Origin of the sequence: Candidatus Symbiopectobacterium sp. NZEC127 (genome assembly GCF_025962675.1) — a bacterium.
Classification (GTDB): Bacteria; Pseudomonadota; Gammaproteobacteria; order Enterobacterales; family Enterobacteriaceae; genus Symbiopectobacterium.
Genome location: NZ_JAGFPG010000002.1, coordinates 1 through 115343 on the forward strand (window position 1 = coordinate 1; position 115343 = coordinate 115343).

The window sequence follows — 115343 nt, forward strand, 5'->3', positions numbered from 1 at the left end:
GCCGAACTCAGAAGTGAAACGCCGTAGCGCCGATGGTAGTGTGGGGCTTCCCCATGTGAGAGTAGGGAACTGCCAGGTTTTTATATCGATTATCAGACGGTGTCTGGTAATGAAAAAGTATCGGTGGAGCGGTAGTTCAGTCGGTTAGAATACCTGCCTGTCACGCAGGGGGTCGCGGGTTCGAGTCCCGTCCGTTCCGCCACCCTATTTAGGGGCGTAGTTCAATTGGTAGAGCACCGGTCTCCAAAACCGGGTGTTGGGAGTTCGAGTCTCTCCGCCCCTGCCAGATAGACAAAAAACCTTCCGTCGAAAGACGGAGGGTTTTTTTGTTTGGTTTAAATCTATATTCATGCTTAGGAAAGGAATTCCAGTAATGGATGCTGCTTATCGACTTCGCGCCACGTCTCGGCAGGGGCTCTCTGCTGGCCTGTTTTTTGCCCTGTTTCTTACGATATTCTCCGCTGTCGCCAACTATGATTCCGTGTATTTCACCCATAAAGAATGGGATCTGGTGTGTGATAACACGCTGACTTGTCGTGTGTCGGGCTATTCTCCCGACAGTGTGACATTTGGCGTTAGCGTCTTATTAACGCGTAAAGCTGGCGCTGGCACGCCGGTGGATAATCAGGTGATGCTGAGCGATGGGCTGGGCCACGATGACGTATTGGCGATGCGCGGAACGCCCCAATTGATCATTGCTGGGCGCGTACTGGGGGTGTTGCAGGTCGCTGATAGAAAAAAAATCAGTTGGCGTATGAATGCGACGCAGTATGCTGCTTTTCTTCGTGCGCTGCGTCGTGACAAGCCGATTGTATTTAAGGATAAGCTGGCCGAGTATCCCCTTTCCAATGCAGGTTCCAGCGCTGTAATGCTGCAAATGGACCGGGTTCAGGGGCGAATGGGTACGCGTGGCGCGATCTATAAAACCGGCAAAAAGGATGATTCCAACGTTAAAGCTCCGATTGCCGCACCGGTGATTATCAAAGCGCCCGTCAAAGACCAGGCGGCGCGCGACATGACCGCACAGGAATTAGCCCGGTTCAAACCAGCGCTGATGAAAACCCTGGTAGGGGATGATGCTTTTGACTGCACCGACGACCAGCTTAACAGTGACCACCTGCCTTGGCAGATTGCTCGCTTGAATAAAACGCAGTCCTTGGTCATCGCGCCTTGCTGGATGGCTGCCTATAACGGGGGTTCCAAATTCTGGTTGGTGGATACCCTGATGAAGCGCCCCGCGCAGCTGGTTGACGTAGGTATGATGGCCAACGACTACCAGAACGGTGCCATTGTATGGATTATGCGCGGGCGTAGCGTGGGGGATTGCTGGTCCACCAAATCGTGGCAATGGAATGGCAAAGCCTTTGTGTACAGTGCCAAAAGTTGGACCGGGCGCTGTCGTTACATCCGCAATGGGGGCGCGTGGGATATCCCGATGCGGGTATCAACCTTTAAATAGCGTTTGTTCGGTAAACGGCCCACGCCTGACGCGGGCCGTTACATCAATTAGTGCAGGATCTGCGACAGGAAGGTGCGTGTACGTTCTGAACGCGGATTGCTGAAGAATTCTTCCGGCGCAGCCTGTTCCACAATTTCTCCCTGATCCATAAAGATTACCCGGTCAGCCACCGTTTTGGCAAAGCCCATTTCATGCGTTACGCACAGCATGGTCATGCCGTCTTGCGCCAACCCGAGCATGGTATCCAGCACTTCCTTCACCATTTCCGGATCGAGCGCTGAGGTGGGTTCATCGAACAGCATGATTTTCGGCTTCATGCACAGAGAGCGGGCAATCGCCACGCGCTGCTGCTGACCACCGGAAAGCTGGCCTGGGAACTTGTGTGCGTGTGCGGCAATACGCACGCGTTCCAGATAATGCATCGCCAGTTCTTCCGCTTCTTTCTTCGGCATATGACGCACCCAACTAGGTGCCAGCGTGCAGTTTTGCAGCACGGTCAGGTGTGGAAACAGGTTAAAGTGCTGAAACACCATCCCCACTTCGGCGCGGATCTTCTCGATATTGCGCAGATCCCCGTCCAATTCGGTGCCATCAACCATGATCTTGCCTTGCTGATGTTCTTCCAGGTGGTTGATGCAGCGAATCGTGGTCGATTTTCCAGAGCCCGACGGCCCGCACAGCACAATGCGCTCCCCCTGCTTCACGTGCAGGTTGATATTTTTCAGAACGTGGAATTGGCCATACCACTTGTTCACATTGTCCAGTGTGATCATATAGTTATCAGATGTTAATGCGTTCTGGTTCATAAGAGCCTCAATGCGACTTGTGTCCGGTGTTAAAACGTTTTTCCAGATGCTGGCTGTAGCGCGACATGCTGAAACAGAAGATCCAATAGATCATGGCGGCAAAAACATAGCCTTCGGTCGACATCCCCAGCCAGGTCGGATCAACGGTCGCCTGCTGGATACTGCTGAACAGATCGAACAGGCCGATGATGATGACCAGACTGGTGTCCTTGAACAGCGCGATAATGGTATTCACCAGACCGGGAATGACCAGCTTTAGCGCCTGAGGCAGGATAACCAGCCCCTGCATACGCCAGTAGCCCAGCCCTAACGCGGCAGACGCTTCATACTGCCCTTTCGGCAATGCCTGAAGTCCGCCTCTGACCACTTCTGCCACATAGGCTGACTGGAACAGAATGACGCCGACCAGTGCGCGCAGCAGTTTATCGATGCTGGTGCCTTCGGTGAGAAACAGCGGCAGCATTACCGAGGACATAAACAACACGGTGATCAGCGGCACGCCGCGCCAGAATTCGATAAACACCACGCACAGGATACGCACCACGGGCAGGGTTGAACGTCTTCCTAACGCCAGCAGAATCCCCAACGGCAATGCGCCTGCGATACCTATCGCTGCGATGATCAGGGTTAGCGTCAGTCCACCCCATTGGCGCGTTTCTACGCGCGTCAGCCCGCCGAATCCACCGTACAGCAGCCACCAAGCCAATAACGGGTAGCACACCGCCCAGATTGCGATATAGCGCCCGCGACGCGGCATACGACGCCAGAACATCGGCAGGATACTGAGTAAGCCCAAAACCAGCGCAAAGTTAATGCGCCAGATCTCTTCTGTCGGATAGAGTCCGTACATGAAGTGGCCGAAGCGTGCCTGAATAAACACCCAGCAAGCTCCGTCGCGGGTGCAGTCAGCGCGGGTTTCACCGACCCAGTTCGCCTGAAGCAGCGTCCAATTCAATAGCGGAGGCAGAATGTTCCACAGCAGCCAGAAGCAGAACAACGTCAGCAGGCTGTTCGGGACGCTGGAAAACAGGTTCTTTTTGGCCCAGTGCCACAGCGCAAACAGCGGAGCCTGACGGTGTGGTTGTGGTTGTGACAATGTCGTCATAGCGGCCTCTAGCGTTCCACGAGCGCGATTTTGCGGTTATACAGGTTCATCAGCAGGGAGATGATCAGACTGATAATCAGGTACACCGACATGGTAATAGCAATGGTTTCAATCGCCTGACCGGTCTGGTTGAGCACGGTACCGGCAAACAGGGAAACCATATCCGGATAACCAATCGCGGCAGCGAGCGATGAGTTCTTCACGATATTCAGATATTGGCTGGTCAACGGTGGGATGATAACGCGCAGCGCCTGCGGCAAAATCACCTTACGCAGCGTGATCGGATTGGGCAGCCCCAGAGAGCGAGCCGCTTCATGTTGCCCGTATGACACTGATTGAATGCCGGAACGGATGATCTCTGCGATAAACGCGGAGGTGTAGACCGACAATGCCAGCGTCAACGCCGCCAGTTCCGGGATCAGTACCATGCCACCTTGGAAGTTAAAGCCTTTCAACTGCGGGATATCCCAGTGCAGGGCAGGGCCAAACAGCCCATGGCCCAAGCCAAGCAGAACCACCCACAGTGCCAGAACGACAGGCCAGGTGCGGTGATATTGCCCCGTCAGCGCCTGAATCTGTTTATTGCGCCGATACAGTACAATGCCGACCACCAACGGGATGAGCAACGCGAAGAACGCGGCCAGCGCGCCGGGACCAAACTCTCCGGCGGGAAGGTATAAACCGCGGTTACTCAGGAACGCAATATCGAGCGTGTTAAGCGCCTGGCGCGGGCCCGGCAGGTTACGCAGTACGGCAAAATACCAGAAGAAGATCTGCAAAATCGGCGGGATATTACGAAACGTTTCGATATAAACCGTGGACAGTTTCCGTAACAGCCAGTTATCCGAGAGCCGCGCCAGCCCGAGCATAAAGCCCAGCACCGAAGCGAAAACAATACACAGTGCTGAAACCAGCAGCGTGTTGAGCAGCCCGACCAGAAACACGCGGGCATAGGTATCGCCCTGCTGGTAGTCGATAAGGTGCTGAACAATACCGAAGCCCGCGCTGTTGTTCAGAAACGCGAAGCCTGAGGTAATACCACGCTGGGCCAGATTGGTGACGGTGTTGTGCAACAGATAACCCGCCACGGCAATCACAATAACGATGACGAGAAGTTGATACAGCCAGGCGCGCACCGCTGGATTTGATAGTGAAAAATCACGTTTCACGGTTGGGCGTTGTTGCATGCGAGTGCCTCAATAGCAGGAACACGGAAAAAGCGGGAACACAGAGGTGCCGCACCCTGGCGCGGCACCCGTTTTCTGTTAGCGATTAACGTACCGCTGGTGCGTACTGGATACCGCCTTTGTTCCACAACTCATTCAGGCCACGCTTGATTTTCAGCTCGCTGTCCATACCAACGTTGCGTTCGAAGATTTCACCGTAGTTACCAACTTGCTTGATGATTTTGAACGCCCAATCGGCGGGCAGTTTCAGATCTTTGCCGTAGTTGCCTTCGTGACCCAGCAGGTGAGACATGTCCGGGGTGGTCGGCTTGGCGGCCAGCGCGTCAACGTTCTTCGAGGTCACACCCATTTCTTCCGCATTCAGCATGGCGAACAGGGTCCAACGTACAATCGAGAACCACTCTTCATCACCGCGACGTACCACCGGTCCCAGCGGCTCTTTGGAGATAACTTCCGGTAATACGATAAATTCAGCCGGTTTGCTCAGCTTGATACGCAGTGCGTACAGTTGTGACTGGTCGGACGCCAGGGTATCGCAGCGGCCGGATTCCAGCGCCTTGGCGCTTTCGTCAGAGCGGTCGAAGGTGACCGGGGTGTATTTCATGTTGTGGGTTTTGAAGTAATCCGCCACGTTCAGTTCGGTATCGGTACCGGCCTGAATACAGACGGTAGCGCCATCCAGCTCTTTCGCGCTGGTCAGGCCCGCTTTATTGTGGGTCAGGAAGCCGATACCATCGTAATAAGTCACGCCAGTAAACAGCATGCCCATCCCGGCGTCACGGGAAGAGGTCCAGGTGGTATTGCGCGACAGAATATCAACTTCACCGGATTGCAGAGCAGTGAAACGCTCTTTGGCGGTCAGCGGGGTGTATTTCACTTTGTTGGCATCGCCAAACACGGCGGCAGCGACGCCGCGGCACACGTCTACGTCGATACCGGAATATTTCCCGCTGGCATCCGCATAGGAGAAGCCCGGCAAGCCGTCACTGATACCACACTGAACAAACCCTTTTTTCTGAATGGCATCCAATGTTGCACCCGCGTGGGCTTGATTGATGGCAGCGAAGAGGGATGCGCCGGCAACCAGCGTGGAAAGTAGCATTCTTTTCATAATTATCCTATGTAGCTCAGTCGTTGTGTGTTGCTGTGCGGTAGCAGCCATCCGGCTGCACCATTCCTGTCTGTCGGCACCGTTGTTTTGTCAGACGGTAGCGTGCCGTGACAGGGTTAAGCAAAACCGATGCCAATAATTTATTTTGATGATAAATAACAAGAAAATAGAAAAATTGCTGAGCGGCGATAAGGTTTATTCGGTCAGGGTGCACTTAAATGGCACTTTGCTGCAAAAGATGCGCTATTGGAGTGCAAAGCGCCCCGTTTCAGGTGAAGGAAATGCGCGGGGAAAAGCCACCTGCCCCAAGACGAGGCAGGAAGGCGAAATCAGTGGGGAATGTGGCGTTGATAGTAGGTTTCGAGCCGGGTTTGCAGCTTGCTCAGCACCGTGCTGAACAGCAAATAGATCAGCGCGGCTTCCACATAAAGGATCAACGGTTCGTAGGTGACGGAAACGATACGCTGTGCGGCCAGAAACATCTCCGGCACCGTGATGACGGCGGCGAGCGAGGTGTCTTTGATCAGCGAAATAAAGGTATTGGAGAGCGGCGGTATCGAGACAAAAATCGACTGTGGAATAATCACCCAGCGCAGCGTTTGGCGTCGATTCATGCCCAGCGACGCCGCGGCATTCCACTGGCCTTTCGCCACGGAAAGGATCGCTCCGCGCACGATCTCAGAACTGTAAGCACCCACATTGAGCGTGAAGCCAATCAGCGCCGCCGGAAAGGCATCCAGCGTGATGCCCGCATTAGGCAGCCCGTAGAAAATTAAAAACAGCTGCACCAGCAACGGCGTGCCGCGAATCACCCACACGTAAAAATCCGCCACCCATTTCAGCGGCTTGGGTCCATAGAGACGGATCAGCGCCACCAGAATGCCCAGTGCTAACCCGAGCACAAAAGAGAGAATGGCGAGCGGAACGGTAAACTGTAACCCAGCAGAAAGCAGACTCCAGAAGGAGTCTGCCATGAGTTGTAGCCATGGTGGCATCAATAGTGACCTCGAACGCGACGATTATTGGGAAACATCTTCCCCAAAGTATCGCACTGCTATCGTCTTATAGGTACCGTCCGCTTTGATTTCATCCAGCGCTTTGTTCAGCGCGGCCACCAGTTCCGGCTGGTTTTTGCGTACCAGAATACCGGACGGGTCACCTTCGGTGGCGGTTGCTGCCACTTTGACCTTGGCATCCGGCTTCTGTTTTTTAAAGTCCAGGTATGACAGGTTGTCATTCAACGTTGCTTCCGCCCGTCCGCTGAGTACCAGTTCCAGCGATTGGTTGAAACCGTCGGTGGGAACAATTTCAGCGCCGTGACTGCTGGCCAGTTTGGAGAAATTGCTGGTCAGGCTTTGTGCCGATTTGCGGCCTTTCAGGTCAGCAAAGCTTTTGATGGTATCGTTGTCGCTACGCACCACCAGTACCGCTTTGGAGTCGATATAGGGTTTGGAGAAATCAAATTTGGCCTGACGCTCTTGAGTGATACCCACCTGGTTAATTACCGCGTCATAGCGCTTGGCGTCCACACCGGCAATCAAACCGTCCCAACGGCCTTCCACAAACTCGGCTTTTACCCCCAGTTTTTCAGCAACCGCACGGCCGATATCCACATCGAAGCCCTGAAGTTTTCCTGATTTATCATGGAAAGAGTAAGGCGCGTAGGTGCCTTCCGTACCGATTTTGAGTACGCCCGCGGCCTTGATGGCGCTGAGATCGTCTTGTGCCTGCGCGGCGGTACCCGCCATCAACAGTGCACCGGTGAATGCTGCCAAAGCCAGTGTTTTCATTGCGTTTACCTATTATGTAGTGGAGAACGTCATATACCCGTCATACTTCAAGTTGCCGGTGCGTTGGCTGCGCTCGCTCACCCGAATCACTTACCTGAGTAAGCTCATCGGGGTTCACTCACTTGCCGCCTTCCTGCAACTCGAATTATTTAGGGTAAGTCACGTTCGATGCTAAATAATCTACGACGTAAGCCATAAGGTTCTAAATCACATTCGACGATGATTTAGAACTGAAATGAATATAGCCCAGATGTTGATTTCTGCGTTTTAGCCGTGCTTTTTGCCATTGCTATCGGGCTTTGAGTGAGGAAAGCGTTAAGCAATGTAAAGTCGCGTCAGGGGCCGTGTAATTAGGAATACAGGAGATATTCGCGCGTGAGGCGAAGGCAGATAGTAGCGGCAACGGCGGTTACCGTCGTTATCTTGAGGATACGCATATGCGCAAAACCATTCTGACGCTCGTCATGACCGCTCTGGTTCTCGGTCCACTCTCCGCTTCTTTTGCTTATGCGCACGGCCCTGATGGCCCGAGAGGTGAAGGGGGACGTCACTGGAATGGCGGCCCGCGCGGCGAAGGTGGGCCCGGTTGGGATCGCGGGCGAGGCCACGGTCCGCGCTGGGACAATGGCCCAAGGGGCGGTTGGGGACGCTATGACGACAGGCGCGATCATTTCCGCTGGCGCGGCTATGATTTTCGTGCCGGGCATCCGATCCCCGGTCCGTACCGCGGCGATCGCTACTGGGTGCGTGACTGGCGCGGCTATGGCCTGCCCAACCCTCCGCCGGGCCACCAGTGGCGCCATATCGACGGTAATTACGTGCTGATTGCGGTGGCAACGGGCGTGATTACCTCCATTCTGCTCAATCAGGCGTTCAACTGATACGCCTTCAGCGGTCGATCATCCCGGCGCTATGCGTTTGATAGGTTGCCGGGATGCCTCGGAATTGCTCCCTTTTCCGTACCAATCTTGTTGCATCCGCGCGCCATTTCCTGATATTTGCACGAATAATGCAACAGTGCTGCTCGAATATCAGGCCTTATCTTGTTTCCGCGATGTCTTACACTACGGTCAGTGGCAAGCTCAACCGATGAGCTTGGTGAAACGATCTGATGACGGAGAACACGATGAAAGTTGCCCTGATTGGTGCAACCGGCATGGCCGGTAGCGAGATTCTGAAAGAGTTGGTGGCGCGTGGCCATCAGGTAACGGCGATCGCGCGTAATACCGCCGCTATCCCACCGCATGACGCCGTGACGCCGCTGGCGTTAGATGTCAGCGATCGTGATGCGTTAAGTGCCGCGCTGGGCGGTCACGATGCCGCGATCAGTGCGGTGCGCTTCCAGGCGCTCGAACCGTCGCAACTGATTGAAGCTGTCAGCCAGTCAGGCGTGAAGCGCTATCTGGTGGTGGGCGGTGCCGGTTCGCTCGAAGTGGCGGGCACCCGCTTGCTGGATACCCCAGACTTCCCCGATGCCTATCGCCCGGAAGCCACGCGAGGCGCTGAGTTCCTTGCTGCGCTGCGTCAGCACGATGAGCTGTCATGGTCGTTCCTGTCTCCTTCTGCGCTGTTTACGCCGGGACCGCGCACCGGGCACTTCCGTTTGGGCAAAGATACCTTGCTGGTCGATGAGGCAGGCAACAGCGCCATTTCGGCGGGTGACTTTTCCGTCGCGCTGGTGGATGAACTGGAGCAGGGCAAGCACCTGAAGTCGCGCTTTACCGTCGGTTATTGAGGTTGCTCGCGCTGGGCGTCATTTGAAAGGGGGCATGGCGTAAATTGGCTAATAAACGCACATGATGTTTGGTATTATAGGTTCCAATCATGTGCAACAGGCTATGCTTACAATGTCTCCAATCCTAAATGATAGCGGGAGTTTTGATATGGCGGTTATTCCAATGTCATATAGCCCCGCCACGGTGGCGCGGGAATACCGAAAAATTGGCGAAACAGGGGTCAATGGTCGAGCCGTGGATATCTATATCCACAATGAGCAACACCATGCCGTCGCGATATACGGTGAACCTGATGACGTTAATGGTGATTTACGGCATGTCGTTGTCGCAAAGATTGATTTGAAATCCCGTAATAGCGATGACGAAACCGAAACAATCTTGGCCGTCATTGGTTATTACGAGAATCTGCAACCTGTGTTGCCTCCTTACGCACAAGTAGAAGGTGTCATCGTCACCAAGCGTGAACGAAATGCCAATGTTGCCAGTGCTATGTATAAGGCGCTCATCAATGATGGCATTGTGCTGGTGAGCGATAACGTGCAATTTCCTGGAGGAAAGGCGTTATGGTCGCGTATGGCACGGAAAGAGGTTGGTATCGACGTGTTTGTCTTCGATTCCGAACAACATGCTTTCTGGCCCTACGACGGTGAACGGATTCGATACGATGGCCGTAGTATTCCTGAAAGCGATATCTGGAGCCTTGCCCCTAACGAATCGCGAAAAGGGGTGGTGTTGGTGGCCGAACGTAAGCGAGATGGCTTAACCGCCTGATAGCATCCCTATGAAACATCAAGCGTCTGCCTTTCAGGCAGACGCTTTTTTTATGCCTGAAAGGGAGAAACCGGCAGTGTACTCGCCAGTTGGTGCTGGTTGATGTCAAGTTTATGGAAGAAATGACAAGTTTGATAAGTTTGTCGTATTAGACAAGTTTGACAAGTTATTGCACGGTGAAGTGCGCGCAATCGACATCCTTGTTATCCGGCTTCGCGTTTTTAGCAGTCGGAAACGCCGTTAGTCAGGAGTGTATGATGACCCTTTCACCTGCAAGAGAAAAAATGCCTTCTGGCGATCCTGCCGCTCCCGCGGTGGCGATTGCCATGAAAGGCGTAAAAAAACAATTTTTGGATCATGACGATAACGCAGTCGACGTTATCAAAGACATTTCCCTTGATATTTATCACCAGGAATTTATCAGCATTGTCGGGCCGAGCGGCTGCGGCAAAACCACCATGTTTAACATTATCGCGGGGCTGCTGCCTCCGACAGCGGGCGAAATTCAGGTGTTCGACCCGTACTACGCCATGCCCGGCAAAGGGCGAGTGGGTTACATGTTGCAAAAAGACCTGCTGTTCCCGTGGCGCACCATTCTGGATAACGTCTGTCTCGGGCTGGAAATCAGCGAGATGCCGAAGAAGGAACGCCACGAGCGGGCCATGACCTACCTCGATAAGTATGGGTTGGGCGATTTCGCTCACGCCTATCCCGCCACGCTGTCGGGGGGGATGCGTCAACGCGCGGCGTTGATCCGCACGCTGGTTATCGATCCTGACATCATTCTGCTCGATGAGCCTTTCTCGGCACTGGACTACCAAACCCGGCTGGTGCTGGAAGAGGAGATCCTGACGATCCTCAACGAATACGGTAAAACCGTGGTGTTGATCACCCATGATATTGGTGAAGCCATTGCCATGTCCGATCGCATTGCCGTGATGTCGCAGCGGCCGACCTGGAACAAGAAAACCTACGATATTGGCCTCGCCAAGCGGCACGGTTCCGCCATGGGTGCGCGCAAAGATCCCGAGTTCCAATCCTTCTTCGATGCGATCTGGGCTGATATGGATATCCAACTGGGGGACCATGCATGAACAAGTCTGCCGTGGTTGCTGATAAAACGGCCTTGGGTCGTTCACGTCAGGGAAGTCAGCGCAGAAAGCGCTGGTTGTCGCTACTGCGTGACAATGGCTGGCGCGCCTTGCTGATTGCCAGCATTGTGGCGCTGTGGCAGTTCGGGGTAAACACTGGTGTGGTCAATGCGTTTTTAATGGGCTCTCCGGCAGGGATTTGGCAGGAATTTTTGCGCCTGGTGGGTAACGGTGAACTGTTTCAGAACACCTACGTCACGGTGTATGCCACTGTGACCGGGTTTGTGCTGGGCAGTTTGCTCGGTTCCTTTTCCGGGCTGTTGCTGTGGCATACCCCGACGCTGGCGCGCATTCTCGACCCGTTTTTCATCGCGCTCAACAGCCTGCCGAAGATTGCTCTGGCACCCATCATCATCATTTGGTTCGGCTCCGGGCTGTTTTCCAAAATAGCGTTGGCCTTTATCGCCACCTATGTCGTGGCGCTGCTCTCCGCGTGGCAGGGCACGCACCAGATTGATGATAGTCAGGTCAACCTGATGCGCTCCCTCGGGGCCAATCGCAACCAGATTTTCCGTAAGGTGGTGGTGCCGTCGACCCTGCCGTGGATTATCGCCGCTTTCCGACTGAACATCGGTTTTGCCCTGATCGCTAACATCGGCGGTGAGTTCATCTCTTCCGATTATGGTCTGGGGAAAATGATTTTCGTCGCAGGCAATCTTTTCAATCTCAATGTGGTGTGGGTCGGTGTCTTTACGCTGCTGCTGGTCGCCATTGTGCTCTATCTGGTGGTGGTTCAACTGCAACGCTGGCTGCTGCCCTGGGAGCGCCAGAATACACATCGCTAGTGGTATCCGTTCCGTTGTTCCTTAACTGGTTAAGAAGGAAAGTGAGATGAATAAAATCGTTGCATGGGTGTGCGCGGCGCTGTTTACAGCCGGTTCTGTCAATGCGTCAGCGGCTGATGCCAAGCCCGATCGCGTGCTGGTGACGGAGGCGTTCCACTCTTTGTTGTACTTACCGGTCTATGTTGCCAAACACCAAGGGTTTTTCGAAAAAAATCAGATAGACGTGACGTCGATTCGTTCGGCGGGTTCCGGCCCGACCGCGCTGGCGGCAGTATTGTCCGGTGAAGCGCAGTTCTCCGTACACGGTCCGGAGCACGTCGGGTTCGCCCAGCAAAAGGGCGGTAAGGCCAAGGCGGTGAGCGCGGTGGCTAACAGTGCGCCAGTATGGATTGTGGCTAAACCCGATTTCAAATTCACCTCACCGGCGGATTTGAAAGGCAAACGTGTGGTGGTGGGCCTGGCGCCGGGAACCTCTAACACGCTGTTGCTGCGCCTGCTGGGTCAGACCGGGTTAAACCCGAAGACGGATGTGGCGATTAACGAAGTGCAAAACGGTTCGGAACTGGGGCCACTGTTAGCGGGCCGTGCGGATGCCGCCGTGGTGTATGAACCGCAGGCGGATCAGGGGGTAGGGCAAGGGCTGAAAGTGATTTACGATTTCACCCGTGACTATCCGGAGTACGCGTTCTCTACCATCAACACCTCAGAGAAAATGATTGCTGATAACCCGCAATTGGTGGCGCGCTTCGTGAAAACCATCAACGAATCTCTGGCGTTTATTCATCAGAACCCCGATGTTGCCAAACAGGTGGCGCGTCAGGAGTTCGCGGCATTGGAAGGTAGCGTGGTGGATGCGGCGGTGCAGCGAATGATTGACAGCAACGTCTATCCGGCCAACGCCATCATTTCGCCACAAGCCTTCACCACGGCGATTGATATTCAGAAATTTGTCGGCAACATCACGCAGGATATGCCTTATACGCAAATCGTTGATGGTCAGTTTGCTGCCAAGCCATAACAAGGACATCAAGGCATGAACGCTATATTGGGTATGAAAACTATGTTGGATACCTCGCCCTTTGCCACCATTGCCGCTACCCGGCGGCAGCTGGCCGCGCGCAAAGTTTCTCCGAGCGAGTTGCTGAGCCATTTTCTGGCGCGTATCGAGCAACGCGACGGCGACATTAAGGCGTGGCGCTATCTTGATAAAGAAGGGGCGCGCCAGCGCGCCCTGGAGCTGGACCAACACATGGGGGCCATCGCCTGCAAGCCTGCACTGTTTGGCATTCCTTACGGTGCCAAGGATATCTTCCACACGCGCGGTTTACCGACGGAAGGCGGCTCCAAGGTGTTGGAGGGCAATATCTCCAGTGAAAACGCCAGCGTGATCGATAAACTCGATGGCATGGGGGCTTTGCTACTGGGGAAACTGACCACCACCGAGTTTGCCAATCTGGGAACGCCGCCGAAGACCGGTAATGCCTGGAACCCGGCGCATACTCCTGGTGGCTCAAGCAGCGGTTCTGCTGCTGCCGTTGGTGCGCGTATGGCGCTGATGGCATTGGGCACGCAAACGGCGGGCTCGTTGTCTCGCCCGGCGGCATTTAACGGCGTGACGGTGTTGAAGGCCACCTATGGGCGCATCAGCAAGGCGGGGGTGATTCCCGCCAGTTGGTCGCTGGATCATGTGGGAGCCTTTACAACGACGGTAGAGGATGCGGCGCTGGTGTTTAATGCACTCTCTGGCCCGGATCCGCGTGATGACACCACGCAGTCATTGCCCTATACGCCGTTGCAACTGCGCGAGAAGCACGATTACACGGTGGGGATCGTCGAGCATCCCTACTATGCCGGGGGGGATGCTGAAATTGGTGCGGCCTGTTTGCAGGCAATGGATGCCTTAGCGGGGCGGGGCGTAAAGCTTAAGCGTATCACGCTACCGGACAGTTTCGACGATGCCTGCCGTGCGCACCATATAGTGATGCAGGCCGAATGCGCCGCCTATCATCGCGACACCTTCTTACAGACGCCTACGCTGTTCGGCGCCTATTTGCAGGAATTTCTGCAACAAGGCCTGGCCATTTCTGCGCAGGCGTATATACAGGCGCAGCAGGTGCGTGCCCGTTATCGCCATGAGTTGGCCGCCTTGTTCGATGATGTGGATATGCTGATGACGCCTGCAACGCCGACATTGGCTCCGCACGGTCTGGCGGCGACCGGGTCTCCCGCTTACAATATGCCGTTTACCAACGCGGGTGTGCCAACCTTGGCGCTGCCGGTGGGCATTTCTGCAACCGGCTTGCCAATCGGGATGCAGTGGGTTGCCCGTCACGGCAATGAACAGGCGCTGGTGGATTTGGGGATGCTTTACCAGCAGATAACGGACTGGCATGCTTGCCTGCCGCCACTCTGTCAGGCATAACAGATTACTACCTGAAACAGTCATTCCCGCCACTGCGGTCATTCCCGCGAAGGCGGGAATCTCTGACAGAAGAAACGCGTTTATTCTCACAGAGATCCCCGGCTTTCGCCGAGGATGACGAGGAGTAAAGTGACTTTGTCATCAGTCTGCGCCTTCTCATCAGAAGGCTGCTCGCGATCGCACGTGCAGGAAGCACCGGTTTTGTCTACAGCTCGCTTTTCCGGTCAATGGGACACTATGTAATGTACGATAAATTATTGACGGTTTCTGATGCGGCTAAAATGCTGGGTATTTCCGCCAGCACGCTGCGTCGGCTGGAAGATAACGGAGAAGTCAAAACCTATGGGCTGAAGGTGGTTTACACCCCCGGCGGTCAGCGCCGTTACCTTGCCGACGAGATTCAGCGCGTTTTCTCTCAGACCGGTTTTGCCCACAAAATAGGCTTTGGCTCCAAAGCGGCGATTTTGGTGCGGGATGTGACCTACGCCTACATGGACTCCGGCTCGACGCTGGCCATTGATACCCCGTTTGATAAAGCGGGGCTACATCGATTACTGAGCATGGCGGCACAGCGTGGGTTACCGACGGTGTTCACCCGCACGGTGTATCGGCCAGAGCATCCTTTTTCCTGGCTGTGGGGTAAAAAATACCCGTTTATTACCACGTTGACCGAAGATGCCTACCTGAACCGCATTGATGAAGCGCTGGGCGATGCGCCCTTTGAGCGTAATCATTCCACCTGCTATGTGTCCGATTTTTATGGTCATGATTTGGCGGCATGGCTGAAGCAACAAGGTATCGACACCCTGATTCTGGGCGGCGTGACCGCCAGCGGCAGTATTCGTGCCACGGCGATTGAAGCGTTCCAGATGGGGTTTCATGTGATGTTGCCGCGTGAAGTGATTGGCGATCGCAGCCAGTCGTTGCTGGATTTCACCTTGCTGGATCTCAATGCGCGCTATGCCGATGTGCTCAGTCTTGAGGAAGTGTCCGGTTGGCTGGCGACCTTGCCGGTGGCGGTGAGCGAGTCAACCACCCGTCACCGCCAGCCTGATGCGTTGAGTGAATAACCGTTACTGTTTGGTGTTTAACAGATTTTCCGGTGCGGGCGTGAGCGTGCCTGTTTCAATAGCCCGCACCCGGTCATACACGGTTTGGTTGGCTGGCACCGGGATGTCCAGTTCTGCGGCACGTTGAATAACCAGACCGTAGATCTCATCGATTTCCGTGCGCCGGCCCTTCACAATATCTTGCCCCATGGACGGTCGTTGCCCGGCCGCGCCGCGCTGCGCCGCATCGATCAGGCGCTGTTCGATCTCCGAGAACGCTGCCGCACTGCCGTCTGCGGCGGCGGCAAACAACGCGGCGGGAATGGCACCGAGCGCGGTCAGTGAATAGCCTAACCGTTGCCCAACGCGCACCGCCTCGCTCGCCACCTCGATGGAAAAACGCCGCAGTTGCGGGTGAATGTCCAACGCGTCAATGGTCAATCCCGTGGCGGCAGAAACGCCATTGCGCATCGCATTGACTGCCAGTTTCGACCAGCGCTCACCAGCCAGATTATCAATCACCGCGACGGAGTCCACCTGCCGCAGCAGCGTTGCCAACGTTTCGATACGCGCGCTGCGCTGCCCGTCCAGTTCCCCGAGGCGAAACACATCAATTCCGGGGCTGCCATGCACCACGCGGCGGCGAATCACCCCCGGAGCCGAGAGTTCAACGCCGATGCGCGCGGCAATCAACCCGGCCGTTCGCGACGCGCCGACAATCTCGGCAAGCGTCGCCTCGTTGCAGCCATTTTGTGCCGACACAACCACGGCATCCGCGTGAAGATAGGGCAACACCAACTCGGCGGCCCAGCGTGTGTCATAGGATTTCACGCTGATGAAGACGATATCGAGCGGCGGCAGCGCTCGCAGGCTGTCAACCTCATCGGCGGCCAGAATACGCACCGGCACGATGGCGTTATCCTGCGGTACGGCACCGTCAATGCGCAGGCCGTCGCGGCGCGTGGTGTCTACGTGTTCTCGCCAACGGTCGATGAGCGTCACGTTTTCTCCTGCGGCAGCCAGTCGCGCGCCAATGAATCCGCCTACTGCGCCAGCACCGACAACCGCAATGTGGGGAGCCATTACTGGCCCTCCTTATCCAGCCAGACATTTTTTAGCGAACTGAAGGTTTGGTCTGGCGTGTTGCTGATGCCGTGCAGGTGCGAGCTGTAAACGGTCTGACGCTGTAACTCGAACAGCGGCAGGTTAGGCAAATCCGTCATCGCAATGCGTTGCCATTCATGGAACGCTTTCAGGCGGTTCGCGGGGTTGGTGTCGGTTTGCGTGGTTTTGATAATCGCATCCAACGTCGGGTTGGAATAACGCGCCCCATTGGTGTTGGGCACGCCTTTCACAATGGAGTCGGTGCCGTACAGGCGGTATAGCCCCATGGCCGGATCGATCAGCGCGGAGAACTGTCCGGCACGGGTTTGGAAATCATAATCGGTGTAAATCCGACGGTAGTAGCTTGGGGTGTCCTGCGTGCGCAGTTTTAGCGTCACGCCGACCTGTTTCAGGTTTTGACGCAAAAACTCTGCGGTATTCTGCAAGGATTCATTGTTTCCCTCATAGTCGAAAAACAGCGAGAAGCGCTCACCGTTGGCACCGCGCGGGTAGCCTGCCGCATCCAGCAGTTGTTCCGCTTTCTTGGCATCGAAGGGGTAATGCGGAACATCATTGGTGAAATATTTTTGATAATGCGGAATAGGGCTGGTAGCCACTTTACCAATGCCGTACCACGCACTGTCGATCAATCCCTGACGGTCAATCGCGTAAGCCAGCGCCTGCCGCACGTTGACCTGCCGCAGAATCGGGTCTTGCGTGTTGAATTCAAAGGTAAAGAACGGGGAGAGCCAGTTATAGCCTTCGCTGGTAATTTTCAACGTCGGATTTTTTTTCAATCGGGCGATATCGGCCAGTGGAACCGGATCGAACGGGCCGTATTTTACCTCTCCGGTTTCAAACGCGGCGGCTCGTGACGCATCGTCTGGGATCAGGCGGAAAATCAGTTTATCGAGATAGGGCTTGCCCTGATCCCAATAGTTTTCATTGCGCGCCAACTCGATGAATTCCCCCCGACGCCAGCTCACAAAGCGGAACGGGCCGGTACCGATCGGCGCAATATTGTGGGGGTTTTTCAGTGGATCGCTGCCCTGATACAGATGCGCAGGCAATACCTGCGATTCTGCCGCACTCAGTGCGCTGAGCAAGATCGGTGACGGTTGAGACAGTTTAAAGATCGCCGTCAGCGGGTCGGGCGTTTCTACATCCACCAGATTGGCAAAGGTGGTGCGTCCGCGCGGGTGCAGTTTTTTCCACAGTTCCAACGCGCTGTAGCGAATATCCTGTGAGGTGAAGGGTTCGCCATCGTGCCATTTTACGTTGGGGCGCAAGTTGAAGCGCACCGAGAGACCGTCTGCGGCGGTTTCCCAACTCAGCGCCAGGCTCGGCTGCGGGTTCATGTCTTTGTCGTAAGAAAGCAGACCATCGAACACATTGGGCGATACCGCGTTAACCGAGAAGTGGTTATTAATGGCACTGCTCAACACGCTCGGTGCCGGATTGATGACCGCGATCAGTGTGCCACCGCGCACCGGTTCAGCGGCGTAGGCCAGACTGCCGCCCAACAGCAGAGTCCCTATCAACAGGCTTGTCGGAAAACGAATATCCTTTAGAACATGGATGTACTTTAGAAAACGAATGTACTTAGGCATGAGATTTCCCCTTACTGGTGTGTAATGTGTGGTTAAGGCTTTTATTGTTGTGACTTCACGAGCTGTTAGTTGAACGGGCTTTCCGTTGACGGTGCGGATAAATGACAAGCAACGAGAGAATCCGAACCGACGGAATGCAAGGGTGGTACGCTGCGGCGACAGCGATCGGTCGCAAAACGGCAGCGGGTATGGAACGCGCACCCGCTGGGGATAGAGAGCGGACTGGGGACATCGCCGGTGAGTATCTGTTTATCGGCAATACGTGAACGGCGTGGGTCCATCACCGGGATCGCCTGAAGCAGTGCCTGGGTGTAGGGATGCTGCGGTGACTCCATGATGTCGGCATAAGGTGCTATTTCCACAATGCGCCCCAAATACATCACCGCGATCCGGTCCGCCATATGCTGCACCACACCGATATCATGGCTGACAAACAGGTACGCCATCCGGTACTGCTGCTGCAAATCCACCAGCAAATTCAATACCTGCGCCTGCAACGAGACGTCCAGTGCGGAGACCGGTTCATCCAGCACGATAATGTCTGGGCGAGGCGCGATGGCGCGAGCAATGGCGACCCGCTGGCGCTGACCGCCGGAAAGCTGATGTGGGAAACGGTCGAACAGCGCAACGGGTAACCCGACGTCATCCATCAACGCCAGCACGCGTTTATTGCGCGTAGCCCGGTGTTTTTCCGTCAGCGTTAACGGCTCGCCAATCAATTGCCCCACCGTGAAACGCGGATCGAGGGATGCTGCCGGATCCTGGAACACCATCTGAATGCGCTGACGCAACGGGCGCAGCTTTCGTTTCGGGAGCGAGGTTACGTCCACGCCACCGATCACAACGCGCCCGGCACTCGGTTCCAACAGCCGCATCACGGCGCGGGCCAATGAGGATTTGCCACAGCCAGATTCACCGACAATACCGACCGTTTCGCCCGCCGCAACCTCAAGGTTGATGCCGTTGACCGCATAGGCCTTGCCTTGCGGGGTGGGGTAGGTCACCTGTAAATTTTGCACCTGTAACATTACGCGGCCTCCTCGCTGCTGCGGGCATCATTGACGCTGTGCAGGCGCGGTCTGGCGCCATGACGCGCACGCGGCTGGGGGCGCGCCAGCAGCAACTGGCGGCTATAGGGATGGCGTGGACCATCAAAAAAGGAAAACACATCCTGCTCTTCCACAATGACGCCGTGGCGCATCACGGCAACGCGGTCGGCAGTTTCGGCGATCACGCCCAGATCGTGGGTAATCAGCAGCAGAGACATGTCCAGTTCGTCTTTTAGGCTGACCAGCAGTTGCAGTATCTGGGCCTGAATGGTGACATCCAGTGCGGTGGTCGGCTCATCGGCAATCAACACGGCCGGACGCGCCGCCAGTGCCAATGCGATGACCACCCGCTGGCGCATCCCGCCAGAGAGCTTATGCGGATAGTCGTTAAAACGGCGTTCGGGTTCTGGAATTCGCACTTGCAGCAGCAGATCGAGTGCGCGCGTCTTGGCCTCGCGCTGGGAAAGTGAGCTGACGGCAAGGATCGCTTCAACCAACTGACTGCCAATGGTCAACACCGGATTCAACGCGCTCATCGGGTCTTGGAATACCATAGCCAATGCCGGGCCGCCGCGCTGACGGCGCTGGCGCGGCGTGGTATGTAAAATATCGGTGCCACCCAGCAGGACGTGCCCGGTGCTGTGTGCCTCGGGTAATAATCCCATCAGCGTCAGTCCGGTCACGCTTTTACCACAGCCAGATTCCCCCACCAGCGCCAGCGTTTGACCTGCGAAAAGATCGAAAGAGATGCCGTGCACCACGCGTTGCGGCACGGCATGGCGGGCCGAAAACGCAACCGTGAGATTCTGAACCTGAAGCAGCGGTGCGGTCATTTTGTGGTCCCCTTATGCGGATTCCCTTTATGTGGATTGAGCAGATCCGTAAGGCCGTTGCTTAACAACGTAAAGCTCATGACGGTGATAAAAATAGCCAGCCCCGGCAGCGCGATGAGATACCAGGCGGTTCTCAGTAATGGTCTGGCGTTGCGAATCATCGCGCCCCACGACACGGTATTAGGATCGCCCAGACCGAGAAACGCGAGCGCGGCTTCGACCAGAATGGCGTGGGCGATCACCACGGAAATCATCACAATGACCGGCGCGGCACTGTTCGGAAGGATGTGCTGACGCACGATGCTGAGATGGCCGATGCCCATGGTTTCGGCGGCCAGTACATAATCGGCGTGACGGATTTTGAACACTTCGGCACGGGTCAGACGCGCAATTTCGGTCCATGACGTAAGGCCGATTGCCAGCGCCACGCTGCCCAGCGACGGGGAGAGCAGCGCGACCAGCACCATTGAAAACAGAAAGGTCGGGATGGTTTGGAAGTATTCGCAAATGCGGATCAGCACATCGTCATACCACCCGCCGAGATAACCGGCGGTAGCGCCGACGCTGACGCCAATCACCGTGGCAATTAGCGCAGCACCGAGACCAATGGCTAATGACACACGGGCACCGTGTGCCAACTGCGCGGCTACGTCGCGCCCGAGCTGATCGGTGCCTAACGGAAATTGGGTATTTTGCAGTGGCCACAGCGTGCGCGGCCCCACCATCGACTGGGGATCGCCGGGGAACAGCAGTCCGGCGCAGGCAGCGATAACCAACAGCGCTGCTAACAGGTAGAGCCCGATGCGCAGATAGGCATTGAGATGAACGTCAGGGCGGATTTTCATGACGCCAACCCAATGCGTGGATCGAGCACGCCGTACAGAATATCAATCAGCAGGCTGCTCAACACCACCAACAACGAGTTGCAGAGGAACAGGCTGAGCAACAGATTGATATCGCGATCGGACACCGCCTCAAAAGCCAATCTCCCCATACCCGGCCAGGAGAAGACGGTTTCGACCACCACGGCACCGCCAAGCAACGAGCCGAGCTGTAAACCGGTAAGGGTGACCACCGGCAACAGTGAGTTGCGCAAAATGTGGCGCAGGGTGACTGCCGTCTCGCTGATGCCTTTCGCCCGCGCAGTGCGCACAAAATCGAGGGGGTACACTTCCAGCATTGAGGCGCGTGTCACCCGGGCATACAGCGCTAAATGCGATAAACCCAGTGCGATGGCGGGCATAATCAGATGCCAGGCGACATCGCCTGCCACACCGAATGCTCCAGGCGTGGCACCTACCGTGACCATGCCGCCGATGGGCAGCCAACGGAAATGTACTGCGAACAGCACAATGCCCATCAAGCCGAACCAGAACACGGGTATGGCAAACACCACGGCGGAAAACAGCGTAACGCCCTGATCGAAAAGGCCATGGCGATAGCGTGCGGCAAAACACCCGAGGATCACGCCAAATATCACGGAAAACAGCAGGCTACTGCCCAGCAGCAGCAGCGTGGCTGGCAGTCGCTCCAGAATTAATGTTTGCACCGGCAGGTTATAGCGAAACGAAAATCCCAGATCGAAATGGGCTATTTGAGAAAAATAGGTGGTCAGCTGTTCAAAACCGGAGCGGTCGAGACCGAATTGCGCACGCAACATCTCCATATATTCAGGCGTTGCTGCACCGGATTCTCCGGCAATAACATCCGCCAAATCTCCCGGTACCGATCTGAGTAAAATAAAATTACCCAATATCACTAATCCGGCGACAATACTGACCTGTGCAAGCCGGCGAAATAGATAACGCATCATTTCAGTCAGTGTGTCCTGATTAATCACTAATCCAAATAATCATACGGAGAATGCCTTTGGTGTCTATTTCATTTTTTAGCTATAAATAGTCCGAGAGTGGCAATATAAATAGCGCTGGATTGTCTGCTTTAATTATGTTTTCTTATTTGAAAGCAAACAACAAAACTAACGATTCATTATGTTTTATTAAGTATTAATAAAATAATGGCATCGTGATGTAGACCGTATTCTTTAAACACCAGTATCGCTAAACCAATAAAGGAAACACCCGTTATGTCCATCAAGAACGTGAAAACCAAGAATATCTCTTGGTTAAAACTTAAAAATACGACAACGACGCAAGAGACAGAAAAGTTATTCGAGGACTCCATCGAGACACGCGGTTTTATCCGCAATATGCAGGCGGTATTGGGACAATTCCCTGCGGCGCTGCTGGCTCAGGATGCGCTAAGCCGCGCGCTGACCGTGGAATACGAAGGAGGATTGAACGGTAAAGAGCGCGAATTGATTGCGCTGGTGGTGAGCGTACAAAACCGTTGCCGTCCTTGCGTTTGGGGGCACGCGGCGAAACTGCGGCAGATCACCGGTGATGCGCTCTGGGTTGGCGGCATTGAAGTGAACTACCGTGACGCGGAATTAACCCCACGTGAGCGGGCGATTGCTGACTATGTGCAGAAATTGACGGAAGCGCCGGAAACCGTGGAAGAGCGCGATTTGGCACCGCTGCGCGCCAGCGGCGTCACGGAGCAGGAGATTATCGAAGTGGTCGCTATCGCCGCCTATTTCAACTTCAGTAACCGCATCAACAGCGGGCTTGGCGTCCAACCCAACCCGGAACCTTTCCTTTCATTCCGCTAAGCCTTGCCCACGCCCCTGATGCGTTGATGTTTTTCCTACGCTTATCAGGCGGGGGCGTTGCCACGCTAACAGGAAGATGACTCATCATGTCTGAACGTATTTTAATTATCGGTGCGGGGGCGATTGGCGGCTATCTTGGCGCCTATCTGACCCGCGCCGGGCGTCAGGTCACGCTTATCGACCCCTGGGCCGAAAATGTCGAGGCGATCCGGCGTGACGGCGTGTCGTTGGAAGGACTGACGCCGGAAGAGCATTTCACCGTGCCGTTAAACATTCTTCACCTTGGCGACGCACAGCGCCTGCACCTGGAGCCACCGTTTGATATTGGGCTGGTGGCGCTCAAGTCTTACGATACGCTGTGGGCCACCCAGTTTATCCGCCCCTTTATCCAGCCCGAGGGGGTGATTGCCTCCGCGCAGAATTGTATCAACGACGCGCGCGTGGCGTCGGTTGCCGGGAAGGAGAATACGCTGGGCATTGTCATTACCATCGCTGCCGAGCTGTATGCACCGGGCAAGGTGCGTCGCGGTAACCAGCGCGGTGCGCCGGGAACGCTGCGCGTGGGCGAGTTTGGCGGTGGCATTACGCCACGTTTGCAGCGTGTGGGTGAGCTGTTGCAGCCTGTCGATGCGGTGCTGGTGACGCCTGATTTGTACGCCCACCGTTGGACCAAACTCAGCATCAATGCGATGCGTAATTCGATTGCCGCCGCCAGCGGCCTGACCGGTAACGATCTGATTCGTCATGAACGGGTTCGGCGCTTTGCCATTCGGTTAGGAGGAGAAGCGGCACAGGTAGGATTGGCGCAAGGGCTGGCACTGGATGCCATAAACCGCAGTACGCCAGAGGTATTGGTTAAGGCGGCACAAGGTGATGTGCACGCGCTGGCGGAGGCCGAGGCCAACTTTTTGTCTTATGTGGAACTTGGGACACAGAGTGAACATCAGCGTCCGTCGATGGGGCAGGATATCCGCCGCCAGCGGCGCACTGAAATCGATTATATGAACGGCCTTATCGTTGAGGTCGGCCAACAGGTTGGCGTTGCTACTCCGGCGAATGCCGCGATTGTTGATGCTATCCATCAGATTGAACGCGGACAGCTTTCACCCTCACCAGAATTGATCGTCCAGTTGGATGAATCATTGCAGCGCTAATGAATACGGAGCGTGGGTTTTGCACTCACGCTCCGTATCTCATCCCTCTTTTTCCTTGTTACTCAACGAAGATTTTATCCCGCCCCAACCGCACCATCGGTGCCAGCGTGATCAACAGCAGTAATCCCGAGGCAATCAATAACCCTAAGCTAATGGGCTCATGCACGAAAATACCGAAATCTCCGCGTGAAATGATCAGCGCCCGGCGTAAATTCTCCTCCATCATCGGTCCGAGAATAAAGCCCAACAGCAGCGGCGCAAGCTCAAAGCGCAGCATCGCCAGGGTATAACCCAATAAGGCAAACAGGGCGGCCAAAAACAGGTCGAACGGATTATTGGAGACGCTGTAAATACCGACGCAGCTAAACAGCACAATGGCCGGATAAAACAAGCGATAAGGTATTTTTAACAGACGGACCCACACGCCGACCATCGGCAAGTTGAGCACCAGCAGCATCGCGTTCCCTACCCACATGCTCGCGACCATGCCCCAAAACAGGTCCGGTTCGCTCTGCATAATGCGTGGGCCGGGGTTAATACCGTGGATCATCATGGCGCCCACCATCAGGGCCATAATGGCGTTTGACGGTAATCCCAGCGTGAGCAGCGGAATAAACGAGGTTTGCGCCGCTGCGTTATTGGCGGATTCCGGCGCGGCAACCCCTTCGATAGCCCCCTTGCCGAAGCGGGAAGGGTCTTTCGCCAGCTTCTTTTCCACCGTGTAGGCGGCGAAAGAGGCGAGTGCGGCCCCTCCACCCGGCAGCAGACCGAGCACTGAGCCCAGTAAGGAACCGCGTAAAACGGCAGGAGTGGCCTGACGGATATCCTGCGCGCTTGGCATCAGCTTACCGTGTTCAATCACCGTACCGCCGCTTTTTTCCTGCTGTACTAACACGCGGATGATTTCACCAATGCCAAAAACCCCCATTGCCAGCGGCACAAAATCGATGCCGTCAGCGAGTTCAGGAATACCAAAGGTGAAGCGTAATTCACCGGAGTTGATGTCGGTGCCCACCAATCCCAGCAGCAGTCCAACCACTACCATGGTGATGGCTTTTAGCAGTGAGCCTTGTGCCAGCACCACCGCGCCAATGAGGCCTAACACCAGCAGCGAGAAATAATCTGCCGGCCCGAAGCGAATGGCCATGCTGGCGAGCGACGGGGAGAAAAACCCAATGACAAAGGTCGCCAGGGTTCCGGCAAAAAACGACCCCAACGCGGCAATCGCCAATGCGGGACCGGCACGGCCCTGTTTCGCCATGGCGTGCCCGTCCAGACAGGTGATCACCGAGGAGGTTTCACCCGGCATATTCAGTAGAATCGACGTGGTAGAACCGCCATATTGTGCGCCGTAATAAATCCCCGCCAACATGATCAGGGCACTGGTCGGTTCCAGCGTGAAAGTAAACGGCAACAGCAGCGCGATGGTGACCAGCGGCCCGACGCCGGGTAACACGCCCACCAGCGTGCCAAACAGCGCGCCGCAAAAGCAATAGAACAGGTTGTTCGGTAACAGTGCTATCGACAGGCCGTGGAACAACCCCTGCCATACATCCGGGATCATAGCGGCCATACCTTAAGCGGTAAGCCCAGCACCTGAACAAACAGCAGTGGGACGGAAAACGCCAGCACCGTCGCCAGCGCCAGCGTTTCCTTGAGTTTGGCTTCACGGCTGCCGATTGCGGCGGTAATCACCGTCAGCAGGCTGGCAACAATAATGCCCCACTGATCGACCAACAGGGCAAATAAAATCACCGCACCCAGCATCAATAGCGGAGCACGCAGCGTGAAACCGGCTTCATCGGGGGCGCGGCGACGTGGCGATGATAGCCAGGCACGCACGGCAATCAATCCCCCCAGCAGTACCAACAGTGCACCCAAAATGGTCGGCATGTAACCGGCACCCATTCTGGCGGCGGTGCCGAGCGTGTGTTCGGTGTTGGCAATGGCGATGGCACCTGCGCCAAGCAGGGCAATCGCGATGCCGGACAGGAATTCGCCCTGTATGCGTTTATGCGTTGCAGACATGGGTCTACCTCGTTTAATCATTTATTGTTTAAGCGTGATGTTGTAGCGATACCGGGGGATCACCACTTGCCGGGGGGCAGAATACCCGCTGCGTCACGCGCCGATGCGCCCTGTTCCAGCGCTTTCAACAGATGACTCTCTTTTTCTGCCGCTTGCAGCGCGCGATCCAGCACGGTCTGCGCAACATCACTGGGGACGATAATCACGCCATCGTTATCCGCCAGAATCAGATCGCCGGGCCTGACCTGAACGCCGCCGATATTGACCACATCGTTAAACGCCACCAGTTCCAGACGGCGCTTGCCGGTGCGCGGTGTGACGCTGCGTGACCAGACCTTCAGCCCCGACTCAACGATACTGCCGCTGTCGCGCACGGCACCGTCAACCACCACCCCTGCCAGCCCTTTGGCCTTTGCCGCCGTGGCAAGAATGCCGCCAAAGCTGGAGGCATCGCTGCTGCCTGCCGCATCAACCACGAACACATCGCCGGGCTGCGTTAGCGTGATTTGGTCGATACCGCCGCCTTGCGGCGCGTTGCCAGCGGACAGCGTGAAGCCGGGCAACTGTCTGGCGCGGCTCTGACGCGCTGTCACCGCTGGGCCGACGATGCGTTGTCCCGGCGTAAGTGGCCGTAGCGTCTGTGCCGGGATCGCCGTGTCATAGCCCAGTTCATCAAGAATGTCCGCCACCACCGAGGTCAGATCCGGCAATGATAAAAACCCCTGAATCACCTCTGCGGCCGGTCGGGTGATCTCCACGTGCCTGATTAGCTGTGGGTTCAGCGTGCCCAGCAGGCGATCGGCATAAGGCTGTAACTGTTGTGCGATTGATTTTGTCTCACTCATGGCGCTCTCCTGACTTATTGCTGCTGGATATTGGCGTTGGTTACCACGGTGCGCCATTGCTCGTAACCGCGTTTGATTTCGGCATCGAATTCCGCTGGCGTGCTGTTGACTAACGTCATGCCGGCCTTATCGGTGATCGCGATGTAGCTCGGGTCATTCTGGTAGCCAACCACGGCATCGTGCAGCTTTGTCACTACGCTATCTGGCGTCGATGCCGGGCCAAGCAGCCCCAGCCAGGAACGGGCAACAAAGTTAGGGACACCCGCTTCTGAAAGGGTCGGAATATCAGGGGCAAACGGGCTGCGCTGTTCGGTTGAAACACCCAGCGGGCGAATGGTGCCGGCCTCAAAGTAGGGCACCGCCGTGCTCAGCACCAGGAAGCCCAGTTGAATCCGCTTGCCCAGCAGCTCGGAAATGATTTCGCCCTGGCCCTTGAGCGGCACATGCACCACATCAATACCCGTTAACTGTTGTAAATAGGCGGTGCTGAGATGCTGGCCGGAGCCTATGCCCGCCGTGCCGTAATTGTATTTCCCCGGATTGGCTTTGATGTGCGCCAACACTTCCGTCAGGTTTTTCCCCGGCAGGTCGGGCGAGACGGCGAAGACGCTTGCCTGATCGCTCACCAGAGAGATGGATTTGAAATCCTTGAAGATGTCATAGCGCAAGTGGGTGTTGAGTGCCGGTACGGTCACGTGATTGGATGAGGCGAACAGGAAGGTGTGACCATCGGTCGCTCGTGCCACGTATTCGGTGCCGACAGCCGCTCCTGCTCCCGGCCGGTTTTCCACCACAAACGTCTGACCGAACGATTTACTCAGACGCTCCGCCAGGGCGCGTGCTAACAGGTCGGTGCCTCCGCCGGGTGGAAAGGGCACCACCAGCTTGACGGTTTTGGTTGGCCAGTCAGCGTTCGCCGCCATGGCCGGTGACCCCAATGCTATTCCGGCGGCCACTAAGGATGCGGATGCTAACTGTAACCAGCGACGGCGTGATATCCCCGATGTATTCATAATGTTTACTCCTCAATGATTTTATTGTTATACCCGTCATACTTCGAGTTGCAGATGCGTTGGCTACGCTCACTCACCCGAATCACTTACTTGAGTAAGCTCATCGGGGTTCCCTCTCTTGCCGCCTTCCTGCAACTCGAATTATTTAGGGTATAGATAGCTGCTAAGCCAGTAATGGAACGGGCTATTCCCACGCTTTCAGCGCTTGCCAATCTTCCGGGGTTGCGGTGGAAGAGAAACGGTGCAGCAAGCGTGTTTTTTCTTCCTGTAACGGCTGTAAACGCGCAATTGTGTCGTCAAGCAAGGCATAGGGAATGGCGATAACGCCGTCGTCATCGCCGACAATCAGGTCGCCGGGAGAGATTTCCACGCCAGCCACTGTCAGCGGGGTCGCCAGTGGGCCGAGCTGTGCTTTTTCGCCCCGGCTTTTCAGGCTAATGCCACGGGCAAACAGGGGAAGATCCCAAGTGCGCAATAGCGCGGCATCGCGAATGGCACCGTCAATCAAGACACCGCCTAGCCCACGGTTGGCGGCGAGCGTCGCCATCATGTCGCCGAAAGAGGCACCTTGGGTAAAACCGTCCACGCTATACACCAGGATGTCTCCCGGCTGTGCCAGCGTGATGGCGGCATGTCCCGTCAGGTTGTCGCCGGGAAAACCGGCGGCGGTAAACGCGGCACCCAGCAGCCGAAACCCCGAACGCAGCGGCTTGATGGAGGAATGCAGTGCACCACGTTGCCCAACAGCCTGATAAATCAGTGCAGTACTGGCCGTTTTGAACGCCGCCAATTGATCCGCATTGGGTCGGGGGAAATCGGTATTTATTACGCTGGCCAAGGCGTTATCTCCAGATAATCACAATTTCAGGCTGCCATCGGTTTTTAATAGTTGAATCAGGCAGGAAGCAATAAACCTATACCCATTAATCAGGTATGAGAATGACAACCAAGGGTATGAAAATAAGATAATGCCATCGAGAATAAGGTGATTAAATTTTTTGTCTAGTGATTATCCGGTGGATCATTATTCAAATAAGGGCTAATTATTCTTTAAATATGAAATAAGAGAGAAATAGATTAATAATATTAAACAGTCATGAGGATGTTTCGAATTTCAAACTCGATTATTCAGTAAGTGGAAATAGTTAGAATAATATTGGCTATGTTTACGTATCAATTTTGCGTTATATCTTGTCGCTCTGCGCTTTTGTCTAATAAGGGCCATAATGAAAATCACAAATATTGAAACCTTTTTTTATCATCCAGGGGTCGGGAAAAACCTGCTTTTTGTCAAAGTGGATACCGATGAAGGCATTTACGGCTGGGGCGAAGCCTATGTAACGAATACCAAAGAGAAGGTCGTCAGTGAATACCTTAATGCCATCTCTCCGCTTGTTATTGGGCGTGAAGCCTACCATATCCGTCACCTTGGTCAGACGCTGCTTGATGATTTTGCGATTCGCCGTAATTCGGTTGACCTGCTGTGCGCCTGGAGTGCCATCGAGCTGGCGCTGTGGGATATCGTCGGCAAGAAAGCCGGGCTGCCGCTGCACCGTATTCTGGGTGGCGCGGTGCGCGAAAAGATTCGTCTTTATGCCAACGGCTGGTGGTTCGGTGCCAAGAGCATTGATGATACGGTAAAACGCGCAGTGAACGTGGTTGCTCAAGGGTATGATGCCATCAAATGGGATCCCTTCCCTGGCCCATGGCGCACCTTTATTTCCCGCGCCGATGAAACCGCTGCCGTGGAGAATGTGAAGGCGGTGCGTGAAGCGGTAGGGTCGAATGTGGAACTGCTGATCGACGGCCACCGTCGCCTGGCACCAAATCACGCCATTCGCGTGATTGAACGTCTGGAAGAATACGATATTGGCTGGTACGAAGAGCCCTGTCCGCCAGAAAACATCGATCTCACCGTCGAAGTCAAACGCAGCACGCACACGCCGATCGTGCTGGGTGAAGCGCTCTACACCAAAGAAGGGTTTGTGCCGGTGTTTGAGAAACGCGCGGCGGACATTATCAACCCGGATATTTGCGCGGTTGGCGGCTTGTTATCGATGCTGGAGATTGCTGCGCTGGCCGCCCCGCACGGCGTGGCCGTCACACCGCATAACTACAACAGCCCGATTGTCGGGCTGGCGGCGACGGTCCACCTTTCCGCGGTTATCCCTAACTTCAATATTGCAGAAGTGTTCGTCAACTTGATTGAACCGACACAGGGTATTGCCACCCAAGGCATCACGATTGCCAACGGCTGGGCCGACGTGCCCGACGCGCCGGGACTGGGAATCGATCTGGATATTAATGAACTCAAGAAACGCCCTTACAGCCCGTTACCGGGTAAAGGACTGCGTGATTACCGCGAAGAATTCCCGCGCAAAGTCGCTGCCGTTGCCCCTAATGTCTTTAACCCAGCCTGATTCACGGAAAACATAACCATGTCAAAACTTACTCAAGATTTCATTCGCCCAGACCAGGAACTGATTGACGCTTTTAAAGAAATTACCGCCGCTACCGCCCATGAAGCCTTCGGTCGACGCGGTGCGGTAGACTCTGCCATTAAGCCGATTTATCCCGGTTTGCGCGTATTGGGCTCCGCATTCACGGTGAAAACCCCTGCCGGAGATAATTTCACTATCCACGCGGCGCTCCAGTTGGCGAAACCCGGTGACGTTCTGGTGATTGATGCCGGAGACTACACGGAACAAGGGTCGTTTGGTGATGTCATGGCTACGGCGGCCCTCAGTCGCGGTATCGCCGGATTGGTCACCAACGGCGGGGTGCGGGATGCGGAACGCATCCACAAATTGGGCTTCCCGATTTTCTCCCGCTCCATTTCCATTAAGGGTACGGTTAAAGAAACCTTTGGTGAAATCAATCAGCCGATTTCTTTTGGCGGCGTGACGATAAATCCGGGCGATCTGATCATCGGTGATGATGACGGCATCGTTGCCATTCCGCGTGAGAAGATTGAAGAGGTGCTTGCCGCTTCGCGCAGCCGTGATGAAAAAGAAGTGAAACTGCGTGCGCAAATTCAGCAGGGCAAAACCATCTGGGAACTGCACAACTTCAATGCGCTGTTGAAGCGTAATGGCATTGATGTTGAGATTTGATCTGCCCGAGGTATAACTCCGCGTTGTTATACGCTGTTTTTTCTAAATAGCCTGATAGGTGAGTGCTGCTCCGATGCGCGGTGCGGCGCTTGCTTTATTGGGTTGCCATTTTTATTTCTGCTTTCTGAGATTAACAGCAGGGAATAAAAACATCGACCTTCTTCGCAAAAATAAAAAACGACAATAATAGTGCTTATCGTTTGTGTTATTTATTTCGTCTCAATGATGTCATTTATCGGTGATTGAGATGAAAAAAAGCATGTTGATTATTTTTGTACTTTTCTTTAGTCATGGTGCTTATTCCACTTTATTTTTCTACCGTTTCGATAACGTGGACGTTGGGGATGCGTTTAAAATTGGTTTTATTCCCTCGGGACATAACAGGAATATGTATCAACACATAAGGGGAACCAGCTGTTTTGAGGGTGATGCAACCTCTTATTTTATTTCTACTTCCGCTGAGGAACAAGTACCACACGCTATGGCAGCGGAAGTGACGCCTGTTGGAGAGAATTACTACCTCTATACCATTCGCCCCACAAGCAATTTCTATAGTTCAGTGAACAGTCTCCGAGCTGCTTTTGTTCGCACCAACGATTGGCGCTTTCAAAGTACGATTTTAGATTATATCCATGAACAGGAGTGGTTGGCATTAGGCGGCATCGAGACTGAACAGATCTTCAGCGTAAGGGCATATCGAAGTCGAGGGCGCGGTCAGCAGGGGGAGTTGATTGGAGAGTACCCGAATCCCGCCTATCTCGATGCTGACACTGGGCCTAACAGTGGTGTTTATCCTATTCAAAATTTACCTCGCTACGAACCGAGTGAGTATTCTGCGTGTTCTACTTGTTCTATTGAATCAATATCCAGCATGGCTAAAAGAGATATAAATGACAATGTCAGACGATGGGAAAAATGCAGATACAATATGATTGCAATGGTGATGGATGACTAGAAAAATATTAAAGGAGGCTGTGAATGAGAAAGGCGATCGGGTTAATAGTATTGCTGTTAATAAGCCTGTCTACCCATGCTACAGAGCATGTTGGTAGTGAATGCTCTGATGAAGGTAATCGTGTTTTTTTAAAAAATCAACATATATCAAAGTATCTTATATCAACAATTATGTCGGGAAAAGAGTATGCCTTTAAGATAGAAGTGGATAAAAAATGGTTTAAAGTTATCTTGAAAGAGGGCGAAGACCCGCGAGGGTACCGGGATCAGTTTTCCAGCACAGCCAGAATAGCCAAGATACTTAATATTCCTGTGAATGTTTGCGTCGATACAAACGGTGGCTATTTACTGGGTATCGAGCTTTTATAGCGAACGGCATCGGGTGAGGTGCTTAAGGGCCGACGTTGCACCGCAACAGACAAAAAACGCCTGCCATTTCTGGCAAGCGTTTTTCTAAAAAACCAACGGTAATGAACCAGTATCAGTTCATGCCGTATTTTTTCAATTTCTTGCGCAGCGTACCGCGGTTGATACCCATCATCAGGGCCGCGCGGGTCTGGTTACCACGGGTGTACTGCATCACCATGTCCAACAGTGGCTGTTCAACTTCAGCCAGTACCAGCTCATACAGGTCATTCACATCCTGACCGTTAAGTTGAGCGAAATAGTTCTTCAGTGCCTGTTTAACCGAGTCGCGCAGGGGTTTTTGGGTTACCTGAGCCTGAGAGTTTACGGTAGAAACGGTCAGTACGTCAGAATTCACGCGTTGTTCGAACATAGTTCTGTCAGCTCTTTTTCTGTTTACGCAAGATTTTCAAAATATGCCTCCAACGCCTCCAGCTGTTCGCTGGCATCCTCAATGGCGTTGAATGTGCGCCTAAACTGGTCATTGGGGGCGTTCTCCTGGAGATACCAGGAGACGTGCTTACGAGCAATACGGAATCCCTTGCCCGGACCATAAAAGTCGTGCAATTCCCGTATATGCTTGAAGAGCAAACGCTTCACCTCTGCCAATGGCATCGGTGCCAGTTGCTCCCCCGTGTCCAGATAATGCTGGATTTCCCGAAAGATCCAGGGTCTTCCCTGAGCAGCCCGTCCTATCATCAGGGCATCTGCCCCGGTGTAATCAAGAACCGCTCTGGCTTTACGCGGGCTTGTAATGTCGCCATTCGCGATAACGGGAATGGAAACGGCCTGCTTAACCGCCCGAATGCTGTCGTATTCTGCCTCACCGTTAAACAGGCACGCACGGGTGCGGCCATGTACGGTAAGCGCCTGAATACCACAGGCTTCGGCCAGTCTGGCAATGTCTACACAGTTACGGTGCTCCGGTGCCCAGCCAGTACGAATTTTCAGCGTGACCGGTACGTCCACCGCCTTAACCACGGCGGAGAGGATCTGTTTTACCAAATCCGGATACTGCAACAGTGCAGAACCCGCCATCTTGCGGTTTACCTTCTTTGCAGGACACCCCATGTTGATATCAATGATTTGCGCGCCAAAATCAGTGTTGATTCTGGCTGCCGCTGCCATCTCATCAGGGTCGCTACCGGCAATCTGCACGGCGCGGATCCCAGGTTCATCGCTGTGTACCATGCGCAGACGCGACTTATCCGAACGCCACACCTCCGGATTGGAGGAGAGCATCTCGGAGACCGTCATCCCAGCCCCCATCTCATGACAGAGCGTCCTGAACGGGCGATCGCTGACGCCAGCCATGGGGGCGGCGATCAATCGATTAGCTAGCTGAAATTGTCCAATGTGCATAGACAAAGAGTGACCATACTGTGTCTGCAAGGGCGCGTATATTACGCATTTTTTACGCCAGATGAAAGGCCAAACTTTGAGCAATTGAGCGGAACAGATCAAGGAAATGTGTCTTTGCGCGCTTGAAATTCATAATTGTCTTTTTATTACAGCAAGTTATAAGGCAAGTCACATATTGGTCCAACCATTGCACGATAAAACATTTCTGCGCAACAGTACGCAAATGCTGGGACAGGCCGCGCCCGATGGCGTTTTGCTGCGCAACAACCGGCGCTTTATCGCACAGCCGCTATACCCGTCATACTTCAAGCTGCAGGTGCGTTGGCTGCACTCGTTATTCGGCCCATCCCTGGGCCTCACCTCTTACGAGGCCGCCGCAGGCGGCGTTCAAATCTGCTCCCGGCAGATTTGTCACCCGAATCACTTACCTGAGTAAGCTCATCGGGATTCGTTCGCTTGCCGCCTTCCTGCAACTCGAATTATTTAGGGTATATACATCAATGATTTTGACGAGTGCCGCCAACCGCCGTGAAACGGCTAAGGACACTCGCCATGATGCTTAGCGCTTGATGCCGGTAATGCGGCACCACTCCTCTTTCTCAACGGTCGGGTCTAGTTCGAACAGCTCGGTGTAAGCCGCTGCCACGTTCTCTGCCTGTGACGCCAGAATACCTGATAACCCTAAATGCCCTCCTGCCTTGGGCAGTGTGCTAATCAGCGGTGCCAGCTCGCGCAGCGGGCCTGCAAGGATATTGGCAACCACAACGTCGGCAGAGAGATCGTTGGGCTGGTCTTTCGACAGATAGAGCGCCAGACGCTCTGAGACGCCATTACGCTGCGCATTGTCGCGGCTGGCTTGAATGGCCTGAGGGTCGATATCGATGCCAATTGCCTGTGCCGCGCCCAGTTTCAGCGCGGCGATCGCCAAAATACCGGAACCACAGCCAAAATCGATAACCGTCTTGCCTGCCAGATCCAGACCATCGAGCCATTGCAGGCACAGGGACGTAGTAGGGTGCGTGCCGGTACCAAAGGCCAGGCCGGGATCCAGCATCACGTTAACCGCGTTCGGATCAGGGATGTCACGCCAGCTCGGGCAGATCCACAGGCGTTTACCAAACTGCATCGGGTGGAAGTTGTCCATCCACTCCCGTTCCCAGTCTTTGTCTTCCAATTGCTCGATTTTATGGTGAAAACCGGCACCCAGCAGCGGCTCTTGTTCCAGTTGAGCAATCACGTCCGGCATCTCGGTTTCGGCGTCGTACAGCCCAATCACGTCGGTATCGCCCCATAAACGGGTTTCCCCCGGCAGCGGCTCGAATACCGGCGTATCGTGGGTATCCTGAAAGGTGACGGATACCGCACCGCTCTCGATAAGCACATCGCCCAATTGTTCAGCCTGCGCGCCCGTCGTATTAATTTTGAGTTGAATCCACGGCATAGCAGCCTCTGTTCCCGTTAATGTGAAGGTGTAGCGGCAGCGTTTGGCGCAGGGTTGCTGCCAAAACGGTTACCAATAAGAAATGCCAGCAGGCTGAACGAAAGGGCGGGGACGATCGGGTGAAAGCCCGCCAGATTCAGCTTAAAGGTGGCAAGTAGGGTATAGCATAAGGCACCGACCATCATGGCGCTGAGCGCGCCGGTCGCATTGGCGCGTTCCCAATAAAGCCCCAGTACTAGCGGCCACAGGAACACTGCTTCCAGGCCGCCAAACGCCAGCAGATTGAGCCAGATAATCATTTCAGGCGGTCGCCAGGAGGCCAGCAGCGTCAGCACGCCGAGCAGCAGCGTGGTGGCGCTGGAGAGCCATTTGATATGGCGTTCATTCTGCGCTTGATGCGGTTTTACGCTCAGATACAGATCTTTGATGATGGTGGCAGACGCTTGCAGCAGGTGCGCATTAATGTTGGCCATAATGGCTGACATGGGCGCAGCGAGGAAGATGCCAGCAGCCAGCGGCGGCAGCACCTTCACCATCAGTTCCGGCAAGACCTGATCGGGAATGGTCAGGTTGGGCATAATAGCGCGCCCCAGCGCGCCTGCCAGATGCATGCCCAGCATCAGCACGGTGATCACGATGGTGCCGATAATGATGCCGCGATGCAGCGCTTTGCTGTCTTTGTAGGAAATGCAGCGCACTGCGGTGTTAGGCAGGCCGATGACGCCGAAGCACACCAATACCCAAAATGACGCCATAAACGGGAAGGTAAGCGTCTGGCCGCTGCCGTGCGGGTCGACCAAGGCCGGATCGATCTGACGCAGCGTTTCTACCGCGCTGCCCAGCCCACCGGCGGCAGAGATAATCGCCACCAGCAGCAAGACCGTGCCGATCAGCATCACCACGCCCTGCATCGCGTCATTGAGTACGCTGGCGCGAAAACCGCCGAAGGTGGTGTAAAGCCCTATCGTGACGCCGAAAATCAGCAACCCGACGTCGTAAGGGACGTTAGCCGCAGTTTCCAGCAGGCGAGCGCCGCCGATAAACTGTACCGCCATCGCCCCGATAAAGGCCACCAGCAGGCTCAGGCTGGCAAACCACACCAGCAGGCGGCTGCCATAACGGGCATACAGCATATCGTTCAGGGTAATGGCGTTGTAGCGCCGCGCCAGAATGGCGAATTTTTTCCCCAGAATACCGAGAGAAAGCAGCATGGTTGGCACTTGGATAACTGCCAACAGCACCCAGCCCAGGCCGTATTTATAGGCGGCACCCGGCCCACCGATAAACGAACTGGCGCTGACATAGGTGCCAATCAGCGTCATGGCGAGCACAAACCCACCCATCGAACGGCTACCGAGGAAATACTCGTTGAGGAAATTGCCTTCGCGGCGGCGCAGATAAGCGTAAATCGACAGCCCGAACACCAGCATCAGGTAGACGACCAGCGGCAGAATCACATCATTGTGCATCGTCGTCTCCCAATGGGATATCGCGGAACACCAGGTGCGTCATCAGCCAGCACAGCACGATAAACACCAGCGGCAGCAGCAGGCAGGAGAACTCAAACCAGCGCGGCAGCCCGGTCGGTCCGGCGGTATTGTCAGGCACGTAGGCGGTGACTATCCAGCCTACGAGGTAAAAGAGTGTCAGGAACAGTGCCCAGCGCGCCTCTTTGTGGGCTTGGGGGAAGCGTTTGTCCATGGTTTTTCCCTGTAAAGCAGTACCAGCAAGCAAAAAGGCCAGCATGGCTGGCCTTTATACGCTTGTACGATGCAGATTATTGCAGACCGAGTTTTTTCTCCAGATAGTGGATATTGGTTCCACCGTGCTGGAAGTTCTCGTCGCTCATAATCTTCAACTGCAACTCAATGTTGGTTTTAATACCATCAATGATCAGTTCCGCCAAGGCGTTTTTCATCCGGGAAATCGCGATATCGCGGCTTTCACCGTAAGTGATCAGCTTGCCGATCATGGAATCGTAGTACGGCGGCACGGTATAGCCCGCGTAAATGTGCGATTCCCAGCGTACGCCAAAACCGCCCGGTGCGTGGAAACGGGTGATCTTGCCCGGACTCGGCAGGAAGGTGTTGGGATCTTCGGCGTTGATACGGCATTCTACCGCATGACCGCGCACGATGACTTCTTCCTGTTTGATCGACAGCGGCTGACCGGCAGCGATGCGCAGCTGCTCTTTGATCAGATCGACACCGGTGATCATCTCCGTTACCGGATGCTCAACCTGAATACGGGTGTTCATCTCAATAAAGTAAAATTCACCGTTTTCAAACAGGAATTCGAACGTACCGGCACCGCGATAGCCGATATCCACACAGGCTTTGGCGCAGCGATCGCCGATGTAGCGACGCAAATCTGCCGTGATGCCCGGTGCAGGCGCTTCTTCCACCACTTTCTGGTGACGACGCTGCATGGAGCAGTCGCGTTCTGCCAGATAGATGGCGTTGCCCTGACCGTCAGCCAATACCTGAATTTCCACGTGACGCGGATTTTCCAGGTATTTTTCCATATACACCATGTCGTTATTGAAAGCGGCTTTCGCTTCCGCACGGGTCATGAGGATGGATTGCTCCAGATCTTTTTCGCTGCGCACTACGCGCATGCCGCGACCGCCGCCGCCGCCAGAGGCTTTGATAATCACCGGGTAGCCGATGCGTTTACCAAAGGCGCGGTTCTTGTCCATGTCGTCGCCCAGCGGACCGTCAGAGCCCGGTACGCACGGTACGCCCGCTTTCTTCATGGCAGAAATGGCAGAGACTTTGTCACCCATCAAACGGATGGTGTCTGCGCGTGGGCCAATGAAGATAAAGCCGGAGCGCTCAACCTGCTCGGCAAAATCGGCATTCTCAGACAAAAAGCCGTAGCCGGGGTGGATGGCCACAGCGCCGGTGATTTCTGCGGCAGAAATGATCGCCGGGATGTTCAGGTAGCTCTTGGTCGACTGCGCCGGGCCGATACACACGGTCTCATCGGCCAGCAGCACATGTTTCAGATCGCGGTCCGCGCTGGAGTGAACGGCAACGGTTTTGATGCCCAGTTCTTTACAGGCGCGCAAAATACGCAGCGCAATCTCTCCGCGGTTCGCGATAACGATTTTATCTAGCATGGTAAGCCTCGTTATTCGATGACAACCGGTTATTCAATGATAACCAGAGCCTCATCAAACTCTACCGGTTGGCCGTTTTCAAGCAGCACGGCTTTCACCACGCCTGCTTTATCAGCTTCGATTTGGTTCATCATTTTCATGGCTTCAACGATGCACAAGGTATCGCCGACGTTAACGCGCTGCCCCACTTCAACGAATGCCTTGGCATCCGGGCTTGGCGTACGGTAGAACGTACCCACCATGGGAGAGCGCACGATGTGACCGCTCACGGCCGCCGGTGCAGCGGCAACTTCCGGTGCCGGAGCCACCGCGTTTGCCAATGCCGGTGCTGGTTGCTGCATCATGGGCGCATAGGCTTGCTGCATCATCGGGTAAGCCGGTGCTACAGGGGCACGACTGATACGTACTGATTCTTCACCTTCTGAGATTTCCAGTTCGGCGATGCCGGATTCTTCAACCAGTTCGATCAGTTTCTTGATTTTACGAATATCCATGGATGTGGTTCCGTACTCATTTGTTGAAATGGGTTTATTTAGTTTGACGTGGACAGGCGTTTTACCGCCGTCTGTAACGCATAGCCATATCCATCCGCGCCCAGGCCGCAAATCACACCCACCGCCACATCGGACAGGTAAGAGTGATGGCGGAACGGCTCGCGTGCGTGCACGTTGCTCAGATGGATCTCGATAAACGGAATTTCCACGGCCAGTAGCGCATCACGTAATGCAACGCTGGTGTGGGTGAATGCCGCCGGGTTAATTAAAATAAAATCCGTGTTGCCGCGTGCCTGATGAAGCGTATCAATCAGCACATGCTCGGCATTGGATTGGACATGGGAGAAGTGTACATTGAGCGACTGCGCCTGATGTTCCAGACCGCTGACGATCTCTGCAAGCGTAGTGCTGCCGTACTTCTCTGGCTCACGGGTTCCCAGCAGATTCAGGTTGGGACCGTTCAAAAGCAAAATGTGAAATCTCTCTGCCATTGTGCCGCTATCTCCCGCGATACACCCAGTTTGTAGAAAAACGTGTCGCACAACATAGCGCGAAGCACATCGTTTGTCACCTTTTGGCAACGTAAATTGTTCACCGGGCGATAAGGTCGGGCATTATAACCATATCGTGGCAATTAGCAGCTAAATACTGGTCTTATCTCCGCAACTGGCTTTAACACCCCCGTCGCACGCGGCGGCGCGCAGCTGTCGCTTTCCCGGCATTAACGCCACCACTGGCGGAACTTTTTGTAACGCAGTGCTAACAAGAACAGCGCACACAGCCCATAGATCACCGGCTGCGGCGATAAGATTTTTACCGACCACAAATAATGAATCGGTGCGAGCACCGCGATGGCATAGATAAGGTTATGCAAGCGCTGCCAGTTTTTGCCAAGCGCCTGTTGCGCCGCCTGAAATGAGGTTACCGCCAGGGCTAGCAATAGCAGCCAACTGAGTGCGCCGACTGTCAGGTAGGGGCGATTAATCAGCTCCTGGCCCAACAGCGCAAGGTTGGCGATCCCCAGTTCCAACAGCGCATAGCTGGTCAGATGCAGCGTAGCCCAGGCAAAACACCACAGGCCAAGCAAGCGGCGGCAGCGGATCAGCAGCGGCTGTTTGCCGTAGCGCGCCAGCGGCGTGACCAACAGCGTGCCCAGCAACAGCTTTAGCGCCATTCGTCCGGTAAAGTGCTGGATATCTTTGGCCGGATCGGCGCTCAATGCCCCTTGTTGAATGGCATAAAACAGCCACAGCAGCGGCAACGCGGCGGCGGCATGCAAGATGATTTTCAGCCAGAACACCTGGCGGAGTGTCAGACGCATTCAGAAATTATCCCGCAGGTTCAGACCGCGATACAGCGGTGCCACTTGCTCGGCATAGCCGTTAAACAGCAGCGTCGGTTGGCGCTGAACGTTAAGCAGTCCGCCTGCACCAATCACCCGTTCACTGGCCTGCGACCAGCGCGGATGGTTAACATCCGGGTTCACATTGGCATAAAACCCATATTCATCTGGCGCCGCCAGATTCCAGGTTGAGGGCGGTCGTTCGCGCGTAAAGCGGATTTTCACGATGGATTTGATGTTTTTGAATCCATATTTCCACGGTGTCACCAGGCGGATGGGGGCGCCGTTCTGCGGTGGCAAGGTTTTGCCATAGACACCGAGCGCCAGCAGGGTCAAGGGATGTAGCGCCTCTTCCAGGGTTAAGCCTTCTACATAAGGATAGTCAAGCCCGCCGCCGAGAAAGCGATCTTTCTGCCCCGGCATCTGTTCGGGATCGTGCAGGGTTTGAAAGGCAACATAGCGCGCGGCGCTGGTCGGCTCTGCGAACTGAATCAGTTTCGCCAACGGGAACCCTACCCAGGGAATCACCATTGACCAGGCCTCGACGCAGCGAAAACGATAGATGCGCTCTTCCAGCGGAAAGCGCTTGATAATGTCATCGATATCCAGCGTGATGGGCTTGGCGATTTCCCCTTCTATTTGTACCTTCCAGCCTTCCGTGCGCAACCCGCCTGCATTGGCCGCCGGGTCGGCTTTATCCAGCCCGAATTCATAAAAGTTGTTGTAGCCTGTCACCTTGTCTTCGGGTGTCAGCGTAAGTGATGTCGGCGCATTGTGTTCAGGTGTGAAGGTAAGCGGCGTGGACGGTGGTGCCGTCGGCCTTTTTTTGCCGCCGCCGGTGAGCCAGTCCAGCACGTCCGCCTGTGCGCTGTGCGGCAGGCTCAGCGAGGCGGCGGCGATGCCCAGCGCTTTCATCACGGCGCGGCGCTGGTGAAAAATCCCCTCAGGGGTCACGTCGGCGGCGCTCGGTTGGCGTTGACGATGAGAGTCAGACATGATGATGCTCCACGGGTTACAACGGCTGAATGCTATAAGTATGGAAGATAAGACGGCCTGAGCAAAAAAGAGTTCATTGCAGAGTGTTGCACGGTAAGCCTAAAGGGGAGCCTGACGGCGGATATCGGTTGCGAACACGCCACGATCGCGATGGGATTGTGACCGGAGAGGAAAAGTCAGGGAAAATCCTTTAGTGTCTATATTTGTAACAGGTAGTATTGGTGCTAGCGGTGAAAACGGCGCGGGGGATATCACCCCGTGCGGCGAGAGGATGCAGGGATGGGCGAATGACGAAATTTTCTTCATTGATGACGATGGTACTGGTCGTCGTCATATCCCTGCTTTTTATCATAGGGTTAGTCACCATTGTTGACGATAATCTACAGCAGGTTGACAACCAGCTTCACGCTATTGCGACCAGTATCGATCAGGCGCTGTTGGTGCAACCTCCTGAACGGTTACGCTTTTGGCTGCCCTCAATGATGAAGGCGGCGGGGGTTGTGCTGCTGGAGATCCGCGATCTCGATCAAAACCTGCAATATTCGCTGCGACTGCCGGAGCTGATGAGCGCAGAGGGTGATTATGTGCACCACGTGATGCAACTGCCACTGATGCAAAACGCCGATTTCCGCGTCAATCTCACCTATCTTGATCCCTTTTTCGGTTCGCCGCGCTGGATTTTCTCCACCATCGCCATGGTGGTGGCGATGGCGTGCATGCCCGCGCTGCTGGTGTATGCCGTGCGGCGTTTTCGCCGCAAGGTGGCAGGACACGAACAGCTCGAGACGCGTGCCAACCGCATTTTGCGCGGTGAACGCGAGTCGGTGGCGCGGGGTTCGGTGCACGAATGGCCCGATAGCGCCAGCGGTGCGTTCGATCAGTTGCTGTCGGATCTCGCCGACGCTCGCGAAGAGCGCAGTCGACTGGATACGCTGATTCGCGCGTTTGCCGCCCAGGATGCGGAAACCGGATTAAGCAATCGCCTGTTTTTTGATAACCAACTCACCACACAGTTGGAAGACGCGGAAAATGTCGGCACCCACGGTGTGGTAATGATGATTCGCCTGCCGGATTTCGATACCTTGCAGGAAACGCACCGTTACGCCAATGAACTGCGCGAGTACCGCAATACGCTGGTCAATATGCTCTCGACCTTTGTCATGCGTTACCCCTCCGCGCTGCTGGCGCGCTATTTCAACAGCGATTTTGCCGTGCTGCTGCCACACCGTTCGCTGAAAGAAGCGGATATTATTGCGGCGCAGTTAGTCAAAGCGCTGGATATTCTGCCGATCACGCCGCTTATCGATCGCGAGGATGTGCTGCATATCGGCATTTGCGCCTATGCCAGCGGGCAGAGTTCTGAACAGGTGATGGAAAGCGTGGAAGATGCCACGCGCAATGCGGTATTGCAGGGCGGCAACGGCTGGTGCGTATTTGACCGGCAGGTGCCTGACAAGGGGCGCGGTAGCGTGAAATGGCGCACATTGCTGGAACAGACGCTGGCAAAAGGGGGCCCGCATCTGTACCAAAAACCGGCGGTGACGCGCGATGGCGTAGTGCATCATCGGGAAATCATGCCGCGTATTACCGATGGCGATCAGGTACTGTTGGCCGCTGAATATATGCCGCTGGTGCAGCAATTGGGGCTGACGCCCAATTATGACCGGTTGCTGGTGGCGCAAATCATCGCGCTGTCAGCCTCGTGGCCGCAAGAGACCCTGGCGATGCCCGTCAATGTGGATTCGCTGTTGCAGCGTCCTTTCTGGCGTTGGCTACAAGAAGTGCTATTGCAATGTCCGAAACAGCAGCGTCAACGTATATTGTTTGAACTTGCTGAGTCAGATGTGTGTCAGTATATCGAGCGTCTGCGTCCGATTCTGAATACGCTGGTGGGATTGGGGTGTCGGCTGGCGGTGACGCAAGCCGGGCTGACCTTGGTCAGTACCACCTATATCAGAACGTTGCAGGTAGAAATCATCAAGTTGCATCCGGGTCTGGTGCGGCGTTTTGAACGCAGAACGGAAAATCAGCTTTTTGTTCAAAGCCTGATTGAAGCCTGCAAGGGAACCTCCGCCAGCGTATTTGCCGCGGGCGTCAGAACCCAGGAAGAGTGGAATACACTTTCGAGTCGCGGTGTTTACGGTGGTCAGGGCGATTTTTTCGCGGCGTCTATCCCCGTCAGCGATGAGTTGAAAAAATATTCACCCCGGCGTCGTGTTTAGGATGAATGTCGCAGGTAAATTGACGTAGAATGCGTGGTTTATAAATCGGTTAGTGTCTGCATATTGCATGGACTGGCCGATAAAATGTTAGATTTTGTGTCCTGTGTTAACGCCATCCGGCTGCGTGAAAAAGCGGTAACTCGCTTTACCGCACAAAGAAATATCGCCCCGACCGTTTTTTCGGGGAACGCGATGCGTATGACACAGGGGAATTTTTCACCGATGCAGAGCGCTGTCGTGCCTTGTCGCTGCACCGTGTGGTTGGTAAAGTAGGCGGATTTCTTTTCGCCCCCAGCTTGCAGGATTATCCTTTCGTTATGTTTAAAAAATTTCGTGGCATGTTTTCCAACGACTTGTCCATCGACCTGGGTACCGCCAATACCCTGATTTATGTTAAAGGGCAGGGCATTGTACTGAATGAGCCGTCTGTGGTCGCCATCCGTCAGGATCGCGCCGGTTCGCCTAAGAGCGTCGCCGCCGTAGGCCATGAAGCCAAACAGATGCTTGGTCGTACTCCGGGTAATATCGCAGCCATCCGCCCGATGAAAGACGGCGTGATTGCCGACTTTTTCGTGACCGAGAAAATGTTGCAGCACTTTATCAAACAAGTGCACAGCAACAGCTTCATGCGTCCGAGCCCGCGCGTGCTGGTGTGTGTGCCGGTCGGTGCAACTCAGGTTGAACGCCGTGCCATCCGTGAATCTGCGCAAGGGGCCGGGGCGCGCGAAGTGTTCCTTATTGAAGAACCGATGGCAGCGGCTATCGGTGCCGGGCTGCCGGTTTCTGAAGCAACCGGCTCCATGGTGGTGGATATCGGTGGCGGTACCACGGAAGTGGCGGTTATCTCCCTGAACGGCGTGGTCTACTCTTCTTCCGTGCGTATTGGCGGTGACCGCTTCGATGAAGCTATCATCAATTATGTGCGCCGTAACTACGGCTCGCTGATCGGTGAAGCGACGGCGGAACGTATCAAGCACGAAATCGGTTCTGCGTATCCGGGCGATGAAGTGCGCGAAATCGAAGTACGTGGTCGTAACCTGGCTGAGGGCGTGCCGCGCGGCTTTACCCTTAACTCGAACGAAATTCTGGAAGCATTGCAGGAACCGTTGACCGGCATCGTGAGCGCGGTGATGGTTGCACTGGAACAGTGCCCGCCAGAACTGGCTTCCGACATTTCTGAACGCGGTATGGTGTTGACCGGTGGCGGCGCGCTGCTGCGTAACCTGGATCGCCTGCTGATGGAAGAGACCGGCATTCCGGTGGTGGTTGCCGAAGATCCGCTGACCTGTGTGGCACGCGGTGGCGGTAAAGCGCTGGAAATGATCGACATGCACGGCGGCGATCTGTTCAGCGAAGAGTAAGAGTGCCGAATAAAAGGAAGGGGAACCGTATGGGGAAACAGCGTTGTTTTTCATCCCGTAGGGTAGCCCCTCTTTTTTTATTCTGTGGCGAGCCATTTTCACGGGTATCGCCATTAGCGTAATTCCCTACGCCCGACGCCCCTCTGCCCCTGCGTTTCTGCGGGCATGACGGCGGTGAATAATATGAATGGTCTCTTTAGTGTCGAGCGTGTCGGGCGTTCTTTATTCGCGTTGAGGAATACGCAACCTTTATGAAGCCGATTTTTAGCAGGGGACCTTCCCTGCAATTGCGACTTTTTCTTGCCGTCTTCACGGCGATGGCGATCATTATCGCCGATAGCCGCTTGGGGACGTTTCTCAAGATCCGTACCTATATGGATACGGCGGTCAGCCCGTTCTATTTTCTCGCCAACGGGCCGCGTGAAGTATTGGATAATGTCTCTGAATCGCTGGCGACCAAAAATCAGCTAGCGCTGGAAAACCGTGCGTTACGCCAGGAACTGCAACTGCGCAACAGCGATCTGCTGCTGCTCGGCCAACTAAAACAGGAAAATGCGCGTCTGCGCGAACTGTTGGGGTCACCGCTGCGTCAGGATGAGCAGAAGATGGTGACCCAGGTGATTTCCGCAGGCACCGACCCTTATAGCGATCAGGTGGTTATCGATAAAGGGGCGGCGCACGGGGTCTATGAAGGGCAACCGGTTATCAGCGATAAAGGGGTGGTCGGGCAGGTTGTCGCGGTCGGTCAGTTGACCAGCCGTGTGCTGCTGATCTGCGATGTTTCCCATGCGCTGCCGATTCAGGTGCTGCGCAATGATATCCGCGTGATTGCCGCCGGTAATGGCTGCACTGACGATCTGCAACTGGAGCATTTGCCCAACAACACCGATGTTCGCGTCGGCGATGTGCTGGTGACCTCCGGGCTGGGCGGTCGTTTCCCTGAAGGGTATCCGGTGGGCGTCGTCTCCGAAGTGAAGGTGGATACGCAACGCGCCTACACCGTTATCAAGGCGCATCCCACCGCCGGCCTGCAACGTTTACGCTATCTGCTGCTGTTGTGGGGTGTCGACGACGTGTCGGGCAAAGGGTTGCCGCCGCAAGAAGTGCACCGCGTCGCCAATGAACGTTTGATGCAGATGATGCCGCAGGTACTGCCGTCTCCTGATGAAATGGGCCCGCCCGCACCGCCTGCCGCTGCGGCACCCGCCGCGCCGTCGCAGGGCAATGCACAACCGAAGAGTGCCCCTGCGCGCAGCTCGTCTCAAGGTCAGCAACCTCAACGTAATACGCCACCTGCTGCTACGCCAGCACAGGGAGGACGCCAATGAACCGCTATCGCCGTCACGGCAACTGGATCATCTGGTTATCGTTCCTGATTGCCATGGTGCTGCAAATCATGCCGTGGCCGGATCAGTTCTATCACTTCCGGCCCTCGTGGCTCTCACTGTTTCTGATCTATTGGGTGATGGCGCTACCCCATCGGGTTAACGTCGGCACCGGTTTTGTGCTGGGAATGGTGATGGATCTTATTTTAGGGTCCACGCTTGGCGTGCGTGCGCTGGCGCTCAGCATTGTTGCCTATCTGGTGGCGTTCAAATTTCAACTGTTCCGCAATATGGCGCTCTGGCAACAAGCTCTGATTGTCATGGTGCTTTCGCTGGTGATGGATCTGATTGTCTTCTGGGCGGAATTCCTGGTAAGCAATGTGTCATTCCGGCCGGAAAATTTGTGGAACTGTGTGGTCGATGGCGTGTTGTGGCCCTGGCTATTCCTGTTGATGCGCAAAATTCGCCGTCAGTTCACAGTACAATAATCAATAAGGGCGTAGTCCTTAACCGGCGCGCCTACAGTAAAATACGTAGGGTGACTACGTAGTGAGGATATATGACTGCGCTCTATCTGGCCTCGGGTTCACCGCGCCGCCGCGAACTGCTTACGTTGCTGGACATCCCTTTTGAACTGCTGCGGGTTGATGTTATTGAGCAGCGGGCAGCGCATGAAACGGCAGAGGTCTATGTGCGCCGCCTGGCGCAGGATAAAGCGCAGGCAGGGGTTGCTGCCGCACCGCAGGATTTGCCGGTGTTGGGGGCAGATACCATCGTGGTGCTGGAAGGGCAGGTACTGGAAAAACCGCGCGATGAAGCCCATGCTGCACACATCTTATCGATGCTTTCAGGGCGACATCATCAGGTGATGACCGCGGTCACGTTGGCCGATCGCCGCACCCAGTGCAGTGCGCTGGTGGTCACCGACGTGACGTTTCGCGCCCTGACGCCGCAGGATATTGCCCATTACGTTGCCAGCGGTGAGCCGATGGATAAAGCGGGAGCCTACGGCATTCAGGGTAAAGGCGGCTGTTTCGTCAGAGCGATCGCCGGCAGTTACCACGCGGTTGTCGGGTTGCCGCTGGTGGAAACCCATGAATTGTATAATCAGATTATAGCGTTACGAACGGCAGGAGCAGAGAATGACAGCTGAGTTACTGGTCAACGTGACGCCGTCGGAAACGCGCGTTGCCTACATTGACGGCGGAATACTGCAAGAGATCCACATTGAGCGCGAAGCGAAACGCGGTATCGTGGGCAATATCTATAAAGGTCGTGTCAGCCGGGTGTTGCCGGGCATGCAGGCCGCCTTCGTGGATATCGGGCTGGATAAGGCGGCGTTTTTGCACGCGTCAGACATCATGCCCCACACCGAATGCGTGGCCGGAGAAGAACAGAAAAATTTCCACGTGCGCGATATCGCTGAACTGGTGCGCCAGGGGCAGGATCTGATGGTGCAGGTGGTGAAAGATCCGCTCGGCACCAAAGGTGCCCGATTGACCACCGATATTACGCTGCCATCGCGCTATCTGGTTTTCATGCCCGGCGCGGCCCACGTTGGCGTTTCACAGCGTATTGAAAGTGAAGTGGAACGCGAACGCCTAAAGAAAATCGTCAGCGAATACTGCGACGAGCAGGGCGGGTTTATTATCCGCACGGCGGCGGAAGGGATCGGGGAAGATGAGCTTTCTTCCGACGCCGCGTTTCTTAAACGCCTGTGGACCAAAGTCAGCGAGCGTAAAAAACGTAACCAGACCAAATGCAAGCTGTACGGTGAAGTGGCGTTGGCGCAGCGTATTCTGCGCGATTTTGCCGGTGCGGCGTTGGACCGCATCCGCATCGACTCCCGCCTGACCTATGACGCGCTGCTGGAGTTCACCACTGACTATATTCCGGAAACCACCAATAAGCTGGAGCATTACGCCGGACGCCAGCCCATTTTCGATCTCTATGATGTGGAGAATGAAATTCAGCGCTCGCTGGACCGAAAGGTGGAACTCAAATCCGGCGGCTATCTGATCATCGATCAGACCGAGGCGATGACGACGATAGACATCAATACCGGGGCGTTCGTCGGTCACCGCAATCTGGATGAGACCATCTTTAACACCAATATCGAAGCGACGCAGGCCATCGCCCGCCAACTGCGGCTGCGCAACCTGGGTGGTATCATCATTATCGATTTCATCGACATGAGTAATGAAGACCACCGTCGCCGGGTGCTGCACTCTCTGGAGCAGGCGCTCGCCAAAGATCGGGTTAAAACCAGTATTAACGGTTTCTCTCAACTAGGATTAGTGGAGATGACGCGCAAACGCACCCGTGAGAGCATTGAGCATGTGCTGTGTCATCAATGCCCGACGTGCCATGGCCGCGGCAGAGTGAAAAGCGTCGAGACCGTTTGCTACGAAATCATGCGTGAAATTGTGCGGGTGCATCATGCCTATGACACCGATCGCTTCCTGGTCTACGCATCGCCTGCGGTGGCTGAGGTATTGAAAAGCGAAGAATCCCATGCCCTGGCGGAAGTGGAAATCTTTGTCGGCAAACAGGTCAAGGTGCAGATTGAGCCGTTATACAGCCAGGAACAGTTTGATGTGGTGATGATGTAATCCCCATGTCGATGGTAAAACAAACAGAATGACTTCCCCGCGTCGCCTGCGACGAAGATCAAGGAGAATAGTGTGAGGCGACTGCCCGGCCTACTGCTGATGACGGGCGCCACGATCGTTGTTGTCGTGGCGCTAATCGTCAGTGGTTTACGATTAGCGATGCCGCAGCTCGATCGTTTTCGGCCGCAAATCATGGCGTGGGTGACGTCGACGACCGGCGTATCGGTTGACGCGCAACGCCTTACTGGCAGTTGGGCTTCTTTTGGGCCAACGCTTTCGATCGATGGCCTGACGAGCGAGTCGCCTGCTGCACGCTGGCAGGCAGAGCGCATCACGCTGGCGCTGGATGTGTGGCAGTCATTGCTGCATGCGCGCTGGCAGTTTCGCGATCTGACGTTCCACCGCATGCATCTGACGCTGGATGCTACGCTGACCGGGCAGCGGGCCGACGGTAGCCTGATCGAAACCGATCGTCTTAGTACGCTATTCCTTCAGCAGTTCGATCACTTCGATCTGCGCGACAGCCACCTCTCTTTCCTCACGCCTTCTGGCGATCGTGCTGAGCTTGCCATCCCGCAATTGACCTGGTTGAACCGCAACAACCGGCACCGTGCCGAAGGGCAAATCAGCCTGTCGAGCTTTAATGGGCAGCACGGTGTGGTGCAGGTGCGCATGGATTTGCAGGCTATTCAGGGTCATCTGAATGACGGCACGGTGTACCTCCAGGCTGACAATATTGATATGAAGCCCTGGATCAGCCGGTGGCTAAAAAATAATACCGGGCTGGAGAGTGCCAATTTCAATCTGGCGGCCTGGTTGCAGGTGCGTAGCGGAGCGCTGGTTGCCAGCGATGTCTTTTTGGCCCACGGCACGGCAGCCTGGAAAGAGGGCGACAACACCCATCGTCTGAACGTAGATGAGCTGGCGCTGCACGCCACGCGGCAAGGTGAGGGCTGGCAGGTGGCCGTGCCCGTCTTGAATCTGGCTACGGACGGCATCGCCTGGCCGAAGGGAAGTCTGGCGGCGAGCTGGATACCCGCACCGTCGACAGATCAGCAAGATATGCTGCGGGTGCGTGCCAGTGAGCTCAGTCTGGCGCGTTTGCGCGACTTACTTCCGCTGCTGTCCACGGTCACGCCCGAGCTTAAAACACGCTGGGAGGCGCTGCAACCGGAAGGCCTTCTGACACAACTGGCCCTCGATATTCCGTTAAAACAGCCGGAGAAAAGTCGTTTTCAGGCGGCATGGCGCGATCTGCGCTGGAAAGCGTGGCAATGGTTGCCGGGCGGCGAGAAGCTGGCCGGCACGCTGAGTGGCAGCGTTGAACGCGGGCGCGTCACCTTTGCATTGCCGAAAAGCGTGCTGCCCAGCGGCAATCAGTTCCGTGCCCCGTTTGAGATTCAGCAGGCAACCGGCGCTGTCGACTGGAGCAATGCTGCCGACGGCTGGGAAGTATGGAGTAACGGGCTGAATGTGCAGGCGCGTGCACTACAGGCTCAGGGTGATTTTCAATATCGTCATCCGGTGAGCGGGGAGCCGCGTCTGGATATTCTGGCCGGGATTCGGTTAGCCGATGCCTCTGAAGCCTGGCGTTACTTCCCGGAACCGCTGATGGGCGCGCAGTTGGTCAAGTACCTGACCGGCGCGTTAAAAGGGGGACAGGTCGATAACGCCACGCTGGTTTTTGCCGGTAACCCGTCACATTTCCCCTTTGAGCATAACGAAGGCCAGTTTCAGGTGTGGGTGCCGCTGCGCGCTGCCACCTTTGAATTTGAACCCGGTTGGCCCGCGCTGTCACCGCTGGATATCGATCTCAATTTTGCCAACAACGGCCTGTGGATGTCCGCGCCGTCAACGCAGTTGGGGAACGTCGCTGGCAGAAACATTCTTGCCGCCATCCCTGACTACAGTAAAGAAAAGTTGCTGATTGATGGCGAACTTCAGGGGGATGGGCCCGATGTCGGACACTATTTTGAACAAACGCCGCTCAAGGACAGCGTGGGGAGCGCGTTAAAGCAACTGCAAATTGGCGGGAGCGTCAATGGCACGCTGCACCTCGATATTCCCCTGTCGCATGGCGCGGTGGAGGCCAGTGGTGACATTCAACTCAGTAACAATAGCCTGTATATCAAACCGCTGAACAGCACGCTGAAACAGCTCAACGGGCGCTTCCATTATCGCAATGGCACCCTGAACAGCGATGATATTGCGGCTAACTGGTTAGGGCAGCCCGTCACGTTCAGTTTCAACACCGAAGAGCAGGAAAAGGCCTTTCTGGTGAAGGTGGGACTGAACGGGGAATGGGCACCCGCGCAGTTCCCCGGTCTGCCAAAATCATTGCAAACCGCTCTGTCGGGAACCGCCGCCTGGCGTAGCAATGTGACGGTGAATCTGCCGTATAAAGGCGTTGAGACCTATGAGGTCAGCGTCGATGCTGACCTGAAAAATGTAAGTACTCGCTTACCTGAGCCCTTTAACAAGGCGCAGGGGACGGCGGTGCCGCTCAAGATCGCCGTTAAAGGGGATCTCAAGGGGTTTGCGCTGTCGGGAAATCTGGGAAAATCCGCACAGTTTAACAGCCAGTGGCTGCTGCAAGGTGATGCGCTGACGCTCGCGCGTGCGGTGTGGCAACAAGGTGCCCAAACGCTGCCCGCGCTGCCGGAACAGTCTGAACTGGTGTTGGCGCTGCCCGCGCTGGACGCCGAGCGCTGGTTGGCATTACTGCCTGCCCTGCGTGGCGATACCGCCTTGCGCAAAGGGGCACAAAGCAACCTCCATGTGCCGGAAAGCGTGACACTGCGTACGCCTGCGCTGCAACTGCTCGGTCAGCAGTGGCATGATGTGGTACTCAATAGCCGCAATACGCCGCAGGGCAGTGAAATTCACACTACCGGGCGTGAGATTGATGCTAACTTGACGGTTCCACAAAGCGGCATGTGGCGCGCTGATATTCGCTATCTCTATTACAACCCGCAGTGGAAAGGGGATGAAGCGACCAACCCCGTGGCGCTGGCGGAGAAGAAATCACCGCTTAATGATCCCAGCATCCGCTTTGAAGATTGGCCCGCGTTGCAGCTTGCCTGCCGGGAATGCTGGATTGCCGGGCAGAATCTGGGTCAAATCACGGCGACGCTGCAACCAGAAAAAGATAAGCTGACGCTCAGTGAGGGTGTGATCGATACCGGCAAAGCCAAACTGACCGCCAGCGGCAGTTGGCAGGAGAATGCAGAGGGGGTTCGCACCGCACTCAAAGGGCGTCTGACGGGCGGCACGCTGGAGCAAAATGCCGACTGGTTTGGTATTGATACGCCGCTGCGCGCAGCAACCTTTGATGTTGACTATGATCTCTATTGGCGCGGTTCGCCGTGGGCACCGCATCTGGCGAGTCTGAGCGGTATTCTGCACACACGTATTGGCAAGGGCGACATCGTCAATGCGGGCACCGGCCAGGCGGGACGCTTGCTGAGGCTGGTGAGCTTTGATGCGCTGCTGCGTAAATTGCAGTTTGATTTTAGCGATACCTTCGGCAAAGGCTTCTATTTTGATTCCATCCGCAGCACGGCCTGGATTAAAGACGGCGTGTTGCACACCGACGATCTGCTGGTGGACGGACTGGAAGCGGATATCGCCATGAAGGGCAGTGTCGATCTGGCTAACCGCCAAATTGCCATGGAAGCGGTGATTGCGCCGGAAATATCAGCTACGGTGGGAGTGGCGACCGCCTTTGTGGTCAACCCGGTGATCGGTGCTGCGGTGTTTGCGGCCAGCAAGGTGCTGGCACCGCTCTGGAACAAAATCTCGCTGATTCGCTACCAGATTCATGGCAGCCTGGATCAGCCTACGATTAAGGAAGTCCTGCGTGAGCCGCAAAAAAGTGCGGCGCAGGAACGGCGTTAATCCGCCTGCATAGTGATGGCTCCGTGCCGTTTATTCATCGGTTTCATGTGAACTAAAGTGGAAAAAATATGAGTCTTTCGTTTGTCAGTGAACAGTTACTCACTGCTAACAACTTGAGCCAGCAAGACCTGTTCTCGGTGTTAGAGGTATTGAATGAACGTCGCCTGGATTATGCCGATCTCTATTTTCAATCCAGTTACCATGAATCCTGGGTGCTGGAAGACCGCATCATTAAAGATGGCTCTTACAATATCGATCAAGGGGTCGGTATTCGTGCGGTAAGCGGGGAAAAAACCGGGTTTGCCTATGCGGACCAGATCACGCTCAATGCGCTGCACCAAAGCGCCCAGGCGGCGCGCAGCATCGTGCGCGAGCAGGGCAATGGCCGCGTTCACACGCTGGGGGAAAACGTTCATCGTGCGCTGTATCCGCAGCTCAACCCGCTGGACAGCCTGAGCCGTGAAGATAAACTGGCCCTGCTGCAACGCGCAGACAGCGTGGCGCGCGCGGCTGACACCCGCGTGCAGGAAGTGAGCGTCAGCCTGACCGGCGTCTACGAACACGTGCTGGTGGCGGCAACCGACGGCACGCTGGCGGCCGATGTGCGTCCACTGGTGCGCTTATCGATCAGCGTGCTGGTCGAGCAGGACGGCAAACGTGAACGCGGTGCCAGCGGCGGCGGCGCGCGCGTAGGTTACGACTACTTCTGGCAAGTGGTAGACGGTGAAGCGCGGGTGGAAGCCTGGGCGAAAGAAGCGGTACGTATGGCGCTGGTCAACCTGTCCGCCGTTGCTGCGCCTGCGGGCACCATGCCGGTGGTGCTGGGCGCAGGCTGGCCGGGCGTGCTGCTGCATGAAGCCGTCGGGCACGGGTTGGAAGGGGACTTTAACCGCCGCGGTACGTCGGTGTTCAGCGGGCAGATGGGCAAGCTGGTGGCTTCTGAACTCTGTACCGTGGTGGATGACGGTACGCTGGAAGGACGTCGCGGTTCGCTGGCGATGGATGACGAAGGCGTGGCCGGGCAGTACAACGTGCTGATTGAGAACGGCGTGCTGAAAGGCTATATGCAGGACAAACTCAACGCACGTTTGATGGGCGTAGCACCGACCGGCAATGGTCGCCGTGAGTCTTATGCCCATTTGCCGATGCCGCGCATGACCAACACCTACATGTTGGCAGGTAAATCGACGCCGGAAGAGATTATCGCCAGCGTAGAATACGGCTTATACGCGCCTAACTTTGGCGGCGGTCAGGTGGATATCACCTCTGGCAAGTTTGTCTTCTCAACCTCCGAGGCCTATCTGATTGAAAATGGTAAAGTCACGACGCCGGTTAAAGGGGCAACCCTGATTGGTTCCGGTATCGAAGCCATGCAGCAGATATCCATGGTTGGTAACGATTTGGCATTGGATAAAGGCGTTGGCGTGTGCGGTAAAGAGGGCCAAAGCCTGCCCGTGGGCGTTGGGCAACCGACGCTGAAACTGGATAGCATGACGGTGGGCGGCACGGCGTAAGCCTGTGCCTGAGTCACCGTCACGCTACGATGAAAATGCATGACGGTGACTACTCAATTCCCGGGTGTGAGACGGTAATGTCAGAAATATTGCAATGTCCGTTTATGTCGATATCAATCCGAGCTTTGGCGTATAAACAGGGATATTTAGATTCAGGACACATTGATTGATAAACCTGGTGTTTTTCAGCGTCAAGGTTATTAATGATATGTATTTCAACGGTAATGTTTCCCTGATTTTCTAAAGAAAGAAACAATTTTTTACTGGGGTCGCCGAGCAGTGACATCGCTTTGGCATGCTGATTAATTTGGTTCTTGATATCGATAACGCCAATTTGAGAGAGTGCCACATTTAGCGATTTTTTTTGTTCTTCTGACATTTTATTAATAATCTGTGGCAGCATGTCAACGGCAATGCGTTCATGATGGGTCGAGGTATGACAAAAATACATTTCACTTCTTGGTATGTCTTTTTTTACTTGTTCCAGATGAATGTCTCGTTCGATAAAATATTCTGGAGTGAAGGTCTTGATGTGCTCATTCAGATTGATGCTTTTGCCCGCCGTAGAAATCTCACCCGTGGAAAATAAAGCACCAATAGACAGATTGACGGTAAACGAGGTATCACTTATCGCTGTCGTCGTGTAGGTAAAGGCATCTTTAAACGCGGGTGACACCATGGCTTTTAACTGGTTAAAAGCGTCTATTTTTATAGTGACATCATCATTGTTGATCAATTCAAATAACGCTTTTTTGGCATTTTCTTTATCGGTTCCACAAAACCAGTCTGCAATTTTACCCCAAAGACTTTTTATTTCATTGGGATTTTTTGCATTTTTAATACCTTCTATTTCATTAAGTGAAATCGTTCTTGAAAATAGATTTCCTGAAATATTAAATGCTGTTGTCATAAATGCCCCCCTGGTTAAGGAAAGCACACTATAACAGCAAAAAGGTGAAGGAAATCTATACCAGGTTGTATATTCAGGTTAATGCCGTAGTGTGAAAATAATTATTTTCCCAGTGTTTCTTCCCTATGGCTTTGATAAATCTGTGCAACATTTTTAAAATACTCCGTCATATAATTGATACACAGTTGCACCTTGAGCGGCAAATTATCCTTGCGGGTATACAACGCATACACCGGGCGCGGATCGGAGTGATAGCGACTGAACAGTATTTCCACTTCACCGCGGGCAATTTCATCGATAATCCACATCAATGGGATATAGGCAATACCTGCACCGGTTTTGAGCCAACGTACCAACGTCTGCGGATCGTTAGTGGCAAAGCGGCCCTGCGGCGCGATTTTGGTGGAAATGCCCTCCGGGGCGATCAGTTCGAACTCACTGTCGGCGCGCACGGTGTATTCCAACCAGGAGAAACTTTCCACATCGGAAGGTTTTTCCGGGGTGCCATGCTGAGTCAAATAGCGTTTGGCAGCGCACACCACCATCGGCATCGAGCCGAGACGTTTGGCAAACAGGCTGGAGTCCTGCAAGGCGCCCACGCGGATGACAATATCCAACCCGTCCGCAATCAGATCGGGAGCCGGAATGCCGGTGACCAGATTGACCGAGAGCCCTGGGTATTTCAGCAGCATCTCTGCCGTCATGGCCGCCAGCACGTTTTGCGCCATGGTGGAGGAGCTGCCAATGCGCAGCGTACCGATCGGCGTATTATTGAAAGCATAGAGCTGATCGTGCGCTTCGTGCGCCTCATGCAGCATACGACGGCAGCCGTGGTAGTAGATCTTGCCGCCTTCTGTGAGGCCAATGCTGCGCGTGCTGCGATTGAGCAGCTTGATCTGCAACTCCTCTTCCAGCCGGGTCACCGTTTGGCTGACAGCGGAAACGCTCATGTTCAATTGTCGGGCGGCGGCGGTAAACGAGCCACACTGCACTACGCGCGCAAACACCGACATGCTCTTTAGTCTTTCCATTGTTCACTCTGGCTTAAAAGTGATTTAGATCACACATCGTAGATGAAACGATAATAAACATCCATAATACACCGCATTCGAACGAATCGGGCGGGAAGAGTTCCGGTGTGCTTCGTGCTATTTGTTTCCATCAGGTAACAGGTTGCGTTCGCTTCTACTAAACAACCTGCAATCTCTCTTGATCAGTGTAATGCCCTTCATGCCTTTTAGCATTGGTGGCTGAAAGGTCCGTGTCGTCGTTGGTAATGAACCCTCATGCCTGTGTCTACGGCGACACGGTCGGTATCGTTTATTCGTCAATTGAAATGAAAAGGAATAGAGGATGAGTTCACTCCCGGTGATGGTGCTGTTTGGCCTGTCATTCCCGCCCGTATTCTTTGTGTTGCTGGTATCGCTGGCACTGTTTTTTGTGTTGAACCGTGTTCTACAGCCCACCGGCGTTTATGACGTGGTATGGCATCCGGCGCTGTTTAACACCGCTCTGTTTTGTTGCCTGTTTTATCTGATCTTTCGCTTCTCCCTTTGAGGTCAATGTGAAAACCCTTGCTCTAAAATTTCCTGTTGTCTCGCTGATAACCAAAAAGCTGCTGCGTGTGGGTATCACGCTGTGCGTGCTGCTGCTGGCTGCCGTTGCGCTGCTGCGCGTGTGGGCGTTCTATACCGAATCGCCGTGGACGCGAGACGCGAAGTTCAGCGCAGACGTTGTGGCGATCGCGCCTGATGTCAGCGGTCTGTTGACCGAGGTGTTGGTGCATGACAATCAGCAGGTGAAACAGGGGGATGTGCTTTTTGTGGTCGATCCACCCCGTTTTCAGCAAGCGCAAGCGCAAGCACAGGCGGATGTCGACTACTACCTGGCGCTGGTCACTGAAAAACGGCGTGAGTCCGGGCGACGTACGCGCCTTGGTGTGCAGGCTATGTCGCAAGAAGCTATCGATCAGTCCGGCAGCGCGCTGGAAACCGCGCAGCATCAGCTAGCCAAGGCACAAGCGACGCTGGCGCTGGCGAAGCTGGATCTGGAGCGTACCGTGATTCGCGCACCGGCGGACGGTTGGGTCACCAACCTCAACGTGCAGCGCGGTGAATACATTACGCGCGGCGCAACCGCCGTGGCGTTGGTGAAAAAGGGCTCGTTCTATCTGGTGGCCTATATGGAAGAGACCAAGCTGGCGAGCGTTCACGCGGGCGATCGGGTCGAGATAACGCCGCTGGGTAGCGATCGGTTGTTTTACGGTACGGTCGACAGCGTGGCGGCGGCGATCACCAACAGCAGCGCCAACGTAGACAGTAAAGGGCTGGCGACCGTGGATGCCAATCTGGAATGGGTGCGGCTGGCGCAGCGCGTGCCGGTAAGAATCCATCTGGATCAACAGCGTGATCTTCCTTATCCGGCGGGCACAACGGCCACCGTGGTGATCGCGCAGGCCGACGCCCCGCAAAACAAGCAGCCTTCTCCGTTGGTTCGCTTGCTCTATCGGCTGCGTGAGTTTGGCTAAGGCGAACTCATGATGAAAATGCCTGCTTTTCCCCACTGGCGTTTTGCCTGCAAACTCAGCGTTGCCGTCGTGCTGTCGCTGTTTCTCGGTTTCCACTTTCAGTTGGAAACACCGCGTTGGTCAGTGCTCACTGCGGCCATCGTTGCTGCTGGCCCTGCGTTTGCCGCCGGTGGCGATCCCTTTTCCGGGGCGATTCGGCATCGCGGGATATTGCGCATTGTAGGCACCTTTATCGGATGTATCGGTGCGCTGGTGATTATCATCGCCACCATTCGTGCCCCTGTGGTGATGCTGCTGCTGTGCTGCATCTGGGCGGGATTCTGCACCTGGATTTCATCGCTGGTTAAGGTAGAAAACGCCTACGTATGGGGATTGGCGGGCTATACCGCATTGATTATCATCGTCTCTACCCAGAGTGCGCCATTGCTGACGCCACAGTTCGCCGTTGAACGCTGTAGCGAAATTGTTTTGGGCATTGTCTGTGCCATTGTGGCCGATTTGCTGTTCACTCCGCGTTCCATCAAACACCATATCGACAGCAGTCTGGAAGGGCTGCTGGTGGATCACTATCGCCTGCTGCAACTGTGTATCCGTGGCGCAACGCGCGAAGAGCTTGACGTGGCCTGGCATGGGCTGGTGCGTAAAAGCACCGCGTTGGGCGGCATGGGCAACCCGCTGCTGCTGGAATCGGCGCGCTGGCAAAATAGCCACCGGCGCATCAACGCGCTGCTGGCGCAATCCTTTACCCTGATAACTCAGGCGTGTGAGACCTATCTGGTGCTACAGGATAAACCGGAGCCGCTCAGAACCAGCCTGGCATTGCTGATTGATGCGCCGGTAGACTCGATGGCCGATGTGCGTAAGCGGGTGAAACAGCTGCGCCATGCGATTGCCGCCGGTGAGCGCAAGACCGTGCCGCCGACGCTGATTGGCTGGGTGGGGGCGGCAACGCGCTATCTGCTGCTGGCAAAAGGGATTCAGACCAACGCTCGTCTGACGCAGGTTGAGGGTGAACTGCTGCGTGATGAAGTGATGGTGAAAGCGGCGTCCGCTGAGCGTCATCATGCGATGATCAACGGCTGGCGCACCGGCGTGGCGACGGCGGTGGGGTGTTTATTTTGGCTCATCACCGGTTGGACCTCAGGCAGCGCCTGCATGGTGATGATTGCCGTGGTGACGGCGCTGGCGATGCGCCTGCCCAATCCGAAACGCATGGCGGTCGATTTCCTGGTCGGCACGGTCTACGCCTTGCCGTTGGGATCGCTGCTGTTCATGTTTGTGTTGCCCTCCACGCAGCAAAGCATGCTGCTGCTGTGCCTCAGCCTGGGCATTATGGCCTTCATTATCGGCATTGAGGTACAAAAGCGGCGTATGGGATCGCTGGGGGCGCTGGCCAGTACCATCAATATTTTGGTGCTGGATAACCCGATGACGTTTAATCTCAGCCACTTTCTGGACAGCGCAATTGGGCAGGTTATCGGCTGTTTGCTGGCGTGGCTGGTTATCTTGTTGATTCGCGATAATTCGCGTGCGCGTACCGGACAGACGCTACTTAACCGCTTTGTTTACAGTGCGATATCGGCACTGACCACCAACCCCAGCAAACGGCGTGAGAACCATTTGCCCGCGCTCTATCAGCAGCTCTATCTGCTGCTGACCCTGTTTCCTAACGACATTGCCAAATACCGTCTGGCGCTGTCACTGATCATTCTGCATCAGCGCATGCGGAATCTGCCGCTGCCGATGGATAGCGAACTGTCGGCGTTTCATCGTCGTCTTCGTCAGGCGGCAGAGCAGGTTAGCGATGCGCGACGAGAGATTTCCCGCCGTCACGCTTTTACTCAGTTGCTGACGTTATTGGATGAGTATCAGGTTGCGCTATGCCAGCGCCAGATAGCGCCGGAGATTGGTGCATCGGTCGGGCGTATCACGGAGATACTGCACCGTTATCAGCATGCGTTGGTGGAGTAACGCCGAGGGCGACTCCACCACGAGGTGATTTACCATAGGGCAATTTACCTCAAGGGCTATTTACCTTAAGGGCTATTTACCTTAAGGGTTATCTACCTCAAGGGGCTAGGCCTGATCTTCAGCCAGTTCGCGCAGATACTGGAAAATTTGGCGGTAAGACTTGGGCGGCTTGTTCGCGGCTTTTTCTTTCTGCGCATTGCGCACCAGTGAGCGCAACTGCTGGCGATCGGCGTTCGGGTAGAGCCCAAGGATATCAGGGATGGCATCATCCCCTTCCTCAATCAGCCTGTCGCGCAGTTGTTCCAGTTTGTGAAACAGGGCGACCTGCTGGTTGTGGCGGTTCTTCAACTTATCCAGTGCGATTTGAATCGGCTCCGGATCGCGGGCGCGCAGCATCTTACCGATCAGTTGTACCTGACGGCGACGACCCTCTTTTTTGATGCGCTGCGCCAGCTCAACCGCAGCACGCAGATCGTCATCCAGCGGGATGCGCTCCAGCGCATTTTTACCGAGCTCAATCAGCTCGACGCCAAGATCTTTCAGCGCTTCTGCATCGCGTTTGATTTCGCTTTTGCTGACCCAGATGATCTCATCGTCTTCATCATCTTCGGCGTGCGGGTCCGGTACGTCGTCCAGCCACTCTTCAGGGTGTTTGTTCATTATCTCTTTCCGTAACAATTCGGGCATGTGACGCGGTTAACGCCATAAAAAAGACGCCGATCCTAACAGGTTTGGGCTTTTTGCGAAATTATCCTGATATCCTGTTAGACTCAAGCATACACCTTTAGGCGCAGAAGAGGGGCAAGGCAGACGCCATTTCCCGGCTTCTGAACGGCTTTTAACTCAGTATGGCAGAACGATGACAATAATCACTCAGGTTGCAGAACAGCGTAAAGCATTGGAGCAGGCAGTTGCACAGGCGTTGGAGCTGGCGCGTGCTGGTTCAGATGCGGCAGAGGTGGCCATTTCCAAAACCACAGGGATCAGCGTCAGTACGCGCTACGGCGAGGTTGAAAATGTGGAATTCAACAGCGATGGCGCGTTGGGAATTACCGTATACCATCAGCAGCGTAAAGGCAGTGCGTCATCGACCGACTTGAGCCCGGCGGCCATTGCACGCACCGTGCAGGCTGCGCTGGATATTGCCCGTTATACCTCACCCGATCCCTTTTCTGGCCCGGCAGAACAAGAACTGCTGGCGTTTGATGCACCCGATCTCGATCTGTTTCATCCTGCCGCGTTGGATGCGGAAAAAGGCATTGAGCTGGCCGCTCGCGCCGAGCAGGCGGCGCTCAACGTCGATTCGCGCATTACCAATACCGAAGGGGGCAGCTTCAACAGCCACTACGGCATCAAAGTGTTTGGCAACAGCCACGGTATGCTGCAAAGCTATCTGTCGAGCCGCCACTCGATGTCGAGCTGTGTGATTGCCGAAGTGAACGGCGATATGGAGCGCGATTACGCCTACACCGTCGGGCGTGCGCTGGACGATCTGCAAAGCCCGGAATGGGTGGGTGAAGAGTGCGCTCGCCGCACGCTCTCGCGTTTATCACCGCGCAAGCTGCCAACCATGGAAGCACCGGTGATGTTTGCCGCCGAAGTGGCTACCGGGCTGTTCGGCCATTTGGTGGGGGCGATCAGCGGCGGTAACGTGTACCGCAAATCGACCTTCCTGCTCGATAAGTTGGGCCAGCAGATCCTGCCGGACTGGCTCACCATCGAAGAACTGCCGCATTTGCGCAAAGGGCTGGCGTCTACCCCGTTCGACAGTGAAGGGGTTCGTACCTCGCAGCGGGACATCGTTAAAGACGGTGTGTTGCAAACCTGGCTGTTGACCAGCTACGCCGCGCGTAAACTCGGCATGAAGAGCACCGGTCACGCTGGCGGCATTCACAACTGGCGTATCGCGGGCCAGGGGCTAAATTTCCAGCAGATGCTCAAGCAGATGGATAAAGGCCTGCTGGTGACCGAGCTGATGGGACAGGGCGTGAGTGCGGTAACGGGCGATTACTCGCGCGGGGCGTCAGGCTTCTGGGTGGAAAATGGTGAAATTCAGTATCCGGTGAGCGAAATCACCATCGCCGGTAACCTGAAAACCATGCTGCGCGACATGGTGACGCTGGGGGATGACATTGAAACCCGCAGCAATATCCAGTGCGGTTCGGCGCTGCTGCCGAGCATGAAGATCGCCGGGATGTAATCAGGCGTATACGGATACAACGGCATGTCTAGGGAGCAGGGAATGCCCGACAGCGCGTTTGATGGCGATCTCGCACAGCAACTCGCGCAGGATAAAACTGATTTTCGCAAGCGGCTGGCGCTGGTGGCGCATTTGCGTGTCGAGCCGGATCCGCGCAGTCTGGTGATTTTGCGCGACATGATGCAGCGGGATTTCGTTTTTGATGTGCGCTGGGCTGCCTGGGAAGCATTGACGGCCAAAGGGGAATCGCCCACCGAACCGCGTAAGAAAGCAGGCCATCTGATGTCACGCATTTGGTGGCAAGGTTTGGGGGATAAACTGACGAACTGGTGGCTGCTGTGGCCGTTTTGACGCAATCATGACTGCCCTGAAATCAGGGCAGTGGGCGCGTGCTTAGCGACGATATTCGCCAGCGGCCTCAGGCTGATAGAGCAATTCCAGTACTTCCACGCGCGTTTCTGTACCGTTATGCAACTGCCAGGTAATGGTATTCCCAACGCGCAGACCCAGCAGGGCTGCGCCGAGCGGCGCCATAACAGAAAGTTGTTCCTTGCTGTCCTGCATGGCGGCAGGATAAACCAGTGTTCGAGTGTGCTCTTCGTTAGTGTTTAAATCGCGAAAGCGTACCCGACTGTTCATAGTGACGACATCTGACGGGATGTCCTCTGAAGGCAAGATCTCGGCACGATCCAGCTCCTCATTCAACGCTTGTGCAATCGGTGTGCCCGCAAACGCGGGTTGTTCCAACAGCCGATCCAGGCGTTCCGCATCCAGTTCGCTAATAGTCAGGTTAGGTTTCGTCATACTCCTCTCCAATAGGTTGGTAAAACACAACTCCCGATAAAACGCATAGCGGTAACAAACAACGTTACGTCATGACAGTAAAATCAAGGTTCATAGGGATATAAACACGTGCTGCATATATGAAAAAACAATATCAAGAGAAAAAGTCTACCGCATTTATAAAGCAACACCCCCGCGCCAGTGACGCGGGGGTGTTGATAAAAATGAGAGATAACTTGTAACGAAGTTATACCATAAGGCAGCGTTATTACCTATGGCATTGTCGATTTTTGGGATTATTGTCGCGTGTTACTCTTCGTCAAACCCGGCTTCGAACAACTCAACCACCGCCGCCAGTGCGGCGGTTTCATCGGTGCCGCTGGCTTCCACTTCAATGTGCTTACCCTGGGCTGAATCCAGCATGATCATGGCGATCACGCTGCTGGCTTCGGCCTCAACGCCGCTTTCATTACGCAGCATCACTTCGGCATCAAAGCTTTGCACCAGTTCAAACAGCTTCATCGCCGGGCGGGCGTGCATACCGAGCTTATTCTTGACGATGACGGTGTGTTTGACGGCCATTATTTGCGTTTTTCCAGCGTGCGGTGGCGGGACTGTACGTTTTTTCCGCGCGAGCGAAAATAGTCTGCCAGTTGCTCAGCCACATAGACGGAACGGTGCTTGCCGCCGGTACAGCCAATAGCCACCGTCAGGTAGCTGCGGTTGTTGGTTTCCAGCATGGGCAGCCACAGTTCCAGATAGCTGCGCGTCTGGTAAATAAAATTGTGTACTTCCGTATGGCGATCGAGGAACGCGGCAACCGGCTTGTCCAGCCCGGTCATCGGACGTAATTTCGGATCCCAGTGGGGGTTAGGCAGGAAGCGCACATCGAACACGTAATCCGCATCGATAGGAATGCCGTGCTTGTAACCAAAGGATTCGAACACCATGGTCAGTTCACGCTCGCGTTTGCCCAGCAGCCGGGTACGCAGCATTTCCGCCAGTTCATGCACTGACATTTCTGAGGTATCGATGATCAGATCGGCGCGAGAACGCAACGGTTCCAGCAAATCGTTCTCTTCATCGATGGCGCTTTCCAGCGAGAGATTTTTGCTGGAAAGGGGGTGCAAACGGCGTGTGTCGCTGTAACGGCGAATCAGAGTGTTGCGATCGGCATCCAGAAACAGCAGTTGCGGCGCAAAACTGGGCGGCAGCTGATCCATGGCGTGCTCGAAGATTTCCGGCGATTCTGGCATATTGCGCACGTCAATGCTGACCGCTGCCGAGATATCGCGTTGTGCCAGCGTGTTTGCCAGTTCCGGCAGCAACACCACGGGCAGGTTGTCCACGCAATAAAACCCCATATCTTCCAGGGCGCGCAGGGCCACAGATTTTCCTGAACCTGAGCGACCACTGACAATCATCAGCACCATCCGACGACTCCCCTCCGGCTATTGCCTTCTTTTGTTACACCCTGACCGAGTGATTCATCTGTGACGCACATCGTAGCGCGAATGTCTGAATGTCGCGCGTTTTCTACCGGGGATTAATCCCCTTCAATCATAATTTGGTACAGCTCTTCGTCACTCTGCGCGGCCCGTAAACGCCGACACACACTTTTGTCAGCCAGGCGTTTGGCGACAAGTGATAGCGTATGTAGATGGGTTTTACATTGTTCTGCGGGAACCAGCAAGGCAAAAAGCAAGTCTACCCCTTGATTATCAATAGCATCAAAGGATATCGGCTGTTCAAGTTGGATAAAGACCCCGGTGGCACCCAAGGCGTTATCATCATCGAGTTTTCCGTGTGGGATCGCGATACCGCCGCCAATACCGGTACTGCCCATTCTCTCACGCGTCAGCAATGCCTCGAAGATCAGCGGCGTCGGCAGGTTTAACTGCCTGGCTGCCAATTCGCTGATGATTTCCAACGCCCGTTTCTTGCTTTGGCAATGAACGGTGCTGCGGGTGCACTCTTGGCGTAATACCGCGCTGAGTTGCAAAATGGGATCGTTATTCATGGTGTTTTCACTTAACGGCCCGCTCATCTCTTCACGCCTCTGACGCTGTGCCAGAGGCGTATTCCCTGCGCCCTGAGGCGGAGATGACGATCAGTGCTGTTTGAGTTTGTCCTTGTGTTTATTTAACTGACGCGCCAGTTTGTCGATCAACAGATCGATGGCGGCATACATGTCTTCAGATTCGGATGTGGCATGCAGTTCACCGCCATTAACGAACAGAGTAGCATCGGCAATCTGCTCCACTTTCTCCACCTTGAGCACCACGTTGATCTGGTTGATGCGATCAAAGTATTGCTCCAGCTTGGCAAATTTTGTGTTAACGAACTCGCGTAATGCGGGTGTGATTTCGATGTGGTGTCCGGTGATATTCAGCTGCATAGCGTCTTCCTTCTCTGTAGAAATCAAACCAACTGCTTACGCTGGTTTGACGGCGGGATGGATAAAGACTCTCGGTACTTTGCCACGGTACGCCGCGCGACAATGATTCCCTGATCGGAAAGCAGCGTTGTCAGCTTGCTGTCGCTCAAGGGTTTGCCGGGGTTTTCCGCCGCGATCAATTTTTTCACCAGCGCCCGAATGGCAGTGGATGACGCCTCACCGCCGCTGTCGGTATTTACATGGCTGGAGAAGAAATATTTTAGTTCGAAAATGCCACGTGGGCTGTGAAGAAATTTCTGGGTTGTGACGCGTGAGATAGTGGATTCATGCATATCCACAGCCTGAGCGATATCCGCCAGCACCATGGGTTTCATAAACTCTTCCCCTTTCTCAAAGAAATCCTGCTGTTGTTCCACAATGCAGCGTGTGACCTTGAGCAGCGTATCGTTGCGGCTCTCCAGGCTTTTTATCAGCCAGCGCGCCTCTTGCAGGTGGCTGCGGATAAACTGGCTGTCACTGTCGTTACGCGCGCTGTGGCCCAGTGCGGCATACTGCTGGTTGACTTGCAGGCGCGGCACGCTGTCGGTATTGAGTTCCACCACCCAGCGATCTTGATGTTTACGCACCAGCACGTCGGGGATCACATACTCCGACTCGCCGGTATTGATCGATTGCCCCGGACGCGGATCGAGTGACTGAATCAACGCCAGCGCCTCTTTCAGCGCATCCTCTTTGATCCGGCTTGCGCGGATCAGTGCACGAAAATCATGGTTGGCCAGAAGGTCGAGGTATTCGTTGACGATAAGCTTGGCTTCCGCCAGCCACGGGGTTTCGGGGGCAAACTGAGACAGTTGGACTTGCAGGCAATCGCGCAAATCACGCGCTGCCACGCCGACCGGGTCAAAACGTTGCACGCGTTTTAACACCGCTTCCACTTCCTCAATCGTCAGGTCATCGTCGCCAATGCTTTCGAGGATGTCTTCCAGCGGAACGGTCAGATAGCCGGTGGTGTCCACCGCATCAACAATCGAGGTAGCGATGGCCGCATCGGTGTCGGAAAACGGCGTCAACTCCACCTGCCACATCAGGTAATCCTGCAACGTTTGCGTGGTTTCACCCTGATAGACCGGCAGTTCTTCATCGCGGTAATCGGTGCCGGTGCCCGAGGGCGTGCCTGCGGAGTAGATTTCATCCCAGGTGGCGTCCAGCGGCAGCTCTTCCGGCATGTCTTTCTGCTCAAGGGCTTCGCATGTGTCTAGTGATTCACTGTCGCTCGTTTCCTGAGCATCGATTTCATCGTGGCTGTCGGTTTGTTCAAGCAACGGGTTGCTTTCCAGCGCTTGTTGGATTTCCTGCTGGAGTTCAAGCGTAGACAACTGAAGCAGACGAATCGCCTGCTGAAGTTGTGGCGTCATGGCCAGTTGTTGACTTAGCCTGAGTTGCAAACCTTGCTTCATAACTCGTGTCACTTTCCCTTAAATGGAACGCCCATTGCAAACGTTACAGTATCAAAGTCGGAAGCCTTCGCCCAGATAGACGCGTTTCACCTGCTCATCCGCCAGGATTTCGCTGGGTGAGCCGTGGGAAATCAGCTGTCCCTGACTGACGATATAGGCGCGTTCGCACACGTCCAACGTTTCACGCACGTTGTGATCGGTAATCAGTACGCCCAGGCCGCTGTCTCGCAGATGCTCAATGATTTTTTTTATGTCGAGCACCGAAATTGGATCGACACCGGCAAACGGTTCATCCAGCAAAATGAATTTGGGATTGGCCGCCAGTGCGCGGGCGATCTCTACGCGACGACGTTCGCCGCCGGACAGTGATTGTCCCAGACTATCGCGTAAATGAATAATATGGAATTCTTCCATTAACTCATTGGCGCGATCGTCCTGCTGCTCCGGCGTCAGGTCTTTGCGAATCTGCAAGACGGCCATCAGGTTGTCATAGACGCTCAAACGGCGAAAAATCGAGGCTTCCTGCGGCAGATAGCCGATACCGCGGCGTGCGCGTTCATGCAACGGCAGCAAGCTTATCTCTTCATCATCAATCACGATCCGCCCGGAATCGCGCTGGACAATGCCGACAACCATATAGAATGTCGTGGTTTTTCCCGCACCATTCGGCCCGAGCAACCCGACGATTTCACCGGAGTTGACCGTTAAACTTACGTTTTCGACCACGCGACGGCCCTTGTAGGCCTTCGCCAGGTTTTCTGCGATTAATGTTGCCATAGGTTATTCAGTTGCCTGTGGTTGCTGCTTGGCTTTTTGAGACGAGGGTGCGGCGGCCTTGCCGTTCTTTTCCTGTAACTGCGAGGGCACCAGCACGGTGGTGACGCGCCCGCCTTTATCGCCCACCGCTTCCATCTGCTGCTGTTTCACCAGATAGGTGATGCGATCGCCTTTCACGTTGCTATCCAGTTGTTCCAGATACGCATTACCCGTCAGTGTGATCTTGTCCTGCGCCAGTTCATAGCGCACTTTCTGTGCACGGCCTTTCACCGGTTTGCCGTTATCTTGCATCTGGAAGAACGTGACCGGATTACCAAAGGCCTCGATCACTTCCTGGCCCTGCGATTCCTGTGGGCGCGTGACCACGACTTTTTCGGCCTTCACGTCGATGGTGCCTTGTTTGACCGTGACATTGCCGGTAAAGGTGACCGTATTGCCCTGCATGTCCAATGACTGCTGCGCGGAATCAATGTGAATCGGCTGACTGGTGTCTCCTGTCACAGCAAGGGCAGGCAGGCTTGCTGCTAACAGGGCGCTGGCAATGGCTGCGTGACGCCAGGCATTATTGGTGTTGAATTTCATAAGAGGTTTTTACCTTTTCAATCAATTCGGCAGTTTTGTTACGCAAATTGCCGCGCATTTTCATCCCATTCGAGAGGAAACTGGCTCCGTACAGTGTCACCTCATCATCGGAGGCGATGTCCTGTGTCACCAGGTTAACTTGCGCATTATCGGTTTTTATCTGCCGTAATTGTGAGTCATTGGTCAGACTGTTGACTTCCACATGCCCGTATAAGAACAACATTTTATCTTTGGTCAGCTTGGCGCGGTCGGCTTGCACCGTCCAGGTGGCGATACCCTGTTCGTTAAACAGCGTAGCGACAGGCGCAGTAAACCAGGTGAGCTGCTCCGCGTTAAAATACTCCACTCTTTGCGCCACCAGTCGATAGTTCAGGCCACCCTGCGGGTTAAACACGCGCGTGGTGGTTTCATCGCTGGTGTAGGTCGGCACCGCATTGTCCTGGGGTTCCGTTTGTGGCGCGCTGTCCTGATCCGTCAGGTTCCAGCCAATCAGAATCAATACAATGAGCGCCAATAGCGCGGTTAGCCAACGCTTCGTCTTATTCATAATAAAAACGTACTCATGGTCATCGCAAACGTGCGGCGATAGCCCATTTGCAGTGACGATACCGTCATATCGATAGCCCTTTGGCTTCGTCCAGCTTACCCTGCGCCAGCAGGATAAGGTCACACAGCTCGCGTACCGCACCGCGTCCGCCAGCAATTTGCGTCACGTAGTCCGCCCTGGGCAGCAGCAGAGGATGGGCATCTGCCACGGCCACGCTAAGGCCTACCTGTGTCATCACCGGCCAGTCAATCAAATCGTCACCAATATAGGCAACCTGATCGGCGCTAAGCGACAGTGTATCTAACAGTTCACGGAAGGCCAAAACCTTATCTGACTGTCCCTGATAAAGGTGGGTGATACCCAGCGTGCGGCAGCGGTCTTCTACCAGCGACGCAGAACGCCCGGTAATGATCGCGACCTCAATGCCGGACGTTAGCAGACAGCGAATACCATAGCCGTCGCGCACGTTAAACGCCTTCAATTCTTCCCCTTGATTGCCCATGTAGATCAGGCCGTCGGAAAGCACGCCATCAACGTCGCAAATCAGCAATTTGATGGCTTGCGCCTTTTCCAACACCCGATCCGCGACGGGGCCGTAGCAGGTGGCGGTTTGCGCCAGGGGGTTATTCATAAACACATATCCTTGATGTCACCCTTCTGTAGGGATCGCCAAAATGACGATCCCGTATACTGTCACACCACGCCAGCGCGCAGCATATCATGCATATGGACGATACCGACCAGTCGATCGGATTGTGCCACCAGCAACGACGTAATATGGCGCGACTGCATCAGATTCAGGGCATCCACCGCCAAGGTATTGGGGGTAACCCGAATGCCGCCTGCCGTCATCAGATCGGCGATACGCGCATCGTTCAGGTTGATCTGCATATCAAAGATGCGACGCAGGTCACCGTCGGTAAAGATGCCCTCGATCGTCATGTCCGGCGTGCAGATCACGGTCATACCGAAACTTTTGCGGGTGATCTCCACCAGCGCATCACGCAACGAGGCGTCTCGGGTAACGTGAGGAATCTCGTCTCCGGTATGCATAATATCCGCAACGCGCAGCAAAAGTTTGCGACCCAGTGCGCCGCCGGGGTGAGAAAGGGCAAAATCTTCGGCGGTGAAACCCCGCGCCTGTAGCAAGGCGACGGCCAGCGCATCGCCCATCACCAGCGTGGCCGTGGTGCTGGAGGTGGGTGCCAGCCCCAACGGACAGGCTTCCTGCGGCACGTGGACACAGAGGTGAATATCGGCCGCTTTACCCATGGTGCTTTCCGGGTTGCTGGTGATGCAAATCAGAAACACGCCCAGACGCTTGAGCACCGGGATCAGCGCCAGAATTTCATTGGACTCACCCGAATTGGATATCGCGATCACGATATCCTGCGCGGTGATCATCCCGAGGTCACCGTGGCTGGCCTCGCCGGGATGGACAAAAAACGAGGGGGTGCCGGTGCTGGCGAAGGTTGCCGCCATCTTGCAGCCGATGTGCCCGGATTTCCCCATTCCCATTACCACCACTTTGCCCTGGCAATGGAACATGGTGCGACACGCACGGGTGAAGTTGTCATCGATATACTGGTCCAGATGGGCCAACCCGTCGCGTTCGATGGCGAGCACGTGTCGGCCCGCCTGTTGGAAATCGAAATCGGGCTGTTGTTCAACGTTGGACATAACGGTTAATCCTGACTATTTGAGTTTTCCAAGAAAACGAGTCGTGCGCCGCTAGTACAGCAAAAACAGCGTCGCAAGGTAAGCAATAAACATACACAGTAACAGCGCGCCAGCACCTTGTCCGATAGAGCGCTTTTTCCGCAGACAGAGCAGCGTCAGCAGCAGGCTGGCTCCCAGCATCACGCCGTAATCGCGTTGAAACGCCAGCGGGTTCACCGCACCGGGTGACAGCAGCGCCGGGACGCCAAGCACGATAACCAGATTGAAGACGTTTGACCCGATCAGGTTACCCAGCGCGATATCATCCTCTTTTTTCAGCGTGCCGACGATGGCGGTAGCCAGTTCCGGCAGGCTGGTGCCAATCGCCAGCACTGTCAGCCCAATGGTCAGCTCGTCAAAGGCAAAATGACGTGCGATCACCGTGGCATTGTCAATCACGATACGCGCCGCCATCGGCAGAATAATCAATCCCAGCAGCAGCCAGAGTACGGCAACCGTCTGGTTACCGTCGGCCTGTGCCTGCGGCAGCTCCGCCAATTGTTCGCGTGTCAGGCTGTCACTGCCGTTTTGTTGCGCCTGACGCGCCATGCGCAGCATCAGCACAATCCAGGCACCCGCCGCGGCGAGCAGCATGACACCATCAAGCCGACTCAGGTAGCCATTGTAAAGCACGCCGCCGCTGAACAGCGTGATCAACAGCATGGGGAACAGTTCACGCCGCAGCAGGTCGGAACGAAAGGTCAAGGGGCGAATCAGGGCGGCAGTGCCGAGGATAAGCATGATATTGGCGATATTCGATCCCAATACGTTACCGACTGCCATGTCCATTTGCTGGTTCAGTCCCGCCGTGACCGACACCGCCAACTCTGGCAGTGAGGTGCCGATGCCAACAATCATCACGCCGATAATCAAAGGAGAAACGCCCCACACACGGGCAAGAACGGCGGCGCCATAAACCAAACGGTCGGCACCATAAACCAAAAGAAACAGGCCAATAACCAGCAGAACTATCGCAAAAAGCATGCAGCGTCCTTTATTCGGGTATAATCACCGGTTCATGAGGCAATGAACCGGTGCGCGGACGAATGTCGAGCAAAAATTGCGTTGCATCGTAGAGGGGTAATTTTGACTGTCTGGGCAGAAAAAGTAAAACCTATGGCAGCCCTAACCCGCCCTTTTCGGTAAGAATTGTCGGTAATATTTTGTAAAACTCGGGCTTTGCCTGAAACCTGCCGTTAAGCTTGATAGGAAATGCAACGGTTGTTGCACGTAATGAACGTATAACAGCGACGATCGTCAAGGGGAGTGAGTGAAGGAAAAGATCGCATGAGCCAAGAAGCTACTCATCTGGTTGAAATTCGTGGGCTCAATTTTTCACGCGGCGAGCGGCCCATTTTCACCGATGTTTCATTAACCGTACCCAAAGGGAAAGTCACCGCTATCATGGGGCCTTCCGGTATCGGTAAAACCACGCTGCTGCGCCTGATTGGCGGTCAGCTTCAACCGGACAGCGGCGAGATCTGGTTTGACGGAGAGAATATTCCAACGCTCTCCCGTTCCCGATTGTATGACGTGCGTAAAAAAATGAGCATGTTGTTCCAGTCTGGCGCGCTGTTCACCGATCTTACCGTGTTTGAGAACGTGGCCTGGCCGCTGCGGGAACATACCCGACTGCCTGAAGTCCTGTTACGCAGCACGGTGCTGATGAAACTGGAAGCGGTAGGGCTACGCGGTGCGGCCAACCTGATGCCTTCAGAGCTCTCCGGGGGGATGGCCCGCCGTGCCGCGCTGGCCCGCGCCATCGCGCTCGATCCGCAAATGATCATGTTCGACGAACCTTTTGTCGGCCAGGACCCGATCACCATGGGCGTGTTGGTTAAGCTTATCGACGAACTGAACCATGCGCTGGGCATCACCTGCGTTGTGGTCTCCCATGACGTGCCGGAAGTGCTGAGCATCGCGGATTATGCCTATATCGTTGCTGACCAGCACATCGTTGCGCACGGCTCGGTGGAGGCGCTGCGCGCGAATTCCGATCCTCGGGTGCGGCAATTTATTGATGGCATTGCCGATGGCCCCGTGCCGTTTCGCTTTCCTGCTGGTGACTACAAAACCAGCCTGTTAGGCTCCGGGAGTTAATCAATTCATGCTACGAGAAGCATTGGCGTCGTTCGGACGCCAGGGAATCCGGTCCTGTGCTGCCTTTGGCCGTGCCGGGTTTATGTTGTTTAATGCGCTGGTGGGCCGTCCCGAACTGCGCAAACAAGGCCCGCTGTTGCTCAAGCAGCTGCACAGCGTTGGGGTTCAGTCGTTATTAATCATCCTGGTGTCCGGTCTGTTTATTGGCATGGTGTTGGGGCTGCAAGGGTATCTTGTGCTGACCACCTACAGCGCTGAGGCCAGTCTGGGCATGATGGTGGCGCTGTCTCTGCTGCGCGAACTGGGGCCGGTGGTCACCGCGCTGTTGTTTGCTGGCCGCGCCGGATCGGCCCTGACGGCAGAAATTGGCCTGATGAAAGCCACCGAGCAGCTCTCCAGTATGGAGATGATGGCCGTGGACCCGCTACGGCGCGTGGTAGCCCCGCGTTTTTGGGCTGGACTTATCAGCATGCCGCTGCTGACGATTATCTTCGTAGCGGTCGGCATCTGGGGCGGCTCGTTGGTTGGCGTGAGCTGGAAGGGCATTGATGATGGCTTTTTCTGGTCAGCGATGCAGGGCGCGGTCGAGTGGCGCAAGGATCTGCTGAACTGCGTGATTAAAAGTGTGGTATTTGCGATTACCGTGACCTGGATTGCGTTGTTCAATGGCTATGATGCGATCCCGACCTCTGAGGGGATCAGCCGGGCGACGACGCGCACGGTGGTGCATTCGTCATTGGCGGTATTGGGATTGGATTTTGTGCTGACAGCACTGATGTTTGGGAACTGAGTCGATGCAAACAAAGCGAAGTGAAATCTGGGTTGGCGTATTCCTGTTGATCGCCCTGGGCGCCGTTATTTTTCTCTGTTTGAAAGTCGCCGATGTGAAGTCTATCGGCAGCGAACAGACCTACCGGCTGTACGCCACCTTTGACAATATCGGTGGCCTGAAAGCGCGTTCCCCGATAAAAGTCGGCGGTGTGGTGATTGGTCGCGTCGCCGATATTTCGTTGGATACCAAAACGTATTTGCCGCGCGTTGCCATGGATATTCAACGCCGGTACGACCATATTCCCGACACCAGTTCACTGGCGATCCGTACCTCCGGGCTGCTAGGAGAACAGTATCTGGCGCTGAATATCGGTTTCGAAGATGAAGAAATGGGTACCAAGATCCTGGCCGATGGCGGCGTGATTCAGGACACCAAATCCGCCATGGTGCTCGAGGACTTAATCGGACAATTCCTCTATAAGAGCGGGGGCGATAGCACCGACAATACGGAAAAAACGGAATCTGTACCGCAAAACGCTCCGGCATTGACGCCAGCGCCGTCAGCCCCTGCGCCGGGCGTAGCACAATAATCAAGAGGATATCTGCATGTTAAAACGTTTACTGATGGTGGCACTGCTGGTCGTGGCACCTCTTGCCAGCGCGGCGGATCAAACCAACCCTTATCGTTTGATGAACGATGCGGCGGAAAAGACCTTTACGCGTCTGAAAACGGAACAACCGCGCATCAAGCAGGATCCGAACTACTTGCGTCAAATCGTGAAAGAAGAGCTGCTGCCGTATGTGCAGATTCGCTATGCGGGTGCGCTGGTGCTGGGCCGCTACTATAAAGACGCGACGCCAGCGCAGCGTGATGCCTATTTCAAAGCCTTTGAAGCCTATTTAGCGCAGGCCTACGGTCAGGCGCTGGCGCTGTATCACGGGCAGAACTACCAGATTGCGCCGGAACAACCGCTGGGCAGCGCTGATATTATTCCTATCCGTGTGACCATTCTTGACAACGGCGGCCGTCCCCCGGTGCGTCTGGATTTTCAATGGCGTAAAAACAGCCAGACCGGTAACTGGCAGGCTTACGATATGATTGCCGAAGGGGTGAGCATGATCACCACCAAGCAAAACGAATGGGCAGCCATTTTGCGTCAACAGGGTGTTGATGGGTTAACCAAGCAGTTGGAAGCCTCTGCGCGTCAGCCGATTACGCTGGAGCAGAAGAATGGCTGAAGCGCTGCGCTGGACGTCGCAAGACACAACGCTGGCGCTGTCCGGCGATTTGGATCGCGATTCCCTGCTGCCGTTTTGGCAGCAGCGCGAGACCTTGTTGGCGGGCAAGCACACGCTGGATATCTCTGCGCTGGACCGAGTGGATTCCGCCGGGCTGGCGCTGTTGGTACACCTCTATCAACAGCAAAACAGTTCAGCGTCATCCTTGGTGATTTCTGGCGCCGGTGAGCGGGTAAAAACGCTGATTGCGCTGTACAACCTCAACGACGTTATTCCCGTCGTTTGATTTTTTTCTTTACCTTTCCCGCGTATAGATAAAAACAGCCCTCTTGGCTTACGCCAAGAGGGATTTCTTTGTTTAAGAAAGCGGCGTATTCATCTAAGATACACGGCTGATAATCCTCCCCTGAACACAGAATTGAGAGCGATGGAAAATAACGAGATCGAAGAGGTGCTGATGAAGGCACTCGCACTGCAAGAAGTCCACGTAACGGGCGATGGCAGCCACTTTCAGGTCGTCGCCGTGGGGGATATTTTTGTTGGTATGCGTCGTGTCAAACAGCAGCAGACCGTATACGCGCCCTTGATGGAGTACATTGCGGACAACCGCATTCATGCGCTTTCCATCAAGGCCTATACACCGGAAGAATGGCAGCGCGATCGTAAGCTGAACGGCTTTTAAGCGAGAGCAGTGCGCCCTGGAATACTTTTAGCAAGCTGAGAACCTTTAACTATGGACAAATTTCGTGTGCAGGGTCCCACCCGGCTCACTGGTGAAGTCACTATCTCCGGGGCGAAAAATGCCGCCCTGCCTATCCTGTTCGCGGCCCTGCTGGCGGAAGCGCCGGTAGAAATCCAGAATGTTCCCAAGCTGCGTGATATCGATACCACGATGAAGCTGCTCGGCCAGTTGGGTGCTCACGTGACGCGCAACGGCTCGGTGCATGTGGATGCCCGCGACGTTAACGTCTTTTGCGCCCCTTACGATCTGGTGAAAACCATGCGCGCCTCCATCTGGGCGTTGGGGCCGCTGGTGGCGCGTTTCGGTCAGGGTCAGGTCTCACTGCCCGGCGGCTGCGCGATTGGCGCTCGTCCGGTCGATCTGCACATTACCGGGCTGGAGCAGTTGGGTGCCAAGATCGTGCTGGAAGAGGGCTATGTCAAAGCCACGGTTGACGGGCGCTTGCAGGGTGCGCACATCGTGATGGACAAAGTCAGCGTCGGTGCGACCGTCACCATCATGACGGCGGCAACGCTGGCTGAAGGCACCACGATTATTGAAAACGCCGCGCGTGAGCCGGAAATCGTTGATACCGCAGGCTTCCTGAATGCGATGGGCGCAAAAATCACCGGTGCAGGCAGCGACAAGATCGTTATCGAAGGCGTTGAGCGTCTGGGTGGCGGCGTTTACCGCGTGCTGCCAGACCGTATCGAAACCGGTACGTTCCTGGTGGCGGCTGCGGTCTCTCGTGGCAGCATTGTGTGCCGCAACACGCGCCCGGATACGCTGGATGCCGTGCTGGCGAAATTGCGTGATGCAGGCGCGGATATCGAAGTGGGTGAAGACTGGATCAGCCTGGATATGCATGGCAAACGCCCGAAAGCGGTTACCGTGCGCACCTCTCCGCATCCCGGCTTCCCGACCGATATGCAAGCGCAGTTCAGTCTGCTGAATCTGGTGGCTGAAGGCACCGGTGTTATCACCGAAACCATCTTCGAAAACCGCTTTATGCACGTGCCTGAACTGATTCGTATGGGCGCGCAGGCAGAGATTGAGAGCAACACTGTGATCTGCCACGGCGTTGATACGCTTTCTGGCGCACAGGTGATGGCGACCGATCTGCGTGCCTCAGCCAGTCTGGTGCTGGCGGGCTGTATTGCGGAAGGCACAACCCTCGTCGATCGTATCTATCACATCGATCGTGGCTACGAACGCATTGAAGACAAACTGCGTGGACTGGGCGCGAACATCGAACGTGTGAGCGGCAACGACGCGTAATCCTGTTTCAGTATGAGCAGCCGTGGTGCTGCTCATACTGGCAAGATTAACTCTCCGGGAACTCCTGAATCGTTACCGACAGCGTCATCTCCTGATCGCCGCGGCGAATGGCTACCGGAACGGCAGTGCCGGGACGAACTTCAGCCACCTGATCCATGGTTTCAATCACTGAGACGGCGGGCTTGCCGTTCATGGTCAGCAGCACGTCACCTTTTTTCATGCCGCCTTTATCCGCCGGGCCACCGGGTTCGACGTTCATCACGATCACACCTTGCAGGCGTTTATTGCCGTCCAGCGTGCTATTGGGTGATAACCCTTCCGCTTGTGCGCCGTTAATGCCGATATAGCCGCGAACTACACGACCATCGCGAATCAGTTTTCCCATCACCTTGGTAGCCAGCGCTACCGGGATGGCGAAGCCAATCCCTTCCGGCGTTTCTCCGTCGCTGCCTTTATCAAAGGTCAGGGTGTTGATGCCGACCAGTTCACCCAGCGTGTTGACCAATGCACCGCCAGAGTTACCGTGGTTGATGGAGGCATCGGTTTGCAGGAAGTTCTGTCGCCCGCCAAAGCCGGAACCTGAACCGTCCATCAGGCTCAGCCCCACGCGGCCGGTGGCGCTGATAATGCCCTGGGTGACGGTTTGCCCGAGGTTGTAAGGGTTACCGATAGCCAGCACCACATCGCCGATGTGCGCCGTGCGTTTTTCGTTGATGGTGATAACCGGTAGGTTAACGGCTTCCATTTTCACCACCGCCAGATCGGTCAGTTTGTCTGTGCCAATCACGCTGGCCTCATAGACGCGGCCGTCCTGTAACGAGATAACCAACTGCGCAATATTGTTGATCACGTGATTATTGGTGAGCACGTAGCCTTTTTCACTCATGATCACGCCAGATCCGAGCAGGCGAATATTCAGTTCCCCGTTGTTCTCGCTGGCCGATTCTCGGCTATAAACATTAACCACCGCCGGTGCTGCGCGGCGAACCGCCTGATTGTAGCTCAGCGGCACATCCTCGCTCTGGATACTGTGTGAGCGGGAAAACAGTGCGGTATTTGACCGTAGCAACGGCATGATCGCGAGCAGAATTCCCGCCACGATCGCGCCAATAATGGCGGAGCGAAAGAGTTTTGCGAGCATAAAACGTACAGGGAAGTGGACAGGTAAGCGGAGGATAACATGAGTTTACCGGACACGGCATGTACCGTGTCCGATTTTATAGTATTGATACAATATATTGTATTAGCGTAACAGCAGGTAAATCGTTTCTTCGCCACGCACCACGTTCAGCGCCAACACGCTGGGTTTGCTTTCCAGAATTTTGCGCAACTGGGTGATGTTTTCTACCCGCTCACGGTTAACGCCGATAATGATATCGCCCTTCTGCAAGCCCACTTGTGCTGCGGGTGTGTCTTTGGTGACGTCTTCAATCTGCACCCCTTTGCTGCCATCCTTCGCCTGACCATTGGCAAGCGATGCGCCCTGCAAGGCCGGAGAAAGGCTCTCAGCGCTGGTGGCGGCAGAGGTGTTGTTATCGAGAACCACGGAGAGTTCCAGCGGTTTACCTTCGCGCAGCAGGCCAATCTTCACCGTTTTACCGGGCGCGGTGGTGCCGATTTTGGCGCGCAGCTCAGCAAAGCTGCTGATCGGCTTGCCGTCCAGTGATGTCAGCACATCACCGGCTTTGATACCGGCTTTGGCGGCCGCTGATTTTGGCAATACTTCACTGACGAAGGCACCACGCTGTGCTTCCACCTTGAAGGCTTTCGCCATGTCGGCGGTCATTTCACTGCCTTTGATGCCCAACAGGCCGCGTTTCACTTCACCGAACTCGATAAGCTGCTGTGCCAGGTTTTGCGCCATGTTGCTGGGAATGGCAAACCCGATACCGATGTTGCCGCCGCCCGGTGCCAGGATCGCGGTGTTAATCCCGATCAGCTCACCGTTGAGGTTAACCAGTGCACCGCCGGAGTTACCGCGGTTAATGGAGGCATCGGTCTGGATAAAGTTTTCCAACCCTTCCAGATTCAGGCCGCTGCGACCCAATGCGGAGATAATGCCAGAGGTGGCCGTTTGGCCGAGGCCGAACGGGTTACCCACGGCAACGGCGAAATCCCCGACGCGCAGTTGGTCAGAATCCGCCATTTTAACTTCTTGCAGATTCTTGGCATCGTTCAGTTGCAGCAGCGCGATGTCGCTTTGCTCATCGCGACCCAGCAGTTTGGCTTCATATTCCCGACCGTCATTCAACTGCACGCGAATTTTATCGGCGTTGTTGATGACATGGTTATTGGTCAGGACATACCCTTTGGCCGCATCGATAATCACGCCGGAACCGAGGCCTTCAAACGGGCGACTGTTCTGCTTGCCTGACGGCGCATTCGGGCCAAAGAAGAATTTAAACTCTTCCGGTACGCGTTGGCGCTGGGTTTGCGTGCCTTCGACATGCACGCTGACCACCGCAGGCAGCACTTTTTCCAACATCGGTGCCAGACTGGGTAACTGTTGACCTTCCACCACGGCGGGCAGGGCGGCTTGTACGGCAGGAAGCGATGACAATGCCAGGCTCATGCTTACTGCCAGTGCGCTGAATAATAATGATTTTTTCTTCATTTGACGTTATCTCTCACAACCTGCGAACCATCGACAGAATGTCGATTATGAATAAAATGATGATATATAAACTTAAACGGCTGGTGAAGAGTCGACCAGCGAATAACGTGTAAAGTTCACTGTTCTTTCGTCAAGGGAATGTAACTATCGTCAAACTGGCAGGGAAGGGACGTCGGGGATGTAGGCTGCGTGAAGGATGTTGTCCTTCACGCAGTAGGGCGCAGGGTGATTATTTGCGCAGAGGGCGCTCACCGCGCAGCAGTCCGGACGCGCCGTCTGAATAATCGCGTGGCGGCATGCCCACTGGGGCCTGATCGTTGTCTGCTTCCGCCTCGGTTAAGCGATAGCGAAACGGATTATCCTGCATCGGCAAATCTGGCAGCAGGTTGCTAGAGCTTTTTGCCATATGCTGGTACAACTGACGGTAATCTTTTGCCATGTTGTCCAACAACTCGGCGCTGTGAGCAAAATGGCCCACCAACTCCTGACGATAGGTCTCCAGTTCGGTTTTGCTCTTTTCCAACTCGCTTTGCAGCGCTTGCTGCTGCCGCAGAGTACGGTTGCCAAAGCGCATGGCGACAGCACCGATGATGATGCCGACAACTAATCCTATTAGCGCATACTCCCAAGTCATAAAGACACCTCTTTCGACGTCGTTGTCCCGTAGGGTTTTTTCACTTCATAATAGCCACTATAACCGCTAACGCCGCCCGAGTGGAGTCCCGAAACGCGACGCTGTAAGGTAATTGGGATCTCTTTCAGGTGATATCATGGAAAAATGCGACGATCGCGGAGCGAATCGCCGGTAACGGGCGATAAAACACGACTAACTTTTTTTCGGAAAATGACGGATGAAGGGAGAACGCGAGATGATACAACCGACAACGCTGCCGCTTGCTGGGCCATTGGCACATTATCAGCAGGCAGTGGCGGCGGGCGAGTATCAGCCTGATGAGGTACAACGGCAAACGGTAACCGCGCTGCATGGCATTTATCAGGCCTTGCAAGCGCGCGAAGCGTCGCAGGCGACTCCCGTATCCGATGGCCGCTTTGTCCGCTGGCGGCACTGGCTGGGACTGGCAGATAAAACGCCTGCGGCTCCGGTGCAGGGGCTTTATATGTGGGGCGGGGTCGGGCGCGGCAAAACCTGGCTGATGGATCTGTTTTTCCAGAGTCTGCCGACAGAACGCAAGCTGCGGCTGCATTTCCATCGCTTTATGCTGCGCGTGCACGAAGAGCTGAACCAGCTACAGGGGCAACCGAACCCGCTCGAGCAGGTGGCGGATGGGTTTAAAGCGCAGACCGATGTGCTCTGCTTTGATGAGTTTTTCGTTACGGATATCACCGATGCCATGCTGCTGGCGGAACTGTTGCGTGCGTTGTTCGCCCGCGGCGTTACCTTGGTGGCCACCTCCAATATTCCTCCGGATAACCTCTATCGTAACGGCTTACAACGCAGTCGTTTTTTGCCGGCTATCGATCTGATCAAGCAGTACTGCGAGGTGCGCAATGTCGATGCGGGTATCGATTATCGCCTGCGCACGCTGACGCAGGCGCATCTCTATCTGACGCCGCTGTCGCCCGACACCGAGGCTGAAATGCGACAAATGTTCTCGCGCTTGTCTGGCCGGGCATTCTCCGCGCCGGGACCGGTGCTGGAAATCAACCACCGGCCTATGCCGACGCTCAGTGCGAGCGATGGCGTGCTGGCCGTCGATTTTGCTACGCTATGTCTCGATGCACGCAGCCAGAATGACTATATTGCGCTGTCGCGCCTCTACCACACGGTCCTGCTGCACAACGTGACGGTGATGGGGACCAAAGAGGAGAATGCGGCGCGCCGTTTTCTGGCGCTGGTGGATGAGTTTTATGAGCGGCGGGTCAAGCTGGTGATCGCGGCGCAAACCTCGATGTTCGCGCTGTATCAAGGCGAGCACCTGAAATTCGAATATCAGCGCTGCCTGTCGCGGCTGCAAGAGATGCAAAGTGAAGAATATTTGAGCCAACCGCACCTTGCCTGAGCGGACAACGGGTAATTTATTGCGCTTTGGTGGAAAAGAGGTCGATCTTTGCTATCGACTTCTCTATAATCCTGCGACCCCACGTTACAACGTTTTTTTCCCGAAACGTTAATCGCGCCGGCATGGCTATTCGAAGGGGTAGGTTTGCTGGACTAGATGCCGTGTGAACCTCGACACTTTATTTCTGAATTTATTGAAGCGTTTGGGTGTTCACCAACGTGTAACTTAAATTGGGTAAGCTTTTAATGAAAACTTTTACAGCTAAACCAGAAACCGTCAAACGCGACTGGTATGTTGTTGACGCGACCGGTAAAACTCTGGGCCGCCTGGCTACTGAACTGGCTCGCCGTCTGCGCGGTAAGCATAAAGCGGAATACACCCCGCACGTCGATACCGGTGATTACATCATCGTTCTGAACGCTGACAAAGTTGCTGTAACCGGCAACAAGCGTACTGACAAGATTTACTATCACCACACCGGCCACATCGGTGGTATCAAGCAAGCGACCTTTGAAGAGATGATTGCCCGCCGTCCTGAGCGTGTGATTGAAATCGCGGTTAAAGGCATGCTGCCGAAGGGCCCGCTGGGTCGTGCTATGTACCGTAAACTGAAAGTTTACGCAGGTAACGAGCACAACCACGCGGCACAGCAACCGCAAGTTCTGGACATTTAATCGGGATTATAGGCAATGGCTGAAAATCAATACTACGGCACTGGTCGCCGCAAAAGCTCCGCCGCTCGCGTGTTCATCAAACCGGGCAACGGCAATATCGTCATCAACCAGCGCAGCCTGGAACAGTACTTCGGTCGCGAAACTGCCCGCATGGTAGTTCGTCAACCGCTGGAACTGGTCGACATGGTTGGCAAACTGGATCTGTACATCACCGTTAAAGGTGGTGGTATTTCCGGTCAAGCGGGTGCCATTCGTCATGGTATCACCCGTGCGCTGATGGAGTACGACGAGTCTCTGCGTTCTGAACTGCGTAAAGCGGGCTTCGTTACCCGTGACGCACGTGAAGTTGAACGTAAGAAAGTCGGTCTGCGTAAAGCACGTCGCCGTCCTCAGTACTCCAAACGTTAATTTCTGGCGTTTATCGCTGCAAATCAACGCAAAAAACCCGGTGCTTGCACCGGGTTTTTTTTGCCTTGCATTCGCCTCATCAGGTTCATTCTGCTCACATTCCGCCTCTCCAGATAAAAAAATAATCCTGCTTTTCTGAGGGTTAGTAATGAAATTGCGCTTCTTTCACCACAGAACGCACAAAATCTGGTAAACTATTTGCCGATTTTGTGCCTGTATGCCAGTCGGCAATTTTCCCGAATGTTGATGCCGCCAGACGTTTTTCTTGTGGACAATCACGTACAGTGATTCCGGGCTATGCAGGATAGCGCCGTTTAGTTATTAGTCGTATTTCTCGATAAACTTGGAGGTTTTCATGGCTGTCGCTGCCAACAAACGTTCGGTGATGACGCTGTTTTCTGGTCAGTCCGACATTTTTAGCCATCAGGTTCGCATTGTCTTGGCGGAAAAGGGCGTGAGTGTCGAGATTGAGCTGGTGGATATGGATAACCTGCCACAGGATCTTATTGACCTCAATCCCTATGGCTCCGTGCCGACGCTGGTCGATCGTGAACTGACGCTGTATGAATCTCGTATCATCATGGAGTATCTGGATGAGCGTTTCCCTCATCCTCCGCTGATGCCGGTGTATCCGGTAGCGCGCGGAACCAGCCGCCTGATGATGCACCGCATTGAATCCGATTGGTATTCCCTCCTGAAAAAAATCATGCAGGGGAATGCACAAGAGGCGGATGCTGCGCGTAAACAGCTGCGCGAAGAGTTGCTGGCCGTTGCACCCGTGTTCAATGAAGCGCCTTATTTCATGAGCGAAGAGTTCAGCCTGGTCGACTGCTATCTGGCACCGCTGCTGTGGCGTTTGCCGCTGCTGGGCATTGAATTGACGGGCGCAGGGGCGAAAGAGCTGAAAGGTTATATGACGCGCGTCTTCGAACGTGATGCTTTCCTGGCATCCTTGACCGAAGCCGAGCGTGAAATCCGTTTGCACACCCGAGGTTAAATCTGTATGGCGTTGTCTCAACTGTCTCCGCGCCGTCCGTATCTGTTGCGGGCTTTTTATGATTGGCTGCTGGATAATCAATTAACGCCGCATCTGGTGGTTGATGTATCGCTGCCGGGCGTAATGGTGCCAATGGAATTCGCCCGCGATGGGCAGATAGTACTGAATATCGCACAGCGCGCGGTAGGTGGCCTGGAGTTGGCTGATGACAGCGTGCGTTTTAACGCTCGCTTTGGCGGCGTACCACGTCAGGTTTATGTGCCGATGGCCGCCGTGCTGGCCATTTACGCCCGTGAGAACGGCGCTGGCACCATGTTTGAGCCCGAGCCAGCCTATGAGCTGGATAACCTGACGGATGCGCAGGGTGAGGCATTGACGCCGGGTGTGGTGATGTCGGTTGTGGATAACGAGCATCAAGACAGCGTGATAGAGACTAACCCGCCTGATGACGAGCCACCACCGGCTCCGCGCGGCGGGCGACCCTCGTTACGCGTGGTAAAATAACCACATTCACAGAAAAGGGGCAACCGTCGGTATGCCCCTTTTTTATGGCAACAGCGTTGAAAAAAACGATAACCGTTTGCGGCAGGAGGGCGTGATGAAAATGACCAAGGGCCAGTGCTTATGCGGTGCAGTCACCGTCGACGTGCCGGAAGCGTGTGTGCATGACGTTAGCGTGTGTCACTGCAATATGTGCCGCCAGTGGGGCGGCGGACCGCTGTTGGCGGTAGAGTGCAAACAGGACGTGGTGCTGCACGGTGAAGAGAACGTCACGCACTATCGCTCGTCAGAATGGGCCGAGCGTACGTTTTGCCGCATCTGTGGCACCCATCTCTATTACCTGCTGTTGGAAACGCAAACCTATGAGCTGTCTGCAGGGATATTCCCGGACGATCGCAAACGGTTGGTGAGCCAGATTTATATCGAAAGCAAACCGGATTTTTATGATTTCGCCCAACAAACCCCGATGCTGACAGAGCAGGACATCCTCGATCAGTTCAATAGCAGTAGCTAAACCTGCACACAAGAAAAAGACGGCTTGCGCCGCCTCACACTGATGACAAAGTCCGTTATTAGGTGAAGTGCGGCGATGGGGTCGTAGCGGCGTAAGCCGCCGGAGCGCCCCTCGTCGTGATTCGCCGGGAAACACGGACATGCCGAAAAGGGTTTGTCAGCAACGTCAGGCGGCTTGCGCCGCCTTGATGGATAGCGTCGCCGATTACACTTCCAAATAGTTCATGATGCCATCCGCGGCCTTGCGGCCCTCGGCAATGGCGGTCACCACCAGATCGGAACCGCGTACTGCATCGCCACCGGCGAAGATTTTCGGGTTGCTGGTCTGGAACGCGCTCTCGCTCTGCTCGGGGGCCACGATGCGCCCCTGGCTGTCCAGATCCACGCCGTGTTTCGCCAACCAGTCCATCTTGTGCGGACGGAAACCAAACGCCATGATCACGGCGTCTGCTTCCAGCACATGCTCGGAGCCTTCGACGATTTCAGGACGACGGCGGCCATTGGCATCCGGCGCACCCAGTTCGGTACGCGCCATTCTGACGCCGCAGGCTTTACCGGCACCGTTGATTTCGATGCTGAGCGGTTGCAGGTTGAACAGGAATTCCACACCCTCTTCGCGCGCATTTTTCACTTCACGCTTGGAACCGGGCATGTTGACTTCGTCACGGCGGTAGGCACAGGTCACGTGCGTAGCACCGTGGCGCACCGAAGTACGCACGCAGTCCATCGCGGTATCGCCGCCACCCAGCACCACCACGCGCTTGCCGCTCATGTCGGTGTAGGGTTCATCCGGCGCGGTTTCAAAGCCCATCAGTTGCTTGGTGTTGGCAATCAGGAACGGCAGTGCGTCGTACACGCCCGGCGCATCCTCATTTTCCAACCCGCCACGCATGGACTGGTAAGTACCGACACCCAGGAACACGGCGTCGTAATCGGCAAGCAGAGTCTCCAGCGCGATATCTTTGCCAATCTCGGTATTAAGCTGGAACTCAATGCCCATCTCACTGAAGATTTCCCGGCGTTTGATCATCACCTCTTTCTCCAGCTTGAAGGCTGGGATCCCGAAGGTCAGCAATCCGCCGATTTCAGGATGACGATCGAACACTACCGCCTGCACACCGCTGCGTGCCAGCACGTCAGCACACGCCAACCCCGCCGGGCCCGCGCCCACAATAGCGACACGCTTGCCGGTGGGTTTCACGTGAGACAGATTCGGCTTCCAGCCCATTTCGATCGCTTTATCATTAATGTAGCGTTCGATATTGCCAATGGTGACCGCGCCGAACTCCGCATTGAGCGTACAGGAGCCTTCACACAGTCTGTCCTGCGGGCACACGCGTCCGCACACTTCCGGCAGGCTGTTGGTCTGGTGTGACAGCTCAGCCGCTTCGATAATGCGCCCTTCGTTCGCCAGTTTCAGCCAGTTGGGAATGTAGTTATGTACCGGGCACTTCCATTCGCAATAGGGGTTACCGCAGGCGAGGCAGCGATCTGCCTGCGCCTTGGACTGGCTTTCGGAAAAGGGTTCGTAGATTTCCACGAACTCGATTTTGCGAATCTTTAACGGCTTCTTCGGCGGATCAACGCGCTGTAAGTCGATAAATTGATAAACGTTCTGACTCATAATGCCCTCTTACTGCGCCTGAACCCGCAATTCGGCTGCGGAACGACTACGATGCCCTAATAATGCCTTCACATCACTCGACTTGGGTTTCACCAGCGCGAAACGCGACGCCCAGACCGGCCAGTTAGCGAGGATCTCTTCGCCACGCTGGGAACCGGTGTGCTGCACGTGCTCGGTGATCAAACCGCGCAGGTGCTCTTCGTGAATCGCCAGGTCGTCGACCGACAGCACTTCCACCAGCTCAGGGTTGACGCGCTTACGGAACTCGCCGTCTTCATCCAGTACGTAGGCGAAACCGCCGGTCATGCCTGCGCCAAAGTTGACGCCGGTGCGACCCAATACGCAGACGATACCGCCCGTCATGTATTCACAGCCGTTGTCGCCGATACCTTCCACCACGGTAATGGCACCGGAGTTACGCACGCCGAAACGTTCGCCCGCGCGGCCTGCGGCAAACAGCTTGCCGCCGGTGGCACCGTACAGACAGGTGTTGCCGATAATGCTCGCCTCATGGCTGCGGAACGCGGAGCCGACCGGTGGACGCACGGAGATGCAACCGCCAGCCATGCCTTTGCCCACATAGTCGTTGGCATCGCCGGTCAACGTCAGTTCGACGCCGCCTGCGTTCCATACGCCGAAGCTCTGTCCGGCAGTACCGGAGAAGTTGGCTTTGATCGGATCGCTTGCCAGCCCTTGATCGCCGTGCTGCGCGGCAATGGCACCGGACAGCGTTGCGCCGACGGAACGGTCGGTATTGCGGATATCAAAGTAGAGCGCTTTGCTCTGTTTCGCTGCGATGTGCGGTTGCGCCTGAGACAGCAGCGCCTTGTTCAACAGCCCTTCATCGAACGGCGGGTTGCTCTCGGTGCAGTACAGCGCTTTACCCGGCTGCGGCTGTGCGGTTTGCAGCAGCGCAGAGAGATCCAGTTTGTTCTGTTTGGCGGTGAAGCCATCCAGTTCCACCAGCAGATCAGTACGGCCAATCAAATCAACCAGTTGACTGACGCCCAGTTCCGCCATCAGCAGGCGGGTTTCCTGCGCAATAAAGTTGAAGTAGTTGATCACACGCTCAGGCAGGCCGTGGTAGTGATCTCGGCGCAGCTTGTCATCCTGGGTGGCGACGCCGGTAGCACAGTTGTTCAGGTGGCAAATACGCAGGTATTTACAGCCGAGCGCCACCATCGGGCCGGTGCCGAAGCCGAAGCTTTCTGCGCCCAGAATCGCCGCCTTGATGATATCAACGCCGGTTTTCAGACCGCCGTCCACTTGCAGACGGATTTTGTGGCGCAAGCCGTTAGCCACCAGCGCCTGCTGAGTTTCCACCAGCCCCAGTTCCCACGGGCAGCCCGCATATTTCACTGAGCTGAGCGGGCTGGCACCGGTGCCGCCGTCATATCCGGCGATGGTGATCAGGTCGGCATAGGCTTTGGCTACGCCGGTCGCAATGGTGCCCACGCCCGGTTCAGAAACCAGCTTGACTGAGATCATCGCTTTCGGATTGACCTGCTTCAGGTCGAAAATCAACTGAGCCAAGTCTTCGATAGAATAAATATCGTGGTGCGGCGGCGGCGAAATCAGCGTCACGCCCGGCACGGAATAGCGCAGTCTGGCGATGTACGGCGTCACCTTATCGCCCGGCAACTGACCGCCTTCACCCGGCTTGGCCCCTTGCGCCACTTTAATCTGAATCACGTCAGCGTTGACCAGATAGGCCGGGGTAACACCGAAGCGACCAGAGGCCACCTGCTTGATACGTGACACTTTATTGGTGCCGTAACGCGCCGGATCTTCCCCACCTTCACCGGAGTTGGAGTTACCGCCAATCGCGTTCATGGCTTCCGCCAGAGACTCATGGGCTTCCGGACTCAGCGCGCCGATAGACATGGCGGCGGTGTCAAAGCGCTTAAACAGCTCGCTGGCCGGTTCTACGTCATCAACCGGAATCGCTACCCCTTCCTGCGGTTTGATGGCCAGCAGGTCGCGCAGCGTCGCTACCGGGCGCTCGTTGACGTGTTTGGCGTATTCCAGATAGTCGCTGTACTCGCCGCTTTTCACGGCTTGTTGCAGGGTATTGACCACATCCGGGTTATAGGCGTGGTATTCGCCGTCGTAAACGAATTTCAGCAGGCCGCCCTGTTCCAGCGTTTTGCGCTTTAACCAGGCGCGTTTTGCCAGATTTTGCAGGTCTTGCTCGAAATCACCGAAGTTGGCACCGCCGATGCGGCTCACCACCCCGTGGAAGCAGAGCGCGGACAGCTCTTTGTGCAGGCCCACCGCTTCAAACAGCTTGGAGCAACGGTACGAGGCGATAGTCGAGATGCCCATTTTGGACATGATCTTGTACAGCCCTTTGTTGATGCCGTTGCGGTAGTTGAGCATCACGGTGCGGTAAGGCTTCTCGATGGTGTGGTTATCCACCAGCCGCGCCAATGACTCATACGCCAGATACGGATAGATAGCCGTAGCGCCGAAGCCCAGCAGCACGGCGAAGTGATGCGGATCGCGGGCGCTGGCGGTTTCAACAATCAGGTTAGCGTCGCAGCGCAGGCTCTTTTCCACCAGACGGTGCTGTATCGCACCCACCGCCATCGGTGCCGGCACCGGCAACCGGTGCTCGCTGATGGCACGGTCGGAAAGTACCAGCAACACCGCACCTTCACGCACTTTGCGCTCGGCCTCTTCACACAGCGCTTCAACGGTTTGCTGCAATGATTTCTCGCGTGGATCGAAGGTCAGATCCAGCGTTTCAGCGCGGTAGTGCTGCTGATCTTGGGTGAGCAACTGCGTAAAGTCGGAGTACAACAGGATCGGCGATTTGAAACTCAAACGGTGCGCCTGACCTTCGGCTTCACAGAATACGTTCATTTCGCGGCCAATACAGGTCGCCAGCGACATCACGTGCGCTTCACGCAGCGGGTCGATCGGCGGGTTAGTCACCTGCGCAAACTGCTGGCGGAAATAGTCGTAAATGATGCGCGGACGGCTGGAGAGCACGGCAAACGGGGTGTCATCACCCATCGATCCGGTCGCTTCCTGGCCGTTTTCGCCCAGCACGCGCAGGATCTGGTCCAGCTCTTCGCTGCTGTAGCCGAACTGCTTCTGGTAGGTTTCCAACTGGCTGTCATCCAGCTTACGGCTGCCAACCTGATCGTCCGGCAACTCTTCAAACGGCACCAGACGCTTGACGTTACGTTCCATCCACTCTTTGTACGGGTGGCGGCCTTTAAGGTCGTTGTCGGTTTCGTTGGAGTGCAGAATGCGGCCTTCGAGGGTATCGATAACCATCAGTTCGCCAGGGCCAACGCGGCCTTTTTCCACCACTTCGTCCGGCTGATAATCCCAGATCCCCACTTCGGAGGCGCAGGTGATCAGTTTGTCTTTGGTGATGACGTAGCGCGCCGGGCGCAGACCGTTACGGTCCAGGTTACAGGCCGCATAGCGACCATCGGACATCACGATACCGGCCGGGCCGTCCCACGGCTCCATGTGCATGGAGTTGAAGTCAAAGAACGAACGCAGTTCCGGGTCCATGTCCGGGTTGTTCTGCCAGGCGGGCGGCACCAGCAAACGCATGGCGCGCACGATATCCATCCCGCCGCTCAGGAACAGCTCCAGCATGTTATCGAGTGAGCTAGAGTCAGAGCCGGTTTCGTTGACGAACGGGGCGGCGTCTTGCAGATCGGGGATCAGCGGCGTTTTAAATTTGTAAGCACGCGCTCGCGCCCATTGACGGTTACCGGCAATGGTGTTGATTTCCCCGTTGTGCGCCAGATAGCGGAACGGTTGGGCCAGCGGCCAGCGCGGCACGGTGTTGGTGGAGAAGCGTTGGTGGAACAGGCAAATGGCCGATTCCAGACGCAAATCCGCCAGGTCCAGGTAAAAGCGCGGCAAATCCGCCGGCATACACAGACCTTTATAGATGTTGATCAGGTTAGAGAAGCTACAGACGTAGAACTCTTTATCCTGAATGCGCTTTTCAATACGGCGGCGCGCCATAAACAGGCGACGCTCCATATCGCGCGGCGACCATCCCGCCGGGGCGTTGACAAAAATCTGTTCGATGCGCGGCAGCGAGGAGAGGGCAATTTCACCGAGCACGTCCGGGTTGGTGGGCACTTCACGCCATCCCAGCACCGACAAGGTTTCATTTTGCAGCTCTTCTTCCACAATGCGACGCGCCGCGCGTGCCAGATCCTGATCCTGATTGAGGAACATCATGCCCACGGCGTAATTCTTCGCCAACCGCCAGCCGTGCTCTTCGGCCACCAGTCGGTAGAAACGATCGGGTTTTTGTAATAACAAGCCGCAGCCGTCGCCGGTCTTGCCGTCAGCAAGGATCGCGCCACGGTGCTGCATACGGGCCAGTGCGTGAATCGCAGTACGCACGACCTTGTGGCTCGGTTCACCTTCTATATGGGCGATCAATCCGAAACCACAGTTGTCTCTCTCTTGGGATGCATCGTACAACATATCTCAGTGAACCTCCCCAGGCTCTGTGTGACTCTCACAACCTACTTCGTTCGGCACCGTGGCGTTGAACGGTGGCGGATGACGGGGTCGCGCATCCTGCCGTTCTCTTCTTCGGCCTCTCGTGACGGTCTTACAAGTGGACTATGACTTGCTTTAAGAGGGAGTCTTTCTTTTCTAACTGCATAAATATGACGAGTCGCGGACTCGTCGGGAAAGCTTCCAGCGGACTCCCAAATTAGCGAGAAAGCCAGTTCAGGTCAAATATCAATGCAAAATGTGCGATTAAGGGATAATTTTTAGTTATGATTATGAAAATAAATGATTTTTTTGAGAAAATCTCCGTTGGGCTACGCATTGATGGCCGAATGAAGTGTGAGCTGTATCACTATGCAAAAGCGTGAACATCTCGTCACCCTGCTGCGTTATCTCTACGTTATAGAATATTCTGCTGTGAATATCTACTTTTAGATTTAATGAAACTCTTTTTAAGTAATGCTTCATCTTTTCATGACGTGTGCGTCAGGGATTAGAAAATTTAATCAGCGTGGATGTGAGTTTATTTTCACTAAAAGCGAATAAAAATGCATTTCATTGGGATGTGCGTGATTGATCGCGGTCATCGCGAACGCAGGAAGAGAAGGGTAGTCTGCTTTCCCTCAGGGGGTAGGTTAGAATATGCAATTGCAAAAATTAATCAATATGTTTGGCGGGGATTTACAACGTCGTTATGGCGAGAAGATTCATAAACTGACGCTGCACGGCGGATTTAACTGCCCAAACCGGGATGGCACGCTCGGGCGCGGCGGTTGCACGTTCTGCAATGTGGCCTCTTTTGCCGATGAAACCATGCAGCGCCAAAGCATTGCCGATCAACTCAATACGCAGGCGGGCAAGGTCAATCGCGCCAAGCGCTATCTGGCCTATTTTCAGGCGTATACCAGCACCTATGGCGAAGTGCAGATGCTGGACCGGCTTTATCAGGAAGCCTTAAGTCAGGCTGACATCGTTGGCCTGTGCGTGGGCACGCGCCCCGATTGCGTGCCGGACAGCGTGCTGGATCTGTTGGCGGGTTACCATGCGCAAGGCTATGAGGTGTGGCTGGAGCTGGGGCTACAGAGCGCCTGGGATAAAACGCTGCATCGCATCAATCGCGGTCACGATTTTGCCTGCTATCAGGAAACGGTGCAGCGTGCGCATCAGCGCGGTCTGCGCGTGTGCTGCCACCTGATTGTCGGGCTGCCGGGCGAGCGTGCCGATCACTGCATGACGACGCTGCAACGCGTGGTAGAAACCGGCGTTGAGGGCATTAAGCTGCATCCTCTGCACATCGTTGACGGCAGCATTATGGCCAAGGCCTGGCGCGCCGGACGACTGAGTGAATTGCCGCTGGAAACCTACGTCGCCACGGCCGGCGAGATGATTCGCCACACGCCGCCAGAGGTGGTGTTTCACCGTATTTCCGCCAGCGCCCGGCGACCGACGTTGCTGGCACCGCTATGGTGCGAAAACCGCTGGACCGGGATGGTGGAACTGGATTTATACCTTCAGGCGCATGGGGTGCAAGGTTCCGCGCTCGGTCAGCCATATCAACCGGTTATCCTCGGATAATGTTAAGGTGTTGTGCTGATTGTCTCACCGCATCGTGCTGGGTTTTACGTTATGATGGCGCAGTGGGTATCCAAGGGAATTCTCTATGAAGCAGATCCGGTTGTTGGCGCAGTACTACGTCGATTTGATGGTAAAGCTCGGGCTGGTGCGTTTTTCACTGTTGCTGGCCTCGGTGCTGGTGCTGCTGGCAATGGCCGTGCAGATGGCAGTCACGCTGCTGCTGACCGGCAAGGTCGAAGACATCGATGTGGTTCGTTCGGTGTTTTTTGGCCTGTTAATCACCCCCTGGGCGGTTTATTTCCTCTCCGTGGTGGTGGATCAGTTGGAGGAGTCGCGCCAACGGTTAGCCAAGCTGGTGGCGAAGCTGGAGGAGATGCGTCTGCGCGACCAGACGCTGAACGAGCAGCTAAAGGGCAATATTGCCCAGTTGAATCAGGAGATTGCCGATCGCGAAAAAGCGGAAGAGGCGCGCCTGATGATGCTGAGCAAGCTCAAAGAGGAGATTGCCGGACGCGAACAGGCGCAGGTGGAGCTGGAGCAGCAATCAGCGCTGCTACGATCGTTTCTGGATGCCTCACCGGATCTGGTTTACTACCGCAATGAAAATAAAGAATTTTCCGGCTGTAACCGCGCCATGGAACTGCTGTTGGGCCGCAGCCAGAAACAACTGGTGGGCCTGACGCCAAAAGACGTTTACACCCCCGATGTGGCAGAAAAAGTGATGGAAACGGATGAGAAAGTGTTCCGTCACAACGTGTCGCTCACCTATGAACAGTGGCTGGTCTATCCCGACGGGCGTAAAGCCTGTTTTGAGCTGCGCAAGGTGCCTTTCTACGACCGAATGGGCAAACGACATGGGCTAATGGGTTTTGGACGCGATATAACCGAGCGTAAGCGCTATCAGGACGCGTTAGAGAATGCCAGTAGGGAGAAGACCACTTTTATCTCAACGATCAGCCACGAGCTTCGTACGCCGCTTAATGGCATTGTTGGCCTCAGCCGCATCCTGCTCGATACCCACCTGGACGCGGAACAAGAAAAATACCTCAAAACCCTGCATGTCAGCGCCATTACGCTGGGCAATATCTTTAACGACGTGATCGAGATGGACAAGCAGGAGCGCCGCAAGGTGCAACTGGATAATCAGCCTATTGATTTCATTGGCTTCCTGGCGGATTTGGAAAACCTGGGTGGCTTGCTGGCGCAGCCGAAGGAGTTGCAACTGGTGGTTGAACAACATCCGCCACTGCCGCAGCGGGTGATTACCGATGGCACGCGTCTGCGCCAGATTCTGTGGAACCTGCTCAGCAACGCGGTGAAGTTTACCCAGAAAGGAAAAATCGTGGTGCGTGTCTCGCATGATGCGGACAGTCTGCTGCGTTTTGAAGTCGAAGACTCCGGCATGGGTATCCCTGAAGACGAGTTGGAGAAAATCTTCGCCATGTACTATCAGGTAAAAGATAAACATGGCGGTAAACCGGCGACTGGTACCGGTATTGGCCTGGCGGTCTCCAAACGTCTGGCGCAGAACATGGGCGGCGATATTCATGTCACCAGTACGCAGGGCAAAGGCTCTTGCTTTACGCTGACGGTGACCGCCCCGGCGCTGGAAGATGAGGTGATCGTTGGCGGTGAGGATGAATTGCCGTTACCCGCGCTCAACGTGCTGCTGGTAGAGGATATCGAACTGAACGTGGTGGTGGCGCGTTCGGTGCTGGAGAAACTGGGCAGCAGCGTGGAAGTGGCGATGACCGGGCAGGAAGCGCTGACGATGTTCGATCCGGACGAGTTTGATCTGGTGTTGCTGGATATCCAACTGCCGGACATGACCGGGCTGGATGTGGCGCGCGAACTGCGTAAAAAATATGCCGGGCAAGATTTGCCGCCGCTGATTGCCTTAACGGCTAACGTGCTGCGCGATAAAAAAGAGTATCTCGATGCGGGCATGGACGATGTGCTGAGCAAACCGCTGGCGGTGCCTGCATTAACCGCTGTTATTAAACAGTATTGGGACTATCAGGATGAGCCTGAGCAGGCCATCCCCGATGCGTCGGAGCAGGAACCGGTTCGAGAAGCGTTGCTTGATATTCCCATGCTGCAACAATATCTCGATTTGGTCGGACCGTCGCTGATCCACCAGAGCGTGGCGATGTTTGAGCAGATGATGCCTGGCTATCTCGCGGTGCTGGATTCCAATATGACCGCGCGCGATCAGAAAGGCATTGCGGAAGAGGGGCACAAAATCAAAGGTGCTGCCGGTTCCGTTGGGCTGCGCCATCTCCAGCAGGTGGCACAGCAAATCCAGACCACGACGCTGCCCGCCTGGTGGGACAACGTGCAGGAGTGGATTGACGAACTGAAACACGACTGGCAGCACGATATTGACGTATTGAAAGTCTGGGTTGCCGAACAGGAAAAACGCGCCCGCAAATAGCGGGTGCACGCAAGCTCGGTGCGCTAATGCGTGGTGTGAACAGCGTGAGAATGTGGGCGGGAAGAATTTTTCAGGGGCCTAAAAAAAAATGACCCCGACCGAGGCCGGGGTGCGCGAATTATGCGCCAACACCAGGGAAACTATGCACCTGCTTGATAATTCTCAGCAGTTTCAGTTAGCAGGTGCGAGTATTCGCAACGTCGTAAGGTGACGAACCGCTCAAGCAACAAAATAGCAAATGCAGAAATCTTTGTTACAAGAATCATTAAAATGTGTGATGTAGATTAGTGTTTGTCAATCAAAAAATCAATTAGTTGATGTAATGAAATGAAGGAAAATATGATGAAACGAGTCGGCATCGTTCTGAGCGGTTGCGGCGTCTATGATGGCGCCGAAATTCACGAAGCAGTGCTGACGCTGCTTGCCGTCGATCGTGCGGGGGCTCAGGCGGTATGCTTTGCGCCAGATAAGCCGCAATTTCATGTGGTTAATCACCTGACGGGTGAAGTAACTGGTGAGAATCGCAATATTTTAGTTGAGTCCGCGCGCATCACCCGTGGGAACATTCAGCCACTGTCGCAGGCGGATGCCAGCCAATTGGATGCGTTAATTGTTCCCGGCGGTTTTGGTGCGGCGAAGAATCTCAGTGATTTCGCGACCGAAGGCGCGGCCTGTCAGGTTGATGAATCATTGGCGTTACTCACGCAAGAAATTTATAAGCAGAACAAACCAATTGGTTTTATTTGCATCGCCCCGGCGCTGTTGCCAAAACTGCTGGGGGAGTCGGTAAGAGTTACAATTGGAAATGATATCGATACCGCAGAATGCATAGAACAGATGGGTGGTACGCACATTGTTTGCCCGGTGGATGATATTGTGGTGGATGCGCAGCACAACGTGGTGACGACGCCGGCTTACATGCTGGCGAATTCCATTAGCGAAGCGGCCAAAGGCATCGATAAACTGGTTGAACGTGTTTTGGGCTTTACCGAATGAGAGGGTGGGGCAAAAAACGCGGTGTGATCCCTGGGATAAAACGCTGGGTAATTCGCGGCGTCCTCTCGTTGCTTGGCCTGTGGCTGGCGGGGATTATTCTGTTCGCGTTTTTGCCGGTTCCTTTTTCTGCCGTGATGGCGGAGCGGCAGGTGAGCGCCTGGCTGAGCGGTGATTTTTCTTACGTTGCGCGCTCGAGTTGGGTGTCGATGGATGAGATAGCGCCGGTGATGGCGCTGGCGGTGATCGCCGCTGAAGATCAGAAATTCCCGGAACACGCCGGGTTTGATATGGACGCCATCCGGGCAGCGCTGGCGCACAATGAGCGCGACGGTGTGCGGGTGCGCGGTGGCTCGACGCTCACCCAGCAAATGGTGAAAAACCTGTTTCTGTGGGATGGCCGAAGCTGGTTGCGTAAAGGGCTGGAAGCAGGTATCACAGTGGGGGTTGAGCTGGTCTGGACCAAACGGCGGATTTTGACGGTCTACCTGAATATCGTGGAGTTCGGGCCGGGCATTTTCGGCGTGCAGCAGGCGGCACAGCACTTCTTCAACAAGCCTGCCAGCCGTTTGACGGCCAGTGAAGCGGCGCTGTTGGCGGCCGTGTTGCCGAATCCGATTCGCTTTCGGGTTAATGCGCCGTCACGCTATGTGAGCCAACGCCAGCAGTGGATATTGCGTCAAATGTCCCAGATAGGGGGCGAAGCGTTTTTGCGGACTAACGGACTGCGTTGAAGGCTGACTTGCCCTGTGCCGTTCGTGCGTTTGACTATCGTTGAAAGGGGAAGTTATGCGAGTGGTGATGTTTAACAGGCTGGCAAGCGTGTGTGCGCTGATGCTGTGGGTGATTGGCGGTGTCGTCATGCAGGCACAGGCGCAGGAACGTCGCGACGATCCTTACGCGTTTCTGCAACAATCGGTGCTGACGACGGTCAAGCAGCAACTGCGGCAGGGCACTGAGAAACCGCAAACGCGACTCGCTTACACCGAACTGATCGCTCAGGCAGAAAAAGCGCTCAATAAACCGAACCCGAGTGTGACGGAAAAGGGTATGACGCCACCCAGTGGCTCTAAACACGATTATATGAGCCTCAGCGTCTACTGGTGGCCCGATAGCAACAAATCTAATGGATTGCCTTGGGTGCGCCGTGACGGCGTTATAAACCCTGTCAGCAAGAGTGATGACATCGACGGCGTTCGCTTGGAGGATTTTACCGATCAGGTGTACACGCTGACGTTGGCCTGGTACTTCTCCGATAACGCCGCCTATGCCGATAAAGCGATTTCGCTGATTCGCACCTGGTTTATCGACCCTGAAACCCGCATGAATCCTAACCTTGATTTTGCCCAGGGCGTGCCAGGCATTGCGCCAGGACGCGGGGCGGGCGTGCTCGACGGGCGCTACTTCTCCACCCGCATTGTGGATGCGCTGATTATGCTGCGTGATTACAACGGGTGGAAAAAAGAGGATGACGCGCAGATGCGTGAGTGGATGACAGCCTATCTGGGATGGTTGCAGACCAGCAAGCTGGCGAAGCGGGAATCGGAGGCGAAGAACAACCACGGTAGCTGGTACGCCGCGCAGGTGGCCGGTATTGCCTGGTATCTCGACAAGAAAGACCTGGTCTCTGCGATGGCCGCGCTACAGCGCACCAAGCTGAATCACCAGATTCAGGATGACGGCGCGCAGCCGGAAGAACTTTCTCGCACCCGTTCCTTCCACTACAGCTATTTCAACCTGCAAGCCATTACCAACATGGCGGTATTGGCAGACAAGGTGGGCGAAGATCTGTGGCGCTATCGCACGCCGCAGGGCAGCGGTATCGCTACCGCCTTTAATTTTCTGGCCCCTTATCTGGACAAAGACAACCGCTGGCCTTACAAATCGCTCGATCAAAAAGGCGCGCGTTTAATTCCTCTGATGCTGCGGGTGGATGAGGCCAAGGGCAATACGCGTTACCGTAATCGCATTGAAAAGGCCGGGTTTTCTACCTTTCTGTCCGGCATGACGCGTGACAAGCAGGATGTTGGCGGCGAAATCGGTCAGGAGACGCGGCGCGATGTGTGGCTGCTCTCTTCGCTGGCCAGCGCGCCCGGTGCGTAATCGGGATATTGGACAATGAAAAAGGGTGCCGAGGCACCCTTTTTCTTGCGACGATGTGCGATTATTCCAGGAAGGTGAACGCCGTCGTTACGTGTTTAACGCCACTCACTTTGCTGGCAATCTCAGCAGCGGAACGCCCTTCGCGCTGAGTGACCAGACCCAGCAGGAAGACTTCACCGTTCTCGGTCGTCACTTTCACATTGGATGATTTTACCGTGTCGGTGGCAAGTAACTGGGAGCGAACTTTGGTGGTGATCCAGGTATCCATGGACGCGGTGCCCATCGAGACCGGGGTGCCTTTACGGATCTCGTTATAGACTTCCGTAGCGCCATCTACACCCATGGCTATTTGTTTCGCCCGGCTGGCCAGATCGGTAGTGGGCGCCTGCCCAGTCAGCAATACTTTGCCCTGATAGGCTGTCGCCACGATGCGTGCGTCTTTGGATAACTGCTGATCTTTGCTGATGGCGTTGGAGACACGGACTTCCAATGTACCATCATCCACCTGCGTGCCTACCGAGCGTGGATCGGTCGCAGTCTTGGTTGCAACAGCACCGCCTACGGCAGCGACGCCAATACAACCTTGCAGCAACAGGGCGACAGACAGCACGGCAAATGCAGAACATATCCTCATGGGGGTGCTCCTTAATCGTTCTGGTGTGGGAAAAGGGAATTATCAATCAAATCGCACAGGCAATTAACGGTCAGCATGTGCATTTCCTGCACGCGCGCACTGCGATGTGAAGGTATACGGATTTCAACATCTTGCGGGCCAAGCAGACCGGCCAGTTCTCCGCCGTCGTAGCCGGTCAGCGCGACTATCGTCATATCACGCGTCACCGCGGCTTCCACCGCTTTCACAATATCGCGGCTGTTGCCTCGGGTGGAGATCGCCAGCAAAATATCGCCCGCTTGCCCGAGTGCACGCACTTGTTTTGCGTACACTTCTTCATGCAGGCGATCGTTCGCTATCGCGGTTAAGACCACATTATCCGCATTTAGTGCAATCGCCGGTAAACTGGGGCGCTCCGCTTCAAATCGGTTGATCATACTGGCGGCAAAATGCTGTGCGTTAGCGGCGGAAGTCCCATTGCCACAGCACAGGATTTTGTTACCGTTGAGTAATGAGTGCACCAGTGCAGTGGCTGCTCTGGCGATCGCATCGGGTAGGGCTTCCGCTGCGGCGATTTGTGTTTGAATACTTTCGGTGAAACAGACTTTTATTCTATCCAGCACGGTGCATTAACCTATTTTCCAAGCGATCCATTGAGCAATATACCCGTTATACTTCCTTCACGTTGCGGGTGCGTTGGCGGTATTTTGTCCTGCAATTCGCATTATTTGGGCATCGCGATCTTATCTCTGACAACGACACCGTCCAGATGCGGTGTTTACGCGCCAAAGGCGTTTGGCAACCAATCATAGTGTTCGCCGGTAATCGCCAGTATATCGAATCGGCAGCTTGTCGTGTCAAAACTCTGCTGTCGCTGCGCCAGCCACAGCGCGGCGGCCAGCAATAACCGCCGTTGCTTGCGCGGCGTCACACTCTCCGCTGCCGAACCAAATTGCGCATTTTTGCGGTAACGCACCTCGACAAAGACCCAGGTGTGTCCATCCCGCATAATCAAATCCAACTCACCGCCGCGATAATTCACGTTGGCGGCAACGAACGTCAGCCCGGCCTGTTGTTCCAGATAGAGCCGGGCCTGTTGTTCATAGTGTGAGCCTGTCGCTCGCCGATTCAGGGAACCGGCACCAGCTGACCCTGGCGATATTGCAGCCAGGTTAATTGGCGATTGATAACGCAATCTGCGCTGGCGGTTAACGTGCCCGTTGCGCCGGTAATTTGCTGACCAGACGACTGACGCAAATCGGCAAAGTGGTTCGCCAGCGCCCAGGCATCCATCCCCATGGCGTAGAGGCGTACCAGCGAATAATCATTCTTGAACTGACTAGACACTTGTTGCATCAGCGCCGGGTTGCTGCCCGCCAGCAAGGGGATCTCACTGAACTGAAGGCCTTCCATTTCAAGACGGAAATCTGGCCCCAGTCCTGCCTGGAAGCTACGCGAGCTGGCGTATAACGCCGGGCGTGACTGCGAGGTGGTGCGCATATCGATCATTGGTTTAATCAGCGCCAATTCATCCGGCGTCGCCAGAATGTAAACCGCGTCGACATTGCCGCTGCCGCTGGTGCTGACCGTCGGTTCAATCTGTGCCGGAATGGTTAACCCGCCGATGGTGGTGCCCGGCTGTGCGGCCGAGGACATCACATTGACCGGCTGGCCGTTCAAACTCAACCCTGCACCGCTGTTGATAGCCTGTTTCAGCTCTGCGGTATTGCCAAAACGTTGTTGCAGCAGCGAATTGCCGCCCTGGCTTTGCCAGGCTTGGGCAAAGGCGTTAATCACGCGATCGCCCAACGCGCCGCGTGGTACCAGCAGCAGCGGCTGTTGTTTGCCCTGACGGTGAATAAATTGCGCGGCGTCACGCGCTTCATCTTCCGGTGACAGGGCGAAAAAGCACATGTTGGGGGTGTTTTGCACATGCTCGGGCTGATTGAGCGCCAGAATGTTCACGGTGGTTTGCTGACTGGTAAGTTGCTCAACGTCGTTTTTCAGCAATGGCCCAACAATCAGTGATGCGCCATCCTTCTGCGCTTGTGCCACCAGATTCGCGATGGGCTGAGACGTGGTGTCGTAGACTTTTACCGGCACGCTGCTAGCGGCTGCCGGCGTGGCCGTGGGGGCTACACTGGCGGCGGCATACGGAGCACTGATTGAGGTTACCGCCCCGTTGTCTGTTGCTGCGGAGGCCGTATCGGCAGGGGCGCTGTATGCCATGCTGGCCTGACCGCTTTTCGCCGCATTAAAACCCAGTTGGATGGCATTGGCGAACACCTGTGCCTGACCGTTGAGCGGCAGCAGCAGGGCGACGCCACTGCCGACACCGCCACCGGCGACCGGCAAGGCCGTCTGACCCGATGCCAGCGGCGTCGGCAGCGTTTGTGCCGCCGGGTGGCGCGGGTAGCGCGTTTGCCAGTCGCTGAGCGCGGTTTTCAACTGATCGCTCGACTCACGGTTGTTCTGGTAAGTGGTGAGCAAATCCATCCACCCGGCCAGCACGTTTTCGTTGGCGTTAATCAGCACGGTACTGGCTGCCTGCGCAGACATCTGCGTCAGGGCAACCCAGGTCTGATCGATATTCTTTTGATGCTCATCGCCTTTGAGCTGCGGCTCTTGGGCGATATAGGCGCGCAGCAGATCAGCAGAGGGCTGGCCTTGATGTGCGTTGATTTGCGCCTGATAGTAACGCGCCTGTTGATCGGCGGAGAGTGCGCTGACGTCCAGCCCTTGCAGTGCGCTTGCAGTGCCGTTGCTGTCGTTGTTGGCGGCAGCAATTTCCGCTTTCAGCAGTTGCTGTTCACGCTGTTGCGGTTGTGCCAACTGCGCAGGCAGCGCGTTGAACTGCTCGGTTGCCTGAGGGAGCTTTCCTTCCTGAACCAGGGCACGAATCGCAAGTAATTGCCAGCCAGCCTTGTTATTATCTCGGCTTTGCTCCATTTGTTGCAGGTAGTAGTAAGAGGAGGCTCCGGCCTGACCTTGAACATCAGGTGTAGGCGGCTGTGGCGCCTGGCCTGGACATCCCGCAAGAAGCAGCGCCGCGAATAACACAGACGCGATACGCCCTGTTTGCGAACGGATGAAATGATTGGGAAGCATACTGTATCCAGTGGTTTTTTTATAAAGATGCTCAATATTAAATCGGCAACCCGGATGAAACAATGAATCATGAACAACAAGCAGACATTTCTGCATCCACGCTTTACATTGTGCCAACGCCCATTGGCAATCTGGGCGATATTACGGAACGTGCGTTAAGCGTACTGCGTGGCGTGGATGTGGTTGCCGCGGAGGATACGCGCCATACCGGCCTGTTATTGCAACATTTTGCCATTAGCGCGCGCTTATTTGCACTGCACGATCACAACGAGCAGCAAAAGGCCGATCATCTGCTGGCTAAGCTTCAGCAAGGACAATCCATTGCGCTGGTCTCCGATGCCGGGACGCCGCTGATTAACGATCCCGGTTACCATCTGGTGCGCCGCTGTCGTGAAGCGGGCGTGCGCGTGGTGCCATTGCCGGGGCCGTGCGCGGCGATCACGGCGCTGTCGGCGGCGGGCATTGCCTCAGATCGTTTTTGTTACGAAGGGTTTCTGCCCGCGAAAACCAAAGCGCGGCTGGATCGCCTGCTGCAACTGTCTGAAGAGACGCGCACGCTGATTTTCTACGAATCCACCCACCGCTTGATTGACAGCCTGGCCGATATGGCAACGGTGCTGGGGGATGCGCGTTATGTGGTGTTGGCGCGTGAGCTGACTAAAACCTGGGAGTCAATTCAGGGTGCCCCGGTGGGTGAACTGCTGGCCTGGGTGAAAGAAGACGAAAATCGCCGCAAGGGCGAGATGGTGCTGATCGTAGAAGGCTTCCAGCCGGATGAGAGTGTGCTTTCAGCGGAAGCGCTGCGCACCCTGGAGCTGTTGCGCGCTGAATTGCCGCTGAAAAAGGCCGCGGCGCTGGCGGCGGAAATCCACGGCGTGAAAAAGAACGCACTGTATCGCTATGCGCTGGCGCAAAATGCGGCGGATGACGACGCAGAGGATGACAACCAAGACTAATTCGCCTATCATTCGCGCCGAAGTTGACCAGACAGTCGCCGCTTCATGGTTGTCCCTTTCGGGGGATACGCGTGGAGGGGAGGAAAGTCCGGGCTCCATAGGGCAGGGTGCCAGGTAACGCCTGGGAGGGTAAAACCTACGACCAGTGCAACAGAGAGCAAACCGCCGATGGCCCACGTAAGTGGGATCAGGTAAGGGTGAAAGGGTGCGGTAAGAGCGCACCGCGCGGCGGGTAACCGTTCGCGGCACGGTAAACTCCACCCGGAGCAAGGCCAAATAGGGGTTCACATGGTACGGCCCGTACTGAACCCGGGTAGGCTGCTTGAGCCAGTGCGTGAGTGCTGGCCTAGATGAATGACTGTCCACGACAGAACCCGGCTTATCGGTCGACTTCACCTCTTACAAAACCCCGCTTCGGCGGGGTTTTTGCGTATAGGCCCCGGTGGAGATGAATGACTGTCCACGACGCTTTTTATGAAAGAAAGCGGCTTATCGGTCGACTTCACGTCTTAAAAAACCCCGCTTCGGCGGGGTTTTTGCGTATAGGCCCCCAGTGGGGATGCATGACTGTCCACGACACTTTTTATGAAAGAAAGCGGCTTATCGGTCGACTTCACGTCTTAAAAAACCCCGCTTCGGCGGGGTTTTTGCGTTCAAGGGCCTGTACCTGAATGCATGACTGCCCGAGTGCTTATCTATCTCATTGCTCAACGAGATAAAAATTAACCTTGAGTCAGATCCTGCGGTCCGCTAACCTTTGCCGCGACGAACTTCTCGTCTCACCGGAGCGCACACGGAAAATGAACAAACACGACTGATGAATTCGGATCCTTGCTAACGCGAATGCGTTATCGGGGATGGTTATTGATTTCATTCAGGAGTGCTTATGGCTCATTGTGCGCAATCCCCTTGTTTTATTTTGCATCAGGTCACCTGCCAATTTGCGACCGGCTTGACGCTTTTCGGCCCGCTAACTCTGTCGCTTGATTCCACATTATGCGGTTTGGTCGGACGTAACGGCTGCGGAAAAACATCGCTGCTACGTCTGCTGGCAGGGTATGAATCCCCCGCTTTCGGTCAAATTGAACGTGTGAGTTCTCTGACTTATGTTGCTCAGCAGCATAAGATTTTACCAACGACAACGCTGGCTGAACTGCTGGGTTATCGGGATATTTTTGCCGCGCGTCAGCGTATTGAATCAGGCGACTATCAGCCGGAAGATCTCGAACATCTGGACGGTGCTTGGGATTTACAAGAGCGTTTGGCGGCAGCGTTTGCCGAAGCCCATTTGCCTGCGTTTGTTTCTGATAAACGTGCTGCTGAACTGAGCGGCGGTGAACGCGTGCGGGCACTGTTGTGCGCGGCGTTTATGGCTGATGCTGACTATTTACTGCTTGATGAACCGACTAATCACCTCGATCGCCAGGCGAGGTCGTGGTTTTACGACAAGCTTTCCCAGCAACGCGGCGGCGCATTAGTGGCAACGCACGATCGTGAACTACTGGCGATGATGCCACGCATTTTGGAACTGACCCCGATGGGTCTGCGTCACTATGGCGGCAATTATGATGACTATCAGCGTCAGCGCCAGACCGAGCAGCAGGCTGCTCAGGCGGCATTGGAACATGCTACCACCGAGCGTCGGCGCACCCGTATGCGTTTGCAAAAAGAGCATGATGCCAGCCAGCGGCGTTCGGCGCAGACCTTACGCACGGTAGATTCACTAAATATTGCATCCTTTGAGCGGGTGCAATACAAAGCGGCGGCAAAAGCGCGTTTAGGTACGCTGCGTAAGCAACACCGTGAGCAAAATGATGTGCTTAATGCCGCTGTCTGTGAGATGCGGGGAAGGGTAGAGGAAGATAGCCCGATATTATTCACGCTGCCAGGCAGCCATGTCGCCCCCAACAAACCGGTACTGGTGATGGATCGCCTCGTATTGCCCCATATCGCGAATTCTCCTTTCAACTGGCGGATGGATGGCCCGATGCGGGTAGCGCTGCGCGGGCCAAACGGCTGTGGCAAATCGACCATGCTCAAGGTGATGATGGGCGATGAAACGCCGGTCTGTGGTGACTGTCGCGTTTCAGTTATCACGGCTTATCTTGATCAGCATTTGTCGCGTTTAGATCTCTCGTTGTCGGTGCTGGCGCATCTGAATACCGACGATACGCCGCTGGAGGAGGGGGTCTTGCGTACCCGACTGGCGCAACTGCAACTGGGTGCTAATAAGGTGGGTTTACCTCTGACGGCGTTGAGCGGCGGTGAGCGCTTGAAGGCGGCGCTGGCTTGCGTGCTGTGGCGCCGTGATGCTGCGCAATTGCTTCTGCTGGATGAACCCACCAATCATCTCGATCTGGCGTCAACGCAGGCGATTGAGGCCGCGTTGTCCACGTTCCCGGGCGCAATAATTGTGGTATCGCACGATGAAGCCTTCCTTTCTGGTTTGAGGCTTACGCACAGTCTCGAATGGCGGGAAACGGGGTGGCAGTGTGAACGAGCATAGCGAAGGTGCTGACGTCAAGATTACGGGGGACTACACGTGATGATTCAAATTTATTGATGTTCTTCATCACCCGCCGGTGACTTTCTCCCGGCGAAAAAGGGCGTAGAGTAATCCTATCGAGTGCACCGGCACATCAATATGACTCACTAAGGATACTTCTATGAACACTTCCCGGATGCCCGCACTGTTTCTCGGCCATGGTAGCCCGATGAACGTGTTGGAAGAGAATGAATATACGCGCGCATGGCGTCAGTTAGGTGAAACCCTGCCGCGCCCGAAAGGCATTATCGCGGTCTCGGCTCACTGGTATACCCGTGGCACGGCGGTAACGGCGATGGAAAAACCGCGCACCATCCACGATTTTGGCGGTTTTCCGCAGGCGCTGTTTGATACCCAGTATCCGGCACCGGGATCGCCTGAATTGGCGGAGCGCATTCAACACGCGTTGGCACCGCTGCCGGTGATTGCTGACCACGAGCAGTGGGGGTTTGACCACGGCTCCTGGGGCGTGTTGATCAAGATGTACCCGGATGCGGATATTCCTGTGGTGCAACTGAGCGTGGACGGTACGCAATCGGCAGAGTATCACTACCAATTGGGCACCAAACTGGCAGCGCTACGCGATGAGGGCTATATGATCGTCGCCAGTGGTAACGTGGTGCATAACCTGCGTATGGTGAAATGGGATGGCGATGCCACGCCTTATGACTGGGCGGTTTCCTTCAATCAGTTTGTGAAAGACAACCTGAACTATCAGGGCGATCACCACCCGCTGGTGGACTTTATGCAACATAAAGGGGCGGCGTTATCGAACCCGACGCCCGACCACTTTTTACCGCTGCTCTATGTGCTGGGCAGTTGGGATGGCGAAGAACCCATCACGGTGCCTGTCGATGGTATTGTGATGGGAGCCTTGAGTATGTTGTCGGTACAAGTAGGCAGTTAAGTTTGAGCATCGGGCCCGCGTTTATACGCGGGCTTTTTTTTGGCCGATGCATCAAATGCAGTGATTGATTAGCCGGGATGCTAATCGTGGACGGTATTCTCAGCGATAATAAGTTATATGGTGATCAAACCATGGTGGCGTATAGGGTTATAACCTGGTGGCGGGCCAACCTGATGTTTATATTATGAGATTTTAATTAATCACGTAGAAGAAATAAAATGTCAATAAACATAAATGGCTATGAACTTAATTACTCCAGGGTTTCCCATCTATTGAGTGGCAATCGATATGAAGCCACACATATGGGGTTATGGGACAAATTTAAAGACCTGTTTAGAACAGAAAAAAAAGAACACGCCATACAAACCTTATATAACATTCTTTATCAGGATAGAGCCCCTTGTCAGGGAGTTGAAAGCAGTGATGGCGTTGATATTCCTTCTAATCACTGGTACGGCGTCATTTCCGTTTTTGAGAAACTTAAGTCCTACGCGGGCGAAGCACACAAGGATCGCTTTCATAGCGAATTTGATACGGATACTAGAACGATCACTCTCTCAATAGATAATCATATTATTAAAAAAATAAGGATGGATATTATGTTGAGCGATATCGCTATTGATGGACGGTATTTCATTGCTGACTATCAGAATATCCTTCGTTCGACGCATTCCAGAAGTAGCAGTCTGGGGAGCTTAAAAGAGAATAACGAGAGCTTTATTTTTCATGATTTTTACTCTAGGTTTCCGAAACTCCATAACATATTATTGTCATGCAAAATGAATGATTTTGACATGATGGGATCTATTATGTCCGATTTGACCCAAAACAGATTAATGAGCAGTCAGATGGCACTTAATCTTATGGAGATGCAAAAACATCTCACTGAAAAATTATCGTGTGAGCAACCCGTCAGTGCGATTAAGGGAAGACGGCCTCATTCTCTTTAGTACAGGTTAGGGCTTAAATAAGCCCACATACTGTGGGCTTGCCTAACGACTCACACTCTTCGTTTACTGGTGTGAACGCGTTAGCCGTTTTTAAGTGAGTCTACAATATCCTGCGCTGTTTTTTTGTGGCTCTCTGATGCTTTGGCATTGTTCAGCAGGCGGTTTGCCCAAAACGCCGACGCTTTTGCATCCTTCTTCAACGCTTTGCCATCGGCGAGCAGGCTTGCCAGCGCCATTTGCGCGATAGGTAAATTGGCATCGGCCGCTTTGGTCAGGTACGCCTGTCCCTGCTGTGGATCGTGTGGAATTCTTTTCGAGGTGAAATAGATTTTGCCGACAGCAAACTGCGAGGGGACATGCCCACCATCCGCAGCGCGTTTCAGCCATACAAATCCTTCTTTCCAGGCACTGTCTGAGCCACTGGTAGTCAGGTTGTACGCCAGGCGGTTCTGCGCTTCAAGATCGCCCTGTTCTGCACGTTTTACCAGATCGGTATCTTCATCGTAGATGGCTTTAACATCGGGAGGCAGAGAGGCGGTGCTGGCGGCATGGGCAGTAAACAGGGTGCTGACGGCGCAAAGCAGCAGCGCGGACAGAAGTCGCTTTTTCATAAAAGTCCTTTTTCGATGATGTAAATATCGCTATTGAGTATCGGCGAAGAGAGCTTGTTCTTTAATCTTTTCAGGAATTAATTCAATTACATCATGATATTAGTGAGGTATGGTTAAGAAAAAAGCCACCGATTTCAGTGGCTTTTCTTGACTGCGAGAGTCAGTCCAGAATGATATGTGGGTAAAAGCGTGACAGATCCTGAGTGATCAGTTCGCGATCTTCGCGCAGGCCAATGCCGCACGGCTGATCGTTGATCAGCCAACTGCCGATCACCGTATGGCTGTCGCCAAAGGTTGGCAGTGGGTAGTACTGCTGAACGATCTTGCCTTCTTCACCGTAGGGGCCGTCAACGGTGGCGATCTGCTGGCCATTTTTCACGATCTGAATATTGGCACCTTCACGTGAGAACAGCGGTTTGACTACGTAGCTGTCGAGTGGTGGGTGATCGTCACCGGCAAAATAGGCGGGCAGCAGGTTGGGATGGTTGGGGAACATTTCCCACAGCATCGGCAGCAACGCCTTGTTGGAGATGATGCTTTTCCAGGCCGGTTCCAGCCAGCGCACACCCGCATCTTCCAGCTTGGTGGAAAATATTTCGCGCAGCATGAATTCCCACGGGTAGAGCTTGAACAGGTTGCCGATCACCTGATTTTGCATATCGGTGAACTGGCCTTTTTCACCCAGCCCAATCTCTTCCATAAAGAGGAATTCTGTGGGCAGGCCTGCTTCCAGCGCGCAATCCTGAAGGTATTGCACCGTGCCGCGATCTTCTTCAGTGTCCTGACAGCAGGCCATATGCAGCAGGCCGAAGCCGTGATTGAGGCGCAGTTCTTCAAAGCGGGCGATCAGCGCTTCCTGAATGCTGTTGTACTGATCGGCATTCTGCGGCAGCTTTCCGGCCTCTTTCTGATCTTCCAGCCACAGCCATTGAAAAAAGGCCGCTTCATACAGCGATGTCGGTGTATCCGCATTGTTTTCCAGCAGCTTGGCCGGGCCTTTTCCGTCATAGACCAGATCGAGGCGCGAGTAGAGCGAAGGCTGCTGGCTGCGCCAGGAGCTTCTGACAAATTCCCAGGTATGCTTGGGAATGCAGAATTTAGTCATTAGCTCATCGCTGCCGACCACCTTTTCGACCACTTGCAGGCACATCTGGTGCAGCTCTGCGGTCGCGGCCTCCAGCTCTTCAATCTGCGCCAACGTGAACTGGTAGTATGCATTTTCACACCAGTAGGGCTCGCCGTACATGGTGTGAAAGTTGAAACCAAACTCTGTAGCCTTTTCACGCCAATCCGGGCGTTCGGCGATATCAACGCGCTTCATGCTTATGTTCCTTAGCCACCCATACTGCGAGAAGAGGAACTGGAACCGGTGCTGGCGCTGCTACGTTGCATGCTGGTCTGCTTGGCGACGCTTTCGCCAAAACCACCGCGGGTGATGGTGTTGGTGGTCGCGGGTTTAGGTGCCAGAGCTGTTTTGGGTACGGTAACGCTACGACCGGAGGTGGCAGCCCCGTAGCTTTTACCGCTGGCGTCAACGAACTGGCCGTTGGCCGGGCTTGCCGGAGAGCGGGAAGAGAACAGCGGCTGCTGAGCAAAGCCCGCGCCACCGCCCATCATGCGGCCCATCATATAACCGGCCATCAGCGGCATCCAGGAACTGCTGGTTTGCGTTGGTTGCGCGGCGACGCCTGCCTGAGCGGGGACTGGCGTACATTGCGCTTCGCCAAACTCTGCAACGCAGTCTTCTTTGCTGGCGTATTTCGGTGCGGTTTTTTCGGCTTCTTTCAGCGCGTTGTTGTACGCCGTGGTGCACTGCGCGCTCATGGACGGGTTCGCCGTCGAACAGTCATCCGCATTTTGATACATCGACACGGTTTCGTCGGTCTGCTCGCAACCGGCCAGAATAAAAGCAGCGCCGATCGCAAGCGCGACCGGTGCCAGACGATAAGTGCGCCACCCTTTTCGGAAAGCGTCCTTCTGTATGTTTTCTGTACGTTTCATATGGTTATCCCAGAGGGTAAGGCGTCAATGCCAAAGGTGTGCCAAGTCTGCATTAGCATAGGGGATGGCTGGCTGAATTTAAAGCATTACGCTTGCCAGAACGTCTGCTCTTTACGTTGCTATACATTTTATTGCGCGTTCGGACCGCTTGGCATAAATCCGAGGCAAACAAAAAGGAGATACGCTAAGTATCTCCTTAAGGTCGTTAACGGTCTGACGGGGTCGACGTCATTAGCCGCGCGGCGCTCTCGGCTCCGGTGCGCTGCTGTCAGTAAAGACCGGTGAAGTGGAAACGTCCTGACCTAACGCGCCGTTCAGCGCCTGCAAGTCGTTTTCATTCAAGGTGCCCAACGCTGACTTGATGTTCAACTGGTTGATCAGGTAGTCGTAACGCGCGTTAGAAAGCTGCTGCTTGGCGTTATATAACGTGGTAGTCGCATCCAGCACGTCGACAATGGTACGTGTACCGACCTGATAGCCTGCTTCCATCGCATCCAGAGAACTTTGCGCTGATACTTCGGCCTGCTTGTAAGCGTTGATGCTGCTGATCGAGGCAGAAATATTGTTGAACGAGGAACGCACGGTTTGCACCACGGAACGGTGTGCGCTTTCCAGCAGTTCACTGGCGCTGACGAAGCTGTGCTGTGCCTGTTTCACACGTGAGCTGGTGGCACCACCGCTGTAGAGCGGCACGGTTAATGACAGGCCGATTTTATTTTGGCCTGCATCGATCTCCGATGCTGTCTTATTTGCACCAGAATTGCGCGTATTGCTGACGCCGGAGGAGGCCGTCAGATCCAACGTTGGCATATGACCGGTTTCCGCTGAACGAATCTGCTCACGCGACAGATCCTGGCTGAGACGTGCGGACAGCAGGCTCAGGTTATGGCTTTCCGCGTCTTTCAGTAAGGTGGCGATCGCCCCCGGTTTCTCGGTGGAGAAACGGGAGATGTTCAGCCCCGCCAGTTGCGGATAGAAATTACCGCTGACCTGACGCAGATTTTCCAGCGCGTTATCCAGCGTGTTGCGTGCAGATACTTCGCTGGCCAATACGCTGTCGTATTGGGCACGGGCGTTCTGTACGTCGGTGATAGCCACCAAGCCGACATTAAAGCGCTGGGTGGTTTGATCGAGCTGGCGGTAAATGGCCTGTTTCTGGGCGTTAACGTAGGAGAGCGCGTCAATGGCGCGCAGCACGTTGAAATAGGCGGTAGCGGTCGTGAGGATCAGTGACTGTTGGGCCGTCTGGTAGGTCACGTCTTGAATGCCTGCCTGCTTTTCTTGCAGCGTCAGGGCACGCCATTTCGACATATCAAACAGGGTCTGGGTCAACTGTAAGGAACCGCTGATAGCATTGCTGTTGACGCCGTCTTGCGCACCGCGAAAGTTGTTGGTGTAACCGTAGTCACCGCCAAGCCCGAGCTGTGGCAACAGGGGGCTGCGCGCCTCGTTGATTTTCTCGAAGGCGGCATCACGGGTGGCAGCCGAGCTGCGCAAATCCGGGTTAGTGGTTTTAGCTTGTTGATAGACCTGTAACAGATTTTCCGCGTGACCCACGGCGCTAAAGCCGCTCAGGCTCAGACCAATAAGAAGAGGGAGCAATTTCTTCATGTGCATTCCTTGTTGTGCAGCTAAGGCAACGATGTAGCGGAGATAGCGCTGTCAAAAAACGAATCCGGCAGATTCTATCAGAATGTGCCAATAGGATAAGTTGGCTGAACGTGCCATCTTCCCCCTGACCGACCCCATTAGGGGGTTTAATTTGCTCTCAGGCCCTAACGTTTGGTCAAATAGGTGTTGTACTAATCCAATTTATCACAAAGCATCGCAAGTATGATGTCCATCATGATACATGAGACACGTCTACATACCTGCTATTGCTCGCAAGGAGTTGAGGTATGGCTGTGTCTGTGTCCCATCCGGCGACTTTCCATAAAGACGATGTAGAAATTATTGCACGAGAGTCACTGTACGATGGTTTTTTTTCGCTGGAGCGTTATCGTTTTCGTCATCGGTTGTTTAACGGTGGAATGAGCGGTGAAGTCAGCCGGGAAATTTTGGAGCGTGGTCATGCGGTTGTGTTGCTGCCCTACGATCCGGTGCGCGATGAAGTGGTGCTGATTGAACAGATCCGCATTGCCGCGTATGACACCAGCCCGAGTCCGTGGCTGTTTGAACTGGTGGCCGGCATGATTGAACCGGGTGAGAGCCTGGAAGCGGTGGCGCGACGGGAAGCGCAGGAAGAGGCCGGTCTCAACGTTGGGCGCTGTAAGCCGATTATCAGCTATCTGGCGAGCCCAGGCGGCACCAGTGAGCGTCTGGCGGTGATGGTGGGCGAAGTGGATGCCCGTGCCGCACAGGGCATTCACGGTCTGGTCGAAGAGAATGAAGACATTCGGGTGCACGTTGTCAGCCGCGAACAGAGCTATGCCTGGGTGGAGAGTGGAATTATTGATAACGCGGCGTCTGTCATTGCGCTGCAATGGTTGGCGTTGCACCATACGCAATTGAGACAGGCGTGGACGGAGTAAGCTGATGAAACGCTACACCCCGGATTTTCCGGCCATGATGCGGCTGTGCGAAATGAATTTCGCACAATTACGCCGTTTATTGCCGCGAAAGGATGAAGTCGGAGAAAGTGCGGTTTATCATGTAAATAGTGCGAGCTATCGTTTAACGATAGTGGAATCCACGCGTTATACCTCATTGGTTGAAATCCAGCAGATTGCGCCCGCCGTCAGCTATTGGAGCCTGCCAACGTTGAGCGTGCGGCTCTACCACGACGCGCTGGTTGCGGAAGTGTGTGCCAGTCAGCAGATCTACCGTTTTAAAGCACGTTATGATTACCCGAATAAAAAGTTACATCAACGTGATGAAAAGCATCAAATTAATCAGTTTCTTGCTGATTGGCTAAGGTACTGCCTGGCGTATGGTTTTACATCGGCACCGCTCAATGCCGATTCCAGTCTGTTAGACAGATTTCAGTAACCAAGGATACTATTTTTTGGAAAGTCTGCTGAAAGTTCCTGTGGCGAGTGGGGCCAGAATCAGGATTTTGCAAATAACCGATACCCACTTGTTTGCCGGCGAGCACGAGACGTTGCTCGGCGTGAACACATACCGCAGTTACCATGCCGTGCTGTCTGCCATTCAAGCGCAGGGGCCGGGGCAGGATGTTGACCTGATTGTGGCAACGGGAGATCTTGCTCAGGATCATTCGCAGGAGGCCTACCACCATTTCACGCGCGGCATTGCGCAGTTATCCGCGCCTTGCGTGTGGCTGCCGGGAAACCATGATTTCCAGCCTGCGATGGTGGATGTGCTGGCACAGGCCGGCGTAGCCCCTTCCAAGCACGTGCTGCTGGGTGAATCGTGGCAGATTATTTTGTTGGACAGCCAGGTGTTTGGCGTGCCCCACGGCGAGTTGAGCGAATATCAACTTGAGTGGTTGGAGCGCAGCCTGCTGCGTTTTCCAGAGCGCCATACGCTGTTGCTGTTACATCACCATCCGCTGGCTTCAGGCTGTACCTGGCTCGATCAGCATAGCCTGCGTAACGCGCACCATCTGGATGCGGTGCTGGCGCGTAATCCGCAGGTGAAAAATGTGCTGTGCGGGCATATTCATCAGGAGCTGGATCTCGACTGGAACGGACGCAGGCTGATGGCGACGCCCTCCACCTGTGTGCAGTTCAAACCGCACTGCACCAACTTTACCATCGACGATGTCGGCCCCGGCTGGCGTTATTTGGATCTGTTATCGGACGGTTCGCTGGAGACGCGCGTCTACCGTCTGAACGGCAGAGAGTTTTTGCCCGATATGGATTCGGACGGCTATTAATGCCTACGCTACTCTACCTTCACGGATTCAACAGTACGCCGAAATCGGCGAAAGCGACGGCGCTGGCTGCATGGTTGGCGCAACACCATCCTCACATCGAGATGTTGGTGCCGCAACTGCCGCCCTATCCAGCGGAGGCGGCGGATTTGTTGGAGTCACTGGTGATGGAGCGCGCGGGGCATCCGATCGGTCTGGTGGGCTCATCGCTGGGCGGCTATTACGCCACCTGGCTGTCACAATGTTTTACCTTGCCCGCCGTTGTCGTCAATCCGGCGGTGAAACCCTTCGAACTGTTGCTGGAACATCTCGGCGAATATCGTAACCCCTATACAGGTGAAGAATATGTGCTAGAGTCTCGGCATATTTACGACCTGAAAGTGATGCAGATTGAATCACTCGAGGCGCCGGATTTACTGTGGTGTTTGCTCCAGACAGGGGATGAAGTGCTGGATTATCGGCAGGCTGTGGCGTATTACACGGCGTGCCGCCAGACGGTGGAATCGGGCGGGAACCACAGTTTTGTTGGGTTTGAACACCATTTTGACCCTATTGTGCGTTTCCTTGGATTGAGCGACGATTGATCCGTTCTGTACTGCACTGTCCTGACTGACACGGACAACGACAACGCGTCGTCCGCGGGCAGTGCATCCTCTCAGCGCCATTCCGTTTTACACATTTAAACAACGACTAACGCGAATATGAGTCAATCAAGTTATAACGCTGACGCCATTGAGGTGCTCAGCGGCTTAGAACCGGTGCGCCGCCGTCCTGGGATGTACACCGATACCACACGCCCCAACCATTTGGGGCAGGAAGTGATTGATAACAGCGTCGATGAAGCGCTGGCGGGTCATGCGCGCCGTGTTGACGTGATCCTGCATGAAGATCAGTCACTTGAAGTGATTGACGATGGCCGTGGCATGCCCGTGGATATCCACCCGGAAGAAGGGGTGCCCGCGGTTGAGCTGATCCTGTGTCGCTTGCACGCCGGGGGGAAATTCTCCAATAAAAACTACCAGTTCTCCGGTGGTTTGCACGGCGTAGGGATCTCCGTAGTGAACGCGCTATCTTCACGCGTGGAAGTGACCGTGCGCCGCGACGGGCAGGTTTACGATATAGCCTTCGAAAACGGCGAGAAGGTGCAAGAGTTAACCGTGAGCGGCACCTGCGGGCGACGCAACACCGGCACCAGCGTGCATTTCTGGCCGGATGCCAGCTTTTTTGACAGCCCGCGTTTTTCTGTCTCGCGCCTGACGCATTTATTGAAAGCCAAAGCGGTGCTGTGCCCCGGCGTGGAAATCACGTTTAAAGACAAGGTCAACAATACCGAACAGCGCTGGTGCTATCAGGATGGTCTGAACGACTACCTGTGCGAAGCGGTTAACGGCTTGCCGACGCTGCCGGAAAAACCGTTTATCGGCGCTATCGCGGGCGACACCGAAGCGGTGGACTGGGCGCTGCTGTGGCTGCCGGAAGGTGGCGAACTGCTGACGGAAAGTTACGTCAACCTGATCCCCACGGTGCAAGGCGGGACGCACGTTAACGGCCTGCGTCAGGGTTTGCTGGATGCCATGCGCGAGTTTTGCGAATTCCGCAATATTCTGCCGCGCGGCGTGAAGCTCAGCGCTGAGGATATCTGGGAACGCTGTGCCTACGTGCTGTCGGTGAAGATGCAGGATCCGCAGTTTGCCGGGCAGACCAAAGAGCGCCTTTCTTCACGCCAGTGCGCCGCGTTTGTGTCGGGCGTGGTGAAGGATGCGTTTAGCCTGTGGCTGAACCAGAACGTGCAAGCGGCTGAAATGCTGGCCGAATTGGCGATTTCCAGCGCCCAGCGTCGCATGCGTGCGGCCAAAAAAGTGGTGCGCAAGAAATTGACCAGCGGCCCGGCGTTACCGGGGAAACTGGCGGATTGCACCTCACAGGATTTAAATAAAACCGAACTGTTCCTGGTGGAAGGGGATTCTGCGGGCGGTTCTGCGAAGCAGGCGCGTGAACGTGAGTTTCAGGCCATCATGCCGCTCAAAGGCAAGATCCTCAATACCTGGGAAGTCTCTTCCGATGAGGTGCTGGCCTCACAGGAAGTGCATGACATCTCTGTCGCGATCGGTATGGATCCAGACAGCGACGATCTCAGCCAGTTGCGCTACGGCAAGATCTGTATTCTGGCGGATGCCGACTCGGACGGCTTGCACATCGCCACGCTGCTGTGTGCGCTGTTTGTGCGCCATTTCCGTCCGTTGGTTGCCGGTGGTCACGTGTATGTCGCGATGCCGCCGCTCTACCGTATCGATCTGGGCAAAGAGGTGTACTACGCGCTGGATGAGGAAGAGAAAGCCGGCGTGCTGGAGCAGCTTAAGCGCAAGAAGGGCAAGCCTAACGTTCAGCGCTTTAAAGGGCTGGGCGAGATGAACCCGCTACAGCTGCGCGAAACCACGCTTGATCCCAATACCCGCCGTCTGGTGCAGCTCACCATCAGCGAAGATAACGTCAATGAAACGCTGGCAATGATGGATATGCTGCTGGCGAAGAAACGCTCTGAAGATCGCCGCAACTGGCTGCAAGAGAAGGGCGATCGGGCGGATATTGAGGTGTGATGCCGCTATCGCGTGATACGGTATAAGCAGAACCGCTCCAACGCATGACCCGCTGGTATTTTGGGATAGTTAAAATCATCACCGGTGTTGGTCATGCCTGCTTTTATCATCACGCGCTGTGACGCCCTATGTTGCAGCGGGGTATACGCGTAGACCGCAGGTGCATCGAGTTGCTCAAAGGCATAGCGAATCGCGCGTTTTGCTCCTTCCGTGGCATAGCCGTTTCCCCAATGCTGCGCCTGCAAGCGCCAGCCCGCTTCGATAAGCGGAGCATGAGGAATGCCGCTCTCTTCTTGCTGTTTATGCAAACCAATAAACCCAATAAATTCGCCGCTTGATTTCAATTCCACAGCCCAGAAACCCCAGCCTTTGTTGGCAATATGCCTGCTGATACGGCCAGCCTGTGCATCGCTTTCCTCACGCGACATCAGCTCAGGGAAAT

At 55.1% G+C, this 115343-nt stretch carries 111 protein-coding genes, 2 tRNA genes and 1 other RNA gene (1 of these 114 running past the window's edge); 58 read left to right on the top strand and 56 right to left on the bottom strand.

Annotated features, from left to right (window positions below; translation table 11 throughout):
* Window positions 1-125: 125 nt before the first annotated feature.
* The 3 genes from J5069_RS10060 to J5069_RS10070 all read left to right on the top strand — a co-directional run bounded on the left by J5069_RS10060 (window position 126) and on the right by J5069_RS10070 (window position 1459).
* Window positions 126-202, top strand: a tRNA-Asp gene (locus tag J5069_RS10060).
* Between the two features lie 8 nt (window positions 203-210).
* Window positions 211-286 (top strand) — tRNA-Trp (locus J5069_RS10065).
* An 87-nt stretch (window positions 287-373) separates the two neighbouring features.
* The gene (locus J5069_RS10070; protein WP_264643790.1) at window positions 374-1459 is read left to right on the top strand and encodes a DUF1176 domain-containing protein; all 1086 of its coding nucleotides are present in this window, start codon (window positions 374-376) and stop codon (window positions 1457-1459) included.
* Window positions 1460-1506: 47 nt separating this feature from the next.
* On the opposite strand, the gene J5069_RS10075 is transcribed toward J5069_RS10070, so the two are convergent.
* The 6 genes from J5069_RS10075 to J5069_RS10100 form a co-directional block, all read right to left on the bottom strand.
* Entirely contained in the window at window positions 1507-2265 is a 759-nt protein-coding gene (locus tag J5069_RS10075; protein ID WP_264643791.1) for an amino acid ABC transporter ATP-binding protein, read from the bottom strand.
* A 7-nt stretch (window positions 2266-2272) separates the two neighbouring features.
* Window positions 2273-3370, bottom strand: a complete 1098-nt coding sequence (locus J5069_RS10080) for an amino acid ABC transporter permease (protein ID WP_264643792.1) — start codon at window positions 3368-3370, stop codon at window positions 2273-2275.
* Window positions 3371-3378: 8 nt separating this feature from the next.
* Window positions 3379-4557 carry an amino acid ABC transporter permease gene (locus J5069_RS10085; protein WP_264643793.1) on the bottom strand — a complete coding sequence of 393 codons (1179 nt, stop codon included), beginning with the start codon at window positions 4555-4557 and terminating at the stop codon, window positions 3379-3381.
* Window positions 4558-4642: 85 nt separating this feature from the next.
* Entirely contained in the window at window positions 4643-5668 is a 1026-nt protein-coding gene (locus tag J5069_RS10090) for an amino acid ABC transporter substrate-binding protein (protein ID WP_264643794.1), read from the bottom strand.
* 329 nt (window positions 5669-5997) lie between these two features.
* Window positions 5998-6663: an amino acid ABC transporter permease gene (locus tag J5069_RS10095; RefSeq protein WP_264643795.1), complete on the bottom strand. Its 666-nt coding sequence runs from the start codon at window positions 6661-6663 to the stop codon at window positions 5998-6000.
* Window positions 6664-6687: 24 nt separating this feature from the next.
* Complete coding sequence (locus J5069_RS10100) at window positions 6688-7458, bottom strand: amino acid ABC transporter substrate-binding protein (protein WP_264643796.1); 771 nt, start codon at window positions 7456-7458, stop codon at window positions 6688-6690.
* A gap of 437 nt (window positions 7459-7895) precedes the next feature.
* On the opposite strand from J5069_RS10100, the gene J5069_RS10105 reads away from it, so the two are divergent.
* From J5069_RS10105 to J5069_RS10140, 8 genes are all read left to right on the top strand, one after another.
* Window positions 7896-8339, top strand: coding sequence for an RcnB family protein (locus tag J5069_RS10105; RefSeq protein WP_264643797.1), 444 nt, complete (start codon window positions 7896-7898; stop codon window positions 8337-8339).
* A gap of 245 nt (window positions 8340-8584) precedes the next feature.
* On the top strand, window positions 8585-9193 hold the full coding sequence (locus tag J5069_RS10110) for an NAD(P)-dependent oxidoreductase (RefSeq protein ID WP_264643798.1): 609 nt from the start codon (window positions 8585-8587) through the stop codon (window positions 9191-9193).
* A gap of 148 nt (window positions 9194-9341) precedes the next feature.
* Complete coding sequence (locus J5069_RS10115) at window positions 9342-9965, top strand: hypothetical protein (RefSeq protein WP_264628651.1); 624 nt, start codon at window positions 9342-9344, stop codon at window positions 9963-9965.
* 254 nt (window positions 9966-10219) lie between these two features.
* Complete coding sequence (locus J5069_RS10120) at window positions 10220-11059, top strand: ABC transporter ATP-binding protein (protein ID WP_252120383.1); 840 nt, start codon at window positions 10220-10222, stop codon at window positions 11057-11059.
* Complete coding sequence (locus J5069_RS10125; protein ID WP_264643799.1) at window positions 11056-11901, top strand: ABC transporter permease; 846 nt, start codon at window positions 11056-11058, stop codon at window positions 11899-11901. Before J5069_RS10120 ends, J5069_RS10125 begins: the two co-directional genes overlap by 4 nt.
* Before the next feature lie 46 nt (window positions 11902-11947).
* Window positions 11948-12919, top strand: a complete 972-nt coding sequence (locus J5069_RS10130; protein WP_264643800.1) for an ABC transporter substrate-binding protein — start codon at window positions 11948-11950, stop codon at window positions 12917-12919.
* Window positions 12920-12934: 15 nt separating this feature from the next.
* Entirely contained in the window at window positions 12935-14323 is a 1389-nt protein-coding gene (locus tag J5069_RS10135) for an amidase (protein ID WP_264643801.1), read from the top strand.
* A gap of 242 nt (window positions 14324-14565) precedes the next feature.
* On the top strand, window positions 14566-15393 hold the full coding sequence (locus tag J5069_RS10140; protein ID WP_264643802.1) for an isochorismatase family protein: 828 nt from the start codon (window positions 14566-14568) through the stop codon (window positions 15391-15393).
* 3 nt (window positions 15394-15396) lie between these two features.
* Here the strand turns inward: J5069_RS10140 and J5069_RS10145 are convergent, their stop codons facing one another.
* From J5069_RS10145 to J5069_RS10170, 6 genes are all read right to left on the bottom strand, one after another.
* Entirely contained in the window at window positions 15397-16455 is a 1059-nt protein-coding gene (locus tag J5069_RS10145) for a ketopantoate reductase family protein (protein ID WP_264643803.1), read from the bottom strand.
* Window positions 16455-18086 (bottom strand): ABC transporter substrate-binding protein, encoded by a 1632-nt coding sequence (locus tag J5069_RS10150; protein ID WP_264643804.1) that lies wholly within the window; start codon window positions 18084-18086, stop codon window positions 16455-16457. Before J5069_RS10150 ends, J5069_RS10145 begins: the two co-directional genes overlap by 1 nt.
* Window positions 18087-18151: 65 nt before the next feature.
* Window positions 18152-19114, bottom strand: coding sequence for an ABC transporter ATP-binding protein (locus J5069_RS10155; RefSeq protein WP_264643805.1), 963 nt, complete (start codon window positions 19112-19114; stop codon window positions 18152-18154).
* Window positions 19114-19968 (bottom strand): ABC transporter ATP-binding protein, encoded by an 855-nt coding sequence (locus tag J5069_RS10160; RefSeq protein ID WP_264643806.1) that lies wholly within the window; start codon window positions 19966-19968, stop codon window positions 19114-19116. Before J5069_RS10160 ends, J5069_RS10155 begins: the two co-directional genes overlap by 1 nt.
* Window positions 19965-20813, bottom strand: a complete 849-nt coding sequence (locus J5069_RS10165; protein ID WP_264643807.1) for an ABC transporter permease — start codon at window positions 20811-20813, stop codon at window positions 19965-19967. Before J5069_RS10165 ends, J5069_RS10160 begins: the two co-directional genes overlap by 4 nt.
* Window positions 20810-21781, bottom strand: a complete 972-nt coding sequence (locus tag J5069_RS10170; protein WP_264643808.1) for an ABC transporter permease — start codon at window positions 21779-21781, stop codon at window positions 20810-20812. Before J5069_RS10170 ends, J5069_RS10165 begins: the two co-directional genes overlap by 4 nt.
* Before the next feature lie 273 nt (window positions 21782-22054).
* Here J5069_RS10170 and J5069_RS10175 point away from each other — a divergent pair, with 273 nt between their 5' ends.
* Window positions 22055-22639 carry a peroxidase-related enzyme gene (locus J5069_RS10175; RefSeq protein WP_264643809.1) on the top strand — a complete coding sequence of 195 codons (585 nt, stop codon included), beginning with the start codon at window positions 22055-22057 and terminating at the stop codon, window positions 22637-22639.
* 86 nt (window positions 22640-22725) lie between these two features.
* Complete coding sequence (locus J5069_RS10180) at window positions 22726-23793, top strand: ketopantoate reductase family protein (protein ID WP_264643810.1); 1068 nt, start codon at window positions 22726-22728, stop codon at window positions 23791-23793.
* Window positions 23794-23851: 58 nt separating this feature from the next.
* On the opposite strand, the gene J5069_RS10185 is transcribed toward J5069_RS10180, so the two are convergent.
* The 5 genes from J5069_RS10185 to J5069_RS10205 all read right to left on the bottom strand — a co-directional run bounded on the left by J5069_RS10185 (window position 23852) and on the right by J5069_RS10205 (window position 28517).
* Window positions 23852-25357 (bottom strand): tripartite tricarboxylate transporter permease, encoded by a 1506-nt coding sequence (locus tag J5069_RS10185; protein ID WP_264643811.1) that lies wholly within the window; start codon window positions 25355-25357, stop codon window positions 23852-23854.
* A complete protein-coding gene (locus J5069_RS10190) occupies window positions 25354-25821 on the bottom strand; it encodes a tripartite tricarboxylate transporter TctB family protein (RefSeq protein ID WP_264643812.1) in 468 nt (155 codons plus the stop codon). The genes J5069_RS10185 and J5069_RS10190 overlap by 4 nt, the downstream gene beginning before the upstream one ends.
* Before the next feature lie 59 nt (window positions 25822-25880).
* The gene (locus J5069_RS10195; protein WP_264643813.1) at window positions 25881-26666 is read right to left on the bottom strand and encodes an RraA family protein; all 786 of its coding nucleotides are present in this window, start codon (window positions 26664-26666) and stop codon (window positions 25881-25883) included.
* Between the two features lie 14 nt (window positions 26667-26680).
* Window positions 26681-27679, bottom strand: coding sequence for a Bug family tripartite tricarboxylate transporter substrate binding protein (locus tag J5069_RS10200; RefSeq protein WP_264643814.1), 999 nt, complete (start codon window positions 27677-27679; stop codon window positions 26681-26683).
* Window positions 27680-27863: 184 nt separating this feature from the next.
* Window positions 27864-28517 (bottom strand): RraA family protein, encoded by a 654-nt coding sequence (locus tag J5069_RS10205; RefSeq protein ID WP_264643815.1) that lies wholly within the window; start codon window positions 28515-28517, stop codon window positions 27864-27866.
* 388 nt (window positions 28518-28905) lie between these two features.
* On the opposite strand from J5069_RS10205, the gene J5069_RS10210 reads away from it, so the two are divergent.
* From J5069_RS10210 to J5069_RS10225, 4 genes are all read left to right on the top strand, one after another.
* Window positions 28906-30099, top strand: coding sequence for a mandelate racemase/muconate lactonizing enzyme family protein (locus J5069_RS10210; protein ID WP_264643816.1), 1194 nt, complete (start codon window positions 28906-28908; stop codon window positions 30097-30099).
* Window positions 30100-30117: 18 nt separating this feature from the next.
* A complete protein-coding gene (locus tag J5069_RS10215; RefSeq protein WP_195314251.1) occupies window positions 30118-30792 on the top strand; it encodes a 4-carboxy-4-hydroxy-2-oxoadipate aldolase/oxaloacetate decarboxylase in 675 nt (224 codons plus the stop codon).
* A 247-nt stretch (window positions 30793-31039) separates the two neighbouring features.
* A complete protein-coding gene (locus J5069_RS10220) occupies window positions 31040-31747 on the top strand; it encodes an enterotoxin A family protein (RefSeq protein WP_264643817.1) in 708 nt (235 codons plus the stop codon).
* Window positions 31748-31770: 23 nt separating this feature from the next.
* Window positions 31771-32115, top strand: coding sequence for a hypothetical protein (locus J5069_RS10225; protein WP_264643818.1), 345 nt, complete (start codon window positions 31771-31773; stop codon window positions 32113-32115).
* Window positions 32116-32227: 112 nt separating this feature from the next.
* Here J5069_RS10225 and fis read toward each other — a convergent pair whose 3' ends face one another.
* From fis to msrP, 10 genes are all read right to left on the bottom strand, one after another.
* A complete protein-coding gene (gene fis / locus J5069_RS10230) occupies window positions 32228-32524 on the bottom strand; it encodes a DNA-binding transcriptional regulator Fis (RefSeq protein ID WP_012883002.1) in 297 nt (98 codons plus the stop codon).
* Window positions 32525-32547: 23 nt separating this feature from the next.
* Window positions 32548-33513 (bottom strand): tRNA dihydrouridine synthase DusB, encoded by a 966-nt coding sequence (dusB, locus tag J5069_RS10235; RefSeq protein WP_264643819.1) that lies wholly within the window; start codon window positions 33511-33513, stop codon window positions 32548-32550.
* Between the two features lie 559 nt (window positions 33514-34072).
* Window positions 34073-34954, bottom strand: coding sequence for a 50S ribosomal protein L11 methyltransferase (prmA, locus tag J5069_RS10240; RefSeq protein ID WP_264643820.1), 882 nt, complete (start codon window positions 34952-34954; stop codon window positions 34073-34075).
* 17 nt (window positions 34955-34971) lie between these two features.
* A complete protein-coding gene (gene panF, locus J5069_RS10245; protein ID WP_264643821.1) occupies window positions 34972-36423 on the bottom strand; it encodes a sodium/pantothenate symporter in 1452 nt (483 codons plus the stop codon).
* Window positions 36413-36655 (bottom strand): YhdT family protein, encoded by a 243-nt coding sequence (locus tag J5069_RS10250; protein WP_264629236.1) that lies wholly within the window; start codon window positions 36653-36655, stop codon window positions 36413-36415. The genes panF and J5069_RS10250 overlap by 11 nt, the downstream gene beginning before the upstream one ends.
* A 76-nt stretch (window positions 36656-36731) precedes the next feature.
* Window positions 36732-38075, bottom strand: coding sequence for an acetyl-CoA carboxylase biotin carboxylase subunit (gene accC / locus J5069_RS10255; protein WP_264643822.1), 1344 nt, complete (start codon window positions 38073-38075; stop codon window positions 36732-36734).
* A gap of 29 nt (window positions 38076-38104) precedes the next feature.
* Complete coding sequence (gene accB / locus J5069_RS10260) at window positions 38105-38569, bottom strand: acetyl-CoA carboxylase biotin carboxyl carrier protein (RefSeq protein WP_264643823.1); 465 nt, start codon at window positions 38567-38569, stop codon at window positions 38105-38107.
* A gap of 38 nt (window positions 38570-38607) precedes the next feature.
* Window positions 38608-39060, bottom strand: coding sequence for a type II 3-dehydroquinate dehydratase (aroQ, locus tag J5069_RS10265; RefSeq protein WP_264643824.1), 453 nt, complete (start codon window positions 39058-39060; stop codon window positions 38608-38610).
* A gap of 230 nt (window positions 39061-39290) precedes the next feature.
* Window positions 39291-39890 carry a protein-methionine-sulfoxide reductase heme-binding subunit MsrQ gene (gene msrQ, locus J5069_RS10270; RefSeq protein WP_264643825.1) on the bottom strand — a complete coding sequence of 200 codons (600 nt, stop codon included), beginning with the start codon at window positions 39888-39890 and terminating at the stop codon, window positions 39291-39293.
* Complete coding sequence (msrP, locus tag J5069_RS10275) at window positions 39891-40907, bottom strand: protein-methionine-sulfoxide reductase catalytic subunit MsrP (RefSeq protein ID WP_264643826.1); 1017 nt, start codon at window positions 40905-40907, stop codon at window positions 39891-39893.
* A gap of 287 nt (window positions 40908-41194) precedes the next feature.
* Between msrP and csrD the strand changes: the two genes are divergently transcribed.
* From csrD to tldD, 8 genes are all read left to right on the top strand, one after another.
* Window positions 41195-43129 (top strand): RNase E specificity factor CsrD, encoded by a 1935-nt coding sequence (csrD, locus tag J5069_RS10280; RefSeq protein WP_264643827.1) that lies wholly within the window; start codon window positions 41195-41197, stop codon window positions 43127-43129.
* Between the two features lie 317 nt (window positions 43130-43446).
* The gene (gene mreB, locus J5069_RS10285; protein ID WP_004385136.1) at window positions 43447-44490 is read left to right on the top strand and encodes a rod shape-determining protein MreB; all 1044 of its coding nucleotides are present in this window, start codon (window positions 43447-43449) and stop codon (window positions 44488-44490) included.
* Between the two features lie 251 nt (window positions 44491-44741).
* Complete coding sequence (mreC, locus tag J5069_RS10290; RefSeq protein WP_264643828.1) at window positions 44742-45818, top strand: rod shape-determining protein MreC; 1077 nt, start codon at window positions 44742-44744, stop codon at window positions 45816-45818.
* Window positions 45815-46303 (top strand): rod shape-determining protein MreD, encoded by a 489-nt coding sequence (mreD, locus tag J5069_RS10295; protein ID WP_196908447.1) that lies wholly within the window; start codon window positions 45815-45817, stop codon window positions 46301-46303. The genes mreC and mreD overlap by 4 nt, the downstream gene beginning before the upstream one ends.
* A gap of 71 nt (window positions 46304-46374) precedes the next feature.
* Complete coding sequence (locus tag J5069_RS10300) at window positions 46375-46968, top strand: Maf family protein (protein WP_264643829.1); 594 nt, start codon at window positions 46375-46377, stop codon at window positions 46966-46968.
* On the top strand, window positions 46958-48427 hold the full coding sequence (gene rng, locus J5069_RS10305) for a ribonuclease G (RefSeq protein ID WP_264627019.1): 1470 nt from the start codon (window positions 46958-46960) through the stop codon (window positions 48425-48427). The genes J5069_RS10300 and rng overlap by 11 nt, the downstream gene beginning before the upstream one ends.
* Window positions 48428-48499: 72 nt before the next feature.
* Window positions 48500-52324: an AsmA2 domain-containing protein YhdP gene (gene yhdP / locus J5069_RS10310; RefSeq protein WP_264643830.1), complete on the top strand. Its 3825-nt coding sequence runs from the start codon at window positions 48500-48502 to the stop codon at window positions 52322-52324.
* A gap of 68 nt (window positions 52325-52392) precedes the next feature.
* The gene (gene tldD / locus J5069_RS10315; RefSeq protein WP_264643831.1) at window positions 52393-53838 is read left to right on the top strand and encodes a metalloprotease TldD; all 1446 of its coding nucleotides are present in this window, start codon (window positions 52393-52395) and stop codon (window positions 53836-53838) included.
* Between the two features lie 49 nt (window positions 53839-53887).
* Here tldD and J5069_RS10320 read toward each other — a convergent pair whose 3' ends face one another.
* Window positions 53888-54748 (bottom strand): hypothetical protein, encoded by an 861-nt coding sequence (locus J5069_RS10320; protein ID WP_264643832.1) that lies wholly within the window; start codon window positions 54746-54748, stop codon window positions 53888-53890.
* Window positions 54749-54849: 101 nt separating this feature from the next.
* Window positions 54850-55779: an HTH-type transcriptional activator AaeR gene (gene aaeR / locus J5069_RS10325; protein ID WP_264643833.1), complete on the bottom strand. Its 930-nt coding sequence runs from the start codon at window positions 55777-55779 to the stop codon at window positions 54850-54852.
* A gap of 322 nt (window positions 55780-56101) precedes the next feature.
* Here aaeR and aaeX point away from each other — a divergent pair, with 322 nt between their 5' ends.
* Genes aaeX through aaeB form a run of 3 tightly spaced genes read left to right on the top strand, consistent with a single transcriptional unit; the run spans window position 56102 to window position 59246 of the window.
* Complete coding sequence (gene aaeX, locus J5069_RS10330) at window positions 56102-56305, top strand: p-hydroxybenzoic acid efflux pump operon protein AaeX (RefSeq protein ID WP_222159202.1); 204 nt, start codon at window positions 56102-56104, stop codon at window positions 56303-56305.
* Between the two features lie 7 nt (window positions 56306-56312).
* A complete protein-coding gene (aaeA, locus tag J5069_RS10335; protein ID WP_264643834.1) occupies window positions 56313-57275 on the top strand; it encodes a p-hydroxybenzoic acid efflux pump subunit AaeA in 963 nt (320 codons plus the stop codon).
* Window positions 57276-57287: 12 nt separating this feature from the next.
* Window positions 57288-59246 (top strand): p-hydroxybenzoic acid efflux pump subunit AaeB, encoded by a 1959-nt coding sequence (aaeB, locus tag J5069_RS10340; protein ID WP_264644358.1) that lies wholly within the window; start codon window positions 57288-57290, stop codon window positions 59244-59246.
* A 105-nt stretch (window positions 59247-59351) separates the two neighbouring features.
* On the opposite strand, the gene yjgA is transcribed toward aaeB, so the two are convergent.
* Window positions 59352-59906 (bottom strand): ribosome biogenesis factor YjgA, encoded by a 555-nt coding sequence (yjgA, locus tag J5069_RS10345; RefSeq protein WP_264625264.1) that lies wholly within the window; start codon window positions 59904-59906, stop codon window positions 59352-59354.
* A gap of 199 nt (window positions 59907-60105) precedes the next feature.
* Here yjgA and pmbA point away from each other — a divergent pair, with 199 nt between their 5' ends.
* Together pmbA and J5069_RS10355 are read left to right on the top strand one after the other, a co-directional pair.
* Complete coding sequence (gene pmbA, locus J5069_RS10350) at window positions 60106-61446, top strand: metalloprotease PmbA (RefSeq protein ID WP_264643835.1); 1341 nt, start codon at window positions 60106-60108, stop codon at window positions 61444-61446.
* A gap of 24 nt (window positions 61447-61470) precedes the next feature.
* Window positions 61471-61797, top strand: coding sequence for a hypothetical protein (locus tag J5069_RS10355; RefSeq protein ID WP_264643836.1), 327 nt, complete (start codon window positions 61471-61473; stop codon window positions 61795-61797).
* A gap of 42 nt (window positions 61798-61839) precedes the next feature.
* On the opposite strand, the gene rnk is transcribed toward J5069_RS10355, so the two are convergent.
* The 12 genes from rnk to J5069_RS10415 form a co-directional block, all read right to left on the bottom strand.
* On the bottom strand, window positions 61840-62250 hold the full coding sequence (gene rnk / locus J5069_RS10360) for a nucleoside diphosphate kinase regulator (protein WP_264643837.1): 411 nt from the start codon (window positions 62248-62250) through the stop codon (window positions 61840-61842).
* 288 nt (window positions 62251-62538) lie between these two features.
* Window positions 62539-62811 carry a PTS phosphocarrier protein NPr gene (gene npr / locus J5069_RS10365; RefSeq protein ID WP_264643838.1) on the bottom strand — a complete coding sequence of 91 codons (273 nt, stop codon included), beginning with the start codon at window positions 62809-62811 and terminating at the stop codon, window positions 62539-62541.
* Window positions 62811-63662, bottom strand: coding sequence for an RNase adapter RapZ (gene rapZ / locus J5069_RS10370; protein WP_195314274.1), 852 nt, complete (start codon window positions 63660-63662; stop codon window positions 62811-62813). The genes npr and rapZ overlap by 1 nt, the downstream gene beginning before the upstream one ends.
* A gap of 113 nt (window positions 63663-63775) precedes the next feature.
* Complete coding sequence (gene ptsN, locus J5069_RS10375; RefSeq protein WP_264625263.1) at window positions 63776-64249, bottom strand: PTS IIA-like nitrogen regulatory protein PtsN; 474 nt, start codon at window positions 64247-64249, stop codon at window positions 63776-63778.
* Window positions 64250-64339: 90 nt separating this feature from the next.
* Entirely contained in the window at window positions 64340-64627 is a 288-nt protein-coding gene (gene hpf / locus J5069_RS10380) for a ribosome hibernation promoting factor (RefSeq protein WP_195314275.1), read from the bottom strand.
* Between the two features lie 23 nt (window positions 64628-64650).
* Complete coding sequence (gene rpoN, locus J5069_RS10385) at window positions 64651-66084, bottom strand: RNA polymerase factor sigma-54 (protein WP_264643839.1); 1434 nt, start codon at window positions 66082-66084, stop codon at window positions 64651-64653.
* Window positions 66085-66135: 51 nt separating this feature from the next.
* Window positions 66136-66861, bottom strand: coding sequence for an LPS export ABC transporter ATP-binding protein (gene lptB / locus J5069_RS10390; protein WP_195314277.1), 726 nt, complete (start codon window positions 66859-66861; stop codon window positions 66136-66138).
* Between the two features lie 3 nt (window positions 66862-66864).
* Window positions 66865-67443 (bottom strand): lipopolysaccharide ABC transporter substrate-binding protein LptA, encoded by a 579-nt coding sequence (gene lptA / locus J5069_RS10395; RefSeq protein WP_264643840.1) that lies wholly within the window; start codon window positions 67441-67443, stop codon window positions 66865-66867.
* Window positions 67424-67990: an LPS export ABC transporter periplasmic protein LptC gene (gene lptC / locus J5069_RS10400; protein WP_264643841.1), complete on the bottom strand. Its 567-nt coding sequence runs from the start codon at window positions 67988-67990 to the stop codon at window positions 67424-67426. Before lptC ends, lptA begins: the two co-directional genes overlap by 20 nt.
* A 64-nt stretch (window positions 67991-68054) precedes the next feature.
* Entirely contained in the window at window positions 68055-68621 is a 567-nt protein-coding gene (kdsC, locus tag J5069_RS10405; protein ID WP_264643842.1) for a 3-deoxy-manno-octulosonate-8-phosphatase KdsC, read from the bottom strand.
* A 62-nt stretch (window positions 68622-68683) separates the two neighbouring features.
* Window positions 68684-69670: an arabinose-5-phosphate isomerase KdsD gene (gene kdsD, locus J5069_RS10410; RefSeq protein ID WP_222159213.1), complete on the bottom strand. Its 987-nt coding sequence runs from the start codon at window positions 69668-69670 to the stop codon at window positions 68684-68686.
* A gap of 51 nt (window positions 69671-69721) precedes the next feature.
* Window positions 69722-70693, bottom strand: a complete 972-nt coding sequence (locus J5069_RS10415; RefSeq protein ID WP_264643843.1) for a calcium/sodium antiporter — start codon at window positions 70691-70693, stop codon at window positions 69722-69724.
* 303 nt (window positions 70694-70996) lie between these two features.
* Here J5069_RS10415 and mlaF point away from each other — a divergent pair, with 303 nt between their 5' ends.
* From mlaF to murA, 7 genes are all read left to right on the top strand, one after another.
* Window positions 70997-71809 carry a phospholipid ABC transporter ATP-binding protein MlaF gene (gene mlaF / locus J5069_RS10420; RefSeq protein ID WP_264643844.1) on the top strand — a complete coding sequence of 271 codons (813 nt, stop codon included), beginning with the start codon at window positions 70997-70999 and terminating at the stop codon, window positions 71807-71809.
* A 7-nt stretch (window positions 71810-71816) separates the two neighbouring features.
* Window positions 71817-72599: a lipid asymmetry maintenance ABC transporter permease subunit MlaE gene (mlaE, locus tag J5069_RS10425; protein ID WP_264643845.1), complete on the top strand. Its 783-nt coding sequence runs from the start codon at window positions 71817-71819 to the stop codon at window positions 72597-72599.
* A 4-nt stretch (window positions 72600-72603) separates the two neighbouring features.
* Window positions 72604-73170: an outer membrane lipid asymmetry maintenance protein MlaD gene (mlaD, locus tag J5069_RS10430; protein ID WP_264643846.1), complete on the top strand. Its 567-nt coding sequence runs from the start codon at window positions 72604-72606 to the stop codon at window positions 73168-73170.
* A 16-nt stretch (window positions 73171-73186) separates the two neighbouring features.
* Window positions 73187-73819, top strand: coding sequence for a phospholipid-binding protein MlaC (mlaC, locus tag J5069_RS10435; RefSeq protein ID WP_264643847.1), 633 nt, complete (start codon window positions 73187-73189; stop codon window positions 73817-73819).
* A complete protein-coding gene (mlaB, locus tag J5069_RS10440) occupies window positions 73812-74105 on the top strand; it encodes a lipid asymmetry maintenance protein MlaB (protein WP_264643848.1) in 294 nt (97 codons plus the stop codon). The genes mlaC and mlaB overlap by 8 nt, the downstream gene beginning before the upstream one ends.
* Window positions 74106-74246: 141 nt before the next feature.
* A complete protein-coding gene (gene ibaG / locus J5069_RS10445; RefSeq protein ID WP_264643849.1) occupies window positions 74247-74501 on the top strand; it encodes a BolA family iron metabolism protein IbaG in 255 nt (84 codons plus the stop codon).
* A gap of 51 nt (window positions 74502-74552) precedes the next feature.
* Entirely contained in the window at window positions 74553-75818 is a 1266-nt protein-coding gene (gene murA, locus J5069_RS10450) for a UDP-N-acetylglucosamine 1-carboxyvinyltransferase (RefSeq protein ID WP_264643850.1), read from the top strand.
* A 46-nt stretch (window positions 75819-75864) separates the two neighbouring features.
* On the opposite strand, the gene degS is transcribed toward murA, so the two are convergent.
* From degS to zapG, 3 genes are all read right to left on the bottom strand, one after another.
* Window positions 75865-76959, bottom strand: a complete 1095-nt coding sequence (gene degS / locus J5069_RS10455) for an outer membrane-stress sensor serine endopeptidase DegS (RefSeq protein ID WP_264643851.1) — start codon at window positions 76957-76959, stop codon at window positions 75865-75867.
* A gap of 102 nt (window positions 76960-77061) precedes the next feature.
* Complete coding sequence (gene degQ / locus J5069_RS10460) at window positions 77062-78432, bottom strand: serine endoprotease DegQ (RefSeq protein WP_264643852.1); 1371 nt, start codon at window positions 78430-78432, stop codon at window positions 77062-77064.
* Window positions 78433-78661: 229 nt separating this feature from the next.
* Window positions 78662-79066: a Z-ring associated protein ZapG gene (gene zapG, locus J5069_RS10465; RefSeq protein ID WP_264643853.1), complete on the bottom strand. Its 405-nt coding sequence runs from the start codon at window positions 79064-79066 to the stop codon at window positions 78662-78664.
* Between the two features lie 235 nt (window positions 79067-79301).
* Here zapG and zapE point away from each other — a divergent pair, with 235 nt between their 5' ends.
* The 6 genes from zapE to J5069_RS10495 all read left to right on the top strand — a co-directional run bounded on the left by zapE (window position 79302) and on the right by J5069_RS10495 (window position 83547).
* Window positions 79302-80453, top strand: coding sequence for a cell division protein ZapE (gene zapE / locus J5069_RS10470; protein WP_264643854.1), 1152 nt, complete (start codon window positions 79302-79304; stop codon window positions 80451-80453).
* A gap of 245 nt (window positions 80454-80698) precedes the next feature.
* Window positions 80699-81127: a 50S ribosomal protein L13 gene (gene rplM, locus J5069_RS10475; protein WP_264643855.1), complete on the top strand. Its 429-nt coding sequence runs from the start codon at window positions 80699-80701 to the stop codon at window positions 81125-81127.
* A gap of 15 nt (window positions 81128-81142) precedes the next feature.
* Complete coding sequence (gene rpsI / locus J5069_RS10480; protein ID WP_195314295.1) at window positions 81143-81535, top strand: 30S ribosomal protein S9; 393 nt, start codon at window positions 81143-81145, stop codon at window positions 81533-81535.
* A 355-nt stretch (window positions 81536-81890) separates the two neighbouring features.
* Window positions 81891-82532 carry a stringent starvation protein SspA gene (gene sspA, locus J5069_RS10485; protein WP_222159226.1) on the top strand — a complete coding sequence of 214 codons (642 nt, stop codon included), beginning with the start codon at window positions 81891-81893 and terminating at the stop codon, window positions 82530-82532.
* Between the two features lie 6 nt (window positions 82533-82538).
* Window positions 82539-83036, top strand: a complete 498-nt coding sequence (gene sspB / locus J5069_RS10490; protein ID WP_264643856.1) for a ClpXP protease specificity-enhancing factor — start codon at window positions 82539-82541, stop codon at window positions 83034-83036.
* Between the two features lie 94 nt (window positions 83037-83130).
* Window positions 83131-83547, top strand: coding sequence for a GFA family protein (locus J5069_RS10495; RefSeq protein WP_319801673.1), 417 nt, complete (start codon window positions 83131-83133; stop codon window positions 83545-83547).
* Window positions 83548-83751: 204 nt separating this feature from the next.
* On the opposite strand, the gene J5069_RS10500 is transcribed toward J5069_RS10495, so the two are convergent.
* Window positions 83752-85170, bottom strand: coding sequence for a glutamate synthase small subunit (locus J5069_RS10500; RefSeq protein ID WP_222159228.1), 1419 nt, complete (start codon window positions 85168-85170; stop codon window positions 83752-83754).
* Window positions 85171-85179: 9 nt separating this feature from the next.
* Complete coding sequence (gene gltB / locus J5069_RS10505) at window positions 85180-89640, bottom strand: glutamate synthase large subunit (RefSeq protein ID WP_264643857.1); 4461 nt, start codon at window positions 89638-89640, stop codon at window positions 85180-85182.
* Window positions 89641-90315: 675 nt separating this feature from the next.
* Here gltB and J5069_RS10510 point away from each other — a divergent pair.
* The 5 genes from J5069_RS10510 (at window position 90316) to J5069_RS10530 (ending at window position 96778) form a co-directional block, all read left to right on the top strand.
* The gene (locus tag J5069_RS10510) at window positions 90316-91248 is read left to right on the top strand and encodes a TIGR01212 family radical SAM protein (RefSeq protein ID WP_264643858.1); all 933 of its coding nucleotides are present in this window, start codon (window positions 90316-90318) and stop codon (window positions 91246-91248) included.
* A gap of 85 nt (window positions 91249-91333) precedes the next feature.
* On the top strand, window positions 91334-93682 hold the full coding sequence (gene arcB, locus J5069_RS10515; protein WP_264643859.1) for an aerobic respiration two-component sensor histidine kinase ArcB: 2349 nt from the start codon (window positions 91334-91336) through the stop codon (window positions 93680-93682).
* Between the two features lie 342 nt (window positions 93683-94024).
* On the top strand, window positions 94025-94678 hold the full coding sequence (elbB, locus tag J5069_RS10520; RefSeq protein WP_264644360.1) for an isoprenoid biosynthesis glyoxalase ElbB: 654 nt from the start codon (window positions 94025-94027) through the stop codon (window positions 94676-94678).
* Window positions 94675-95409 carry a monofunctional biosynthetic peptidoglycan transglycosylase gene (gene mtgA / locus J5069_RS10525; protein WP_264643860.1) on the top strand — a complete coding sequence of 245 codons (735 nt, stop codon included), beginning with the start codon at window positions 94675-94677 and terminating at the stop codon, window positions 95407-95409. The genes elbB and mtgA overlap by 4 nt, the downstream gene beginning before the upstream one ends.
* Window positions 95410-95509: 100 nt before the next feature.
* Complete coding sequence (locus J5069_RS10530) at window positions 95510-96778, top strand: alginate lyase family protein (protein ID WP_413542232.1); 1269 nt, start codon at window positions 95510-95512, stop codon at window positions 96776-96778.
* A gap of 61 nt (window positions 96779-96839) precedes the next feature.
* Here the strand turns inward: J5069_RS10530 and dolP are convergent, their stop codons facing one another.
* The 4 genes from dolP to J5069_RS10550 all read right to left on the bottom strand — a co-directional run bounded on the left by dolP (window position 96840) and on the right by J5069_RS10550 (window position 100499).
* Window positions 96840-97412 (bottom strand): division/outer membrane stress-associated lipid-binding lipoprotein, encoded by a 573-nt coding sequence (gene dolP, locus J5069_RS10535; RefSeq protein WP_222159233.1) that lies wholly within the window; start codon window positions 97410-97412, stop codon window positions 96840-96842.
* Between the two features lie 11 nt (window positions 97413-97423).
* Window positions 97424-98014: a DnaA initiator-associating protein DiaA gene (gene diaA / locus J5069_RS10540; protein WP_195314305.1), complete on the bottom strand. Its 591-nt coding sequence runs from the start codon at window positions 98012-98014 to the stop codon at window positions 97424-97426.
* Between the two features lie 155 nt (window positions 98015-98169).
* Window positions 98170-98523, bottom strand: a complete 354-nt coding sequence (locus J5069_RS10545; protein ID WP_264644362.1) for a YraN family protein — start codon at window positions 98521-98523, stop codon at window positions 98170-98172.
* The gene (locus tag J5069_RS10550) at window positions 98520-100499 is read right to left on the bottom strand and encodes a penicillin-binding protein activator (RefSeq protein WP_264643861.1); all 1980 of its coding nucleotides are present in this window, start codon (window positions 100497-100499) and stop codon (window positions 98520-98522) included. The genes J5069_RS10545 and J5069_RS10550 overlap by 4 nt, the downstream gene beginning before the upstream one ends.
* Window positions 100500-100561: 62 nt before the next feature.
* Between J5069_RS10550 and rsmI the strand changes: the two genes are divergently transcribed.
* The 5 genes from rsmI to J5069_RS10575 all read left to right on the top strand — a co-directional run bounded on the left by rsmI (window position 100562) and on the right by J5069_RS10575 (window position 105857).
* Window positions 100562-101455 carry a 16S rRNA (cytidine(1402)-2'-O)-methyltransferase gene (rsmI, locus tag J5069_RS10555; RefSeq protein WP_264643862.1) on the top strand — a complete coding sequence of 298 codons (894 nt, stop codon included), beginning with the start codon at window positions 100562-100564 and terminating at the stop codon, window positions 101453-101455.
* Between the two features lie 19 nt (window positions 101456-101474).
* Window positions 101475-101853: RNase P RNA component class A (gene rnpB / locus J5069_RS10560), an RNA gene on the top strand.
* Window positions 101854-102341: 488 nt separating this feature from the next.
* On the top strand, window positions 102342-103961 hold the full coding sequence (locus J5069_RS10565) for an ABC-F family ATP-binding cassette domain-containing protein (protein ID WP_264643863.1): 1620 nt from the start codon (window positions 102342-102344) through the stop codon (window positions 103959-103961).
* 160 nt (window positions 103962-104121) lie between these two features.
* Window positions 104122-104907, top strand: a complete 786-nt coding sequence (ygiD, locus tag J5069_RS10570) for a 4,5-DOPA dioxygenase extradiol (RefSeq protein WP_264643864.1) — start codon at window positions 104122-104124, stop codon at window positions 104905-104907.
* 218 nt (window positions 104908-105125) lie between these two features.
* A complete protein-coding gene (locus J5069_RS10575) occupies window positions 105126-105857 on the top strand; it encodes a hypothetical protein (protein ID WP_264643865.1) in 732 nt (243 codons plus the stop codon).
* Between the two features lie 80 nt (window positions 105858-105937).
* Here the strand turns inward: J5069_RS10575 and J5069_RS10580 are convergent, their stop codons facing one another.
* The 4 genes from J5069_RS10580 to tolC form a co-directional block, all read right to left on the bottom strand.
* Window positions 105938-106468: a tetratricopeptide repeat protein gene (locus J5069_RS10580; RefSeq protein WP_264643866.1), complete on the bottom strand. Its 531-nt coding sequence runs from the start codon at window positions 106466-106468 to the stop codon at window positions 105938-105940.
* A 160-nt stretch (window positions 106469-106628) separates the two neighbouring features.
* Complete coding sequence (locus tag J5069_RS10585; RefSeq protein ID WP_264643867.1) at window positions 106629-107789, bottom strand: glutathionylspermidine synthase family protein; 1161 nt, start codon at window positions 107787-107789, stop codon at window positions 106629-106631.
* Between the two features lie 11 nt (window positions 107790-107800).
* Window positions 107801-108469: a DUF1190 family protein gene (locus J5069_RS10590; RefSeq protein WP_264643868.1), complete on the bottom strand. Its 669-nt coding sequence runs from the start codon at window positions 108467-108469 to the stop codon at window positions 107801-107803.
* 231 nt (window positions 108470-108700) lie between these two features.
* Window positions 108701-110080 carry an outer membrane channel protein TolC gene (tolC, locus tag J5069_RS10595; protein WP_264643869.1) on the bottom strand — a complete coding sequence of 460 codons (1380 nt, stop codon included), beginning with the start codon at window positions 110078-110080 and terminating at the stop codon, window positions 108701-108703.
* Window positions 110081-110367: 287 nt separating this feature from the next.
* Here tolC and nudF point away from each other — a divergent pair, with 287 nt between their 5' ends.
* The 5 genes from nudF to parE all read left to right on the top strand — a co-directional run bounded on the left by nudF (window position 110368) and on the right by parE (window position 114901).
* Window positions 110368-111000: an ADP-ribose diphosphatase gene (gene nudF, locus J5069_RS10600; RefSeq protein ID WP_264643870.1), complete on the top strand. Its 633-nt coding sequence runs from the start codon at window positions 110368-110370 to the stop codon at window positions 110998-111000.
* 4 nt (window positions 111001-111004) lie between these two features.
* Complete coding sequence (locus tag J5069_RS10605; protein WP_264643871.1) at window positions 111005-111457, top strand: DUF1249 family protein; 453 nt, start codon at window positions 111005-111007, stop codon at window positions 111455-111457.
* A 16-nt stretch (window positions 111458-111473) separates the two neighbouring features.
* On the top strand, window positions 111474-112307 hold the full coding sequence (gene cpdA / locus J5069_RS10610) for a 3',5'-cyclic-AMP phosphodiesterase (protein WP_264643872.1): 834 nt from the start codon (window positions 111474-111476) through the stop codon (window positions 112305-112307).
* A complete protein-coding gene (gene yqiA, locus J5069_RS10615) occupies window positions 112307-112888 on the top strand; it encodes an esterase YqiA (RefSeq protein ID WP_264643873.1) in 582 nt (193 codons plus the stop codon). Before cpdA ends, yqiA begins: the two co-directional genes overlap by 1 nt.
* 117 nt (window positions 112889-113005) lie before the next feature.
* Entirely contained in the window at window positions 113006-114901 is a 1896-nt protein-coding gene (gene parE / locus J5069_RS10620; RefSeq protein ID WP_264643874.1) for a DNA topoisomerase IV subunit B, read from the top strand.
* 5 nt (window positions 114902-114906) lie between these two features.
* On the opposite strand, the gene J5069_RS10625 is transcribed toward parE, so the two are convergent.
* Window positions 114907-115343, bottom strand: partial view of a GNAT family N-acetyltransferase gene (locus J5069_RS10625; RefSeq protein ID WP_264643875.1) — the 3' portion only. Its footprint extends 94 nt past the window's final position; the window shows 437 of its 531 coding nt (coding positions 95-531); its start codon lies beyond the right edge, outside the window — the gene reads right to left on this strand; the stop codon is at window positions 114907-114909.

Bases quoted from the DNA above. Each gene is read 5' to 3' on its own strand.
- J5069_RS10075 (WP_264643791.1), bottom strand. From the start codon at position 2,265: ATGAACCAGAACGCATTAACATCTGATAACTATATGATCACACTGGAC.
- mreC (WP_264643828.1), top strand. From the start codon at position 44,742: ATGAAGCCGATTTTTAGCAGGGGACCTTCCCTGCAATTGCGACTTTTT.
- nudF (WP_264643870.1), top strand. From the start codon at position 110,368: ATGGCTGTGTCTGTGTCCCATCCGGCGACTTTCCATAAAGACGATGTA.
- mlaC (WP_264643847.1), top strand. From the start codon at position 73,187: ATGTTAAAACGTTTACTGATGGTGGCACTGCTGGTCGTGGCACCTCTT.
- J5069_RS10495 (WP_319801673.1), top strand. From the start codon at position 83,131: ATGAAAATGACCAAGGGCCAGTGCTTATGCGGTGCAGTCACCGTCGAC.
- J5069_RS10095 (WP_264643795.1), bottom strand. From the start codon at position 6,663: ATGCCACCATGGCTACAACTCATGGCAGACTCCTTCTGGAGTCTGCTT.
- J5069_RS10120 (WP_252120383.1), top strand. From the start codon at position 10,220: ATGATGACCCTTTCACCTGCAAGAGAAAAAATGCCTTCTGGCGATCCT.
- kdsC (WP_264643842.1), bottom strand. From the start codon at position 68,621: ATGAATAACCCCCTGGCGCAAACCGCCACCTGCTACGGCCCCGTCGCG.
- J5069_RS10225 (WP_264643818.1), top strand. From the start codon at position 31,771: ATGAGAAAGGCGATCGGGTTAATAGTATTGCTGTTAATAAGCCTGTCT.
- pmbA (WP_264643835.1), top strand. From the start codon at position 60,106: ATGACAATAATCACTCAGGTTGCAGAACAGCGTAAAGCATTGGAGCAG.
- ygiD (WP_264643864.1), top strand. From the start codon at position 104,122: ATGAACACTTCCCGGATGCCCGCACTGTTTCTCGGCCATGGTAGCCCG.
- tldD (WP_264643831.1), top strand. From the start codon at position 52,393: ATGAGTCTTTCGTTTGTCAGTGAACAGTTACTCACTGCTAACAACTTG.
- rapZ (WP_195314274.1), bottom strand. From the start codon at position 63,662: ATGGTGCTGATGATTGTCAGTGGTCGCTCAGGTTCAGGAAAATCTGTG.
- lptB (WP_195314277.1), bottom strand. From the start codon at position 66,861: ATGGCAACATTAATCGCAGAAAACCTGGCGAAGGCCTACAAGGGCCGT.
- degS (WP_264643851.1), bottom strand. From the start codon at position 76,959: ATGCTCGCAAAACTCTTTCGCTCCGCCATTATTGGCGCGATCGTGGCG.
- tolC (WP_264643869.1), bottom strand. From the start codon at position 110,080: ATGAAGAAATTGCTCCCTCTTCTTATTGGTCTGAGCCTGAGCGGCTTT.
- J5069_RS10155 (WP_264643805.1), bottom strand. From the start codon at position 19,114: ATGTTACAGGTGCAAAATTTACAGGTGACCTACCCCACCCCGCAAGGC.
- ibaG (WP_264643849.1), top strand. From the start codon at position 74,247: ATGGAAAATAACGAGATCGAAGAGGTGCTGATGAAGGCACTCGCACTG.
- J5069_RS10190 (WP_264643812.1), bottom strand. From the start codon at position 25,821: ATGTCTGCAACGCATAAACGCATACAGGGCGAATTCCTGTCCGGCATC.
- J5069_RS10145 (WP_264643803.1), bottom strand. From the start codon at position 16,455: ATGGCTCCCCACATTGCGGTTGTCGGTGCTGGCGCAGTAGGCGGATTC.
- J5069_RS10080 (WP_264643792.1), bottom strand. From the start codon at position 3,370: ATGACGACATTGTCACAACCACAACCACACCGTCAGGCTCCGCTGTTT.
- J5069_RS10530 (WP_413542232.1), top strand. From the start codon at position 95,510: ATGCTGTGGGTGATTGGCGGTGTCGTCATGCAGGCACAGGCGCAGGAA.
- msrP (WP_264643826.1), bottom strand. From the start codon at position 40,907: ATGTCTGACTCTCATCGTCAACGCCAACCGAGCGCCGCCGACGTGACC.
- kdsD (WP_222159213.1), bottom strand. From the start codon at position 69,670: ATGTCCAACGTTGAACAACAGCCCGATTTCGATTTCCAACAGGCGGGC.
- J5069_RS10090 (WP_264643794.1), bottom strand. From the start codon at position 5,668: ATGAAAAGAATGCTACTTTCCACGCTGGTTGCCGGCGCATCCCTCTTC.
- J5069_RS10130 (WP_264643800.1), top strand. From the start codon at position 11,948: ATGAATAAAATCGTTGCATGGGTGTGCGCGGCGCTGTTTACAGCCGGT.
- aaeB (WP_264644358.1), top strand. From the start codon at position 57,288: ATGAAAATGCCTGCTTTTCCCCACTGGCGTTTTGCCTGCAAACTCAGC.
- elbB (WP_264644360.1), top strand. From the start codon at position 94,025: ATGAAACGAGTCGGCATCGTTCTGAGCGGTTGCGGCGTCTATGATGGC.
- rpsI (WP_195314295.1), top strand. From the start codon at position 81,143: ATGGCTGAAAATCAATACTACGGCACTGGTCGCCGCAAAAGCTCCGCC.
- J5069_RS10510 (WP_264643858.1), top strand. From the start codon at position 90,316: ATGCAATTGCAAAAATTAATCAATATGTTTGGCGGGGATTTACAACGT.
- J5069_RS10160 (WP_264643806.1), bottom strand. From the start codon at position 19,968: ATGACCGCACCGCTGCTTCAGGTTCAGAATCTCACGGTTGCGTTTTCG.
- J5069_RS10500 (WP_222159228.1), bottom strand. From the start codon at position 85,170: ATGAGTCAGAACGTTTATCAATTTATCGACTTACAGCGCGTTGATCCG.
- J5069_RS10170 (WP_264643808.1), bottom strand. From the start codon at position 21,781: ATGATGCGTTATCTATTTCGCCGGCTTGCACAGGTCAGTATTGTCGCC.
- mreD (WP_196908447.1), top strand. From the start codon at position 45,815: ATGAACCGCTATCGCCGTCACGGCAACTGGATCATCTGGTTATCGTTC.
- ptsN (WP_264625263.1), bottom strand. From the start codon at position 64,249: ATGAATAACGATCCCATTTTGCAACTCAGCGCGGTATTACGCCAAGAG.
- J5069_RS10220 (WP_264643817.1), top strand. From the start codon at position 31,040: ATGAAAAAAAGCATGTTGATTATTTTTGTACTTTTCTTTAGTCATGGT.
- sspB (WP_264643856.1), top strand. From the start codon at position 82,539: ATGGCGTTGTCTCAACTGTCTCCGCGCCGTCCGTATCTGTTGCGGGCT.
- J5069_RS10180 (WP_264643810.1), top strand. From the start codon at position 22,726: ATGTCTGAACGTATTTTAATTATCGGTGCGGGGGCGATTGGCGGCTAT.
- J5069_RS10215 (WP_195314251.1), top strand. From the start codon at position 30,118: ATGTCAAAACTTACTCAAGATTTCATTCGCCCAGACCAGGAACTGATT.
- mlaE (WP_264643845.1), top strand. From the start codon at position 71,817: ATGCTACGAGAAGCATTGGCGTCGTTCGGACGCCAGGGAATCCGGTCC.
- yjgA (WP_264625264.1), bottom strand. From the start codon at position 59,906: ATGAACAAACACCCTGAAGAGTGGCTGGACGACGTACCGGACCCGCAC.
- J5069_RS10070 (WP_264643790.1), top strand. From the start codon at position 374: ATGGATGCTGCTTATCGACTTCGCGCCACGTCTCGGCAGGGGCTCTCT.
- J5069_RS10200 (WP_264643814.1), bottom strand. From the start codon at position 27,679: ATGAATACATCGGGGATATCACGCCGTCGCTGGTTACAGTTAGCATCC.
- rng (WP_264627019.1), top strand. From the start codon at position 46,958: ATGACAGCTGAGTTACTGGTCAACGTGACGCCGTCGGAAACGCGCGTT.
- lptC (WP_264643841.1), bottom strand. From the start codon at position 67,990: ATGAATAAGACGAAGCGTTGGCTAACCGCGCTATTGGCGCTCATTGTA.
- J5069_RS10550 (WP_264643861.1), bottom strand. From the start codon at position 100,499: ATGCTTCCCAATCATTTCATCCGTTCGCAAACAGGGCGTATCGCGTCT.
- yqiA (WP_264643873.1), top strand. From the start codon at position 112,307: ATGCCTACGCTACTCTACCTTCACGGATTCAACAGTACGCCGAAATCG.
- J5069_RS10165 (WP_264643807.1), bottom strand. From the start codon at position 20,813: ATGAAAATCCGCCCTGACGTTCATCTCAATGCCTATCTGCGCATCGGG.
- mreB (WP_004385136.1), top strand. From the start codon at position 43,447: ATGTTTAAAAAATTTCGTGGCATGTTTTCCAACGACTTGTCCATCGAC.
- mtgA (WP_264643860.1), top strand. From the start codon at position 94,675: ATGAGAGGGTGGGGCAAAAAACGCGGTGTGATCCCTGGGATAAAACGC.
- lptA (WP_264643840.1), bottom strand. From the start codon at position 67,443: ATGAAATTCAACACCAATAATGCCTGGCGTCACGCAGCCATTGCCAGC.
- mlaF (WP_264643844.1), top strand. From the start codon at position 70,997: ATGAGCCAAGAAGCTACTCATCTGGTTGAAATTCGTGGGCTCAATTTT.
- rpoN (WP_264643839.1), bottom strand. From the start codon at position 66,084: ATGAAGCAAGGTTTGCAACTCAGGCTAAGTCAACAACTGGCCATGACG.
- J5069_RS10605 (WP_264643871.1), top strand. From the start codon at position 111,005: ATGAAACGCTACACCCCGGATTTTCCGGCCATGATGCGGCTGTGCGAA.
- csrD (WP_264643827.1), top strand. From the start codon at position 41,195: ATGACGAAATTTTCTTCATTGATGACGATGGTACTGGTCGTCGTCATA.
- dolP (WP_222159233.1), bottom strand. From the start codon at position 97,412: ATGAGGATATGTTCTGCATTTGCCGTGCTGTCTGTCGCCCTGTTGCTG.
- npr (WP_264643838.1), bottom strand. From the start codon at position 62,811: ATGGCCGTCAAACACACCGTCATCGTCAAGAATAAGCTCGGTATGCAC.
- J5069_RS10195 (WP_264643813.1), bottom strand. From the start codon at position 26,666: ATGAGTGAGACAAAATCAATCGCACAACAGTTACAGCCTTATGCCGAT.
- J5069_RS10135 (WP_264643801.1), top strand. From the start codon at position 12,935: ATGAACGCTATATTGGGTATGAAAACTATGTTGGATACCTCGCCCTTT.
- prmA (WP_264643820.1), bottom strand. From the start codon at position 34,954: ATGCCGTGGATTCAACTCAAAATTAATACGACGGGCGCGCAGGCTGAA.
- accB (WP_264643823.1), bottom strand. From the start codon at position 38,569: ATGGATATTCGTAAAATCAAGAAACTGATCGAACTGGTTGAAGAATCC.
- J5069_RS10300 (WP_264643829.1), top strand. From the start codon at position 46,375: ATGACTGCGCTCTATCTGGCCTCGGGTTCACCGCGCCGCCGCGAACTG.
- sspA (WP_222159226.1), top strand. From the start codon at position 81,891: ATGGCTGTCGCTGCCAACAAACGTTCGGTGATGACGCTGTTTTCTGGT.
- mlaB (WP_264643848.1), top strand. From the start codon at position 73,812: ATGGCTGAAGCGCTGCGCTGGACGTCGCAAGACACAACGCTGGCGCTG.
- J5069_RS10580 (WP_264643866.1), bottom strand. From the start codon at position 106,468: ATGAAAAAGCGACTTCTGTCCGCGCTGCTGCTTTGCGCCGTCAGCACC.
- J5069_RS10150 (WP_264643804.1), bottom strand. From the start codon at position 18,086: ATGCCTAAGTACATTCGTTTTCTAAAGTACATCCATGTTCTAAAGGAT.
- J5069_RS10250 (WP_264629236.1), bottom strand. From the start codon at position 36,655: ATGGACAAACGCTTCCCCCAAGCCCACAAAGAGGCGCGCTGGGCACTG.
- murA (WP_264643850.1), top strand. From the start codon at position 74,553: ATGGACAAATTTCGTGTGCAGGGTCCCACCCGGCTCACTGGTGAAGTC.
- aaeX (WP_222159202.1), top strand. From the start codon at position 56,102: ATGAGTTCACTCCCGGTGATGGTGCTGTTTGGCCTGTCATTCCCGCCC.
- hpf (WP_195314275.1), bottom strand. From the start codon at position 64,627: ATGCAGCTGAATATCACCGGACACCACATCGAAATCACACCCGCATTA.
- J5069_RS10355 (WP_264643836.1), top strand. From the start codon at position 61,471: ATGTCTAGGGAGCAGGGAATGCCCGACAGCGCGTTTGATGGCGATCTC.
- J5069_RS10210 (WP_264643816.1), top strand. From the start codon at position 28,906: ATGAAAATCACAAATATTGAAACCTTTTTTTATCATCCAGGGGTCGGG.
- J5069_RS10175 (WP_264643809.1), top strand. From the start codon at position 22,055: ATGTCCATCAAGAACGTGAAAACCAAGAATATCTCTTGGTTAAAACTT.
- rnk (WP_264643837.1), bottom strand. From the start codon at position 62,250: ATGACGAAACCTAACCTGACTATTAGCGAACTGGATGCGGAACGCCTG.
- accC (WP_264643822.1), bottom strand. From the start codon at position 38,075: ATGCTAGATAAAATCGTTATCGCGAACCGCGGAGAGATTGCGCTGCGT.
- J5069_RS10125 (WP_264643799.1), top strand. From the start codon at position 11,056: ATGAACAAGTCTGCCGTGGTTGCTGATAAAACGGCCTTGGGTCGTTCA.
- aroQ (WP_264643824.1), bottom strand. From the start codon at position 39,060: ATGGCAGAGAGATTTCACATTTTGCTTTTGAACGGTCCCAACCTGAAT.
- aaeR (WP_264643833.1), bottom strand. From the start codon at position 55,779: ATGGAAAGACTAAAGAGCATGTCGGTGTTTGCGCGCGTAGTGCAGTGT.
- J5069_RS10575 (WP_264643865.1), top strand. From the start codon at position 105,126: ATGTCAATAAACATAAATGGCTATGAACTTAATTACTCCAGGGTTTCC.
- J5069_RS10100 (WP_264643796.1), bottom strand. From the start codon at position 7,458: ATGAAAACACTGGCTTTGGCAGCATTCACCGGTGCACTGTTGATGGCG.
- gltB (WP_264643857.1), bottom strand. From the start codon at position 89,640: ATGTTGTACGATGCATCCCAAGAGAGAGACAACTGTGGTTTCGGATTG.
- panF (WP_264643821.1), bottom strand. From the start codon at position 36,423: ATGCACAATGATGTGATTCTGCCGCTGGTCGTCTACCTGATGCTGGTG.
- J5069_RS10590 (WP_264643868.1), bottom strand. From the start codon at position 108,469: ATGAAACGTACAGAAAACATACAGAAGGACGCTTTCCGAAAAGGGTGG.
- degQ (WP_264643852.1), bottom strand. From the start codon at position 78,432: ATGAAGAAAAAATCATTATTATTCAGCGCACTGGCAGTAAGCATGAGC.
- zapE (WP_264643854.1), top strand. From the start codon at position 79,302: ATGATACAACCGACAACGCTGCCGCTTGCTGGGCCATTGGCACATTAT.
- J5069_RS10105 (WP_264643797.1), top strand. From the start codon at position 7,896: ATGCGCAAAACCATTCTGACGCTCGTCATGACCGCTCTGGTTCTCGGT.
- msrQ (WP_264643825.1), bottom strand. From the start codon at position 39,890: ATGCGTCTGACACTCCGCCAGGTGTTCTGGCTGAAAATCATCTTGCAT.
- J5069_RS10085 (WP_264643793.1), bottom strand. From the start codon at position 4,557: ATGCAACAACGCCCAACCGTGAAACGTGATTTTTCACTATCAAATCCA.
- J5069_RS10415 (WP_264643843.1), bottom strand. From the start codon at position 70,693: ATGCTTTTTGCGATAGTTCTGCTGGTTATTGGCCTGTTTCTTTTGGTT.
- J5069_RS10320 (WP_264643832.1), bottom strand. From the start codon at position 54,748: ATGACAACAGCATTTAATATTTCAGGAAATCTATTTTCAAGAACGATT.
- rplM (WP_264643855.1), top strand. From the start codon at position 80,699: ATGAAAACTTTTACAGCTAAACCAGAAACCGTCAAACGCGACTGGTAT.
- J5069_RS10565 (WP_264643863.1), top strand. From the start codon at position 102,342: ATGGCTCATTGTGCGCAATCCCCTTGTTTTATTTTGCATCAGGTCACC.
- zapG (WP_264643853.1), bottom strand. From the start codon at position 79,066: ATGACTTGGGAGTATGCGCTAATAGGATTAGTTGTCGGCATCATCATC.
- J5069_RS10140 (WP_264643802.1), top strand. From the start codon at position 14,566: ATGTACGATAAATTATTGACGGTTTCTGATGCGGCTAAAATGCTGGGT.
- fis (WP_012883002.1), bottom strand. From the start codon at position 32,524: ATGTTCGAACAACGCGTGAATTCTGACGTACTGACCGTTTCTACCGTA.
- dusB (WP_264643819.1), bottom strand. From the start codon at position 33,513: ATGCACATTGGACAATTTCAGCTAGCTAATCGATTGATCGCCGCCCCC.
- J5069_RS10115 (WP_264628651.1), top strand. From the start codon at position 9,342: ATGGCGGTTATTCCAATGTCATATAGCCCCGCCACGGTGGCGCGGGAA.
- J5069_RS10185 (WP_264643811.1), bottom strand. From the start codon at position 25,357: ATGATCCCGGATGTATGGCAGGGGTTGTTCCACGGCCTGTCGATAGCA.
- parE (WP_264643874.1), top strand. From the start codon at position 113,006: ATGAGTCAATCAAGTTATAACGCTGACGCCATTGAGGTGCTCAGCGGC.
- J5069_RS10110 (WP_264643798.1), top strand. From the start codon at position 8,585: ATGAAAGTTGCCCTGATTGGTGCAACCGGCATGGCCGGTAGCGAGATT.
- mlaD (WP_264643846.1), top strand. From the start codon at position 72,604: ATGCAAACAAAGCGAAGTGAAATCTGGGTTGGCGTATTCCTGTTGATC.
- rsmI (WP_264643862.1), top strand. From the start codon at position 100,562: ATGAATCATGAACAACAAGCAGACATTTCTGCATCCACGCTTTACATT.
- J5069_RS10585 (WP_264643867.1), bottom strand. From the start codon at position 107,789: ATGAAGCGCGTTGATATCGCCGAACGCCCGGATTGGCGTGAAAAGGCT.
- arcB (WP_264643859.1), top strand. From the start codon at position 91,334: ATGAAGCAGATCCGGTTGTTGGCGCAGTACTACGTCGATTTGATGGTA.